Here is a 115,343-nt window from a genome sequence, read left to right as displayed (position 1 = left end):
TCACAGCGTGCAGGAATTACCTCAGATCATAGTGATGGATTTGGCATTGCATTTTTCGAAGATAAGGCGTGCCGTTTATTCGTTGATAACCAATCAGCAGTTGAATCACCAATTGCCGATCTCATTCGTAATTATCCTATTAAATCACGTAACGTGATCGCTCATATCCGCAAAGCTACTCAAGGCAAAATCACTTTAGAAAACTCTCATCCCTTTATTCGTGAGTTGTGGGGGAGACACTGGATTTTTGCTCATAATGGCGATTTACATGACTTTAATCCGCCGTTAAGTGGACGTTTCACACCAGTAGGTAATACCGATAGTGAGCGGGCATTTTGTTATTTGCTCGATCAACTCGTTGAAGTATTTGGTTATGAAGAGCCAAGTCTTGAACAAATCTTTGAAGTATTAGAAAAGATTTCTCCGCAAATTGCAGAATATGGCACATTTAATTATTGCCTATCTAATGGCAAAGCATTATTTAGTTATGCCATTACTAAATTACATTGGCTCGTTCGCGAATATCCATTTAATCATGCTCATTTAATTGACTTAGATGTCGAAGTCGATTTTAGCCAGGTAACAACACCTGACGATCGTGTGGCAGTAATAACCACTGAACCTTTAACACATAATGAAAATTGGACAGCGTACCAACCTGGTGAAATGATTTTATTTCAACATGGTCAACCAATTAAAAGGGCTATTACCTTTGTAGAAAGATTAAAGCGCGAACAGGAAAATCCTGAACTTAAACGTATTACGCGTGCAGATCAGTATTAATATAAAATACATTTAAAATATATGAATAAGGATATTTATATATTTTTATCATTTAATAATTAAATAGTTTGTTTAAAAAATACTTTATTATTTTAGTTGGTTAATTTTAATTAAATATTTTAAAAACAATAACTTGAGTTGAATATAATTTTTATATGCTAAAGCCGACAAAATAGGTTTGTTTTTATTTATATTCTTTAAATATATCATGGAGTTTATGCAACGATCATTAATCATCATTGGGGAGATGTATGAAAATGAAATGGGCTTCAGAATATAATACGGGTATTGATGTTATTGATGAGCAACATAAACGAATACTTGATTATATTAATGAGATTGATGATGTAAAAGATGAAGAGGATAGACGTCGTATTAAAGATGTTCTAGACAATATTATCGATTATACGCAATCACATTTTACTTTCGAAGAAAGTTTGCAAGAGGAAGCTGATTATAAATATCGTGTACCTCATAAACGTGTACATGATTTATTTATTAAAAAAATAGAGTTATATCGTGAACGTTTTGAAATGGGGCACACGATTGAAGCAGAATTACAAGAAATTTTGGCTAAATGGTTAATTAACCATATTCAACATGATGATGCCGATTATGTAGGAGCAGTAAAAGAAAATATGATGGGAATTATTAGAGAAAAAGAAAAGAAAAAAGGGAAAAACTGGTTTGCTCGGTTTTTCTCATAACCTGAAATAAAAAGAACTCATAATTTCAGTTAGCGCGGCAAACTATCGATTCGGTAGTTTGCTTTTTTTATTGAGCAAACTTTGATTTTCAAGCATGACACGGGCAAAATATCTCTAGTCTTTTTCAAGGAATGCATAATGCAGGACATACCTATGTCACGATGGTTATCGCCCCTGATGGCGTTTTGCTTATCTTTCATCATTATGGCGACATTGGCACCCACGATGGGCATCCAGATTGATCGTCAACTCGATTTCTGGTTATTGTGGTTAGGCACAATGTTGTTATTGGCACTACCAGTTTGTTATTTGGAAATTGCTTTAGCAAAACGGTCGAAGACTACAGCCTTAAATGCTTTATCAAGTTTAACTCGTGAAGCAGATAGTTCCCCAAAATGGCGTTTGGTTGGCTGGCTTGCAGTTATTTTTATTCCATTTTTAGCAGGTAATGTATTAAGTACCGCTGGTAATTTACTGAATACACAACTTAATAATAGTGTTTCAGGACAACTTGTTTTTGCTGGCCTTGCTGTTGTAGCTCTCATTTTATCCTTTATTCCACGTCAAATTTTAATATTACTGATGACGGTGGGTGTAATTGCTTCTCTTGTTTTAGCTAACACGATGGGAACGACTTTACAGCCTTGGCATTGGACCAATGTTGAGTTTAAAGAGTGGGGTAATGCAACTGTACTTGCACTTGTTGCGAGTGGATTGGGCTTAGGGCTTTACTGGCAAAATAGTGTAGGTGTTGTTCAGTCGCAAGAAGGTGCAACGAAAACTGTTCTTCCAATTTGGTTAGCTCAGTTAATTGCTGTGATTGCCTTTGGTTTCTTTTCTTTACAAGCACAGCTTCCTGTTTTTACTTGGATCTTTACCGCAGTAATGACCACAGCGTTATTTGTGCAATTGGCTAGAGAGCAGCTTGCTCAGCGTCAGCTTATGCCTATTTTACAGTGGGTGATTATTGTTGTAGCGATTGCTGTTTGGGCTGTGCCTGAGCTTCATAACATCTTTACGCTGATTTTGATGCTTTGGGGATTACTCATTTGCTTGATCTATGCCATTTTTGCTGGCTGGATTATGAAAATTAGCCATTTGCGTAAATCTATGAATTTTAGCAATGAGTTGTTTTATAACTTATGGCGCATTGCGGTACGTATTGTATTGCCGCTTTCAATTGTGATTGCCATGATTGCGGTGATTGGACAAATTATCTGATGGAAAAAGCTCAGCAAGTGTGGGTTGCTTATGCAGCTCCAGAGCAACAGTTTTTAGTTGCTATTCCATTTGAAGCTGGTATGACTGCATTACAAGCAGTTGAGACGAGTGGTTTGCAGACACAGGTCAGTTTGCCTGAGCCATTACAACTTGGCATCTTTGGTGCAAAAGTTGAAGCACATACGATTTTGCAAGCTGGTGATCGAGTTGAGGTTTATCGATCTTTAACGATCAATCCCAAAGATATTCGTCGTAAACGCGCTGAGAAAAACCCTGTGGGGCGATATATTAAAAGTAATCGCTTTAAGCAATAAGCCCCATAAACAAAACCCCTCAAAGTATTTCACTTGAGGGGTTTATTTTTATTAGAAAAAACGATTATAGTGGTGGTGCAGTTAAAATCGCTTCTTTAGAAGCAGGTAAACCTGGTTGCGATTCTGGAATAGTTTCTAAACCTTCAATTTTAGTTACAGTACCAGTTCCATCAAAGTAAATTTTTAAATGCTGACCATGTGCTGCGGGGATTTTAGCTTTTTTAGCATAAGTTCCCGGGATATAGTTGTAAATGTAGTCCCAACGTAGAGGATTTAGAGGATCAGTCACTGTTGGACTACCAAGCAAAAAACGCACTTGCTGAAAATTCATGCCGACTTGTACTTGAGAGGCTTGAGCTTTGGTCAATGGAGTCCCTTGAGGAATATCAACCTTATACACACCAAAGATTGAACAACCAGCAAGGAGTGAAGTGACTAATAACGTCAGCACGAGTTTTTGCATTTTGCTACACTATCCCAATAAATTATGATGCATTTGATCAAAGGATAGATCATACTTCATCTAAATTCTATTGCCTATTCCAACTTGAGATTTGTTGAGAGACCTTTTTTCATGCCTATTTCCAATCAAGATTTGCGCAAAGCTGGACTTAAAGTTACCCTTCCACGAATTAAGATTTTGGAATTATTAGAAAATTCAAAACAACATCATCTTAGCGCTGAAGATATTTACAAGACTTTGTTAGAACAAGGGGAAGATGTCGGCCTTGCGACAGTTTACCGTGTGTTAACACAATTTGAAGCTGCGGGTATCATTCAGCGCCACCATTTTGAAAACAATCATTCTGTTTTTGAAATTATGCAAGAAGATCACCACGATCATTTGGTTTGCCATAATTGCAACAAAGTTATTGAATTTACTAATGATATTATCGAGAAAGAACAGCATGCTGTAGCAGAGCAACATGGGTTTACCTTAACGGGTCACTCATTAAACCTCTACGGTTACTGTAACGAACCTGAATGTCAGGAAGTGCTGCGCAAGAAATAATCGTTTTCACACAAAGAAAACAAATAAAAAAGGAAGGTTACGTTTAACCTTCCTTTTTTTATGAAGAAATTACTGTCGGTCGAAGGTTAGATGCTGATTTGTGCCTGCAATTTGATCAGGACTTTCTTCAGCAAGCTTAATTGTTAAACGTAAATCGTTTGGTGAGTCGGCATGTTTTAATGCATCTTTGTAGGTAATTTGGCCTGACTTATAAAGATCAAACAGTGCTTGGTCAAAAGTTTGCATACCGAGTTCACGTGAGCGTTTCATTAAATCTTTAATTTCATGAATTTCGCCTTTGCGTATATAGTCTGAAATTAGTGGTGAGTTAATGAGAATCTCAATCGCTGCACGGCGCGAATTACCATCAGGCGTTGGAATAAGTTGCTGTGCAATCATGGCCTTTAAGTTAAGTGATAAATCCATGTAGAGCTGGCTATGACGGTCACTTTCAAAGAAGTGAATAATACGGTCAAGTGCTTGGTTGGCGTTGTTCGCATGCATTGTGGCTAATACAAGGTGACCTGTTTCGGCGAAGCCAATCGCGTAGTCCATAACTTCACGAGAGCGAATCTCACCAATCAAGATTACATCGGGTGCTTGTCGCAAAGTATTCTTTAAGGCAATTTCAAATGAGTCTGTATCAATTCCGACTTCACGTTGAGTAATGATGCAGCCAGCATGTTCATGAATAAACTCAATCGGGTCTTCAATGGTAATGATATGACCTTTAGAGTTATGGTTCCGATAGCTAATCATTGAAGCCAAAGATGTCGATTTACCTGTACCTGTTGCCCCTACAAAAATAATGATGCCACGTTTGGTCATCGATAAATCTTTAAGCACAGGTGGTAATTGCAAGTCATCAATTGAAGGAATTTTAGTTTCAATTCGACGTAGTACCATGCCTGGCATGTCGCGTTGCTGAAAAGCACTCACACGAAAGCGGGCAGTTTTATCACGGTTCATAATGGCAAAGTTACATTCACGAGTCTCAGCAAATTCTTTGCGTTGTTTTTCACTCATGATGGAGTGTAATAGTTGTCCAATAATTTCGCCTGAAAGACTATTTTTTGAAATGGGAACAATTTGCCCGTTAATCTTCATCGATGGTGCAACGCCATCTGTAATAAAGAGGTCGGATGATTTTTTTTCAACCATGAGGTTGAGTAGGTCATTAAAATCCATATTTATTCTCTAGTTATTTTTATAGAAATGATTCAGGCTGTTTGGCAGCAGTACGAGCTGTTTGAGGGCTGATCACACCGCGAGACACCAAATTTTTTAAGCTTTGGTCGAGGGTGGTCATGCCATGATTTGCGCCAGTCTGAATAGCTGAGTACATTTGCGCGACCTTGTTTTCACGAATTAGGTTACGAATGGCAGGAATACCAATCATGATTTCATGAGCTGCGACACGTCCGCCGCCATTCTTTTTAAGCAGGGTTTGTGAAATAACAGCCTGTAAAGATTCAGACAGCATGGCACGAACCATATCTTTTTCTTCGGCAGGGAATACGTCAATCACACGGTCAATGGTTTTCGCAGCAGAAGTGGTATGCAGCGTGCCAAACACCAAATGACCTGTTTCGGCAGCGGTAAGCGCTAAACGAATAGTCTCTAGGTCACGCATCTCACCGACCAAAATAATATCTGGGTCTTCACGCAGTGCTGAACGTAGCGCCTCATTAAAGCCGTGTGTATCACGATGCACTTCACGTTGGTTAATCAAACATTTCTTAGATTGGTGTACAAATTCGATAGGGTCTTCAACCGTTAGAATGTGGTCATAACGATTTTCGTTGATGTAGTCCATCATCGCTGCAAGCGTCGTTGATTTACCCGAACCTGTTGGACCTGTCACCAGTACAATCCCGCGAGGATAGTCACAAATGTCTTTAAAGATTTGTCCTAAGCCTAAATCTTCCATGGTGAGTACTTTGGACGGAATGGTACGAAACACTGCACCCGCACCACGGTTTTGGTTAAATGCGTTAACACGGAAACGAGCAACGTTGGGTACTTCAAAAGAAAAGTCGGTTTCGAGTTTTTCTTCGTAGTCACGACGCTGTTTATCATTCATGATGTCGTAGACCAAACGATGAACATCTTTATGATCTAGAGCAGGTAAGTTAATGCGACGGACTTCACCATCAACGCGAATCATTGGTGGCATGCCAGCAGATAGGTGTAAATCGGACGCGCCATTTTTCACAGAGAAGGCGAGTAGCTCTGTAATATCCATAATTTCCCCAAGTAAATCAAAATATGTCATTATTTTGTAGAATAATATACGGCTTTCACCGAGGCTTACCAACACCTCGCTTTAGGTGAAAAGCAAAAAAGTTTTTTGAAAATGAGAACCTTGTCAATGAATTACCTGCAAGATGCGCGTCAGCACGTATTACAGCAAATCCAAAGTGCCTGTGTACATGCTCAGCGTGCGCCTGAAACTGTGCAACTTTTAGCCGTATCGAAAACACATCCAAGTGAAAGTTTGCGTGAAATGTATGCAGCAGGGCAAAGAGCATTTGGCGAAAACTATTTGCAAGAAGCTTTGGAAAAAATCGAAGCTTTACACGACTTAGACATTGAATGGCATTTTATTGGTCATGTTCAACGCAACAAGACGAAGCATTTGGCCGAGAAATTTGATTGGGTACATGGTGTAGATCGTTTAATTATTGCCGAGCGATTATCTAACCAACGTGGCGATGATCAATCTGCACTTAATATTTGTTTGCAAGTCAATATTGATGGGCAAGACAGTAAAGATGGTTGTGTACCAGATGAAGTTGCCGAGCTGGTTGCTCAAATCAGTCAATTACCAAAAATCAAGTTACGCGGTTTAATGGTCATTCCAGCACCTGACAATACTGCTGCATTTGCAGATGCTAAAGCCTTGTTTGATGCTGTGAAAGACCAACATGCCCACCCACAAGATTGGGATACTTTAAGTATGGGAATGTCGAGTGATTTAGAAGCTGCAATTGCTGCTGGTTCAACCATGGTTCGTGTAGGAACAGCCTTATTTGGTGCTAGAGACTATTCGCAAAAAGGCTGATGTAAGCTTTATCTTACAGAAACTGCGGCCTTTTGCGGCTATGGCAGACAACGTTTTTTTCGTACTATGAACTCATCAGGAAACAGGATGTTTCTAAGAATAACAATAAACAGTGATGAATGGATGCATACAGGTACGACAGGAGTTATACCAACGCAGAATCTAAAAAAGCCCCGACAGGATGTCGGGGCTTTTTAGTTTTAACCTACTACTTCAATGGTACTTGCACCCGCGCCGAGTGGTTTTACCTGAATTTGTACAGGAATACGTTCATGCATTTCTTGAATGTGTGAGATGAGAATGACTTGGCGTCCCTGATTTTGTAGTTGGTCTAGAGCATTCATGACCATATGTAAAGATGAGGCGTCTAAAGTACCAAATCCTTCATCAATAAACAGCGATTCAATTTTCATTGAGCCCGAGGCCATATTGGCAATCGCTAAAGACAAAGCAAGGGCAGTTAAGAACGACTCACCGCCAGACAAAGATGCAACAGAGCGGGTCTCTCCATCCATGTCGTGGTCAATAATCGCAAGGCTTAAAGACTGATCTAGACGTTTTAAAGTATAACGTTGAGACAGCATTGCTAGTTGCTGATTGGCATGCTCAACTAAAATATCTAGGTGATATTGCTGAGCATAATCGCGGAATTTCTTACCTTCTCTATCTCCCATCAAGCTTGAAATTTTGCTCCAGCGATGTTCCTCTTGCTGAATATTTTGAATTTGCTCGGCGTATCGTTGCTGTTTAGCCAGATTTTGCTGATGTATTTCGAGCTTAAGTTTAAGTTGGTCACGTACTTCGAGGTGAGCTTTAAGCTCTGTAATATTGTCTTGAATAAGGCTAATGAGCTTTTCATATTTGATATCTGGCTGAGTTTGTAAGTGCTCGTTCAATTGCTCTTGCATAGTTTTGAGAGCAGAAGAGGCTTCACTTAATAAACGCTCGGCATGATTAAGACGGTTACGAATGTCTTGCTCTTGAGCTGAATTAATTTGCATGAGCGCCGTAAGATCAGAGGCTTGAAAATCAGCATGGGTTTTTAACCAGATTTGAATTTGTTCATCAATCTGCTGCTGGTGCCCCGCAGTGTGTTGATGTTGATGCTTGAGTTGGTCGAGCGCCTGTTTTTGTTGTTCAAAGTGCTGTCTGGTTTGTTCGAAACGTTGTTTAGCTTCATGATACGCCGTTTGTTGCTGCTGACGTTTAGCGTCATGCTCAATTAACCATTCATGTGGTTTAATATCCGAGCGACCTGTCATTTGCTGAATGAGCGATACCGCTTTTTCATTATTTTGCTGACCTTTAAGCGTAATCTCTTGGAGATTTTGATCGATCTCATCAATTTGCTTAGTCATTTGCTCAAGGTTGGCAGCTAACATTTTAAGTTCTTGTTGTTGCTGTTCAAAACGCTGTGAAAGCTGTTCTTGTTGCTCAAGTTGCTTAGCACGTACGTCTAAAATTGACCAAGTCTGCTTAGCTGTTTGGCTACTTGCTTGCTGCCATGCGTGCTGTTCGGCTTCAGATAAACACTCAACAATATGTTGAACTTGTTGTTGCCATTGCTGTGCTGTATTAAGCAAACTTTCATTACGCTGAATAGATTGAACGAACTGATTGTGTTGTTTAATCGCTTGGGCTAAACGCACGTTTTCTGAGTCAAATGAACTTATGGCAGTTTGCGAGGCTTGTCTGAGTTCGTTCAACGTTAGCAAGATTTGTTCAGGAGCTTGATTAAGCTCAATCTGTAACTGATTGAGGTTAAGCGCTTGCTCAAGTTCTTGCTGTAAGTTTGTTTGTTTTGCCTGAAGTTGAGCTAGATATTTCTGAACCTGTTCAAGTTCGGCACGGCACTGATTAAGTGCATGTTGTTGGGTTTGCCACGTATTAAATGTAGTTTGCTCGAGTACAATAGCTTGTTGCTCTTGCTGTTGCTGCAAATCGAATAAAGCTTTGGAAACTGCACTGTCATCAATACGGTAGGGATGATGGGTGCTTCCACAAACTAAACACGCTTCACCTTCTTTAAGATTGGCCCGTAACTGCTCAATATTTTCGGTGTGTAATAAACGCTGCTGTTGCAAAATGTGCTGTAACTTTTCACGTTCAGTTTTTGCTGTTTGGTATTCTTGTTCAGCTAACTGGCAAACGGTTTTAAGCTGCTGTTTTTGGGCTGAGACTTGAGTTTGTTTTTCAGTGAATTGCTGAAGCTCAGCATATAACTCATGATAAAGTTTAACTTTCTGTTGAATCAGATCTAGCTGAGTGATTTGAGCAAGTTTCTGATCTTTATCTTTACGTTGCTGTTCAAGCTTTAACTCAATTTGTTCAACTGTACCTAGTGAAGCTGTAAGTTGTTCAACTTCACTTTTAGCTTCCGATAGCTTTTGGCGAGCAAGGGTAGGGTTACCGAGCTGTTGTTCAATCGTTTGGTAATTTTGAATAAATTGCCCGAGTTGATGTAGATGTGCTGAAAGGCCCTTATCTAATACCGCATATTGCTGAGTCTGGGTAAGTTGTTGTTGTAGATAAACTTGGTTCTGCTCAAGATGTGCAATCTGCTGTTGCACAGTATTTTGCTGTTGTTGCAACGGGCTGAGTTTCTGCTCTAGAACATTTCTTTTTTCTTTGCACTTTTTATATTCATCTGCAATAAATGTTCGCTCTTGAATGGACTGTCTAACCTGATTTAAAGCAGATTGATGCTGTTGCTCAAAATCGAGCGTTTGTTTGAGCTCTTGCTCTGCTGATTGATATTGTTTTTGTTCAGTTTCAAAAATTTGCACCAAATTATTAAACTTAATTTGAGCTTGCTGAATTTGCGGCTCAAGTTGTTGCAAGGTTTGTAAGTTTTGAGTCTGCTGAAAGACCTGTGGGCGTATTTCAGAGAAAGCTTCGAGTCGTTTTAATTGCTCACGTTCAGGGGTAAGTTGCTGATGGTGATTTTGCTGGGTTTGAAACTGTTGCTGTTTAGTTTGAACTTCAAGCTCAAGTTTGGCTTTGCGTTCAAACCATTGTTGTTGTTTATCCAAAACATTTTTTTGTTGTTCTAATTTTTGATAGTTCTCTTGAGCTTGCTGATATTGTTCGGTAAATGCTGCGATTTCTTCATCCGACAAAATCTCAATATGACCTAAAAATTCTTCAAGCTGTTTACGCTGTTTAGCAATATCTGCTGTTTTACGAAAAGCTAGTTCACCAATTTTGGCGAAAATGCTGGAGTTTGTCAGGTACTCAAGTAGTTCACCGCGTTCACTATCTCGTGCTTTTAAAAACGCCGTGACTTCTGACTGGGCAAGTAAAACAGCACGAGTAAACTGTTCAAATGAAAGCTGGGTAATTTGTTTAACTTTTTCATCAACTGCTTTGGCTTTGTCGGCAAGCACTACACCATCGGTCAGGCATTTTAAGTGACGTTGCACACTTTGTAATTTACCATTCGGGTTTTCACGCGCACGTTTAATTTCCCAGCGTGCTAAATAGCGTTTTTGATCTTGAGCAATAAAGCAAAGCTCAGCAAAACCATGTCCCGTACCACGGCGTAATACAGTTAAAGGCGAATTGGTCAGTAACTCTGAACCATCGACATCTTTTAATTTACCATCGCTGTCTTTAAGGCGAGGAACCCGATTAAACAAAGCCAGACACATGGCATCTAAAATGGTCGACTTACCAGCCCCCGTTTTTCCCACAATGGCAATTAAGCCTGCGTGAGCTAGAGGCGAGCTTTCAAAATCAATAAAGTGTTCATCAGAAAGAGATGCCAGATTTTTTATTCGAATGGATAAAATTTTCATGACATGTCCTTAAGGAGTTGCATCATTTTCAAGATTTTTTTGTGCTTCTTGTACCAGACTCAGAAAATCTTTTAAGACTGCATCATCTGCGTTGTAACCTTGTTTTTCCCAAATATTTTGAAAGAGTTTTTCTGGTGTTGGTGGTTCAAGTGCAATATGCTGAGTGGTATCGGTGTTCGAAGCATCCTGGCTCACATATTGACGTGAAATACGCACTAAACGATAGCGATCAGGTGGTAGGGCCGCTTCAAACTGCTGACGTAAATTGGGCTGTGGCGGCGTTAAACTATAATATTCAATATCGACATATTCACGATGGTCAATATTTTCAATCACGCCGTGTGGCAAAGCTTTGAGTTGTTGCAGCACTTCGTTTAACTCACCACGAATGCGGTGCAATTGTATGCAACGCGGAATTTCAACAGCTTCAAATTGCAAACGGTTGTCTGTCTCTTGAGCAGGGTCAATTTTGACTTCAACCACTTGGTGCTTATAGTTAATTTCACTAAAAGAAAGTGGAATAGGTGAGCCGCTATAACGAATGTGCGGTTGGCCTACTTTTTGTGGTTTATGCAAATGTCCTAAAGCCACGTAATCAATTGCATCTTCAAATAAAGTCGTTGAAAGTGCCTCTTCATTACCAATAATAATTGGGCGCTCAGAGTCGGATGTTTCTCCACCTTGCATATGAGCATGCGACATCAAAATAAGCGCTTGGTCTGGTGTTTTACGACGTTTAGCTTCGGCAATAAGTTGCTGGTGCAAATAGGCAATCGCATTTTTGCTATTGGTGGTATGTTCATTAAAGCCCGTAATTTCGGCCGAACGTAAAAAAGGCACGGCAAGGCACCACGCCACAATATCCTGATTTTGATTATAAATAGGCAAAAGCAGACGATCGAGATCTAGGGTTTTATCTTCATTCCAGCGAACCACGCCCACGGTTTTTGCATTGTATTTTTCTAAAAGTGGTTCGACCTGTTCAATACGGTAGCCTGAGTCATGGTTACCTGCAATCATGAGCGTTTGCATGTGCGGTGCAAGGCGATGTGCATCTGCTAAAAATTGATAGAGTTGTTTTTGTGCTTGTGAACCCGGATTAATTACATCAAAAATATCGCCGGCAATGAGCAGGGCATGCGGTTGTTTTTCTTGAATTTGAGTGAGTAACCAACTTAAAAATTGTTGGTGTTCGTAGTGGCGTGAATGATTATAAAAAAACTGCCCCAAATGCCAGTCAGAAGTATGTAGAAAATGTACGGACATAGAAACAGACATCAAGCCAAAGTAAACACAGATACGTTAGCATAAATTGGCAGGAGATTTTATCAAGACATTTTAAAGTGCTCGATATTTAAGCCTACGCTGAAATCTGAATTAATTTTGTCACTTTAAACTTTGCTTTGTTACTATCAGTTCAAATAATGAATCTTGAGAATAAAATGACTATTCATAAATACGAAGTGAAAATACAGTGGGAAGGTAATACAGGTACAGGCACTTCATCTTATCGTTCATATAAAAGAGACTTTAGTATTCAACATCCACAAAAAGCCACTATTCAAGGTTCATCAGACCCAGCCTATTTAGGCGATGTGACCAGATGGAACCCAGAGGATTTATTGGTTGCTTCTGCCTCAGCTTGTCATAAGCTTTGGTATTTGCACCTATGTGCAGTCAATCATATTCATGTGCTGAGTTATGTTGACCATGCACTTGGCTTTATGGAAGATGCAGATCCAGTTAAACGTGGTCACTTTACTCAAATTATTTTAAAGCCAGCGGTTATTTTAGAAAAAGGTGCAGACCAAGCGCTTGCAGCAAAACTGCACGAAGAAGCACATCACGAATGTATGATTGCCAATTCGGTTAATTTTCCAATTACATGTGAAGCCAGTTTTAGCTTTGCCGAAGAATAAATAGTAAATAGCCACCGATAAAAATGCGGTGGCTATAAATTAGGAAATAAATTGGTTAAATAAGATCTTTAAGCAGCATTTTCATCAACTTGAAAAATACCAAAAACGTTGTGGTCTAAATCGACAAAGTAACCATGCCAAGCACGACCAGCAATGGCGAATTTATCCATAGCCACAATACCACCTTGCGCTAAAATTTTTGCGGCAATTTCATCAAAGTTTTCGACTTGAACCGAACAGGTAAATGCATTGGTGCCATATTCCATTGGAGGCGTTTGAGCGGGACGTTTTAATAGCCCACCCATGATTGATGGTGTTTCTATACGGTAATATTCAATTGGTAAACTTTCATCTAATTTAAATTGCCAGCCGAACACAGCTTGATAAAACTGCGCGTCTCGGGCAGGGTTTGAAGACTGGATTTCAAAATAGGCAATGTTGTTCATATTATTAAAAACATATTTTTATGGTGTAAAAAGTATACGCATAGCCTTCATGACCATGAAACAACTATTGTGTATGGTGAGCGTAAAATAAATGAAAGTGCCAGAAAATAAAAACCGACGATTCGAGTGATGAGAGAATCGTCGGTCAAAAACTTCATCAAGGGTTTCGGCTGCTAACAAAACCTAATCTGAAGGAAGAAAAGAGTCGTAATGAAAGGTCACCGAAACAATTTTGCGGATGCCATGCAAAGGAAGTATTCGGTTGCTGCGACCTTGTTACCCTATATAACGTCAAGAGATCAGGATTGGTTGACAGAAAAATGAAAAAAAATCGAAAAAAATTTATAATTATTTTTTGAACCCATAAATTAGGCAAAAATATGACCAAATTACGTTCTTACTTTCTCTGGTTTTTTGGTTTATGCATTGTGCTCACCTTAATTGTAGGTGTGGTTGCAGCACTATTACCAGCGAGTGTAGGTGGTATTTTAACAGCCGTTCCATATTTAGGCGCAATGATTTTTGTCTTATTTAAATTTTTAAAGAAAGAACGCCGTGCCCCGACTGTACCAGAAAAAAAGAAATTTACTTTGGGTTTTACCCTGATTTTTTGGGGCTATAACTTGTGTGGTGTTTTATTTGGCCTATTTTTATTTGCCAGAAAAGACCCGGAGATTTTGCAGAACTTTATGCTTTACCTCAAACAGCCTCAGTTTTTAAGCATTATGGTGATTATGCTTTTAATGTTAGCTATTCCGCTTTATTTAATTACCTACTGGTTTTATGGCAAGCAGGCACAGCGAATGGCTGACAAAATGTTTAACGTGTAATAGATCACTACGAAAACTCATACGATTAAATATAAATGAGTCTTATACAATTAAATAAAACTTGAATCCTCAGCTTAGGAGGAAATATGAATAAGAATGTATTAATTACAGGTGCAAGTGGTTTTATTGGCACGTATTTAATTAAGTTCCTGCTACAAAAAAATTATAACGTGATTGCTGTGACACGGCAGGCTGGAAAGAAATCTGACCATCCTGCCTTACAGTGGGTGCAAAAACTTGAAGATATTACGACACGTCAAATTGACTATGTGGTGAATTTGGCAGGCGCAAATATTGGCGAAAAACGCTGGACCGAGTCACGTAAAAAACAACTCATTGAAAGCCGTGTAAATACGACCCGAAAACTGTATGCATGGCTCAAGCAGTCTGAAATTTTTCCGGAAGTAATTGTCTCTGGTTCTGCAATTGGTTATTACGGAATAGATGATCAAGAAAAGTGGACAGAAGTGTGCACAGAACAAAGCTCGCCACAGCCCATTTTCATGTCTCAGCTTTGCCAAGAGTGGGAACGCGCAGCTTTAGCAGACGCTCAGCAAAATACTAAAATTATTCGTTTAGGTGTAGTGTTTGGGCAGGGCGGTGGCATTTTGCCTAAAATGTTGCTTCCTATTCGACTCAATTTAGTCGGTCAAATTGGTCACGGTCGTCAGCCTGTGGTTTGGGTACATATTGAAGACGTATTAAATGCAATAGAGTTTATATTTCAGCATCCTCAATCTGCTCAAATTCACAATATAGTAGCGCCAGAAAACGTGGCTCAAAAAGCTTTTATTGAACAAGCTGCTGAGGTTTTAAATAAGAAACCACTGTTGTCAGCACCAAGCACGGTTTTCCGCTGTTTGTTGGGCGAACAGTCGCAATTGATCTTAAATGGTCAGTACGTCAAACCCGCTGCCTTACAAGCAGAAGGCTTTGAGTTTGCTTATCCCAAGTTAAAAGCAGCTTTAGAGAATATACTCGCCTCAGGCTAAGATTTTATTTTGCAAGCGCTCTGGTGAATATGCTTTGGCATCCACTAATGTCGGTTGACCCAGCATAAGTTGACGGAGCAATTGCGCAGAACCTGCGCCCATACACAAACCATTTCTAAAGTGACCAAAGTTTGCCCATAGGTTATCCATTTCAGGCATTTTGCCAATGTACGGAACGCCATTTGGTGAACTTGGTCTGAGGCCTGCCCAGCGATGTACAATCGGGAAATCGGCCAGTTCAGGCACTATTTCTAAACACGCTTCTAAAATATTGTGCTGGGTGGTTTCATCGGTAGACGTGTCAAAACCACGATGTGCCATGCTAGAACCACACACGATATGACCGTCCATACGTGGAATCAAATACATCACTCGATTCATACACATGGTCGGTAGCCAGTGAGCAGGGGTTTTAAATAACAACATTTGGCCTTGAACAGGTTCGACTGGAATGTCGAGTTGTAATTGTGAGTTCCAGTAATGGCTCCAAGCCCCAGAAGTTATTACAAAATGGTCTGCTGTATGTTTGCGACCATCTTCGGTTTGAAGAGCTTGTATGGCATCACCTTGTTGAATCAGTTTTTTAACAGGAGTGTGCTCAAAAAACTCAACGTTTGGGTGTTGTTTTAAATAGCTAATCAGGGACTGTAATACGCGTGGATTACGAATATTAGACAGTTCTGGGAAATAAATGGCTTCTTGAAACTGATCGGAAATATGCGGGTTGACTTGTTCTAAGGCATCTCGCTGTAAATATTCACAGCGTTGCATCGGTTCTTGATGCTGCTCGGCGTAGGAAAGTCCGACGTCAAAATCTTCTTCATCAAAAATCAGCATGCCTGTGTCATGAATTTCAAAATCAATCCCTGTAATAGGGTAGAGCTTTTGGTTCCATGCTTGATAAGAGGCTTTACCAAATTGAGCAAGTTGGTTCACTGCATGCACATAGCGCCACGGGTACATCGGAGAGAGAATGCCTCCGCCAGCCCAAGAGGCTGCTTGTCCCGCTTGTTGTTGATCAAAAATGCTTAATGTACAGCCTTGTTCAACCAACTCCAGCGCAGACATTAATCCACTTATGCCCGCGCCAATAATTGCAATATGCATGCAGTGTTATCCTTTCTCTGCGAACTTAGTTCATTTCCTTGAGTTTTTCGGCAGCGGTTTCTGCAAAGTAAGTCCAGATTCCGTCTGCACCAGCGCGGCGGCAGCACATGAGTGATTCTAAAATGACTGAGTCTGATAACCAGCCATTTTGAATTGCACCCGCTAACATTGCGTATTCGCCACTCACTTGATAAATGAATGTCGGAATACCAAAGGTATCTTTCACTTCACGTACCACATCCAGATAAGGCATGCCCGGTTTTACAATTACCATGTCGGCGCCTTCTTGAATATCAAGCGCGATTTCATGTAATGCTTCGGCACGGTTGGCAAAGTCCATCTGGTAGTTATATTTATTACCACCTTTTAGGTTGGATGCAGAGCCAACAGCATCACGGAACGGGCCATAGAAGCTAGACGCATATTTCGCAGAGTAGGCCATGATGTTGGTATAGATGTGACCATTGGCTTCTAAAGCCTGACGAATAGCGCCAATACGGCCATCCATCATGTCACTTGGTGCAATCACTTCGGCACCTGCTTCTGCGTGACTTAAGGCTTGTTTAATCAAGCACTCTACAGTCTCGTCATTGAGCACATAGCCTGTTTCATCAATAATGCCGTCTTGACCATGCGTGGTGTAAGGGTCGAGGGCACCATCGGTAATTAACACCATTTCTGGTAATTCTTTTTTTAGCAAACGGCAGGTGGTTTGTACTAAACCATCTTCACGCCATGCAGCTTCTGCGGTGAGGCTTTTATCTTCTTGCGGGGTAACTGGAAAAAGAGCCAGTTTTGATACGCCCAATTCCAGAAGTCTTTCAGCTTTTTTCAGTAACAAATCTGCCGACAAACGCTGAATGTTTGGCATACTTGGAATATCTTGGGTCTGATTTTGTCCCGGTAATACAAATACTGGATAAATCAAGTGATTGGTAGTGAGCTGTGTTTCGCTGACCATCGCACGCAACTGGTCATTTTTACGGATACGGCGCATGCGAGTGGCTGGAAATGCAGGACGATTGAACGTATAAGTCATAACAATCTCGATGTTCGGTATTACACTAGGATAGGTTGGCGGATATTCCATTACTGTCAACCGACTGCTGTATTGTAGCCCCATAATGCTGGATTTGTACAAAATTATGGGTGTTTATCATGCTTTTAAATTTAGGCAATGTATGAGTGATGAAAAGAAAAATTGGACTGGGAACATCCATTTAGGTGCAAAAACTGATCTGACTGTGGTACTCAACCAATTATGTAAGGCATTTAATAGCTCTCCTTTTTTTAAGCATAGTGGAATGATTATGCGTGTGGTAGATGGCCACATTGAAGGCTATATCGAGATGCAACCCAACCTGATTGGTAATCTGGCATTTCAGATTTTGCATGGCGGCGTTGCTGCAACTTTGCTCGATAGTATTGGTGGAATTGTGGCAATGGAACACCTCTATCGCCGTTCGACTCCTGAAACTTTAACCGAAACCATTAAGCAAGTGTCGCGTTTGGCAACCGTCGACATGCGTGTAGATTATTTAGCTCCGGGGCGTGGTAAATATTTTATTGCCCGTGCCGAAGTACTACGTTTAGGTCGTAAGGGCTGCACCATGCGTATGACCATGGTCAATGATGAAGATAAAGCCATTGCTGCGGGTATTGCTTCATATGCCTATTAAGCAATGAATTGAATCATTTAAAAGCGCCAAGTGCGCTTTTTTAAGTGTATAAAAAGCAGAAATTTTTACAAAAACTTTGAGATAAACATTAATTTAATTAGAACGAACGCATGAGTTATAAATTTTTATTCTCATATTATGAGGTTTTGGCGTTAAAATTAGCTCCTTTGACAATGCGGTATGTCTTGTTTATAGAAAAATAAAAACTCTATAACAAGGTGTAGTGCGAGATTGATGGCAAAGCCAACTCATCTTTAGGAACATACCATGACTGATGCACAAAGCAATGTACAAGAAACAGTGCCAACAACATCTGCCTCGGATGAAAACAATCAAAACAAGCGCAAAAAATTTCTTGGTTTTTTTGCGCTGATTTTATTGATCGCCGCTATTTTGTATGCAATCTGGGCATTATTTTTAAATAATTCCGTGAGTACGGATAATGCCTATGTCGGTGCAGAAACCGCGCAAATTACTTCAATGGTGAGCGGACAGGTCGCTCAGGTTGTCGTAAAAGATACCCAAACGGTACATCGTGGTGACGTGCTGGTTCGTATTGATGATCGTGATGCCAAAATTGCATTGGCTCAAGCTGAGGCAGAACTTGCCAAAGCAAAACGCCAATATAAACAAACTGCGGCAAACAGTAGTTCTTTAAACTCTCAAGTTGTGGTGCGTGCTGACGAAATTAACAGTGCCAAAGCACAGGTCGCTCAAGCGCAGGCCGACTACGACAAAGCAGCTTTAGAACTGAACCGCCGTGCGCAGCTTGCTGCCTCTGGTGCAGTGTCTAAAGAAGAGCTCACCAAAGCGCAAAGTGCAGTTGAAACAGCCAAAGCAGGGCTAGAGCTTGCTAAAGCTGGTTTAGCGCAAGCTTCTTCAAGCCGTAAAGCTGCTGAAAGTACTTTAGCTGCAAACGAAGCGTTAATTCAGGGTGTAAGCGAAACTTCGACACCTGATGTACAAGTTGCACAAGCGCATGTAGAACAAGCTCAGCTTGATTTGGAACGTACCGTAATTCGTGCACCAGTCGATGGTGTGGTTACGCGTCGTAATATTCAAGTGGGGCAACGTGTTGCACCAGGCACCAGCATGATGATGATTGTGCCGCTTAACGATTTATATGTAGATGCGAACTTTAAAGAAAGTCAGTTGAAAAAAGTCCGTCCGGGTCAGGAAGTCACGCTAACTTCAGATTTATATGGCGATGACGTCGAATATCACGGCAAAGTGATGGGCTTCTCTGGTGGTACAGGCTCTGCCTTTGCCTTAATTCCGGCTCAAAACGCAACAGGAAACTGGATTAAAGTGGTTCAACGCTTACCAGTTCGTATTGCACTTGACCCGAAAGAACTTGCTGAACACCCACTACGTGTTGGCTTGTCGATGGAAGCAAAAGTCGACTTATCTGCGAAGTAAACGCTTATGAAAACGCAAACACCTTTTGCCGAACTAAGCGGTGGCCGTTTAATACTGGCAGCGTTTGTTATTGCCTTGTCGAACTTTATGGTCGTGCTCGATACGACCATTGCCAACGTATCTGTACCGCACATTACCGGTAACCTTGCTGTTTCAAGTACACAAGGGACATGGGTTGTTACGTCGTATGCAGTTGCAGAAGCAATTTGTGTACCTTTAACAGGTTGGCTTGCAGGTCGCTTTGGTACCGTTCGGGTTTTTATTTTTGGCCTGATTGGTTTTACCATTTTTTCTTTCTTGTGCGGCCTAGCAAACTCGTTAGGCATGCTGGTGTTTTTCCGTATTGGACAAGGTCTATGCGGTGGCCCACTCATGCCACTCAGCCAAACTTTGCTGATGCGTATTTTCCCTCAAGAAAAGCATGCACAGGCGATGGGCCTATGGGCAATGACGACCGTCGTTGGGCCAATTTTAGGGCCAATTTTGGGTGGTCTGATTAGTGATAATCTGTCTTGGCACTGGATTTTCTTTATTAACATTCCGGTCGGCATTGTTTGTGTTTTAGCGGCAATCCGTTTGCTTAAACCTGCCGAAACAGAAACGATTTCTTTAAGAATCGATACCGTCGGTTTAGGTCTGTTGATTTTGTGGATTGGTGCGCTACAGCTCATGCTCGATTTGGGGCACGAACGTGACTGGTTTAATAGTACCAGCATTGTGGTGTTAGGCTTAACTGCCGCCATTGGCTTTGTGGTGTTCCTCATATGGGAGCTGACCGATAAACACCCCGTCGTGGATGTCAAAGTCTTTAGGCATAGGGGCTTTGCAATTTCAGTACTGGCCTTGTCGCTCGGCTTTGGCGCGTTCTTTGGCAGTATTGTACTGATACCCCAGTGGCTGCAAATGAACCTTTCCTACACCGCCACGTGGGCCGGCTATTTAACCGCAACCATGGGCTTTGGTAGTTTGACCATGTCACCGATTGTGGCAAAGCTTTCGACCAAACATGACCCACGCGCGCTGGCGAGTTTCGGATTGATTCTGCTGGGTGGCGTGACCTTAATGCGGGCATTCTGGACCACAGACGCCGACTTTATGGCATTGGCTTGGCCACAAATCCTGCAAGGTTTTGCTGTACCGTTCTTCTTTATTCCACTGTCGAATATTGCACTCGGTTCGGTGTTGCAGCAAGAGATTGCATCTGCTGCGGGTCTTATGAACTTCTTAAGAACCATGGCAGGGGCGATTGGTGCTTCAATTGCAGTGACCGTGTGGGATGACCATGCCAAAGTTGCCCGTAGTGAAATGGTGTCAAACCTACATACGACTGAAGTGCAAAACACACTTTTGCAAAATGGTTTCACGCCTGACTCGACGCTCGGGATTATTTCAAATCTAGTCGATAAAGAAGCCATTACCATGTCGGCAAACCATGTATTTTTGCTGTTTGCAATGGTGTTTGTCTTTGCGGGACTGGTGATTTGGCTGTGTCCAAAACCAAAACAGGTCAGTGGTATGCCTTCTCACTAAACATAAAAAAAGCATCTCTTCGGAGGTGCTTTTTTAGGCCAACTACAAAATGAGCGAGTTTATAAATAGCAGATTTTGGATATATTTAAAGAAATAAAGCATGCCAGAATTGGGCAAATCAGTTATAAAAGAGTGTGATAACAAGCAAGGAGACATCGCACAGCGCACAAAATAAACACCCCCAATCATTTAATATTATTAAAACTTTATTTTTATCAAAGATTAAAAAACTGAAGATCTGAAAACAAAGAAGCTTGCATGGCAATTGCATGGATAGGCAGGCGTATATATTGGAGTTATCACGTGAATAAAAGATATTCATTTTTGTTCAGTAGTTTATTAGCAGTCGGTTTATTACAAGGATGTGGAGATGATTCCTCTTCAGATCAGCCCAAGGATGATTCAAATACAACCCCGCCCAATTTAATTGTTGATAATGACCCGACCAGTTGTAGCAAACTGGCACAAGACGGTTCAAGCGTGGTGGTCGGTTCAAATCAAAATGGTGACCCAGCAGCGCCTGAAGGTGCGTCGGGTTATAGACTCGGTAACACGGTTAAATATGCAGATAAATATATGGTGGTAGCAAACACGCCACTTGCGGTAAAAGCGGGCTGTGATGTTTTAAGAGCAGGCGGTAGTGCAGTCGATGCTGCCGTTGCGGTACAAGCGGTGCTGGGTTTAGTCGAGCCTCAATCGAGCACCATTGCTGGCAGTGGTTTTATGATGTATTACGATGCCAAAACCAAAAAAGTCACTGCTTACGATGGTCGTGAAACCGCACCAGCCGCAGCCAACGAATATTATTTAATTCGCCAAGATATATATGACCCAAATTCACCAGCACCTGTACCAAGTGCCCGCCGTAGTGGACGCTCGATTGGTGTGCCGGGTGTGATGCGTTTACTTGAACAAGCACAACAAGAACATGGCAAACTCAAATGGGACCAGCTTTTTGGTGAAGCAATTGGTTTGGCTGACAATGGGTTCCGTATTCCGGGGCGTTTGGCAGATGCAATTGCAAGTAATGCAAACAGCTTAGCGCTTGATGCAAATGCAATGGCAACCTATTTTCATTCAGATGGTTCACCACGTAAAGTCGGTGAGACCATGACCAATAAGGCTTATGCAAAAACGCTTGACGCCCTTGCTTCACAAGGCGCAAATGCACTACACACTGGTCCAATTGCCCAAGCGATTGTGGAAAAAGCTGCACAACCATTTGGGGATGACCCAGCAAAAACTCCAATTACTCCAAGCTTAATGACCTTACAGGATTTATCGAACTATCAGGTTAAAAAACGCGACCCGATTTGTACGACGTATCGTGACCGTTACTATGTTTGCACCATGCCACCTCCATCTTCGGGAGGGATTGCGGTTGTGCAAACGCTAGGTATTTTAGAAAACTTTGATATGTCGCTGTATCCACCTAAGAACCCTGAAAATGAAGGCGGTGTGCCCGATGTCATGGGTGTGCATTTAGTGTCTGAAGCAGAGCGTTTGGCCTATGCTGACCGTGACAAATATGTCGCAGATACCGACTTTGTTCGTTTGCCTGCACAGGGTATTCCAAGTTTTATTGATAAAAATTACTTGAAACAACGTGCCGCACTGATTAACCCGAACCAAAGTATGGGCGTTGCACCAGCGGGTAATTTCAACCCAGCTTCGGGTGTCGACACGACTGTTGAACATGGCACGACTCAGTTCACCATTGTAGATGCTTATGGCAATGTGGTTTCAATGACATCGACTGTTGAATCGAGCATGGGGTCATTCCATATGGTGGATGGTTTCTTGCTGTCAAATCAGTTAACTGACTTTAGCGCGAACCCTTATGACAGCACTGGGGCACTGGTTGCCAACCGTGTAGAAGGGGGAAAACGCCCACGTAGTACCATGGCGCCAACCTTAGTGTTTAAAGGCACGACGCCAGATGAGTTTTATATGGCAACAGGTTCACCAGGTGGCGGTACGATCATTCAATATGTAGTTAAAACTTTGGTGGGTGCGCTGGATTGGAACTTAAACGCACAGCAGGCGACCTCGCTTGTTAACTTTGGCGCGACCAATAGCAAAAACACCAATGTGGATAGCTCGAATGTGCAGCTTTCTTTGCTTGATTTGATTGAAGGCTTAAAAGCAAAAGGGCATGGCATCTCTAACACTGCGCAAACCAGCGGTATTTCAACGATTATGAAAGTAAATATAAATAATCAAAGCAAATATGCAGGTGGGGTAGACCCTCGCCGTGAAGGTATTGTATTAGGCAATGGAGCCTTATAGACCCAACTTTAAAAAAAGCTGTCATTTTTGGCAGCTTTTTTATGAGGGGCCTTGAAAAAAACAAAAGGCTCTCCATTATGTAAATATGTTCATCAGTAGCAGACTGTTGATAAATTGCACAGCATTTTATTTTAGTTATGCTATGATGTTCAGACATTCATGGGGATGTTATTGGCTTCGACGCCGGTGATGAAACTCATAGATGCATGCCGAGAGCGCATTTTCTCTCGTAAATAAAATTTGCATTTTAATAGTCGCAAACGACGAAACTTACGCTCTAGCTGCCTAAGGGCAGTTTGTCCGCTTCCTAGAATACTTGTGGTTTAGGAACCCGACCGTAGCGCACGCACACAAGTCCGTATAGAGTCAAGCCTCGGGGCTTTATACCAAACTTAGAGGATCGCACCTTGTACCCTGTTCGTCGGGTCACTTGGTGTTAAAACAATAGACGATATCTAAGCATGTAGTATTCTCGAGCGTAGTGCTGGCGGACGCGGGTTCAACTCCCGCCATCTCCACCAAAATTCGTGAAAAGCCCTGAAACGTAAGTTTCGGGGTTTTTTCTTTTAAGATTTAAATTATTCAAGTTATAAACAATATAAGAAGATAATTTTTAACTTCTCCTAAAACTAGGAAAAGGTTTTGTGTAAAAAATAGAGCAAAATCAAAAACTATTATTTTTAGAACAGATTTATAGAAGTTAGAATAGTGCAGTACTTTAAAAAGCTAACGAAATAAAGATTATATAAACATCCTGTAATATCTCAAATTCTTAAGCAAAAATGATTAAATCAGGTCATATCAATATGAAATTAACTTTATCAAAAAAATCCCTTACTTCATTTCTTTTAGTCAGCATGACAATGTTTAGTGCTAATAGCTTTGGCTACACTCCCAAAGATTTACAAGGTATATGGGCAATGCATCCGCTTAATAATGGAATTGCCAACTTAGTTGAGTTTTCAGGAAATACAGCTACTTTACATCCTGTGCAATGTGATTTTGAAACGGGTCTTTATACTGTAGATAGTATTGAAAAATCGAACTTTAAAATTAATAAGCAAAATCAAATTGAGTTGTATAATGAACAGGGGGAGTTCGAGCAAGCATTAAGAATTATAAGTATCACCGATAATCAACTAGTTTTAGAAGAAGCTGCTAGTGACACGATAATGCTGAAATTTCACTACAACAAAATTAACAAGCTAACTCCAAATTGTATTAAATATAAAAAATAATATTTTCAAAAGCTTAGTTTTAATATAGCTAAAATTAAATATCATTTCAGCTATATAACCAACTTGAATCTAATGGGTAAAGAAGTATTTAAATTTTCATTTTATTTAGCCCGAATGAGTCAGAAAGAAGAAGCAATTAATAGATAACAAACACAGCAGAAGTAGAATTTTATTTATTCTTTATAAAGTCTTACTTGCGTAAAGTTTTGTAATCTCGTTATAGTCTAGCTTCTAATATAGAGGGGTTAAACTGTGAAAAAAATAATAGGAATATTTTTATTTTCCTTGATATTAGTTGGTTGTGGTAAATCGGCAGAAGATATCGCTAAAGAAAAGCAAGCTCAAGAACAGGCACTTAAAATTAAACAAGAACAAGAGAGAAAATTAAAAGAACAAGCTGAACTTAAAAAAGTTGAGGATGCTGTTCGCTATTATCTTAAAGATGGTGATTCTGCAAAATTTAGAAATGTTATTAAAAATTGTGGTGAGGTAAATGCCAAAAACTCATGGGGTGCTTATGCAGGTTTTACTAGATTTATAGTTCAGTCCGATAAGGATGTTGTTTTTGAGGATCCTGATAACGCCTATTTTGATTTCATGGTAAAGATGTCTTGTCATAAAGATTATTTAGCAAAGTTTCCAGTAGAAACAAGTGATGAGATAGCAATTGATGCATCTACAACAGAACAAATATCAGGTGTGGCTGCTGAGGCGGCAGCGGGAGAAGATTTTGAAAATGAAACTCGATCAGTTAGTAGACATCAAAAAGAAGAAGTAACTGTTGAGGAATTAGCTACTGAAGATACAACGTCAGATATTGGTAGTTCTGAAAATTATTAAGACATTAAAATTTTAAAACCCGCATATGCGGGTTACTATATCTAGAGAATATTGTGGCAAGTAATCTTGGTATTTTATACCTAAATTTTTGGACATTATTGAACAGCATGTGAAAACATACTCTGAAATTTGGGGAAATTTCAAAACATGATTACTCCGCTGGGGAGCGGTTTAAAAAAGAGTAATCATCGATTTTTAAAAATTTATAAGACTTGGTTAGATCAAATGAACAACTTAATGACGAGATATTTAAATAATCTGGGGCAGTGGCATGAAGTTGCGCTGACAATGACTAAAGCGATAGTTGCAATAGGGGTGTTGTGCTTAGTTGCATACCTTTTAACAATTGGTTATATCCCTTCAGAACTTAGTTTTGGTGATACATTCATTTTTCTATTGATTTTTGCGGCCTGTTCTATTGTCTATGCAGGATTAAGTATAGTGCTATTTTTATTTGGTATTTCATTAATGCCAGTGACATACATTATCTTAAATATAGTTAATAAATACTTGCCTTCGCATGAAAAAATTAGAGATGATTTACCATTTCCAAAGATCAGTATTATTACATTTATTGCATCTATTTGGTTTATATACATTCTTCGAAACTTACTTTTAACGTACTGGCAAATAAGTCTTTATGTGGGGTGTACGGTAAGTTGGATTGCTTTCTTATATTATGCTTTTTACGTTAATCAAAAAGATATTAAAATTTTTAGTAAGAAGTTTAAAAATATAGAGGATATTATTGATGACAGTGGGGCAAGCGAACATCTAAAAATATTTGCAAGAGATAAGTTAAAGAAATTAGAAACGAATATTAAAAACAGTATACATGTAGCTATTTTTCTTATTGTGACTCCAGTTGCCCCTATGTTTTTTATTCCCGATATTGGTGACACATTTCTAAACTATGCCATGCAAAAAACTGGTGTGAGAATAGAAAAAGCGACTTTATACATCAAAGAACCTTATGCAAATTTAATTGAATTACCAAAAACAAATACTAAAGAACTGAGCCACTATAAAACCTTTATTTTTAAAGATGTTAAAGTGTTATTTCAAGGGATTGGTAAAAGCACTTTAGTTTCTTATAAGGTAAAGGATATGGAAAAGCAGTTAGTAATTCCTAATGAATATATTACTGTAGAGCAAAGCAAGAAAATTGAAGAGTAATTAAATTATAAAAAATAAGAAATAGTTAGAGTTATGAAAGCAAGGGTGTAAACAATTGCTATTGTTGTTCTAGCCATAGCGTTTGCATCACTACTTTTTTCCGTAAGTGGGGGGAAAAGTGGTAATGCTGCATTTTATAAAATAAAGAATATTAAAGCGTACCCGGCAATAAGTGAAAATACATATTCAAATCCCAACTTTCCCTTAAAGTAAGCAATTAAAGCCATTATTAACATGAATAGGGCTAAGCTCATTAAAAGATATCTCTTAGAGGGAGAGTCTTTTATAAAGAAATCTTCTATTGACATAGGAATGGCTCGCTTTGAAATATTAAATTTTAGATGAACAATTTTTTTTAAATCAACGAATTAATTTTTTTGAGCATTCTTTCTATGTAAAAATAATAGACTAAATTTTTTGATTAACATAGATACTTCAAGACAAATGGTATGAACAAATCCTTAGAAAAGGACGTAATGCAATCATTCTCCCCAAGGCCCCCGTGCCACAACAGAACTTTAATTTTTTGCGCTGATTTAAAGTTATCTACCATTGCGACACAGAGATAAGGGAGCTAAGCCAAACGCTTAGCCCATGTCGTTTTTATCGCACCGCCGCATCACACTAAAAAAAGTAGGGGCAAAGTCCTGTGGGAGAGCAGGACTTTGCAAACTGACATGTTCTAGACGTTGCATGAGCTTATGCGAATACACTTGTTCAAGCCGTTGGTAAATACAGTCGCAACTGGCTTGGGTGTGCCCACCAGACAGGCAAATTTCTTCAAAATCCTGCTGAGTGTGAATGTCGCAACCAGAAACACCGTAATCGCCTATTAAAAGGCTTAAAGCCAAAATAGGTTTATAAAGTTTCATATTATTCTCGTGATAATTTTCACTAAGTTATTAATAAAAAATAAGCCGCATATATTTAAAGTATTAAAATCATTTAAAAGGGAATAGTTAACCCGCCTGAAATACAGGAAAATAAAATGATTAAAATTTTAAAATAAAATTATTTATAAATTTAAAATATTTTAGGTGAGAGAAAGCCTAAATTTTAAATAAATAAAATTACGAGAGAGGATAGGGGATTAATATAAAAAAGGTCATGGTCAACTCCTAGAATTTATGGAGCTCTACCACCAAAGATCACCGTCAATTAATTATGGTGGTAGAACGAAAGGGGGTTAGCAGACTGGGATCCAAGGAACCAGCACGCGCGAGCGCGTCCCCCTCCCGTCCTGAACTGCACCCCATAAGTTAGACTTTTTAAACTTATGAGGTGTGTCCTATGCCAGTTCCAAAGCATTCAAAAGAGTTAAAATTAAAAGTCATTCAGGCTTATTTAGATGGAAGTAAAGGCTATAAAATCCTTTGACAAGAATTTAATGTAGATCTCCAAACAGTCCGGCTATGGATTGAAAACTATAAGGCACAAGGTGAAGATGGCTTAAATGTTAAAACTAAAAAAACCTACTACTCTTCCGAATTTAAAATCAAGGCTGTACAAATGCTTCTTGATAAGGTACCTGTAAGAGAAGTTAGAAGACGGTTAAATCTGAGCGGGACGTCAATTTTAAGAAGGTGGCTAGCTCAGTATTATAAAGAAGGGATTGCTGGGTTTAATACCACGAGGATTTATAACAATATGGTTAAACAAGATAAAACTAAAATAACCAAGCCTGTAAAAGATGACAAAGATAAATCTCAGCAGGAGCTCATTGATGAAGACCGCTTTACGTGCAGAGGTTGCCTTTTTAAAAAAGCTAAAAGCCTTAAAACTGAAGCAACGTACTTAAATTCAATTTCTACTGCAGACAGCGTTCAAGTTATTTCGGAATTAAGGCAAACTTATCCATTAAAGCTACTACTTAATATTGCCAAGATCGCTCGTAGTACTTATTTCTATCACATGAAAGCTGTACGCTCTAAGGATAAATATACTGAGTTAAAATAGCAGATCAAGTCCATATATCACAAGCATAAGGGATGCTATGGCTATCGTAGAATTACTCTTGCTCTGAAACATATAGGAATAATGATTAACCACAAGTGTGTATATCGCCTCATGAAATCTATGGGGCTGAAGTCACGTATCAGAGCACTAAAATATCGTTCATATAAAAGTGGCTGTGTAGGAACAATAGCTGATAACGTTTTACAACGGCAATTTAAAGCAAATCTCCCAAATCAAAAATGGGCAACTGATGTAACGGAATTTAATTTAAAAGGTGAAAAACTTTATCTATCTCCAATTATAGATTTATTTAATGGGGAAATTATTACCTTCCGAATCCAACGTAAACTCAATTATGAGTTAGTGAAAGATATGCTCATTCATGCTTTAGCTAAACTTAAGCGACATGAGAAACCAATTCTCCATTCAGATCAAGGATGGCAATATCAAATGGCTCATTACCAACAGCAATTAAAGCAACACGGTTTAATTCAAAGTATGTCTCGTAAGGGAAATTGTTTGGACAATGCTGTAATAGAAAGCTTCTTTGGAATATTAAAATCGGAGTGCTTTCATGGTGAAAAATTTCAATCAATTGATGAGTTAGAGAAAACTATACGAGAGTACATTCATTATTATAATCATGAGAGAATCAAGGTGAAGCTACAAGGATTATCCCCTGTACAATTAGAAATCAGTTTATAAAAACTGCTTAATTAACTGTCCAACTTTATGGGGTCAGATCATCCTACCGCAAAGAAAAGGGACGCAAGGGTCTAACGACTTATAGTGGAACTATAACCCGCCATGGATCTACGGTCTGCTAAAACCGACTGGCAATGTAGGCCAGCGAGACCATAATAATCATAAGTTTTTAACAGGTCAATTCAATTTAAATAAAATATTATAAAAAATTAAAATATAAATTTATATTTTAATTAAACTCAAAAGTTTATCGATTTAAATCGGTGAATTAATAAATATAATAAAGTTAAACTAAACTTTTAGCCTGTTCTTAAAATGTATAAAGATAATTAATAAATACTCGATGCTTATCTTAGCCTTTAAGAGGCTTACCATGTATTTTTTCTATAAAAATGAGTATTCTATTTCGAAATTAAAGGACTTGATGATATGAAAAGATTGCTTTTATGTGGAGTAATAGCGTTTTGTACTACATTACATGCTAAAAATTTAACTTCAATTAATGACATCTATAAATTAAAAGATAAACAATTTCAAGAATGTGAGGTCAATGGTTTTAGTTTGCTTAAGTTAGATAAGGATTTAACAATTGGCCTTATTGCAAGGTTACATCCCTTTGGCGTTTTAAAACCTGGGGATTTTGATATGAGCGCTTGTTTAACAAAGAGAAATTTACAGGAAAATGTTATAACGACCTATTTTTGGCAAAAGAATCAAAATTTTGTAGGACAAAATCTTAAAAGTTATGTTGCCTATGACAGTTCTAATAAAAATATCTTAGTTATTTTATTAGATAATGATTTAAACACTTATATCTTAGGTAACCGTGACCAATATCTTATTGATGCATTAAAGAACAGTAGAGACCCTAGTGATGTAGCTTTTAGTCGTATTAACTGGAGTTCTACTAGATCTTTTAGAGATCTTGGACCAAACAATGTAATTCCTATTAAAGATGATCTACTTCAAATGCAGGAAGAAAAATACCAGATCGAAAAAAAAGATTTATTGTGTAAAGCTGGTTTTGAGATGGCTGAAAATATTATGAAAGCACGTCAAGCTGGAGTGAGTAAAACAATGCAGTTAGACTCAAATGAGCAGAATCTTTATAGATATCCTGAGTACTCAAAATATAAAATGGATTTAATAAATAAGGCCTATGAAGAACCCATTCATGAAAATTCTATAGATAAATATGCTGTTAGTAAGGGATTTGCCTATAAATCATTTTTTGAATGCAAAAAAAGAGTATAGAGCTTAATTCCATAAGCAGAAAGGCTGTTTTAAAGCTAAGCGTTGAGCTTAGCTTGAACTTAAAACGTATAACGGTAATTAATAAATACTCGGTGCTGGTCCCAATCTTTACGAGTCATACCATTTATTTTTTCACCTAGGTTTGCATTTTCAAACTTTGACTCATAATGCAAAAATGAATAACGCACTTCTAAGTTTTTCACCCACGGCAAGGCATAACTCACCGTAAAGTCAAAGTAACGCTCTTTACCCTCAATATCACTGCTAATGTTACTTTGGTGAGCGCCAAAGCCATAAATATACTTCGCCTCGGTTTTTAAACCTTTCACATAGTCTTTCCAGTTATATTTCAAGCGAAGGGCAACGGCGGTTTCATCGTTATTGGTAAAGTCAGGGCCAATGGTCGCCGAGGTCGGAAATGGGTTGGTGCCGTGGTCTTGCGTCAAAACCGAGTTGCGGGCAGAGTGCACTGCAAAGTTATCTTCAATCCAAAAACCGTCAAACTTTGAAACGGCAATGCCGCCTTCGAGATTATTCTTGGCTACATTTACATCGACAAAATAACCATTGCCACGGTTGTTAATGTCTTGGCCTTTGACACAGTCCAGCTCGGTTTCGGCACCGCATTTAAACAGCTTGCCATCATCACGCGAGAAAAAAGCACCTGTGTTGAATGTCCACACCAAGCCATGAAACGGCAACTTATATTGAGCAATTGCCCCGTACTTTTTTAAATAATCTTTGCTATTTAAATATTCGATATTCATGCTCCAGTTTTTGTACTGATACTTGGCACCCAGCAAACCGACATAATCAATGCGCTCGTCATTTTCAGTCACCAGTTTTTCAAATGAGTCCATGCTGCGCGGTTTCCAGCGGTCATAGTAAGCCATGTAAGTCTGTAGCTGATCATTCAGTTGAAACTGACCACTCGCACCCGAAAAAGTGTCGGGCACTGCGCGGTTATTGGTGCTTTTAAGCAACAGCGAGTCTTGCAATTGGCGACCTAATTTAATTTCACCTTTGTCACCCAGTTTTGCTTTGAGGTAGAGCTGACCTAAAGTTGCAAAGTTTTGATCGAGTTTGCCGTTATTTTCGACCTCTAAAAGCTGAGCGCTAGGCTTGCCAGAGTCAAATAACTTGGTAACTGCATAGAGTGAGCTATCTACCCCAAGCCAGTCCCACAAGTAAGGTGACTGATAATTTAACTCGAGCCCTAAGGCACTTTGTTCATATTCACTCGACGAAGGCGAAGGGTTGGCAAGCGTAGGGTGGGCAGTGCCTTCATCGTTCCAGTAACGGGTGTTGAGTTTTAATTCTAACTTGCCAAATTCTTGAGGAAGTTCTGCATACGCATTGCTCACGCTGCCTAAACCAAGACAGCCCCATAGCAAATATTTATTCATTTTAAATTCCTTTTTTAAGCATGAATAAGCCCTTTGCCTAACGCTGAGGTTAGGCAAGCTTTTTATGAAATGGATGAATTAAGGAGAGAGTTTTTCGAGCACTTGGCCTTTGGTTTCAATGGCAAACAAGAAGGTCACTAGACCACCAATAAGCGCCACAACGGCAAGCACACTAAACACATATTGAATGCCGTAACCACCAACCACGAGGCCGACCATAACTGGTCCAATTGCAGAGCCAGCACGTAGCCAAGCAGTACTAAAACCAATGCCCATTGCACGTAGGCGAGTTGGGTAAAGTTCAGCAGCGTAAAGGTATAAAGAGAATGAAATGGTCTGCAAAATGGCATAGCTAATCGTTGCGAAAATTACAACTTCCATTGCCGATTTTGCGCCTAAAACCGAGAGGCTCATGAGTGGAATAATCGCCAAGAAAAACGCTGCACTGTACCAAGGGCGGCGGCCGACTTTATCAATCATTAACGCACAGATAATAGAGGCAATCACACCCACGCCCGAAGTAATCCAGCCATAACCTAAACTGGTTTGCAGCGACAAGCCAAAGTGTTGTTTGTAGAGAGATGGCAGCCAAGTCACCATGGCATTGTTCACCATATAAACGCAAAACCACATGCCCCACAGGGTAAAAGTACGTTTGCGGTAAATGCCACGGAACAGCTCGCGCCAGTCGGTTTTTGCCATGCCTTGAGGGTTAATTTCTTTAACCACAGGTTCAGGCAAAGTTTTACCGCTTTTGATGGCACCGTCTTCAAAGCTTTTGACGACTTGATCGGCTTCTTTAAAGCGGCCTTTTGAAGCAAGCCAGCGTGGTGACTCAGGCAAGAAAAACCGTAAAGGAATGACCAGTAAAGATGGAATTAAGCCTACAATAAACATGACTTTCCAGCCGTAAATGGGCATCAAGAAAAATGCCGCCATGCCTGCAAACATAAGACCGAGTGGGAATAAAACTTCATAGAGCAAGAAAAACTTACCGCGCTTTTCTGCACCAATAAACTCATTAATATAGGCACTCGCAACAGGCACTTCGCCACCTGTTCCAACACCTTGTAAGAAACGGAAAATTAATAGCGACATTCCGCTCCACGCAAACAGACAAGAAATGTCCATGGCCACAAACAGTAAAATGGTAAAAGACAGCACTTTTAAACGACCGACTTTTTCGGCAAGAGAACCAAAAAAGATTGCACCGATCAGTTGCCCAACATAGCCCGCGGCAATGATCGCACCGACGTAGGCAGGCGTCAGGTGCCATTCGGTAATGAGTTGGGGTAAAGCAAAGGCAATTGCTAGAACAGTATAAGCGTCAAAAAAAGTCGCGATACCGATGGTAATTCGCATAAATTGCAATCGACCAGTGACGGGTAGCCGTTCGAGTCTTGCAATAATTTCCGCATTTTTTTGATGATGACTAATTTGTTCTACATCCGCTAGATTTGTCATCTTCTATCTCCTTATTACTACATTCCTCGTAGTTTTTTTGTTCTATTTCGCACTACCTGTTCACCACAGTTTGCATGCTTTTTATTATTATTTTTAAGAGACATGCCCGATGTTTGGCCTCAGGCAGCGTACAGGAAAAAAAGGCTAGCGTATATGCTAGCCCGAATAGAATTTAAGCAACGGCTTGGGTTAAATCGACCTTGCCAATTCCGGCTTGACGCATCGCATCATGAATTTCTTGCTCAGCACCATCTGCTAGTGGAAGCAGTGGTGAACGCACAGTGGCATGGTCCAAAATTCCGCGAGCAACCAATGCATGTTTAAGCGCAACTGTGCCTTCCATGTGTGAACCACGGTGATAAACATTGCGAGTCACTGGTAATAGTTGATCGTGAATAGCACGAGCTTTGGCGTAATCTTTGGCTTTACCTGCCTTAATCATTTCAATTAACAGTTCAGGGGCTATATTGCCATAGCCAACCAATGCGCCGTCTACATCAAACATAGTGTGAAGCAAATATTCATCGTGGCACGTCAACACCTGTAAGTCTGGGCGTTCACGGCGAATAATCGGAATTTCAACATCCCAGCGGCGCATATTACGCACACCATTTTTCATGGCAAATACACCTGGCTGCGCAGAAATATCGAGTAGAGTTTCTAGGTCGTAAGTGGCCTTCGTGGCATCTGGATATTGGAATAAAATAGATGGCAAACCACTTTCTTCATAAATCGCTTTATAGCGGTCTTGTGGTGCGCCTTTTTGATAGCCAAAACGCAACCAGCCATGTGAAGGGTAAATCAAACCTGCCGAAGCACCAGCGCTGACTGCGCGTTTTGCTTCTTCTGCTGCAACCGAAGTACCTTCGAGTGTAATCCCTGCGATTACCGGAATTTTATCATCTACCGATTTAACAAAGCTTTCGATGACCTGCATTTGTTCTTTTTGCGACAAGAATGTTCCTTCACCTGCATGCCCAAGAACAACCAAGCCTTTCACACCATCAATACTGCCTAACCATGAACCTAAACGTTGAATTGCATTATGGTCTACTTGTCCGTCACGGGTAAAAGGAGTCACAGGTGCTGGGGTTAATCCACGTAAATCTAAACTCATAATCGTACTTCCTATACAGTGTAATTAAATATTCTCTGGTTCTTAATCTGACTTAAATCGTGTTGTAGAGAACATGATTGGAGTATAGAAATAGGTGAGCTATGTAGGAATTACCAATTCTTGAATTTCAGTTATACTGAAAATGTATGGCTCAAAATGCTGCCTATTTACGATTTAGGACGAATCGATGAATTATGAATTATGGAAAATATTTTTAGACGCGGTGGAACTCGGTAGCTTAAGCAAAGTCGCGATGCTGCATAACACCAACCAACCGCAAATTAGTCGGCAAATGAACGAGCTTGAGGCGCAATGTGGTGGTCGTTTATTTAACCGAACTGGCCGCGGCGTAGAACTCACCGATTTAGGCCAGCATTTACTTCCTAAAATTCGTTCATGGCTAAACGTGACCGACCAACTGAATAATGAAATTTTGCACTCGACCGATACCCCGATCGGGACGGTTCGTATTGCCAGTTTGCCGTCTACTGCACATCCGTTGTTATCGACTCTGTATAAAGTGCTTCAAGAGAAATATCCCTTAATTAAACTGTCGGTGCGTGAGGGGCAAGGGGTGCATTTAGAAAAATGGCTTGAAGATGGCAGCGTCGATTTAGCTATTCTCTATCGGTTTAACCCAACGCCTAAACATGGCGATGTTTATCTTAGCCAAGCCGATACTTACTTGGTCGGCTGCGAAGGTGATGCGCTTACTCAGGCAAAAGAAGTCGAATTTAAAGAAGTAAGTGAGTTACCGTTAGTCACGTTTTGCAGGCCAAGTAACTGGCGCAATTTTTTAGACCACATGGCCTATGAAAATGGGGTAGAACTAAATATTGTGTTTGAAGCTGACTCGATTAGTTTGCAAACCCATTTGGTTTCCGAGTCTCGCATGTATACCATGCTGGGGCCACAAGCGTTAAAGAAGGCTAGCCAATACACCTCAATTCAAGCTGCAAAAATTATTAACCCCGCACTCAAGCGTTATATTTCTTTGTCTATTTCTAAGCACGGCTATTTAACGCCTGCGTGTAAGACAGTGATGGAAGAAATTAGGAATTTGGCTGATTTGCTTTAATCAACCCATAACTTTATGACTGGCACTGTTGCATAGTACGCCTCATGGATTTTATAAAATCACGCGGTATCTCAGGGCTTTGTAAACTCAAACTTCCAAGTTTATGCATGAGCTTAGGAGAGTATTGGCGTTCTAAACGATGATAAATGCATGTACAGCTTGCACGGCTATGGCCAGCTGCGATGCATTTTGAGTAAAAATCACGGTGTGCATTACTTTTATAGCCAGCAGAGGCAATCGATACAAATAATAATCCACCTAGAAAAACTGAAAAATTATAAAGTGACATATATCTACTCTTGATTGTTGTTTTTCATTATCCATATCTTGGCATAACTTTTTCAGGTTCAAAACCAGTTGATATCAACCAGAGGCTTCATCATAGTTAGAACGGTTTTAGAGGTCAAATTGATTTGACATTAAAATGTCTAACTGAATACGTCATGTAGGTTTTAGAAATACATAAATATTATTAAGTAAAAATAATATATCTTACACATCATAATTATAAATAAGACAAGAAAATTATTTTAAAATAACTTTTAAATACAAAAATATTATTCTATTTATTTTGTTGATTATATTTAAGTTTATTAAAAATCTATAAGCTTCTTTGTTTGAGTGTGTTGGATCTATTTGTTAAAATAAAATGGATCATTTGTGGTTAAAATAACAGTGTTAAATAATATCTTTGATTTCTTAGACAAAATTGGTTTTGCTTCACAAAAACGGGCACTGCATATTTATCTTGCCAATCCTGAAATAAATAATCAGGTTTTTTTACAACGTGTTGATGGTTTTCATTCCATAAATGAAGGGCTTTCTGCTGAACTTATTTGTTTATCAACAAATCCTTATATTCCTTTAAAGAAGTTTATAGGTTGTCAGGTTGCAGTAGAACAAGTAACAGATTCGGGCACATTATTTAGAACGACAGGAATTATTACAGGGGCGAGTCAAGGGCAAAGCGATGGCGCTCTTTGTCTATATAAACTGACTATGCAAGATGCGACCAGTTTATGGCACAAACGACGTAATAGTCGGGTGTTTATGAACAAAAGTGCGGTAGAAATAATTGAGATTATTTTTAAAGAATGGCAAAACAAAAGCCCCTTATTTGCCGCTAGTTTACAAATAGATAGCAGTGGCTTAACGAAGAATTATGATGTTCGCCCTTTTTCTATGCAGTCAAATGAAAGTGATTATGCATATTTAACCCGTCTTATGCGGGAAGAAGGTATCAACTGGTTAATTGATGAATCAGAGGCTATGGTTTTGAGCAATAGCCAGACGATTGAGCCTCAAAAATTACGTCTTATTGATCATAATCACGAGTATAAAATCTTAGAGCGCCGAGCTATTCGCTATCATAGAAGCAATGCAACTGAACAAAATGACAGTATTACCAGTTTTATTGCACAAAGACAGTTGCAACCCACGGCAATCCATCTTCAACGTTGGCAAGCAGATAATTTAAATCAAGAAGATGCAAGTGGCAGTGTTTTAAGTGCACATCAACATAGTTCACAGCGTGATAATGAAAGTTTAAGTCTTGAACAGGCATGGACAATGTCACCTGCTTGGATTGCGGATCTAAATGGAGAAGATCAGGCAACTACTTCAAGCAATAGTCAGATTGAAAAACTAAATAAACAATTAAATCAATATCAAGCTTTACAGGCAAAATATTTTATTGCTCAAAGTAGTGTACGAGATGCTCAAGTTGGCTATTGGTTTCAGTTAAATGAACACCCTGAACTTGAAAGAAATCATGAAATTTCTGATAAAGAATTTTTGATTTTAAGTAAGCGGTTTTATAACCAGAATAATCTGCCTAAAGATATACGTGATCAAGTTGAGCAACTATTAAGTTTGAGCCATTGGCAAGTCAGTCATGATCGAGCGCAAGAAAGACAAGCCAATGAACTCATGGTTGTACGCCGCTATATTGATATTGTTCCAGAGTTTGAGCCATTAATACATCGCCCCTCGGCCCATGTGCAACGAGCCAAAGTAGTGGGTTTAGATGGAGAAGAAATTCATGTAGATGAATGGGGCCGTATCAAGGTTCGTTTTTTATTTACCCGTACCGATGATCATCAACATGATGGAGGTGCAGGAAGTAATGACAATGATACAGATTCTGCTTGGGTGGATGTATTAACGCCATGGGCAGGGGAAGGATACGGTGCTCGCTTTTTGCCACGAGTGGGTGAAATCGTTGTAATAGACTTTTTTGATGGAAATATTGATCGTCCATTTGTTACAGGCCGAATTCATGAAGGGCAACGGTCACCCACAAAATTTGATATTAAAGGTCAGCTACCCGATACCAAAAAGTTAAGTGGTATTCGCTCTAAAGAGGTAGGTGGGTCTGGATTTAACCAACTTCGTTTTGATGATACGACTGGGCAAATTAGTACTCAACTCCACAGTAGTCATGGGGCGAGTCAGTTAAATCTAGGTAACTTAAGTCATCCTAAAGACAGCGCTACAAGCGAAGGTCGGGGAGAAGGCTTTGAACTTAGAACTGATCAATGGGGAGCTGTACGCGCAGGTGACGGTTTACTGATTTCAACATATAAACAAAAAAATGCAGCTCATGATGCGCTTAATCTAGAGCAGACAATTGCTGATTTAAAAACACATAAAGAATGGAATACAGTTCTAGAAGATAATGTAAAAGAACATAAAGTCATGGCATTAGATGCTTTAGCGACATTGACAAAAAGTATTGAGGCTTTAGAGGCAGCAGGTAAAGAGACAGAAGTACAAACGTTAAAAGAAGCGATTATTATTCTAACGAGTCCAGCAGATATTACCTTAAACTCATCTAAAAATATTCTTCTTCAAAGTCAGTCAAATACTCATATTTCAGCTAAAGAAAATATTAATTTGATGAGTGATCAAAATACGGTTTTAGCAAGTCAAAAGAAACTAAGTCTTTTTTCTTATGAAGACCTTATGCAAATTATTAGTGCCAAAGGAAAGTTAGAAATACAAACTCATGAAAAATCAATTGAAATGATTGCGAATGAGGTTGTTAAAATTTTGTCTGTTAAATCCAATATTGAACTCACTTCGCCAGAAGAAATTACTTTAACTGCTAACGCGTCTCAAATCAAAATCAATGGAAGCGGTGTATTTATTACCACTACTGGAAAATTTGAGGTTAAAGCAGGACAGCATGTATTTTTGAGTGGTGCAAAAGCTGACTTACCAAAACTAACGTGGTCATTTAAAGAGAAAACTGCGAGTTGTATGAAGAACGCGAGTGAATCACATGAAGCCTTCATTGGTTTTGAGGGATAGTCATGGAAATTTTTACTCAATCGCCAGATTTTTTGGAAAATATATTTGCACCTACAGAAGAGATTGATGAAAGCTTTTATTATTTTTTAATCGATAGTAGTTCTTTTTCAGGTGTGGATAGCTTTTGTAAGGATTTTTCATTTGATGGCGGGCAGAAAATAAACCTCTACTCAGATTTTTCTGAAAATCTACAAGAAAATGGAGCACTACTTTATTCTTTTACTCACGAAGAATGTATTAAAAATATTGAGCTAATTAAAAACATTAGAGACCAAGGTGGGCTAAATTTCTTCAATTCTTATTTTGAAATTGAACAAATTAAAGAACATCTTGATGAACTTATGGAAATTAAGCAACCTAATGGAAAAAGTGCTTTATTTCGATTTCAAGACAATTTTGCTTTTCATGCAACGGTAAGTGTAGTAAATGAATTGAAATGGAGAAAAATATTATCATTTAAAATTAACTATTGGATTTGGCAAAATATTGATAATACTTTTCATCGTTTAAATAATTTTCCAACCAATCGCTCTATTCTTACTACATTAAGTTTTTCAGAAGATGAGTTTAAAGACATCAATATTAATCTTAAGCCAATGCGATTAATGCCTCTATTAAAAGAATATGATGAAAATTTAAAAGAGTTACCTTTTTATCAGCTCTATGAAATAGCAATAAACTTGCTTAAAGAGGCTAAAAAACAACAGTTGATCAGTTTTGAAGATGAAATTTTATTTAGTACTTTATATCACAAATTTGGAACATTCCTTCTTGCAGAAGGGCCTTTTAAAAAAGCTTTAAATAAAACTCAAATGACAGCAATGAGTTTTCAAAAAACGACTGATGAAATTGATTTAGAAGAGCTAGACGATTGGTATAAGAGATATCAGGAAGTTCAAGTCTAAATATATTTATTACAGAGATAATACATTGATAAACCCTCTAAAAATATTATGTTGTGCAGCAATATTACCGTTCATGGTTGCCTGTCAGGCTGAAACGATCGATTTAACATTTATGGTTTATAACTATAGTACGGAGGGGCTTGGCGAAATTCAGGTCAACGGTCAGGGAAGTACGATTGCTGATGGAGCAGAACGATTAGGCAGTGTAGGAGGTTCAGGAACAGCTTGTTGTGTTCATTTAGTGGCAAACAGTGATACTGCCGATGTAAGCTTTTATACGGATATGGGTGAAGGCTACAAGCTGTACCATATTAAAGTTCCCGTAGAAAACCTGAAAGACACCCCACGTTCATATGCAGTTTTACATTATTTCCCAAATAATACAGGGGTAATAGAAGTAACGATGCGTTGGCCAAGTTTTAGAAAGGATTTATTTGATAAAGCACTAGGCGAAAAGGCTAAGAAAATTACTCTAAGTTCTCCAACGATGTGGAGTGCGATTCCTGAAAATGAAGCAGCCCGCATAGAGTATCCAGATTAAATACGATGAAATTGGAATGAAATAATGAAGAATATTTTTAAAGTAATGCTGTGCGCAGCAATATTACCGCTCATGGTTGCCTGTCAAGCCGAAACGGTCGACTTAACTTTCTTAGTCTATAACTACAGTACGGAAGGGCTTGGAGAAATTCAGGTCAATGGTAAGGGAAGTACTATTGCTGATGCGGCTGAACATTTAGGTAGTATTGGGGAAGCAGGAACCGCTTGCTGTGTTCATTTACTAGCAAACAGTGATACAGCCGATGTAAGTTTTTATACAGATCGGGGTGATGGTTATAAGCAATACCATATTAAGGTTCCCGTAGAAAATCTCAAAGATACTCCTCGTTCATATGCGGTTTTACATTATTTTCCAAATAATACGGGGGTAATAGAGGTTTCAATGCGTAGACCAAGTTTTAGAAAAGATTTATTTGATAAGGCTCTTGGAAATAAAGCAAAAAATATTCAGTTAGATTCTCCAACAATGTGGAGAACGATTCCTGAAAATCAAGCAGCCCGTATTCAATTTCCTGATTAAAAAATTTTAAAATATCAAGACAACGACTATGACTCAAGCAATACAAAATGAAACTCGTTCTGTTAGAGATATGCTTATAGCAGCCAAAGTTTTAGCAAAAGATGGTAAGGCTACAGAAAGCCCCTGTAAAACTTGTCGCGTACCAGTTTGGGTTAGTTTCTTTTTCGATGGTACAGGAAATAATAAAGCTGCTGATGCAGCGACTTTAAACCAAAGCAATGTGGTGGGCCTTTTTGAGGCACACAAACAAGATTCTAAAAATGGTATAGAAAAATTTTATTATGAAGGTTTAGGTACACAGTTTGAGTTTGATAAATACTCAGTAGTGGACACAGGCAAAATCACTGCTGCTGCACGAGGGTTACAGGGTAAAAAAATTGATATTACCGATGCTGAGTGGCGCAAACAAGGTTACATTGAAAGTGGTAAAGGTGCACAAGGAGCTTTGGGTTTAGGTGTTGCATTAGGTATAAAACAACGCTTACAGAAAGCTATTTTTGAGTTAGTCGATTACTTGGATAAAATTTATACGCAGAAAGGAATTACCGAAATCAATATTTCTGCTTTTGGGTTCTCACGTGGTGCAACAGAAGCTCGTATTTTTATGAATTGGTTACAGCATGCACCGAATGTGACTACCCAAGGCACAGGCAGTGGTAAAAAATTGTTTTATCGGGGTAAACCTTTAAAAGCAAAGTTTTTAGGTATTTTTGACACAGTAGAGTCAATTGGTAATGCTGGGCAAAATAAAAATCCTGAGTTATATAGAACACGTATTGAAGACTATATAGAGCATAGTATGCACTTGGTCGCGTCTCTTGAAATGCGGCAGTCTTTTCCTTTAACTCCCACAGGTAAACCTACGGCAAATACTGTAAAAGGGCTTATTCATGACCAAAAGGTTTACCCAGGTGTACATTCTAATGTCGGGGGAGGTTATATGCCTATGGAACAGGCACGTATTTTAGGTTTGTCTCGTATTACTTTACATGCTATGTATAACCGTGCCTGTGCTTATGGATTAAAATTTTTTACCCTGAATGAATTAAGTGCTTCCAAGCAACGTAAAATAGTTTTTACAAGATTTTATGTTTTTGATTCCAAATGGCAACAAGATTTAAATAATTTTATGGGATATGTCAAAAAAGGAACCTCTTTTGAACAGCAAATGCAGAGCCAAATAGCGTTATATCATCAATGGATACGCGAAGGTGGATATGCTCGTTTTATTCATCGTAAAACGAGAGAGCGAATCGGCCGAAAAGAAAAGATTACTGCTATAACAAAACTCAATGATGGCTTGTTTGAAAATATTCGTCAGGCCCTAAATGTCTATGTACCAGAAGGTGCAAGACCATATGATGTGATAAAAGGCAGAGATCGCAAAAGTACTTTACCAAAAGAAGTGATTTACTATTTTGAAAACTATGTTTGTGATTCAGTCGGTGGCTTTATTGCTGAAGCCAGTGACTTCCAAGCAATTCTCAATGATGGTAAAGCACCTAATTATTTTATCCCTAGAGGAATCGTTCGACCTACTTAATTCAATAAAGCAATTTGTATTATTCCTAAACAAGAGATATCGCAAACGCAGTTTATTGATGCTTATGAACAAGCTCAACAGACAGATAGCTTTTTAAATGCATCTTAGAGATGCATTTAAATACCTTAGCTTTAAAAATAAAAAAGCTAATTACATTGTATCTTGTGTAAATACAATCTGTCTTAAAATGAATAGCTAGGTTTTTACATAAAGATCTGTTGTTAAAAAGACGGAAGTTTATATTAAATTTCTGACAAAAAATTTCTAATTAAAAAACCAGTATTTGATAGGAAGTGTAATGACAGATACCCCAATTAAAAAAGACACAGAAAGTACCTGGGCAATATGTCGAGATCCTGTTTTACTCACTATGGTGGGTGGGGCAATTGATACTATTGGTTTTATTGCATTGTTTGGTTTTTTCACCGCGCATGTGACGGGAAACTTAGTGTTGGCAGGGGCAGCATGGGTTAAAGGTGGCTCGGGGTTATGGATAAAGCTCGCAGCAATTCCACTATTTATTTTGACTGTTGTCATTACCAAACTATTAATTGACCGCAGTCAGGTCAAGCACAAAACGCTGTCTTATTTATTTTTATTTGAAGCTATTTTTCTATGTGCCTTTATGGTGGCAGGGCTTTACTTCGAGCCATTTAAAGATCCGGATGCACTAACAGTTGCGGTAACGGGTGGGCTAGGTTTAATTGCTTTGGCTATTCGTAATACTTCAAGCAAAACCCTTATTAAAAATATTAGCCCAAGCACTATGATGACAGGCAACACTACCCAGCTTGGGATTGATATTGCCAACTTACTTAAAAACAATAATGCAGCCAATCGGGCAAGTTTTCTAAAAAGCGCCAGTATTGTAATTGGTTTTGTGATTGGTGCTTTCTTGGGAGCGATCCTCTATGTCTATTTTGATTTCTGGAGTGTAGCGCCGTTTATCTTACCAATTTTGTATTTCTCTTATTTAGCTTCACAGCAAAAGTTCAACCAAGCTTGATTTGAAAAAATAACAAAAAAGCCTGAATTAAAATGAGTTCAGGCTTTTTTTCGTAATAAAGGAAGACGGAAGCGGAGTCGAAATTGTTCGTTCACTGCTTTACAGGCATAATGACCAGATGGGGAATACATTCGATTAAGGAAGGCAGAATGACAAAGTCTTACCATTATTCAATCATAACAATAATGGCTTTGCTCAGTGGCTGTCAGGTCATTCATTTAAAAGAAAGTAATTTAAGCAATGCTTTAAAAAGTAAGAATGAAAGTATTCTGACCGACGGCACCTTAAGTCATCAAACCCAAAACTTACTGTATTTGGTCAAAGAAGATGAAAAAACTTGCCTACAAAATTTTGATGATTGTTTAAATAAGGTTCAGAGCCTGTCCGAAAATAGCAGCCGAGAAGAACGCTATGCTGCGCTGAGTGAAATTTACTTGGCAAAAGCTTTAGATGTCGGACGTAGTAGCCAGTGTAATGTCATTAATAAAAGTAACAGTTGCGTTGAGCAAGAGTTAGCGCTGTTCGATAAAAGCTTACGCTATAGTTATGTCTATTTATTTGACTCTGAAGAGTCGCCTTTCGATCGGGTGTTTGACCATCGCCAAAATCAGGTACGTATTTTTTATAACGTCGCCTTGTCAAAGCTCATGACCACGTATTTTAATCATTTAAATACGCATCGCTTTCCACCATTGCTGAAAGCAGATGGGCATGAGTACCACGTCAATTTTGACCACGCGTTAGATGTACAAAAAATTGAAGTCGATACTTTTCGCTCCAGCTATAACATGAACTTTTCTGGTTTTAATACCGTTAACCGTAAGGATGGTTTGGGGGCAGAGTTTATTGTTGGACGTAAAGAAAATGATGTGAATCACGGCTTCATTTTAGATCCCGATAATTTTTATGCTCACCAAGCCAACCCTAATATTCATTTACCACGCTTCTTTCCAGCTACTGCTATTGCATACCCAAAACAAAAAGCCACAGCCGATCAGGTCATTGCTGGGGCAGAGTTAGAAATTTCAATGTTCGATCCATATCGACAAGATCGTGTAAAAATTGAAGGTGTGGACTATCCACTGACTGCAAACTATTCGGCACCTTATGGGCTGTGGCTATCGAAATATAATTTAGGCGCAGCAGGTTATTGGTCTTTAATTAATAAAGAAGCTAATTTAATCATGCCGCATTTATATATGCTGGAACCTTTTAACCCGAATAAGAAAATTATTGTGTTTGTTCATGGTTTAGCAAGTAGCCCAGAGGCGTGGGTGAGCCTAACCAATGACATTATGGGCGATGTCGAATTAAGGAAAAACTATCAAGTTTGGCAAGTGTTTTATTCAACCAATATGCCGATTTTTGAAAGTCGTTTTCAGATTTATTCATTGTTGAATCAGGCTTTTCAAAACATTGCCAAAGACAGTTATGCTGCACGCGATGCAGTATTAGTTGGGCATAGTATGGGCGGCGTGATTAGCCGTTTACTGGTGAGCAATGCCGATGTTTCAGAGCAAGCCCTGCAAAAAATGAATGAAGCACAGCTAAACCGTTTAAAAGAAAATCCGGTAATTCAAGAGCGTTTTCAGTTCAAAGCTTTGCCATATTTTAATCGAGTTGTTTTTGTTTCGGCACCGCATCATGGTACTGACTACGCTGACCGATGGTTTACCCAAATTGCCCGCCGTATCATTCGTTTGCCAGCTGATTTTTTTATTGCAGTTGAAATGAGAGATGAGAAAAATACAAAACTCAGAAAAGGCTTAATTGAAAATGGGGCAAGTAATTTAAGTCGCTCTTCTAACTTCATGCAGTTGACTCAAGCTATTCAACCATCGCCACAAGTGGTCTATCACTCGATTATGGGTAATATTAATGGGACAACAGATAAGTTAAAAAGCAGTGATGGAATTGTGCCGTATCAAAGTTCGCATTTAGGTGGGGAGCAGTCGGAGTTGATCATTAAAGGTGGCCATTCGATTCAAACTAGCCCTGAGGCAATTTTAGAATTACGCCGTATTTTACGATTGCATTTAAAGCAGTCACAGTCTTCAAAGTAGAGAGTTTTATTCTTAGAAAACCACTGCTGAACTGAGTCAACAGTGGTTGAAATAATTAATTTAGCTGATTTTGTTTGAGCGATTTTTTATGCTCAAAGTAGCTGATTGAAAAAATAATCAAGCCGACCAAATACAACACACCAGACAAGAGTAGTAAGTCTAGTCCTGCGGCATAGAGCAACCAAAGCGCATAGATTGAAGCGACACTTGCAATCGCAATATGAGGCGTGCGTTTATGACGAATGGATTCTTTAAGGTAAAAAGCCGACACCAGAAAATAAGGCAGCAAAATCATGACCGATGAAATCAATAAAAGCTGAGTGTAGTTTTTATTGAAAAAATACACGGCAATGAGTGAGCCTTGCACCACAAGCGTCGTCAGCCAAAGTGATGAGATTGGTACATTATTTTGATTATTCTTTAAAAATAATTTCGGGAAAGCACCATTTTTTGCAGCCAGAAATGGAATTTCAGTGGCAAATAAAGTCCAACTTAAATAAGACGATGCAACTGAAATAATCAGCCCGATGGTAATAATGATGGTACCCGGCAAGCCGATCAGTTGCTGTAAAATAGTCGCCATTGATGGGTTGTGCATGCCAGCAAGCGCTTCACGACTCGCTACACCATAAGCCAATACGGTCACCATGATGTAAAAACTTAACGCCAGTAATACACCTAAAATAGTTGCTTTACCAATATCATTACGCTTTTTTGCACGCGATGATAAAACTACAGCACCTTCAATACCGGTAAATACCCAAAGGGTAATCAGCATCAGGTCTTTCACTTGCTGCCAAAGTGGAACTTGCAAAGAAAAGTCATTTAAGTTGAGTTTGAACAAATCAAACTTAAAGGCAATGAAGGTAAAGAAGATGAAAACTACCATTGGAATGATTTTGGCAATGGTCGCCAGTAAATTCACAATCGCAGCTTCTTTAATGCCTCGACTCACTAACCAGTGCACCATCCACACAAAAATGCTTGAGCCAATCAGTGAATAGAGCGTATTACCTTCACCAAAAATAATATGGTCTTTGCTGTCGGTAAACATGCCGACGCCTGAAAAGGCAATCACCACATAACCAACAATACCAATGGTAGTACATAACCAATAGCCCCACGCTGAGCAAAACCCGATCAGGTCCCCAAAGCCTTCTCGCGCATAGTTATAAATACCGCCGTCAAGGTCTGGTCGTTGACGCGTTAAATGCAACAATGAGAGGGCCAAGAAAATAATACCGACCCCAGTAATGAGCCATGCGACTAGAAGGGCAGAACCATTGGCAACTTGAGCCATATTTTGGGGGAGGCTAAAGACGCCTGACCCCACCATAGAACTAAAGACCAGCGCTGTAAGAGACAATAATCCGATTTTGGCAGCAGACATGGTATTTATTCTTTAAAAAATTGTGAAAGTTCAGCAATGTGTTCTGGTCCGATACCACAACAACCACCCACTAAACTTGCACCTGCTTGTTGCCATTGCTTGGCAAAACCTAGATAAGCTGGAGCATCTAAGTCTTTACGAATTTCATCCAGACCATCGTTGGCAGTAGCGCTTTCATCTTGCGGTGGGAAAGCGTTGGCATAAGCACCAATCTGCACTGACTCTGGAATGAGTCCTTTAATTTCATTAATTGCTTGCAAGATCACTTCAGGTTGGCAGCAGTTAAACAACACTGCTTTGGCATTGGATTGTTTGATGAACTCAGCCACTTGCTGCATATTTTCGCCTGAACGAAGTAGGGCTTGTTCTTGTTTAATCTCATCTTGCAGCGTAAATGACACCCAATAGTCCTTACCATCTTGTGGTAATAGCGCATGTACCGTTTCAACTTCTTTTAAGCACGATTGGGTTTCAGCGAGCCAGAAATCTACTTCTGGTGCCAATGTGTTAATGATCGGCTCAGCAAGGCTTTTAGCTTGTTCAGGTTGGAACAGGTCGGCACGATAAGAACCAAATAATGGTGGTAAGCAGCCTGCGATTTTGACATTTTTGCCGCTTTCTTTAACCGCATTTTTTGCTTGTTCAATCGCAACTTTAATTAAACGTACACCGTCGGTTTCAAAGCGTTCTTGACCAATATGAAATGGCACAACAGCATAGTTATTGGTGGTAATCACTTCTGAACCAGCATTGATAAAATCAAGATGTACTTCTTTTACTGTTTCTGGTGCTTCAATGAGCGCGAGAGCAGACCACTCTGGTTGACGAAACGGAGCGCCACGACGGGCCAATTCACGGCCTAAACCGCCATCTAAAATCTTCATAAATTACAACATAAAGGGAGAAAAAATATTTGAGTTAATCTAGCGTGTAGATGGATTGTGTTCAATCGCGAATATGCTCGATATATTTCTAAATAAATTAGATTGTTATGAATATTTTTTCTTAAGAGGATTTCTGTAGACGATGTTCAGTTTTACTGATGAACTTCACGTGAAAAAGATGAGGTATTTATTTGAACACATTGAATAAAAAATGATCTTATAACGCGCCAAATTGCTGCCAACTTTCGCCAGTGTGCTGCGTTTTATAATACGCTTTAAGTTGTTCAAGTTGCATAAAATGTATGCCTGACCAAATCAATAAACTAATGAATAATAAAACCTTAGATAAGCTGCGAACTTTTTCTAGGCGAGCAAAAGCTAACAGTACAAAAAATAAGGCAGGTAAAAATATAATGAATTGAACAGGGGAGAAAAATAAATGAGCATTACTGAAATATAACGCCGCTGCACTGATGAGCAGATTTAAAACAGAACATAGCTTTTGATATTTACCGAGCTTAAATGCATAAGCGGTGATGGCAAGTAGTACGGCTGAGCTGATGTAAATTGCTGTACCACCAATCATCCATATATAAAAACCGCTTAGCAAAAGATAAGCCAGCAGCAAAAAAAGCACGAGCTTAAAACCAAATGACAAAAGGCGAGGTGATGATTTTAAAGGCGTCATAGTGAATCTAAATATCTCAGCTGAGGTCTTAAAAAACAAAAGGACGAATCGAAATTCATCCTTTTGGAATTTTATTTATACATCGTCAAACTTAGTTTGCTTTTGCAACTGGGGCAGCAGCAGTTTCATCGTTTGCAGCTTTGAACGGAGATGTATAGTTCAAGCCAAGTGTAGAACTTGTGTACTGACGAACTTTGTCGAGTAACACAGGATCTTTGCTTAAGTCTTGTTTATAAGACACTACAATTTCATGAAGCTTCTGGTTCCACTTACCTTCAGTTTGCTGAGGGAAAGCTTTTTCAAGCAAGTTAAGCATGATGTATGGAGAAGTCGAAGCACCCGGAGACGCACCTAACAATGCAGTTACAGCACCATCTTTAGACGCAAAGATTTCTGTACCGAATTGAAGCGTTGCAGGTTTACCTGGTTCTTTTTTGATGATCTGAACACGTTGACCACCTTGGCTTAAACGCCAGTCTTCAGCTTTCGCATCTGGGTAGTATTTACGAAGTTCATTGAGACGGTCTTCATCTGACATCATGACTTGGCTAACCAAGTATTTAACAAGATCAAGGTTTTCCAAGCCAACAGTGGTCATTGGTAAAACGTTGTTTTTGTTGGTTGATGCAAGTAAATCAAGCTGAGAACCATTTTTCAGGAACTTGTTTGAATACGTTGCAAATGGGCCAAACAATACATATTTTTTACCGTCGATATAACGTGTATCAATATGTGGTACAGACATTGGAGGCGCACCAAGTTCAGCACGGCCATATACTTTCGCTGTGTGTTCAGCAGTAATTTTTGGGTTGTCTGTAATTAAGAACTCACCACCAACAGGGAAGCCAGCATATTGTTTAGCTTCTGGTAAACCAGTAAGTTGCAATAATTTAACTGCTGCACCACCTGCACCGATAAATACAAAACGTGTTTTAACGTGATCTACTTTACCAGTTTTCAAATTTTTGAAAGACACAGTCCAAGTTTTGTCATCATTTTGGCTGATGCCAGTCACTTCAGTTGATGTCTGTAATTTGAAATTCGGGTTTTGATTTAAATGACCCACTAATTGTTTAGTGATTGAACCATAGTTTACGTCAGAGCCAACATCCATACGGGTCGCGGCAACTTTTTGACTTGGATCACGGTCATTCATGACTAAAGGTGCCCATTGTTTAATAACAGCAGGGTCTTCAGTAAATTTCATACCTTTGAACAACGGGCTTTGAATCATGGCAGCATAACGTTTTTCTAAGAACTGAACGTTATCGCCCCAAACAAAAGCAATATGCGGAACTGGATTAATAAATGATTTCGGTTCAGCTAAAACGCCTTGTTTTACCTGATATGACCAGAACTGTTTAGCAACTTCAAATTGAGAAGCAACTTTTTCAGCTTTGGCAATTTCCATCTTACCGTTTTTCTCTTCGGTATAGTTCATTTCCATAAAGCCAGAGTGGCCTGTTCCGGCATTGTTAAAGCCGTTTGAACTTTCTTGAGCAACTTGGTCAAGACGCTCAAACATACGAATTTGCCAGTTTGGTTCAAGCTCAGTTAAATAAGTACCAAGAGTAGCACTCATGATGCCGCCGCCAACAAGAACAGCATCAACTACTGGCTCATCTTTTGCAGTTTCAACTTGTTTTGACGTTGTTGGTCTAAACAAGAATGCAATACCTGCAATTAAAATAAGAATGATTAATACCAGAAGGTATTTCAAAAACTTTTTCATGTAAGGGGGACCTTAAAATAAGTTATTTGAGTCACTTAAGGTGTGAGGAAACCTAGACAGCGTATCCAGACAAAAAGGATATAAATGCGAAAGTAAACTCTCTAAAACAGAGAGTCTTGAAAAAAATAAAAATTACTTGGGATTATCGCAAACACTCTATATTTTAGACTAATTTTGCATTGACAAGACAATTTTTATAATAAATGGGGTTCATCAAAATCATAAATATGATTTATATTTAACCAAATTGAGCTTTGATAAGATAATTTAAGTTTATTATTATTGTATAAATATTTGAAATTTAAATAATAATTTAGATTTGATTAAAGTTAAATCAATTGAAGAATATTTGCCTATAAAAATCGATTAATTTTTATTTCATACTCTATTTATGTAAATAAGCTCTTCGCAGGCGCTTATTTTCTGTCATACATAGTTCTTATTAATATTGGTTCTATAAAGATTAAATTAAGGGCATATCTCTGCATAAGAAATATGCCCTTTCAGATTTTATGATGCTACATAGAACGGTGCAGTTGAACGTGGTAACGCTTCACGTCCACGAATTTGGTCTGCAATTTTCTCGGCAATCATGATGGTGGTTGCATTTAAGTTACCGGTAATAATTAGCGGCATAATTGAGGCATCAACTACACGCAAACCCTTCATACCGTGTACACGACCTTGACCATCTACAACAGCCATTTCATCTTCACCCATCTTACAGCTACAAGACGGATGATAAGCTGTTTCTGCATGGTTTCGAACAAAGTCGTCAAGCTCTGCATCGGTTTGCAAATGTTTGCCCGGACTAATTTCTTCACCACGATATGGATCAAGTGCGGGTTGCTGCATGATTTCACGAGTGATTCGGATTGCATCACGGAACTCACGCCAGTCTTGTTCGGTCGACATGTAGTTAAACAAGATACTTGGATGCTCAAACGGATCTTTTGATTTAAGTTTGATTCGACCACGTGAAGGCGAACGCATTGAACCGACGTGAGCTTGGAAACCATGTTCTTTCACTGCATTACTACCGTTGTAGTTAATGGCAACTGGCAAGAAATGGTATTGGATGTTTGGCCACGTAAACTCATCCGAACTACGGATAAATCCGCCTGCTTCAAACTGGTTACTTGCACCAATGCCTGTACCGTTAAATAACCACTCGGCACCAATTGCAGGTTGGTTATACCATTTCAAGGCGGGGTATAAAGAAACAGGTTGCTTACATTTATACTGTAAGTACATTTCTAAATGGTCTTGTAGGTTTTCACCTACACCCGGCAAATCATGAACCACATCAATGTCCATTGATTTTAAGAAGGTACTTTGACCCACACCTGAGCGCTGTAAAATTTGTGGTGACGCAATTGCACCAGCGCAAAGTAATACTTCGCGTTTAACCAAGGCACGTTGTAAGTTGTTTTGGTCAGCACCAATAATGTATTCAACACCAATCGCTTGCTTTTGATTAAACAAGATTTTATTGGTTGTAGCATGGGTCAAGATAGTGAGGTTTGGACGACCTTTTGCCATATCTAAATAACCGCGTGCAGTGCTTGAGCGACGACCTTTAGGGGTTACCGTACGGTCCATTGGACCAAAGCCTTCTTGTTGGTAACCGTTTAAGTCATCAGTACGCGGGTAACCTGCCTGTACACCAGCTTCAACCATGGCATGGAACAGTACATTGTTGCCATTTTTAGGTGTAGCAACGGATACTGGACCGCTATCACCATGGTAGTCGTTGCCACCAATATCACGGGTTTCGGCTTTTTTGTAGTAAGGCAAACAATCTGCATAAGACCAGTTTTCAAGGCCTTTATGAGTTGACCATTGCTCTAAATCCATTGCGTTACCGCGGATATAGCACATGCCATTAATTAAAGATGAGCCACCTAAACCTTTACCACGACCGCATTCCATACGACGGTTATTCATGTGTGGCTCAGGGTCGGTTAAGTAGGCCCAGTTATAGCGGCGGCCTTGAAGAGGGTAGGCCAAAGCTGCCGGCATTTGTGTACGGAAATCCAAGCGATAATCTGGTCCACCCGCTTCTAAGAGTAAAACGGTGGTATCTTTGTCTTCAGTAAGACGCGCAGCGAGTACATTTCCGGCAGATCCTGCGCCAATAATAATGTAATCATATTCTTTAATATTCATAACTATCCTTTTTTTACTAACAGTTTGCCTGAGCAATCTATAAAGACTGCTCGGCATATGTGATTTAGGTTGAAGTGTTTAAAGCGATGGAGACATTAAAAAATGCTTTGATAATCGCCAAGTTCAACTTGAATAGATTTGATACGAGTATAGTGCCCAAGCGTAGTTAAGCCATTTTCGCGGCCCACACCAGATTGTTTGTAGCCACCGACTGGCATCTCGGCAGGTGATTCACCCCAAGTGTTAATCCAGCAAATACCAGCTTCAATTTGGTGAATAATGCGATGAGCACGGCTGATGTCTTGGGTAACGACGCCAGCAGCTAAACCAAAGGTGGTGTCGTTGGCACGACGGATGACTTCTTCTTCGGTTTCATAGCTTAAGATGCTCATGACAGGTCCAAAAATCTCTTCTTGAACAATCGCCATCTGGTCGGTGCAGTCGCTAAATACTGTCGGTAGTACATAAGCGCCTTTGGCAAGTTCGCCCTCAGTTGCGCGGCCACCGCCAATTAACACTTTAGCGCCTTGTTGTTTGCCTGACTCAATGAAGGACAACACTTTTTCCATATGAGGGAAGCTAGTGAGCGGTCCGAAGTTTGTATCTTCAGCCATTGGATCGCCAATGCGAATACGTTTTACACGTTCTACAACCGCTTTTTCAAAGTCGGCTAAAAGTGATTTTGGAACAAATACGCGTGTACCGTTGGTACATACCTGACCTGAGCTAAAGAAGTTTGCCATAACGGCAATATCTGCGGCACGGTTCAGGTCAGCATCTTCACAAATAATCAGTGGAGATTTACCACCGAGTTCCATAGTCACTTCTTTAAGCGTAGAGCCCGCAGCACTTGCCATGACTTTTTTGCCAGTTTCCACACCACCAGTGAATGAGATTTTTTCAATCACGGGATGTTCAGTCAGCCATTGTCCAATTTCACGACCCGCACCTTGCACCACGTTAAATACGCCGTCTGGTACGCCAGCTTCTGTATAGATTTCTGCAAGTTTAAATGCAGTGAGTGGAGTGGTTTCACTTGGCTTGAAAATCATGGCATTACCCGCAGCAAGGGCAGGGGCAGATTTCCATAGAGCAATTTGAATTGGATAGTTCCAAGCCCCAATACCAGCAACTACACCTAATGGTTCACGGCGTGTATAAAAGAAACTTGATTCGCGAAGTGGAACTTGTTCACCTTGAATGGCTGTTGCAAGTCCTGCGTAGTATTCGAGTACATCTGCGCCAGTCACAATATCGACTGTAGATGTTTCGCTAAAAGCTTTACCTGTGTCGAGTGTTTCAAGACGGGCAAGCTCATCATTACGTTCACGAAGAATGTCGACAGCACGACGTAAAATACGTGAACGTTCCATGGCAGTCATGGCAGCCCAGATTTTTTGTCCTTGTTGGGCACTTTGTACAGCAGCTTCAATATCTTGTTCAGAAGCTTGTTGAAGAGTCGCGATTGTCTCGCCGTTGGCAGAGTTAATACTATTAAATGTTTTACCACTGGTTGCTTTAACGTAGCGTCCATGGATATACAATTGATGAACTTGTACATCACTCATTTTGTCTCTCCTGCAAAGGCTTGTTCGCAAATTGCAATTGCGTTTGTACATAATCGTAAGCAATGGAACGAGCAAGGTTGCTGTCAAATTCGTTATGACGGCTTAAACTGCCTCGTAACCATAATCCATCAATCAATGCTGCCAAACCTCTAGCGGCAACACTGGCCTGTTGTTCATCCATTAACTTAAGAAAATAAAACTTTAAGTTGGAGTACAGGCGTTGATCATTAATCTTTTGCAAGCGGCTTAAGTCTGGTACATGCATACTTGCTGACCAAAAGTCCAACCAGACCCGCATTGCTTTTTCATTGACCTGACTAATGTCAAAGTTAGAGTCGATAATGGCCTTAATTTGGCTCTCTGGATGCGAATCTGCTTCTGCTCTGTACTGTTCGGTTTTACGACGCAGAACATTTAACATTTCTTGCATACAGGTATTTATCAACCCTTGTTTGTCACCAAAATAATGGCTGACAATGCCGGTCGACAGCTCGGCTTTTTTTGCAATTTGTGCAATGGTGGTATTGGATAACCCCACTTCATAAATTACGTCGAGTGCAGCGTTCATGATTTCTTCACGTCGCACATGTTCTGGTTTTACTCTGCGTTTTGTCATGGTTGTCCACATCAGCACTTTTAGTGGTGCTTAAAATTCAACATGTTAACTTGCAGAGCATCATAGCACTTTTTTATCATACTTGTTATTGATTGAACGTTCAATCAATAACAAGTATGATATGTAAAAATCAATGAATTTTTGAACATGCTTCTAAAAAGAAAGAAGTGAAATCAAAGGTTCTAAAGGATAGGATGATGCGCATAAGTACATTACTTATCACGTTATTTTGAGAAAAATACACCGATTGCAAGGAGCAATAAGATGGTGTTGAAAAGTGATGGATATTCTTCAGACCATATTCGGTTAAATCGTTTCGTATTTTGGAGTTCAGCCATCAGTATCGGCATTTTTGGCCTACTTTTTGTGCTGTTTCCAGAAAAAAGTCAGTTTTGGTTGACCTATGTACAAGAGCAAGTAAATCACTTTTTCGGGTGGTATTACATGTTGGTTATTGTGCTGTGTCTGGGCTTTGTCGCTTGGCTCGCCTTTTCAAAAGTAGGACAGATTCCTTTAGGAAAAGATGACGACAAACCTGAGTTTAGCTATTTGGCTTGGACTTCAATGCTGTTTTCGGCAGGGATTGGTATTGCGCTACTTTATTATGGTGTGGCCGAACCTGTTGACCATTTTTTAAGACCACCAGAAGGTGAGGCAGGAACGATTCAAGCAGCCCGTAATGCGATGACGTATAGCTTTTTGCATTGGGGGATTCATGGCTGGGTGCTCTATGCATTGCTCGGAGTTACTTTAGGTTATTTTGCTTTCAGACAAAACTTACCATTGGCACTTCGCTCGGCGCTTTACCCAATTTTTGGAGAGCGAGTGCATGGCTTGGTGGGTGATTTTGTGGATGGCTTTGGAATTTTAGCGACGGTCATTTCCTTGGTCACCAACTTGGGAATTGGAGCGCTGGTGCTTGTATCGGGTATTTGTTACTTACTGCCGCAAATTCCAGATAACTCTGCGACTTTAATTACTGCCGTGCTCATCATGATGTTCGTTGCTACGATTACGACAGTGGTGGGTATTGAAAAAGGTTTGGCATGGTTGTCGCGTATTAATTTACGTCTGCTGTATGCCTTACTTTTATTTGTATTTTTAACAGGTCCTACAAATCATTTATTAAATGGTCTGGTGCAAAATACGGGCGATTATCTCAATAATTTTATTGGTAAAAGTTTTGATATGTATTTATACAATCAAAAAGCCAGTGGCTGGTTGGGTTCGTGGACTGTATTTTATTGGGCTTGGTGGATTGCTTGGGCGCCTTTTGTCGGTATGTTTATTGCCCGCATTTCAAAAGGACGTACCATTCGTGAAGTAGTATTAGGTGTATGCCTGATTCCACTCGGCTTTACACTGGCTTGGATCTCGGTTTTTGGAAACACTGCAATTTATTTAATCTTGCAGCAAAAACAGAAAGTATTAGGTGATATGGTCTTAACTGATCCAGCATTATCTTTATTTAAATTACTCGAATATCTGCCGTTTAATCCTTACGTTGCGGGTATTGTTGTTGTAATTTGTTTCGTTTTATTTTTGACACCAGTTGGCTCTGGTACACTAATGATCGCTAATTTGTCCTCAAAAGGGGGCACCAATGATAGTGATTCACCGATCTGGTTACGCGTCTTTTGGTCTGTGGTAATTACCATTGTAAGTATTGGCTTGCTTTTAGCCGGTAGTTTTAACTCCATGCAAAGTGCTGTGGTGTTATGTGGTTTACCATTTTCAGTCATTATTTTGCTCTATATGTTTGGTTTAGCCAAAGCGTTAAAGCAAGATGATTTTGACCCTCAATTAGTGAAAAAACAGTTAGCTGTTTCAAAAGACATTTCAGTCCCATCGAATTGTGACCAGGATAAAGTGACCGAGGTTTTATAACCTCAATCGATCACATCTATATATTATTTTTTGCGTTTAAAGTCGTCTTTTCATTGTTTTCAATAAGAGTGAAAAGACGAAATTAAATATTTTGTTTTTATTTTATTCCTTGAGGATTGTATGGCAACAGATAATCCAAGAGCAGTTGATGATTTAACATTATCTAAATCTAAAAAAGACCCGCTCAACCGTGTGGTTTTTTATTTTTCAGCTGTACTTATTTTAATTTTTTCTCTCGTCACGTTTTTGTTCAACGATTTTGCAAATCGAGTCATGAATGCTGTGCTTCAGTGGGTAACTTCAACCTTTGGTTGGTATTATCTGCTTGCGGCAACACTATATATGGCCTTCGTGATTTTTATTGCCTGCTCAAGATATGGCAGCATTAAATTAGGACCTAAGCATTCAAAGCCTGAGTTTAGTTTACTCAGTTGGTCTGCCATGCTGTTCTCGGCGGGTATTGGTATCGACCTCATGTTCTTCTCGGTCGCTGAACCACTATCTCATTACATGCAACCTCCGGTCGGAGCAGGGCAAACCTATGAAGCAGCACGCCAAAGTATGGTTTGGACATTGTTTCACTACGGTTTAACTGGCTGGTGTATGTATGCCTTGATTGGTATGTCATTGGGATATTTCAGCTATCGTTATAATTTGCCGCTTACCATTCGTTCTGCACTTTATCCAATCTTTGGACAAAGAATTAATGGGGCAATTGGGCATAGTGTTGATACAGCTGCCGTGATCGGGACAATTTTTGGTATTGCGACGACCTGCGGGATTGGAGTAGTACAGCTGAATTATGGCCTACATGTGTTATTGGGGTTACCAGAAAATATCTGGATGCAATTTATCCTGATTGCTGTTGCGGTCGGTATTAGCGTTATTTCGGTGACATCCGGGGTCAATAAAGGCCTGCGGATTTTATCTGAAATCAATATTTATGTTTCGGTCGGGTTATTGCTGTTTATTTTATTCTTGGGAAATACCGAGTTTTTACTCAATGCCCTTGTCCAAAATATTGGTGACTATTTAACTCGTTTCCCTGCTTTAGCATTACAAAGTTTTGCTTTTGAACAGCCTAAAGAGTGGATGAGTAGTTGGACTTTCTTCTTCTGGGCGTGGTGGATTGCTTGGTCTCCATTTGTAGGACTCTTTCTGGCACGTATCTCAAGAGGGCGTACCATTCGTGAGTTTGTATGCGGTACCTTAATTATTCCACTTCTATTTACACTTACGTGGTTATCTATTTTTGGTAATAGCGCATTGCATAGCGTTATTTTTGAAGGCAACCAAACCTTAGCAGCGACGGTGTTAGCAAATCCGGCTCATGGTTTTTATGACCTGTTAGCGCAATATCCGGGCTTTACCTTTATCGCTTCAATTGCCACCGTAACAGGGCTTTTGTTCTACGTGACTTCTGCCGATTCGGGAGCGCTGGTTTTAGGTAACTTCACGACTAAACTTACTAATATTGATAATGATGCTCCACGTTGGTTAAGCGTGTTTTGGGCAGTGGCGATTGGTTTACTCACATTAGCCATGCTCATGACCAACGGTATTACCGCCTTGCAAAACGCAACTATTATTATGGGTTTACCGTTTAGTTTTGTGATGTTCCTTGTGATGGCAGGGCTTTATAAGTCACTCAGACTTGAAGATTACAGGCATGCTAGTCGCAGTATGAATGCAGCGCCAGTCGTAGGAAACGTTGATATTCTGAACTGGAAACAGCGTTTAACTCGAGTGATGCATCATCCGGGAACCACTGAAACACACCGCATGCTAGATACGGTGTGTTTGCCAGCTGTTCAGGCTGTTGCTGATGAGTTGATTAAGCAGGGTATGAATGTGGACGTGCAGCAAACCCCGCTTGAAGATGAAGATACGCTTTACCATCTAGATCTCACTATCCATTTGGAAGAAGAGCAAAACTTTGTTTATCAGATCTGGCCTGTACGCTATAGCGCGCCGAACTTTAGCCAGCGTGTAAAACGAGGCAAACAGTTCTATTTCCGACTTGAAACCTATCTTTATGATGGCTCTCAAGATAACGATCTGGTCGGTTACAGTAAAGAACAGGTCATTAACGATATTTTAGATAAATATGAAAGACATATGACATTCTTACATATTAATCGTATTAGCCCCGGGAATCGTCCATTGTTCCCAGATCCACAAGCTTAAGAGGAAAATGCATGGCTTCTCCTTATCTACATTCTTTTGCTTTATTTTTCTCTTTGCTCAATCCATTTTTAATGAGCATTTATATGATTGGCCTGATTCGCCATTCAGAAGCTAAGGTGTTTAATAAAGCACTGATTCAGGGAAGTTTGATTGCTTTTGTCGTCTTCATGCTATTTGCATGGGGCGGCGAAACAATTTTTAGTAAATATCTGAATGTACGTTTTGAAGCCTTTCAGATTTTTGGAGGTCTTATCTTTTTGGTGATTGGCTACCGCTATGTGTTTCAGGGTGCCGACACCATTGGAGAAATGCGTGGTGCTCCAGAACATCTGGCTGGCACCATTGCCATGCCGTTTATGATTGGCCCAGGGACTATTAGCGCTGCGGTAGTCACAGGGATTGAAATGTCAATTGGTGAGGCAGCGCTAGTAATTGCCTTCACCTTGTTTTTAACTTGCAGTATTTTGATTTTGATGAAATTTTCACATGATCATTTACGCTATAAACATGCCAAACATATTGACCGTTATTTTGATATTGTCGGGCGTTTATCTGCTTTATTAATTGGTACGATCGCCATTGATATGATTATTAATGGTGTAACAGGCGTCATTAATAAAGTTTAGCAAGTCACTCATAAGAACCTGCTATGCCATTGAACATGGAATAAAATGGCATAGCATCTTCTAAAAAATTCTAAGATAAATAGAACAGCTTTAAAAAATAACTTTAAAAATAGTGCCTTAAAAAATTAAATTTTTAAAAACAATCAAAGATATTAAAAAATACGATGCTATGTTATGGATTTAAGCATGTTTTTTTTGTGAATTATCAACCATAATGTTGACTGAGCTTGTTTTAAGACAGAGTTGAGCTATGCCTACATTAGATGAAATGACCACAGCAACTGATGATCAGTCTGAATTGACGATGTCAGTTTTGATGACGCCTGATATGGCAAATTTTTCAGGTAATGTTCATGGTGGTACGATTCTAAAACTACTAGACCAAGTCGCTTATGCTTGCGCAAGTCGTTATTCGGGTGGCTACGTGGTGACTTTATCTGTAGATAAAGTAAATTTTAAAGAACCTATTTATGTAGGTGAGTTGGTAACCTTCTTGGCAAGTGTGAACCATGTAGGTCGTACTTCAATGGAAGTCGGTATCCGTGTTGAAGCGCAAAATATCCAGAAGCGGACAGTGCGCCATACCAATAGCTGTTATTTCACGATGGTTGCTGTTGATGAACAGGGCAAGCCATGTGAAGTACCTCAATTAAATCTCAATACAGAATGGAAGCGTTGCCGCTTTGAAGCTGCTGAGTATCGTAAGGTTTTACGTCTTCAAGAAAACCACAACCCATCTTGTAGCATGTATAAGAAAACTTCTTAAAAAAATAGATCAAATTAAAAAAGGATCGAACCGCAGCATGGTTCGATCCTTTTTCTTCTTTACCAAAATTCAGCGTCCATTTTTCATTTCAGTAAAATTATCTCTGAGCTTGGAGGAGAATGCTGAGAGAATTAACGAGTTGCAGGAGCAGCTTCAGAAGCAGAACCTACAGCATCAGATGCAGCATTTGCAGTGTTTGCTTGTTCTTGAGTTGAAACAACAACTTTTTCTTCACCAGCAGTGTTATGTGCTTGGTCGTGCTTAGAAGCAGCAAAAGTTGAAGCAGCAGTTAAAGCAAGTGTAGTAGCGAGTAAAGTTTTAGCTAATTTCATTTTATGGCATCCTTAAATTTCATTTAAAAATAAATTAAACCTAATCGTTCATACATACCTGAAACCTGTATGGCTGAATGACTAAGCTAGGACACATGCTAAGCCGAGCTTGGTATTACATCAATTAACTTAACAATCTATTACGGCTATCTTAACAATATGAAATATACGGGTCATTTATGTGAGCAATCTGTAAAATAAAAGGGCTTAAATACACCTCAAAATGTGAAAAAATATTTCTTATCGAGTAAAAAAAAGCCAACTGTGTTACGTAAACCTAACACTCTGGCATGAATTGTGAATGCGCCTAAATAGAATATTCCGTTTGAATTATAATTATCCAGAGTTAATATAGATTTTAAATGAGATGTATGTCACATATTAACTATTTTGGCCTGATAATTGAAAAGTATATCTTCAAAGTGAAAAATCATTTTCATGCTACTTAAACAGTGATATATCTTTCTTAGTTTTTTTAAACCTTGTTGATTTGAGCCGCTTGTGAAACTGATTGCCCAAAAAACTGTTCCCACCCATATTATTTCTGGTTTTTTAGGGGCAGGAAAAACCACATTATTACAGCATTTATTAAGTCAGAAACCTAAAGATGAGGTGTGGGCTGTATTAATGAATGAATTTGGGCAAATTGGAGTAGACCAACAACTCTTACCCCAAGATGAGGGATATGCAGTCAAAGAACTATTAGGTGGTTGTTTATGTTGTAGCAGTCAATTACCTATGCATATTGCTTTAGCACGGCTATTGAGTGAACAAAAGCCAGATCGACTCTTTATTGAGCCGACTGGACTTGGGCATCCTTCTCAGTTATTTGACCAACTGACTGAACCTCATTGGCAAAGTAGTTTAGCCATGCGAGCGTTGATTACGGTGGTCGATGGTAGTCGTTTGCATGATACTAATTGGGTTAAACAAAACCTTTATGAAGATCAGTTAAAAGCTGCCCAAATTGTGGTGGTGTCACATACCGATGTGATGACTTTTGAAGATGATCAGGCGCTTGAGCTATTAAAAGACGAATACCAGCCTTATCATCAAGAGTGGATTAAAATTGAACATGGTCAGTTAGCGTTAAATAAAATTGATGTAGCTGCTCGTTTAACTGAGCGATCTATACAACCTTTACTGAAACTTCAAAAACAAATGACTGAAACCGAGGTTAAGAAGGAAATTAATCAATTACCTTATCATTATGTCGAGTCGGCACAAGGCTATATTGTGGCAGGTTGGAAATTACCTAAACGCTGGAAATTCGATTTTTATAATTTGCTAGATTTATTATGTGCGCAGCAAGACTGGCTTCGAATTAAGGGAATTTTTAACACAGATCAAGGGTGGAAAGTTTTTAACTTTAATCCTGATCAGTTTAATTATAAGTCAGGTGAAGAGGGCATTGATAATCGTATTGAAATCATTAGCGAACATAACCATGATTGGTTGGCTTTTGAAACAGCTTTACTTGCCTGTCAGCTTGAAGAATAGAGAACATTAAACAAAAAGTAATTCAATGTTCTCATAATGGATTTAAGGTTTTGTATCTAACACAGCTTTAGCTTGAGCATGATCAATATCTTTTTCCCAGTGAGCAATCACTACGGTCGCGACACAGTTACCAATTAAGTTGGTACAGGCACGAATAATTCCAATAAACCAGTCGACTGAAAGTAGAAGCACTAAGCCAATTGCAGGGAGACTTGGTATCACTGAAAGTGTGGCTGCAAGAATAACTAAAGCCGAGCCTGGAATACCGTGAGCGCCTTTAGATGTAATGAGCGAAACAAGCAAAATAGCCAGTAAGTCATGCATAGACAAATCAATATTGCAGGCCTGTGCAATAAAGATCACCCCTAACGTTAAGTAAATTGAAAACCCGTCTAGATTAAAAGAATAACCTGTAGGTATGACTAACCCTACAGTGGAATCTTTGATTCCCAAATTTTTGAGTTTTTTCATAATTTGTGGAAGAACAGAGTCAGAAGAAGCAGTACCTAAAACAATAGCGAGTTCATCTTTAAAATAGCCCACAAATTTGAAAATATTGAGACCAGCAAGTTTTAAAATCGAACCTAAAACAATAACGACAAATAAAATGCAGGTTGCATAAAACAGTAAGACTAAATAACCCAATTGTAAGAGTGAATCTAAACCAAATTTGGCAGTCGTATAAGCCACTGAACCGAATACACCAATTGGAGCTAAACGAATAATAAGTCCCATAATTTTAAAGAAGACTTCTGAAAAAGCTTCAAGTGCTTGACGTACCAGCTCTGCTAAATGTTTAGGAATTAAAAGTAGGGAAACACCAAATAAAATAGCGATCAATAAAACCTGTAAAATATCGCCGTTTGCAAAAGCAGCAGTGAAGGTTTTTGGAATAATATTGAGTAGAAATTCCGAACCTGTATGCATTTCATGGGCACGTTCGGTATAGGTACTTAAATCTTTTGCATCTAAATGGCTAATATCGATATTCATACCGACGCCCGGTTTAAATACATAGGCCACAATAATACCTAAAATTAAGGCAATAGTAGTAACCACTTCAAAATAAAGAATGGTTTTTGCACCGACTTTGCCCATTTTTTTTATGTCATTTGCACCATAGATTCCCAGTACAACAACACAAAACACAATTGGTGCAATAAGCATCTTAATTAAAGAAATAAAACCATCACCTAATGGCTTGAGAGATAGGGAGAAATCATGGAAACCGATTCCAACTGCAACTCCAAGGAATAGAGCACAAAGAACCTGTAAAAATAAACTACGCTTGAGCTTTAGCCACATAAGTCATCAATTTTAGCAAGAGGAAAATATATCTCTCTTAAAGCAAAAAGCCGGCCAACTATAACTTGAGGGGAGCGTTTTGGAAGAATATGCAAATTTCACATGACTATGCTTTGGATTGTTCAGTTTTTTTATAATTTCTTATCCAAAATCGAGTATCCTTAGCGCCAAATTTTGGGACATATTAATCATGGCGCTTAAAGCAACAATTTATAAGGCAGACTTGAATATTGCCAATATGGATGACCATATTTATGGTGATTATCAACTGACGCTTGCCTTGCATCCTTCGGAAACTTTAGAACGCTTAATGGTTCGTTTGATGGCCTTTGCTCGTTTCGCAAGTGATGAGCTTGAGTTTACTAAAGACCTTTTTGAAACTGACGAGCCAGCGTTATGGCAAAAAGATTTAACGGGTCAGTTAGAAACATGGATTGAAGTTGGTTTACCATCTGAAGATAAAGTCAAAAAAGCCAGTGCACGTTGTAAAACAGTGGCGATTGTTGTTTATGGCACACAAGTCGAAGACTGGTGGAAACGAAACAGTAAAATTAAAACGTTAAGTAACGTTCAGGTTTGGCAAATTGCCCCTCAAAGTACAGTAGAGCTAGAGCCACTGTGTGAACGTACGATGCAGCTTCAATTAAATGTCATGGACAACGAGTGGACGCTTTTAGGTGAAAAGGGTCAAGCAAATGTTGTGTGGACACAGTTACAGTAACACAGAAAAGCGCAACAAATTCTACAGATTCAGTTGGTACACTAATGTACCAACTGCGATTTTAAAGATTCAGATTAAGGGGTAAACCATGTCAAATGAATTAGAAATTATCGATTTAAAAGTAGGCGAGGGTAAAGAGGCTGTTAAAGGCGCTTTAATCACGACTCACTATACAGGTTGGTTAGAAGATGGCACAAAATTCGATTCTTCAATTGACCGCGGTAATTATTTTGAATGTGTGATTGGAACAGGCCGTGTAATTAAAGGTTGGGACCAAGGCATTATGGGAATGAAAGTTGGCGGTAAGCGTAAATTAATGGTACCTGCTCATTTAGCTTATGGCGAGCGTAAAATGGGTAAGATTATCCCAGCTAATTCTAATTTAATTTTTGAAATTGAATTATTCGATGTCAAAACTCGTGACTAGTGAAGAACTTAAAGCCCTTTAGAGGGCTTTCTTGTTTATATGAGCTTTAAATATAAATACATTATTAATTTATATTTTAGCTTTTTGAATATTTAAGATTATTTTCAGATTATTTGATTATAAATGCTGACTGAGAAACTGTTCATTTATGGGCAGGCTGACATTAAGACCAAATTCCAAAAAATTTGCGTCTTAAAATCAAACTTCGCATAAATAATCTATATTGTTATTGAGACGCTATTTCATGATTATCCGCTTTGCATCTCCTTTGTTGAACATATCACTTGGCTTAGCTCTGGCAGGTTTGTCAGGCATGGCATTAGCCAAACCACCTAAACTGGACGCGTCAACACTTACGGTGATTGGTTATCATGAAATTACCGATACTAAAAATGCACTAATTCCTCAATATGCAGTGACGACTCAACAATTTACACAGCATGTTGAATGGCTGCAAAAAAACGGATTCCATTTTATTACGGTTGATCAGTTGATCCGTGCTCATCAAGGTAAATTTCAATTACCTACAAAACCTGTTCTATTAACTGTAGACGATGGTTATCAATCTTTTTATCAAAATGCTTATCCTGTTATTAAAGCTAAAAAAATCCCTGTAGTACTCGCAGTAGTAGGTTCATGGTTAGAGCCAAAAGCAGGGCAGAAAGTCGATTTTTCAGGGGAAGAAATTCCACGCGATAAGATCTTAAGCTGGCCTGAGCTGAAAGAAATGCAAGATAGTGGCTTTGTAGAAATTGCAAACCATAGCTATCATTTGCACCGTGGTATTACAGGCAACCCGCAAGGCAACTCTGAACCTGCTGCAACTACTCGTTTTTATGATGTAAAAACTCAAACCTACGAGAACGATGCACAATATCAGGCACGTATTTATAACGACTTAAAGAAAAATAACGAACTACTTAAAGCACACGGCTTACGTTCACCACGTATTATGGTATGGCCTTATGGTCGCTATAATATGCAAACAGTTCAAATTGCTAAAAAGCTTGGTATGCCAATTACCATTACACTTGATGATGGGGCAGACCACGCAAAACAATCTCTCCAAAATATGAGCCGTATTTTGGTAGAAGGCGATATGACGACTGATGATTTGGCTCAAGAAATTAAAAATCGTGAATTGAATTTAACGGATAACAATCGTCCGCAAAAAATTATGCATGTCGATCTGGACTATATTTATGATCCAGACCCGAAACAGCAAGAGCGTAATCTAGGTCACTTGTTAGACAGAATTAATGCGATGGGCGTAAATACAGTCTATTTACAAGCATTTTCAGATCCAGATGCGAATGGCTCTGCTGATATGGTGTATTTCCCGAACCGACATATTCCAATGCGTGCCGACTTGTTTAACCGTGTAGCATGGCAAATTCAAACGCGTACGCCTGTAAGTCGTATTTACGCGTGGATGCCTTTATTGGCATGGGAACTACCAAAAACTGATCCAGTTTCTAAAGATTTGGTTGTGACGGAGCAAGCAAAAACAGGTGAACACCTCAACATGGGTTATATCCGTTTAAGTCCGTTCTCAGCAGACGTACGCCAAACTATTCGTGAGATTTATCAAGATTTGGCTAAGTCATCTTCATTTAACGGAATTTTATTCCATGACGACGTCACCTTATCTGACTATGAAGATGCAAGCCCAGATGCCTTAAAAGCTTATGCGAAACAAGGTTTACCTACAGATTTGGCAAAAATTCGCGATAACGATCAAGATTTGCAAAAATGGACGGCATATAAGACAAAATATCTAGATGATTTTGCAATGCAACTCGTTGATGACGTGCGACAATATGAACCGTTCTTACTTACCGCACGTAACTTATATGCGCAAGTTGCTTTAAAACCATATGCAGAAAACTGGTATTCACAATCGCTTGAAGAGTCGTTAAAACGCTATGACTTTACGGCTATTATGGCAATGCCTTATATGGAACAGGTAGATAATGCTGATCAGTTCTATAAAGATATGGTTGATCGCGTGAAACAATATCCAAATGGCATTAAGAAAACCGTTTTTGAATTACAAGCAACCGACTGGCGTAAAAACGAAAAGGTACCTTCAACTGAAATGGCCGCAACAATTCATTCTCTTTATCAGCAAGGTGTAATGCATGTCGGATATTACCCAGATGACCCAATTAAAGATCATCCGGATGTGGACACTATGCATAAAGCATTTGCTGAAAAATCATCTCGTCTTGTGCCGTAGTTGAGGCTAAAACATGACAATCTTTGCTGCAATATGGTCGCATGCCTTAAAATTCGTTTTCTATTATCCATTATTCATGTCGTATTTATGGATGATTGGCGCGATCATTTTCTATTGGAAAGAACGTCAGGCTCCGCCTTACGATCAACCTGCTCCGTTAGAGAGTTATCCAAAAGTCGCTGTGTTAATTCCTTGTTTTAATGAAGGGGATAATGCAGAAGAAACCATTAGCCATGCATTAAAACTGGACTATCCTCATTTTGAAGTGATTGCGATTAATGATGGTAGCTCGGACAATACAGGAGAGGTACTCGACCATTTAGCAGCACAACATGAAAAACTACGTGTTGTTCATTTGGCGCAAAACCAAGGTAAAGCCATGGGGTTGCAAGCCGGAAGCTTAATGACCGATGCCGAGTTTTTAATTGGTATTGATGGCGATGCTTTACTTGATCCTCATGCAGCAAAGTGGATGATTCGTCATTTTCAGGAAAATCCAACAGTTGCAGCTGTGACGGGTAACCCGCGTATCCGTACTCGCTCAACTTTGCTAGGGCGTATTCAGGTCGGTGAGTTTTCTTCGATTGTCGGCATGATTAAACGTGCACAACGTACCTTTGGACGCTTATTTACCGTATCGGGTGTAATTACCGCTTTTCGTAAGAGCGCTGTTCACCAGGTCGATTATTGGTCACCCAATATGTTGACTGAAGATATCGATATTACTTGGAAATTGCAGCGCGCAGGTTGGGACATTCGTTTTGAACCGAATGCCTTGGTCTGGATTTTAATGCCTGAAACTTTAAACGGTTTGTGGAAACAACGTTTACGTTGGGCTATGGGTGGGGCACAGGTATTAATTAAAAATATTGATGTGTTCACTAAGCCAAAATTAAATTTTTTATGGCCATTAATGTTTGAGCTGTGCTTAACCTTAGTTTGGTCGTATTTAATGTTGGCGATGGCTTTATTATGGTTGGTACATTTTATTTTACCGGTCCCTGCTTTAGCCGTTGTGAGCTCTCCATTTTTACCGTATGGTAGCGGTATTTTACTGGGGGCAACCTGTCTCATTCAGTTTGCTTTAAGCAAATGGATGGATAGTCGTTATGAACCACATCTGGGAAAAAACTATTTCTGGATGATCTGGTATCCATTGGTCTTTTGGCTAATCACCATCTCGGCAACTATTGTGGCATTTCCAAAAGTTTTAAAACGTGGAGATGAGAAACGTGCGCGTTGGGTGAGCCCGGATCGGGGCATTCGTGGATGAAATGCAAGAGTCATGAGATTTTAAAGATCGTGCTGTATTGATGTCTGGGGAAAACCACAGCACTTCGTTAGGTAAAGAGAGAAATGAAGACAAATTCGTTGATTATTGATTTACGCCGTCAATTACCATGGCATAAACGCTATGCTTCTACAACAAGCACAGCCATGATGTGGGCGGTTTGGTTGTTGCTGTGGCGTCCATTTGTACTGATCTGGGTTTTGGCTGAGCTCCAAAAAACACATTTGGTTCACCGTTTGTTTAGTGCCTTTGGTTTAGGTATTGAACATGGCATTACTGCGTTAATTGCTTGTGCAATTTGTTTATTGTTGTGGAGTCATGTGCTGCCTGAGCATCGTGTTGGTGGTAATGCGCTTAAAACAAAACAGACAGATGATTATGCGCGCTATTTTGATTTACCTGAACATGAAATTGAGCAGGGACGTAGTCAGAAAATTACAGTCGTTCACCATGATGAATTAGGTAAAATCGTTAGAGTTGAATAAAGCCAATTAATAAAAAAAGCCCGCATCGTGTGGGCTTTTTTTTACGCTAATTTCTGTATATCCATAGGTTTTAAACTGTAGAGCGCAGTGCTTGTGCAGGTATTATTTACCTTTAAAAACAGGCGGTCTTTTTTGTAACATGGCAAATACACCTTCTTGAACATCTTCTGTGGTGAGCAAAGGTTGAAGATGGTTTTGCAGGTGATTAAAGGCAACCTCGTAACCTTCGTTAATAGCTTCACGCGCAGAGGCGAGAGTCGCTTTTACAGCAAGAGGAGCAGCTTGCGCAACATGTTCAGCAAGTTCTATTGCACGATTGAGCTGAGAACCTTCTGGGCATATTTCGGTAATCAGGTTCATATCAAATGCTGCTTTTGCATCGAAAGAGTCACCAGTGAGTAAATAATGCATGGCTTTGGCCCAACCCGCGGCTTGAGTAAAACGTGCAGTAGCTCCGCCAAAAGGTAAGATGCCACGTTGAACTTCCATTTGAGCAAATTGTGTATTTTCACTCGCAATCGTAATATCTGCGTTGAGAAATAGTTCTATACCAGCGGTATAACAATAACCTTGTACTGCCACTATCAAAGGTTTACTCAGTTTCCGGCCTATTGTGCCCCAAGGATTAATTTCATTTTCACTAAAATCAAAAACACCTGTAGCGAGTTTAGGTTGTAACTCAAGTAGGTCTAAACCAGCTGTAAAATGATCGCCATGAGCAAAGATAACCGCGCAGCGCAGGGCATCATTATTTTCATATTCGGTGAGCGCTAGTGATAAGTCTTTGATCATGTGACTATCAAAAGCATTACGTTTTGCTGCCCGATCTAGGCCAATTAAAAAAATATGTCCGCGAGTTTCACGGCTGACTTTTCCTTCTTGATTTGACATATTGTCACGCTCTTTATTTGTCTTTAATCATGTTTTAAACAATCGTTTAAAAACTAGCAAATATAATTTGTTTTGCGACTCGATCAGTATTTCTTTTGTCTGTGCATTGAAATAAATCGATGACATTAGAAAAGAATAAAACCTCAGACAATGCCAATTTGCATAATTTATTTAAATTAGCAGTTTGCTTCGCTTTATATTTTTCTCATAATACTTCGTCAAATTGATCTCAATAAGCAGCTGTTTTTATGTCACCTCTAGAAATCTTTGCAGTCTTGATTAGCCTGATTGGAGTCGGATTAACGGTAATCCGTAATATGTGGTGTTGGCTGTTTAATTTCTTTGCCTTTGTTTTATATGCCTATTTGTTTTACGAATTTAAGCTATATGGCGAAACGATTTTGCAGTTCTTTTTTATGGTGGTAAATTTTTATGGCTTTTACTACTGGCTCAAAGGAAAGCAGCAAGATCACGATATTCGAATTGAACCGATTGCAGTTCAAACCGCTATCATCCAAATGATCATTGCCGCGGTAGGTGGTTTACTTTTTGGCTTAATTCTTAAAAACTTTACCGATGCAGCGGTGCCTATGCTCGACTCACAGCTTGCCGCATTTAGTTTACTCGCAACCTACTGGACTAGTCGAAAACATATTGCGACTTGGATACTCTGGGTATTTGTCGATATTATTTATGTCGGTATGTTCATCTATAAAGATTTATTTTTAACAGCCGCTTTGTATGCAGCATTTGTTTTGATGGCAGCTTATGGTTGGTATCAATGGGAAAAGGTTAAAAAGAAACAGTTTTTAGCCTCAAACCAGCTTTAATTTGGAGAGTGATCATGTTGTTGAGCTTAGAGGTCTATAAACAACAACAGTTTGATCAAATTGCTGCAAAAATAATGGCCAAGCCAAAAGAATATTGTGAGTTTAATTCTGTGTCTGATTTTTATAACGCTGCATGGCTCAAGGATTTTCCTCAAGGCAGCCAGATTTCTGCGACAGGTTTAGATGATGGTGCTGAAGAGTTTTATGCGGTAATCCAGTTTAAACAGCAGTATTTAAAATTTGATATTAAAGAAAATGATTCGACAATTATCTTTAAAGATATGAATGAGAACGTTTTAAAAAGTAATTTTTAATTTATGAAATAAAATCTAAAAAAAAGCGACTTAACGTCGCTTTTTTTAATAAATAAATTTGGAAATTTTATTCGCTGTTTCAACAACTAAACTTGCGATATCTTCTTTAAATGTTCTTTCATCATAAGTCGTAATTGGACAACTTACAGAGATAACAGCGACCATTTTACCGTTTGACTGTTTAAAAATAGGCGCTGCACAGGCTGCCATATCATGGTTGTAATGACCCCAGCTCACCATGGTTTTTTGAGTTTTTACGTAAGAAAGTCTTTGCAATAAAGCTTTTAAATTGGTTGGGGTTAGTTCAGAGAAACTGTCCCAATCGCTAAAATTGCGGTAACGCTGACGTACTTCAGTTTCAGGTAAATCAGATAAAAGCATTTGACCAATGACGGTTGCATGGGCAGGCCAGCGAGTTCCTAAGCTAATGTTGCTCGTGAAGGTTCCCATCGACTGGATATTATTTACAAAGACAATATGAGTGCCTTCTAAAATTGAAAGATGTACCGCGAGTTTGGTTTGGTCACGTAGTTCTTTCATTAAAGGTGTCGATAAATCGAGTAATGAAAGTTTAGATAAACTGTTAAAACCAAGTTCCATGACTTTCGAATCGAGAGCATAAGTTTTTTGAGATGCTTTTCTTAAATAGCCACAAGATTCGAGTGTATAGATCAGACGAAATGCACTAGAACGGTTCACTTCTAAAATTTCAGCAATTTCTGTAATGGTCATTTCTTGCGCTTGTTGATTAAATGCTTGCAAGATAGCTAAACCCCGTACAAGTCCGGGAACTAAATATCGATCATCATTTTTTGTTGTTTCCGATTCTTGCGAATCTTCATCAATTGCTATGCTCATTCGTGTCATTTTCCTATAAATAAAACATGATTCAATTTGGGGCATGCTGCTTTATTTTATAACTATTGTAATTGTTAAAAATGCATAAAACAATTTTTATATTTAAAACTTTGTTTCCTTCTTGAAACGTAACAAAATATTTAAAAATTAATAACACAATGAATTTTATATTTATTTTTACTTTGACAAAAAATGATCAAGGGGATTATGCTTAGCTTGTGTTTTGAAAATCAAATTATGTTTTGTATATAAAACAAAATGAGGACGCAAGGTATGAGTTGGATCTCAGTTTGTCAGCAGGGTGACGTTAGCGAAGATGAGCCGAAAGCCATCGAAATTGAAGGGAAAAAAATAGGCGTATTTTTCGTCGATGAAAATTACTTTGCTATCGAAAATGTTTGCCCTCATGCGTATGCCTTATTAACCGAAGGATTTATCGAAGATCAGACTGTTGAATGTCCATTGCACGAAGCAATTTTTGACATTCAAACAGGTGAGCTAAAAAGTGGGCCAGGGTGTAGAAACCTATGTACGTACCCAGTTCGTGTTGAAGGACAGGATATTCAAATTCAACTCTAGTCCTCACATGTACAAGGAAGCAGAACAATGAAGACATTTAATGAAAAGTTGGCAAGCTGGATTCATGCAACGCCGGCAACCGAAGCAGGTATCAACAATATTCAAATTCCAGGTCAATCTGAATTGTTGGTTTGGCAGACACGTTATAAAGGGCCAACTCTCTATGAACAGGATTTTGTAAAAAACTTGATTCAGGCATTTTCTGCGGGCGCAACAGAGTTAGATGACGTTGTTTCTGCACTTAATCAACAGGGTTTCCGCTGTGAATCTGGTGATGAATGGACTTCTGCAAGCTTTACAGAAGAAATGCAACGTTTAGGTTATTGATTCAGGGAAGAATAAAATGAACGCAATCGTATCAACTTCACAAAGCGCTGAAGAATATTTAGAACTTGGTTTACGTGACCAATGGCATCCGGTTTTAGCAAGTTGGGAAGTCGCTGCTAATCCAGTCGGAATTACCCGTTTAGGCGAAAATATTGTGGTTTGGCGTGATGCCGAAGGTCAGGTTCATGCACTTGAAGATCGCTGTCCACACCGCGGTGCTCGTCTTTCCCTTGGTTGGAACTTAGGTGACCGAGTTGCTTGCTGGTATCACGGTGTTGAAGTTCGTGCTGATGGTGTGGTTGCTGATGTGCCAGCGGTTCATGAATGTCCAATGACTGGAACTAAATGTTTAAAGAACTATCCGGTAATTGAGCAGCATGGCGCAATCTTTATCTGGTTTGGTATTGATGCAAATGAACAACCAGCACCGCTTGAGTTTCCAGAGCAACTTGCAAGTGAAGAGTGGAGTGCGTTCCTTTGCCAAGCAGACTGGAAAGTAAACCATCAATACGCGATTGATAATGTGATGGACCCAATGCATGGGACCTATTTACACGCGACATCACACTCGATGGCTGATGGTGAGCGTACTGCAGAGATGAAGCATCGCACCACCGATAAGGGCTTTGTTTTTGAAAAAGAAGGTCAAACAGGTGTGAACTTTGACTGGGTTGAATACGGTTCAACAGGTGCAAGCTGGTTACGTCTTTCAATTCCATACCGCAAACAATTTGGCCCAGGCGGCGAATTCTGGATTGTGGGCTATGCAACGCCAATTGATGCCAACAATACCCGCGTATTTTTCTGGCGCTGCCGTAAGGTAAGTGGTTGGCAACGTAATGTATGGCGTTTCTTATATCGCAATCACTTAGAACAGTTGCATTGGGATGTATTGGAACAAGACCGCATTATTTTAGAAAATCTTGCGCCAAATGCGCGTGAAAAAGAGTTCCTCTATCAACACGATGTGGGTCTTGCACGTTTACGCCGTTTAATGAAAAAAGAAGCTGAGAAGCAATTAAAGAAAATTGCTGCGCTAAATGCATCAAACCGTATCGAGATGCAGGAAGAAGCTCATGGCTAATGTAGCGTTGTTGCAAGGCAAAAAAGTTTTAGTAACTGGTGCAGCGCGTGGTTTAGGTCGAGATTTCGCTCAAGCTATTGCCGAGTCAGGTGCTGAAGTTGTGATGGCAGATATTTTATCTGACTTGGTACAACAAGAAGCACGAGCGTTACAGCAACAAGGGCTAAACGTTCATGCTGTCACCGTTGACCTTGCCAATGCAGACTCTATTGAAAGTGCGGTTGCAAAAAGCGTGGAAGTATTACAAGGACTAGATGGCCTTGTGAATTGCGCGGCCCTGGCAACCAATGTGGGTGGAAAAAATATGATTGATTATGATCCTGAACTTTGGGATCGAGTCATGAATATTAATGTGAAAGGCACATGGCTCATCAGTAAGGCATGCGTTCCCCATCTAAAGCAATCGGCTGCTGGCAAAATTATTAATGTTGCTTCCGATACAGCACTTTGGGGCGCACCGAACCTGATGGCTTATGTTGCGAGTAAAGGTGCAATTGTTGCCATGACACGTTCAATGGCAAGAGAGTTGGGACAGTTCAATATCTGTGTCAACACCTTGTCACCGGGCCTTACTCTGGTTGAAGCAACCGAATATGTGCCACAGGAACGTCACGATTTATATGTGAACGGAAGAGCGATTCAACGTCAGCAACTTCCACAAGATTTAAATGGAACAGCATTGTATCTACTGTCGGATTTGTCCTCTTTCGTGACAGGTCAAAATATTCCGGTCAATGGCGGTTTTGTCTTTAACTAAGGAGTAGTCAAATGATTACAGGGATCGAGATTTTAAAGTTTGGAGTTGAAGATAGAGCCGCTTCAAACAAGTTTTTGGCAGATTTTGGTTTAAGCCAAAGTACTTCGGATATTGAAGGCACTGATCTTTACCAAACTCAAAATGGTAGCAAGATTTATCTATTTAATTGTGATGATGAGCGTTTGCCGACTGCTATTGAGCAAGGTTCAACTTTACGTGAAGTGACTTGGGGTGTTGAAAGTGCTCAAGACCTTGATGACTTGGCAACTCGTTTGGTCGATGTAGACGGTTTTAAACGTACTGAAAATACAGTTCAGTGTCTCGACCCAAATGGCATGACCATTCGTTTTGAACAAAGTTTTGTTAAAGAAGTACCTGAACTTAAAACGGAAGGTATTAATCAATACGGCAACATTCAACGTGTTAATGCAGCAAGTCCTGTCTATGAAAAGGGTCAACCTGTTGCGATTGGACATGTGGTGTTCTTCACACCGGATTTAGCAACAACTGAGAACTTCTATATCGAGAAAGTAGGCTTTCATTTATCTGATGCTTACAAAAATCGCGGTGCATTCTTACGTTGTCGCGGTAAAGGTTATCACCATGATTTATTCTTGCTCAGTGTTCCAAATAAACCTGCTGGCTTAAATCACGTTGCGTTTGTAGTACGTGATATTCATGAGGTGATTGGGGGCGGTTTAAATATGAACCGTTCGGAATGGTCGACCTTTATTGGGCCGGGACGTCACCCAATTTCTTCTGCTTATTTCTGGTACGTCAACTCACCATTGGGCGGTGCATTTGAATATTACACTAACGATGACTATTTGACAGAAGAATGGCAGCCACGTGTAGAAGAACATCGTCTAGAGCTTTTCACCGAATGGGCGATTGAAGGTGGTCTTGATGACACAACCCGCCGTCAGGTGAAGCCTGTTTAACAGGTGCTGCTGAACAAGGAAGATAGCTATGGAAAAGATCGTAATTGTAGGTGCCGGACAGGCAGCGGGTTGGGCAGTAAGTACCTTACGTCAAAATGGTTATGTGGGCGAAATTCACGTGGTTTCTAATGAAGACCAAGTGTTTTATGAGCGTCCACCTTTGTCTAAGCAAGTGCTTTCAAAAGAAGCAACGTATGAAAGTTTGAATCTGTTCTCACCTGAACAGGTTCAAGAGTTCAACGTTCAATGGCATAAACCGGAAATTGCAACAAAAGTCGATCGTGAGCAAAAACAGGTTCATTTAGAAAGTGGTCAGATTTTGCCGTATGACAAATTGCTGATTGCAACTGGAAGCCGTGCGCGTGTACCCGTTAATACATGGCAGTTCATTCCAAATGTTGTGACTTTACGTAATGTGCATGACTGTGAGCGTTTGGCTGAAATTTTAAAGAATGCCAAAAATGTCGCTGTGATCGGCGGCGGCTGGATTGGTTTAGAAATTGCTGCAACTGCACGTAAGCAAGGTAAAGATGTTCATATTTTTGAATATGGCGACCGTTTGTGTGCAAGAAGTGTGAGTCCGGAAGTTTCTGCATTTTTAAAAAATATACATGAAACCCAAGGTACAAAAATTCATTTAGACAGCAAGAGCCTTCATTTGGTTGAAGCGCCGAATCAGAAAGTTGAAGTGGTGAATCATCCACAAAATAGTCAGTTATTTGACTGTGTGGTGGTAGGTGCAGGCGCTGAGATTGCCAAAGAGTTAGGTGTACATGCTGGTCTCGATGTAAAAGATGGCATTGTGGTGAATTGTTTTGGACAAACTTCAGATCAAAACATTTATGCCGCAGGTGATGTCGCTATTCATCCGGGCTTGGGTTATTGCATTCAGTCTTGGGCAAATGCACAAAATCAGGCTATTGCAGCAGCAAAGTCGATGCTCGGAATTGAAACTGAATATAGCGATATTCCATGGCTTTGGTCAGATCAATATCACTTTAATATCCAGATTTTAGGTACGTATCAACCTGAAAAAACGAAGGAAGTAGTCATTCGCCAAGGCGGTGGAGATCAGGTGAGCTATTTATATCTGGACCATGAAAATCGTTTGCTCAACATGATTGCCATTAATGATTCTAAACTGGTCAAACTGGCAAAACGTTGGATGCAAGCCAACACCGTTTTAGATCCAAAACTATTAGCAGATGCTGAATTTAATGTCATGAAGTTAAAACCGTAAAACATTAAATCTGGTTCTCATTACCAAATCGAAGGAATGACACATGAGTAATGAAGAAAAAAGTGGATTGAAGCATTGGGTACCTGCTTTTGTCCTTATGGTGTGTGTGGTACTGGCGTTTTTCGACAAGATTAGTATTGCGGTTTTATTTTCAGATCCTCATTTTCAAAGTGCAATGGGAATTGCTGAAGATAAGGCCAAGCTTGGATGGCTCATGACAAGTTTCTTACTTGCTTATGGTTTTTCATCAGTCTTTCTCAGCTTTTTGGGTGACATCTTTAACCCAAAGAAAATGCTGTTCTGGAGCGTAACGTCGTGGGGCGTACTCATGTTCTGTATGGGGTTCACCACCAGTTATTCAGGCATGTTGGTTTTACGTGTACTGCTTGGTTTAGCAGAAGGCCCGTTATTTGCCTTGGCATACACCATTGTTAAGCAGACTTATACGGATCGTCAGCAGGCACGTGCTTCTACCATGTTCTTACTTGGAACACCGATTGGTGCATTCCTTGGGTTCCCGATCACTGCAAATGTTTTAGCTCACCACGACTGGCATACCACTTTTTTTGTGATGGCTGCGCTAACCCTGATTGCGATTTTTAGCATTGTTTTTGGTTTACGTAACTTGCAGCTCAAGAAAACTGTCGAAATTGAGGGCGAGAGTAAACGCACCAACTTCAAAGGTCACATTACCAATACTAAATTGCTGCTCAGCAACAGCGCATTCTGGTTGGTTTGTCTCTTTAACATTGCATTGATGACGTATTTGTGGGGCTTAAACAGCTGGGTTCCTTCTTACTTAATGCAAGACAAAGGATTCAATCTCAAAGAGTTTGGGATGTATTCAAGCTTTCCATTCATTGCCATGTTAATTGGCGAAATTATCGGTGCGTTTTTATCTGACAAGTTAGGCCGCCGCGCAATTCAAGTATTTAGCGGTTTACTACTCGCGGGCATCTTCATGTATGTGATGGTCATTATGACTGAGCCACTATTGATTATTGCTGCCATGTCTTTAAGTGCTATGGCGTGGGGTTTTGGAGTAGCAGCTGTATTTGCTCTGCTTGCAAGAGTGACGACCTCAAATGTAGGTGCGACTGCGGGTGGAATATTTAACGGTTTAGGTAATTTTGCAAGTGCAATTGCGCCTGTTCTTATCGGTTACATCGTGATGCAAACACATAGTTTTAATTTAGGAATTACCTTCTTGGCTGCCGTCGCTGTCATTGGGTCGTTGTTCTTGGTTCCTCTTTTAAAACGTTATTAATTCACTGTATAGGAGTTTAAAAAATGACTACACAACAATTCGAATCGTGGGCACAACCAGAGGGTGCTTCTTTAGAAGATTGGTTAAACACACGTATTGCTCGCTTTGAGACACGTAAATACGACTTCGATGCTTTGAAGTTCCAAGCAGATTACGACCCGAAATATCGCCGTGCACAAATGCGTTACATGGGTACGGGTGCAACAGGTGTTGCAAATGACGGTAACACCGTTCCAGCAGAAAACTTCACGTTTTCAACCATGGTTCTACCACCACAGTGTGAAGGTCCTTTGCATATTCACCACGATGTTGAAGAGGTGTTCTTTATGCTCCGCGGCGAAATTGATTTGTTCATTGAGCACAACGGCGAAAAATTTGAGACCCGTTTAAAAGAGCGTGACCTGATTTCAATTCCACCGGGTATTTACCGTGGTTTGTTTAACCCAGGACAAGAAGATGCCTTGATGTGTGTGATGTTGGGAACAGGTAAACCAACAATTCCTAACTATCCACCAGAGCATCCATTGTCTCAAATCAAACGTTAATTGTTTGATGAAGTGAATGAAAGGAAAGAATTAAAAATGATGACACTCATTGAAAAGTTAGCAGAATTTCCGGTGAAAACGGTCAATGTTCAAGGCCAGCAACAAGCCTATCGGGAAGCTGGTCAGGGCGAATACCTTGTGCTGTTGCATGGCATTAGTTCCGGTTCTGCTTCATGGGTAAACCAACTTGAAGTGCTGTCTCATCATTTTCATGTCATTGCCTGGGATGCACCGGGCTATGGCAAATCAGATGAACTTTTAACTGATCAGCCCAATGCTACTGACTACGCAAAGCGTTTGGCAGCATTGTTAGATGTTTTAAAAATTGAAAAAGCAATTGTGGTCGGACACTCATTAGGTGCCTTACAGGCCAGTGCATTTGCTGCACTTTACCCAGAGCGAGTGGAACATTTAGTTGTTGCTAACTTGGCACAAGGCTACCAACGCCACGATGAACAGACACAAATTCAGGTTTTTGAAAAAAGACCAAAAATGTTGAAAGAACTTGGTGCTAAAGGAATGGCCGAAAGCCGTGGACCTCATTTGATTTATAAACAAGAGCCACAAGCCTTAGCTTTAGTTTCAGAGGTGATGCAGCAGCTGACCCTAAAAGGTTTCACACATGCATCGTACTTACTTGCATATGACGAAATACGTAATTACTTAACCCATTTAAAAGTCCCATGCACAGTGATTGCAGGGCAGCAAGATCAAATCACTCCTGCGTTAGGTATACAAGAGCTTGCTCAGGAATTGCAGTTGGAACAGCGCTTCGTCATAGAAGATGCAGGACATTTAAGTTATGTCGACCAACCGCAAGCATTTAACCAAATTATGTTGACGATTCAGGAACAATCGTAAGAGAGATTAAGGATTATGAGCTTCCAAGTTGAAGGAAAAGTTGCAGTTGTTACCGGTGGCTCATCTGGGATTGGGCTGGCTGCTGTTGAAATACTGGTTGCAGAGGGTGCAAAAGTTGCTTGGTGTGGTCGCGATGAAGAGCGTTTAAATGCTTCAAAGCACTATATTTTAGAAAAATTTCCACATGCCAATATTTTTACCAAAGTATGCAATGTATTGAAAAAAGAAGAAGTTCAGCAATTTGCCAAAGAGGTCAAACTCAATTTGGGCAATGTGGATATGCTGATTAACAATGCTGGACAAGGCCGTGTTTCAAATTTTGAAAATACACAAGATGAAGACTGGATGAAAGAAATTGAGCTGAAATATTTCAGTGTTTTACATCCGGTACGGGCTTTTCTCGACGACTTAAAACAGTCGGCAAATGCCTCAATTACCAATGTGAACTCGTTATTGGCATTGCAACCAGAGCCACATATGATTGCGACGTCATCTGCACGCGCTGCACTGTTGAACTTAACCCATTCTTTGGCACATGAGTTTACTCAATATGGCGTTCGCGTGAACTCGATTTTACTTGGAATGGTTGAATCTGCGCAGTGGAAACGCCGTTATGAAACCCGTTCAGATTTAAATCTGTCATGGGAAGAGTGGACAGGCAATATCGCAAAAAATCGTGGCATTCCTATGCAGCGTTTAGGTCGTCCAGAAGAGCCTGCACGTGCTTTAGTTTTCTTGGCATCACCATTGGCATCTTACACCACAGGTTCGGCAATAGATGTCTCAGGTGGTTTTAACAAACATTTATAAATATTAGGTGCTGTCATGAAAAAGTTGATGATGATTGGTTTTGGCGCAATGGCAGCAGAAGTGTATGCCCACTTGCCTCAAGATCTGCAACTCAAATGGATTGTCGTGCCATCTCGCAGCATTGAAAAAGTGCAGTCACAAGTCTCGTCTGACATTCAAGTGATTTCTGATATTGAGCAATGCGATGGTACGCCAGACTATGTCATTGAGGTGGCAGGTCAAGCAGCAGTGAAAGAGCATGCTCAAAAAGTTTTAGCGAAAGGCTGGACCATTGGTCTGATTTCGGTGGGTACTTTGGCTGATAGCGAGTTTCTGGTTCAGCTTAAACAAACTGCCGAAAAAAATGATGCACATCTGCATTTACTGGCAGGAGCTATCGCAGGTATTGATGGTATTTCTGCGGCTAAAGAAGGTGGTTTGCAAAAAGTCACTTATAAAGGCTGTAAAAGTCCAAAAAGCTGGAAGGGCAGTTATGCAGAGCAGTTGGTTGATCTAGACCATGTTGCTGAACCTACAGTCTTTTTCACTGGAACTGCGCGTGAAGCTGCGACCAAATTTCCAGCCAATGCCAACGTTGCAGCAACGATTGCGCTTGCAGGGCTTGGAATGGATGAAACCATGGTTGAGTTAACTGTTGATCCAACCATCAACAAAAACAAACACACCATTGTGGCAGAAGGTGGTTTTGGACAAATGACTATTGAACTGGTGGGTGTGCCGTTGCCAAGTAACCCAAAAACATCAACTTTGGCTGCGCTTAGCGTGATTCGTGCTTGTCGCAACAGCGTAGAAGCAATACAGATTTAAGAGGGATTTGATCATGGCAAAGGAAATTTATATTGCAGGTGAATGGCGATTAGGCCGTGGTGCAGTCATTCAAAGCCTGTTTCCGGCAGATCAGTCGGTAAACGCTGAGCTTTCAACAGCAACGCTTGAAGATGTAAATGAAGCAATTGAAAAAGCGGATCAGGCTTGGCGTCAACCGAGCTGGAGAAATAGCTTGCCGCATGAGCGCGCACGTATTCTCTACAAAGTTGCAGATATTATTGAAGCGCGTGTAGATGAATTAGCAAAATTACAAACACGTGATAATGGTAAGCCTTTAACAGAAACTCGTGGGTTGGTGATGAGTGCGGCGGCAACTGCACGCTATGTTGCGGCGGCTTGTGAAACGCTGAACGATGAGCTCACCACTCAACGTGCTCCAGACTTTATGACCATGAGCGTGCATGAACCAGTAGGTGTTGTGGCAGCAATTACCCCTTGGAACTCTCCAATTGCGAGTGAAGTTCAAAAGCTTGCTCCAGCTTTGGCAGCAGGAAATGCCGTAGTGTTAAAACCAGCAGAAGCAACTTCACTCATTGCTTTAGAGCTTGCCAAAATTTTTGAAGAAGCAGGTTTACCAAAAGGCTTACTCAGTGTGTTAGTGGGGCGTGGTTCTGTGATTGGTGATGCTATTGCTCAGCACCCATTGGTTCGTAAAATTTCTTTTACAGGTGGAACAACCACGGGACGTCATTTGGCACACATTGCCGCAGATAAACTGATTACTACTTCGCTTGAGTTAGGTGGTAAGTCACCAACCATCGTTTTGCCAGATGCGGATGTCGAACTGGCAGCTAAAGGTGTCGCGTACGGTATTTTTAGCTCGGCAGGCCAAGCGTGTATCGCAGGTTCTCGCTTGTTTATTCATAGCAGTCTTTACGATCAGTTTTTAACGCGTTTGGTTGAAATTACCAAAGGCTTACGTGTGGGCCATCCAGAACAAGCTGGTGTGCATTTAGGTCCACTGGTCAATGACAAACATTTGCAGTCAGTTGACCGTTATGTGCAGCTTGCTAAAAGCGAAGGTGGTCAGGTTCTAATTGGTGGTGAAGCGCTTACGGCTGGTGACTATGCCAAAGGAAGCTATTACTTACCCACCATTATCACGGGCTTAAATAACAGTGCTCAAACCTGTCAGGAAGAAATTTTTGGTCCTGTTTTAGTGGTTATGAAATATGACAACGAGCAAGATTTAATTGCCCAAGCCAATGACAGTTGTTTTGGCCTTGCTGCAGGTATCTGGACTGAAAGCTATCGCAAAGCTTGGCGTATTGCACGTGCCTTAGAAGTGGGAACGGTATGGATTAATACCTACAAAAAATTCTCGATTAGTGCGCCGTTTGGTGGCTTTAAAGACAGTGGAATCGGACGCGAAAAAGGCCGTTTGGGCATTTTATCGTACATGCAACAAAAGAGTATTTATATGGGGCTGAATGAACAGCCTAACCCTTGGTGCGATTAATAAATTCAAGGACTGAAAACAAATTTTGAGGAATAGACATGACTGAACGTGTAAATGTAGGCGAAGCAATCGCAAGAGTTTTAGAAGCGCACCAAGTTGATAGTATTTATGGTGTTATTTCCATCCACAATTTACCTATTGCCGATGCAGTAGGGCGCCGTGAAAAAATGCGCTTTGTCGCAGCTCGTGGTGAAGCGGGTGCGGTTACTATGGCAGATGCACACTCACGCTTTAAAGGCCTAGGTGTAGCGTTAACCAGTACGGGTGCTGGTGCAGGTAATGCGGTGGGTTCACTCATTGAAGCAATGAATGCGGGTAGCCCTGTATTGCATTTAACAGGTCAAGTTGAGCGTGAATATCTCGACCGTGATGCAAGTTTCATCCATGAAACTAAAGACCAACTTACATTCTTGCGCGCATCAAGCAAAGCGGCGTTCCGTATTACCAGCCCAGACAATGCTGTTGGTGTGATTCGTGAAGCCATCCGTGTAGCAACCACAGTTCCAATGGGACCGGTAAGTGTTGAACTGCCGATTGATGTGCAGGCAGCAGAAATTGATTTGCCACTTAACTTAGGGCCAGTCAAAGCACTTGAGTTGCCACAGGCAGAGCAAGCTGAAATTGATCTTCTTGTCAGTGAAATCAAAAAAGCAAAACGTCCGATTTTCTGGATTGGTGGTGGAACTTTAAATAGTGTTGCTGAAGTTAAAGCAATTGCAGATTTAGGTATTCCGGTTGTTTCATCTACACATGGCCGTGGGGTGTTGGCAGATGATCATCCACGTAGTTTAGGTGCTTTTCATAACTCAGCAGGTGTTGAGCAGTTATTAAAAGATGCTGACTTAATGGTTGTGGTGGGTTCTCGTTTACGTAGTAATGAAACTAAAACTTATTCGGTTGAATTCCCTGAAAACATTATTCAGGTGGATGCCAACCCAGTGGCTCAGCAACGTAATTACAAAATCCGCAACTTCATTTGTGGCGATGCTAAAGATGTCTTAACACGTGTGTTGGAACAGCTTCAGGGGACTTCAAAAGTTGATGCTGATTACGATGCTGCTGTAGTAGCGGCTAAACAGGCTGCAATTGATGCACTGCGCAAACAAATCGATCAATACGCTTTAATTTGTGATCACTTACGTGCAGCTTTACCTCAAGACGGTATTTTTGTACGTGACATCACTATGTCGGGTAGTACATGGGGCAGTCGTTTATTCCCTGTACAGGCACCAAACCAGAACATCCACTCACTTGCGGGTGCAATTGGTTTAGGTCTTGCAACAGCAATTGGTGCTTCAGTTGCTAATCCTGATAAAAAAGTAATTGGTTTAGTCGGCGATGGCGGCTTAATGCTGGGTATTGGTGAAATTGCAACTATGGTGCAAGAAAACACCAACATGGTCTTAATGATTATGAATGACGGTGGTTATGGCGTAATGCGTGGCATTCAAAATAACTACTTCGGTGGTCGTCAGTATTTCAATGAATTGCATACACCTGACTACAAACTCCTTGGCGAATCAATGGGTGTGAAAAGCTGGAAAGTCGGTAGTGCAGATGAGTTTAAAACGGTTATTCAAGAGGCTGTTGCTTTTGAAGGGCCAACCGTGATTGAGCTCGATATGAACTCGATTGGACCATTAAACTTCGCGGGTCCACCGCAAAAGAAACTGTATTAACCAGTTTGGATGGTTTAGTACATATGCGATGGGAGCTGCTAAGCCATCCTTTTTTTAGATAAATTTTTTTGTCTAAAAAACAATAAAAACGAAGTTTTACAGGTAAAACAAATAAAGTTCCAGCAGGACGCTGGAACTCAATCAAGGATGTAGAGATGAAAAAGACTTCATTGATCATGGCATTCATTGCACCGCTTACGCTGGGGGTAAGCGTCAATGCATTTGCAAAAGACTCATTGCTTGAATGGAAAAGTGATGACGGCACCGACTCATTAAAGTTAGGTGGGGTGGTTCGGTTAAATCAACGCTATGAAGATTGGGAAGGGCCAAACCGTGGTTTTGGTAAGCTCCATTTTGATATTTTCAGGGTTGATCTCAAAGGTAAATTTGATGATGCCTATATCAATACCAGCTATATGGTTCAAGACCAACAGAAAACGTCCATTGAAAAAGCATATGTTGGCTATAACTTAGATGCCAATAACAGCATTGAAGCAGGTCTAGTTTATAAACCTTTTACGATTTATCCTTATCCGCAAAATGGCTGGACCTATCACATTCCATTCTTTTTAGGTTATGGCAATAACATTGCACCGGGGATCAACTGGAATTATCACAACAAAGATTGGGATGTAAAACTCGGTTATTATCCTCAAATGTTAGAGACGAACCTGCGTTATTCCCCTGAAAGTGCAACTTATGATGACTTGGCAGGAAATGCATTTCCATCTCAAAAAGCCTATCAAAATGAAAAGCGCAATCAGGTGAATACCCGCATTGTTCGCAAGTTAGAAACTGATTTCGGTAAGCAAGAGTTTGGCGTGTCGGGTGCAATTGCTCAGTTACATAATGATATTACCGATAAAGACGGTAAATATTATGCAGTCGGTTTGCATACTGAAAATAACTATAAGCGCTTTAACTTACAAAGTTCGGTCATTCACTATCAGTACGATGCTAAAAATCCGGATGGCGTAAATAGTGATATGACTTTGATGGGGGCGAATGGTCTTACGCCAGCCTATTTCATTGCTTCGGAAGGTACGATTGCCAGTTTAAACCTTGCCTATACGTTGCCTGTGACCAATATGGGCAAGCTAAAAGCCATTAAGTTTTATAATGACTATAGTTATCTCGATAAAAAACGTGATGATTGGTCCGACTCGCAAATGAATACCACAGGGATGATGTTTATTGCTTCACCATTTATGGTTTGGGCAGATTATACGTGGGGTAAAAACTCCAACATTATTGGTGGCTCGACCAATTCAACAGGATATACCTCTGCAACCTCGCCAAACAGTGATAAATGGCTATACCGTATTAATTTTAATATCGGTTTTACTTTCTAAAGTAAGCAGCATTAAAAAAACCACGCAATCGGCGTGGTTTTTTATTTAATAAGTGAAAATTTTTAATACCTGTTTTTTTCAAACTTATTCCAAAATACAAAGGCAGTCACAAAGGCCAAAATAGTCAATGCGAAAATATAATACATCGCACCAATATCACTATATTGACTGAGCCAATGCACTAAAGGCAGGGTCATACCACCAACAATTGCATAAGACAAATTATATGAAAATGAAATGCCCGAGAAACGCACAGGCGCGGGAAACATTTTGACCATACTGCTCGACACCATGCCGACAGTACCAGAGCATAGACCCAACAGCATATATAAACCAAAAATGGTTGAATGTGCCGCGTGCCCCAAACTGTTATAAAAAACTGCTGCTGTGAGTGCCACGGCAAGTGCACCAAACATCATGACTTTGCCACAACCAAAACGGTCAGCAAAATAGCCTGCAAAAATACAACCGACCATTTGCATGATAATAGCTGCACTTTGCATTTCAAAAGTCTGTGCGCGCTCAAAGCCAAACGTACCAGTTAATAAATTTGGCATGGCTAAAATCACCACCACCACACATCCCGTTAAAAACCATGTAAATAACATGCCAATTGCAACGGCTGTTTTATGCGTTTTTAATACTTGTTTTACAGGCATTTCTTTAGAAATTTCTTTACGAGCCTGCATGGCTTTAAACACAGGCGTTTCTTTTAAATAAGTTCGTAAATAAAGTGCAACCAGACCAAAGATACCACCTGCAATGAAAGGAATACGCCATGCCCAGTCATGGATTTGTCCTTCACTAAAGTTTAGTGAAATCCATAGAGACATCAGTGCGCCTAGTAAAATTCCTAAAGACAGCCCAGCGGTGAGTAAACCATTTGCCAGTCCAATTTTTCTTTCAGGAACGTGTTCAGACACAAAGGTCCATGCAGCTGGAATTTCCCCTCCAATTGCGATACCTTGCACCACACGCATAAGTAACAAAAGTAGCGGTGCCAAATATCCGATATTTTCAAAGGTAGGCAATATCCCGATAAACAGGGTAGGCAGCGCCATCAGTAAAATAGAAAGTGAAAATAATTTTTTACGCCCGACCAAATCACCAAAATGGGCCATGACAACCCCACCTAAGGGCCTAAAAAAGTAACCTGCTGCAAAAATACCATAAGTGTTGAGCATGGCCCAAAACGGACTAAGTGTGCTGGGGAAAAAGAGGTCGGAAATGATTTTGGCGTAAAACACATAAATCACAAAATCATAAAACTCTAAAGCTCCACCCAATGAAGAAAGGGCGAGGGTTCGTTTATCTTCTTTATTAAGATAGTTCGCATCCTGCAAAGTTAATTCCTGATCCATTTTTTACTTAATTGTTGTAATTGAAGTTTGGATATTAATGGAAAAGTGAAGTAAAAGTAAATGGAGGAAATTTGTTCTATGTGGCAACGTCGATTGGACCTGCTCAGATCAAAAAGCTTTAAAACAAAAAACGCTTTAGATGAAACAAAAACAGATGTAGGAATGGCTTTTCTTTTGTTTCGTTCAGCGACACAATAAAACTTGTTATAGCCAGTTTAATGAGAGAGTCAAAGGATGAGTGTAGTTTTACCTGTCGCGAAGCGTGGTGAAGATATTTTGAAACTGACTGCGGCCCCTGTGTCGGCAAATGAGTTAAACAGTAATTGGCTTTATCAGCTTGCTGACGCTATGCATGCGACAATGCTTGAGCGTAATGGGGTAGGAATTGCTGCGCCGCAAGTGTATATCTCTAAACGCGTCATTATTGTGGCGTCTCGTCCAAACCCACGTTATCCCGATGCACCTGAAATGGAAGCAGTGGTCATGGTGAATCCTGAGATTTTAGAGTTCTCAAACGAGGTTTGTTTAGGTGAATAAGGTTGCTTAAGTGTGCCAGACGAGCGGGGGCAAGTTGAACGCGCAGAGATGGTTAAGGTTAAATATTTAACACTTCAGGGTGAAGCAGTTGAAATGATTTTCCATGGTTTTCCTGCTCGTATTGTTCAACATGAAGTCGATCATTTAAATGGGATCTTATTTGTAGAAAGAATAATCTAATCTTTAGTTTAAAGTTTTGAAAAACCTATAATGAGCTTGAAAAGGATAACTCATCGGAATTAGAATACTTATATCGTGATATTTAAATCATTACAAAAGATATAATTTTAATATTATCAGCAGGTTGTGCTGAAATTTTGCGCGATGTTGTAAATCTCCTCATTTAAGGTTACTGACCATGAAAACCCCTCTCCCAGAATATTTGGCAAATGTTATAGAAGCCTGTGACATCGATAACAGCGGTCATCTCGCCGATTATATTCCTGAGTTGGCAAATGCAAACCCAAATCGATTAGCTTTAGCAATGTCTACGGTAGATGGTGAAATTTATTCGGTCGGCGATGATGATGTTGAATTCACCATACAATCAATTTCTAAACCTTTTGTATATGCCTATGTTTTACAACAGCTTGGCATTGATGCAGTACTTGCGAAAGTAGGGGTAGAGCCTTCTGGTGAAGCCTTCAATGAAATTTCATTGGGTAAAGATGGTCGTCCAAAAAATCCGATGATTAACTCTGGCGCAATTACTGTACATTCCTTGATTCAGGTCAAGCATGGTTTACATAGCGCAGAAATTCTACGCCGTTTTATGAGCGAGCTTGCTGGTCGTGAATTAAGTTTTGATGAGTCTGTTTATGATTCGGAAGTCAAAACAGCCTACCGTAATCTTTCGATCGGTTATATGTTGCGTACGGTGGGGATTTTGGAAACTGACCCTGTCGATATTGTGAATGGTTACATTCGTCAATGTGCGATCATGGTTACAGTTAAAGACTTGGTACGTATGGGCAGTGTACTTGCCAATGGCGGGGTCGACCCTAAAACTGGAAAGCGCCTATTAAATCGATCTGTAGTTAGACAAGTCCTCAGTGTCATGATGAGCTGTGGTATGTACGATGCAGCGGGTGACTGGCTTTCAACTGTAGGTATTCCTGCTAAAAGTGGTGTAGCAGGCGGTATCTTGGGTGTGCTACCGGGGCAGGTCAGTATTGCTGCTTTTTCACCTCGACTAGATGAGCATGGTCATAGTGTTCGAGGTATCGATATTTTAGAACGATTATCTCGTGACATGGGATTACATCTCATGGAAGGTACACCTTCTGCCCAGACCATTGTACAAAGCCATTACCGTACAGGAAAAGATGCATCATTAAGTGTATATGTGCTTCGAGGTGTATTGAAATTTACCGAAGCTGAAATGTTGTTGCGTATTTTACAAGACGAGACAACTGATCAAAGCACAATCGTTATTGATTTAACCCAGATTTCACTTATCCACGATGTGGGTAAACGTATGTTTTTAGAAGGCGTAGATCGTCTGATTGATGACGGCCATACTCTAGTTTTAGTCGACCCTGAACAGCGCTTAGATCATGCCAGAACTGGTAAAGATCGAGAACTGCATGTCTATCATGATTTCGATGATTTGCTCGAAAAGCATGACCTACCTGCAAAAAAAAAGACTTATAGCGACATCGCGGCACTTCTAAACTGCTGAGGTGTTTTTCCTAGATGTCGCTTAAACATTGCACTGAACGCGCTGGGGTTTGTATACCCCAGTGATTCTGAAATTTGAGCAATAGATTCACCATTCGCGATTTTACTTAACGCAAGTGCAATATGCATTTGTTGCAACCATGCCCGATATGACAGCCCAGTTTCCTTTTGGAACATACGCATTAGGGTTCTGGAACTCGCACCAATATCATCAGCCCAATCTGTTAAATCTTTTGAACTGTCAGACGTATGTAATAACTCTTGGCAAATTTTTAAGAGTCTTTTGTCTTTCGGCCACGGAATCTGAATAGGCAATAAATTGGCCCGATGTATTTCTTCAAAAATCAAAATTTGTAAAGAACGGGAAAGCTCTTGAGAGGTTGCTGTATTTGGAGTTTCCTCACGTTCAATTTCATTTAAACGAATCAAAAGCTCATGCAACAGGTTGCTCACCCGAATAATAAAACAATGTTGTCCCATTAAAGCTGCTGCATTTACTTCAACCAATGCCGTATTTAACTTCACGTGACTCAGTGAAATCACGCTGTGCTCTACATGTGCTGGAATCCATAACGCGCACATGGGCGGCACAATCCACACATGATTAGGCGTAAAAACTTGAATGTTGCCAGTAGAGGCATATAAAAACTGCGCACGCGTATGCGTATGGGTAGGAGTGATTTCTCGGTAAGAATGCTCAGAAGATAGCCCAATCACAAGTTCAGACAAATCAGACTGAATAAGAGAATCGGACATAAACTATCCTAAAAATTGTCACTTATACGATGATTATTGGAAGATAACTTTATAAGCGACAATTTACAATAAGCATCTCATTTAAAAATATTGGAGTTTTTCAGGTATGACGTCTTCAATACAATTGAAAGATGGTATTGCCAATACCGTTGCAAATGATCAGCCTCAAGGAATGATTATTAAAATTGTAGGCGCCGTGGCAGTCGCACATTTACTGAATGATTTAATTCAGGCGGTGCTACCAGCTATCTATCCAATGCTAAAAGCAAACTTTTCGCTGAGTTTTGCGGAGGTTGGCCTAATCTCGTTTGTATACCAGATTACAGGTTCACTGCTACAGCCTTGGATTGGACTATATACCGATAAACATCCAAAACCATATCTTCTTCCACTCGGAATGGTCGTCACATTCTGCGGTATTATTTTGTTAGCATTTTCACCAAGTTTTGCTGTGTTGTTATGTGCATCTGCGCTTATTGGTGTAGGGTCTGCAACATTTCATCCAGAAGCTTCACGGGTGGCACGAATGGCATCGGGCGGGCGCTTCGGTACAGCTCAATCAACTTTTCAGGTGGGCGGAAACACCGGTACAGCCATTGGTCCATTGTTGGCAGCTTTACTGATTGTCCCGTTTGGACAGCATGCAGTTGCGGGCTTGGTGATATTTGCACTTTTGGCGATTTGGGTTTTATTTGGTGTAAGCCGTTGGACTGTGAGTCATGCTAAAAGTCAGGTGGTTGCACGTGCTACCCAAGCACATAGTAAATTGCATGGCCGTAAGCTCATTATTGCTTTGAGCACAATTAGTGTGTTGATGTTTGCTAAATTTACCTACATTGCTAGCATTAGTAACTACTTTACCTTTTACTTAATTCAAAAGTTCCATGTCAGTATTCAAACAGCTCAGTTGCATTTATTTGCCTTTTTGGCAGCCGTTGCTTTAGGTACATTTGCAGGTGGTCCAATTGGTGACAAAATTGGCCGTAAAGCAGTGATCTGGGTTTCATTTGTTGGTATGGCACCGTTTGCATTAATGATGCCGTATGCAAACTTATTCTGGACAACAGTTTTTTCAATTATTGCAGGTTTGGTGTTGTCATCTGCTTTTGCAGCGATGGTGGTTTACGCACAAGAAGCTGTTCCGGGCCGTGTAGGCATGATTGCAGGTTTAATGTTCGGTCTGATGTTCGGGGTAAGCGGTATTGCCGCAGCGGGCTTAGGACATTTAGCGGATATTAACGGCATTGAGTGGGTATTTGGTTTATGTTCATTGTTGCCATTACTTGGCTTTGCAACTGCATTTTTACCCAACACAAAAGTTAAATAAATAAAAAGACTCTCAGCCATATTTAGCTGAGAGTCTTTTTAATATGAACGTAGCCTCATTAGAAAGACTATTTTTGAACACCAAACTTAAATACGGTAACACTATTATAAGTTTGATTTGGGTTCAAACGTGTAGAAGGGAAAGCCGGTTGATTCGGGCTGTCTGGAAAATGCTGTGTTTCTAATGCTAGTGCGTCTGCTTGTCGATAGAGTACGCCATTTGCACCAGTAACATTTCCGAGTAAATGATTGGCTGTATACATTTGGACACTTGGTTCAGTGGTTAAGACTTGCATGGTTCGTTTAGATTTTGGATCAACCACAATAGCTGCAAGATTGAGTTTCCCTTGAGACTTTTGATTAATTACCCAAGTTTGGTCATAGCCATATCCATAGGCCAATTGCTGATTATTTGCTCGGATATCTTTCACAATAGCCTTAGGCGTCCGAAAATCAAAAGGTGTACCTGCAACCGAAGCTATTTCACCTGTGGGTAAAGAGTTTTGATCGGTTACCAATATACGGTCTGCATTGAGTTGCACCACATGATCTAGTACACCATAAGGATTATTGCCAGCGCCTGATAAGTTGAAATAACTGTGGTTGGTGAGATTGACGACTGTTGGTTGATCAGTTTTGGCTTTATATTCGATTTGGAATTCATTTTGATCTGAAAGACTGTAGATCACTTCTACATCTAATTTTCCGGGAAAACCTTGATCACCATTTGGACTTGTTAACTTAAGAGAAGCTTTAACGGTTTCACCTTTAGAAACGAGGGGTTTAACTTGCCAAACACGTTTATCAAAACCGGGATTCCCGCTATGTAATGAATTCGGCCCATTATTTTTTTCAAGGTTATACGTTTTTCCATCTAAGCTAAATTTAGCATTACCAATCCGGTTCGCATAACGACCAATTAATCCGCCAAAATGAATGCCTTCCTTGGTATCAGTGACTTCATAACCTTTTAGTTCATCAAAGCCCAAAACAATATTATTTTGTTTACCTTGGGCATCGGGAGTCAAAATCTGTGTAATTACACCACCGAAGCTAATAAAAGATACCGAGACTCCTTTGTTATTGCTCATGGTGTATAAATCAACTTTTTGACCGTCTTGAGTCGTACCATATGGTTTTACATTTAATGTGGCTGCATTGGTAAGTTGTGCAAAGCTATAAATCGTAATACCTAAAATTACTAATTTTTTCATGTTTATACTCTATTTTTTAATCATAGGATTGGATGAATATAAAATTGATTTTTCATCTTTTTAAAGAGGTTTTTATTATAGATAGTGTTAATGATGCTTAGTGCCATTAACTCTAAATATTGAACAAACTTGCACAATTTAAGGTTATAAAGAAATTAATCTTATGAGTAAAACTCAACGGTAAGCTATTTTTATGATTCATCCCGACTCGGTTTTAAAATTTTCACTTGGTCTAAATAGTCTCTCGTTTGATGTAGACAGCCAACACATTCACCTTGAGCAGGGCTTAGGTTTTATTAATTCAAAAAGTATCAGCAATGGTGTGATTGATGAGCTTGCGATTGAAAAGATGATTTATTTTATTGAAGAAATCATCGAGTTGCAGCCACTCAGAAATCTAAATATAAGTAGTGTAGCCGTTACAGCTGATACCGCCATGGCACAACTGAGTCAGTTATTTTTTAGTGCTAAAAAGCAAATCAGTCGTATTGAGCTTGAGGATGGATTTAATGATTTTATTGAGCGTTTGAGTTACTACACGAATCAAGTAGCTCCAGATCAGGTTTATGTTTTTACCTACTTTGTATTTATTCGAGAGATGATGCATCACTTACGAGTTGAGCAAATTCAGATCATTTAAGAAATGATTTCTCAGCCTGCCAATTCATCATGAATCCAGTTTAAAAATAGCTCAATTTTAGGAATAAATTGGTGGGTTCGTGGATATACCAAATGATGAGCCGAGATAGGAATCGATAGTTCATCTGCAAAAACTCTAACTAATTTTTCAGATTCTAAATAATTTTGGGTAAGTAAATTACTTTCCAAAACAAATCCTAGTCCGTGTGTGGCTGCCTCAAGTGACATATAAGAGCGGTCAAAACTCAAAGTGTAGGGAAACTCAGGAATAGTTAGACCCTGATGGGCAAACCACTGCGGCCAAGTGACTAAGGTCGAGCGCGATAAAATCAGTTCTTTCTTTAATAAATCTTGAGGTTTATTTACTGGACTGCGTTCAAGTAGTTTGGGGGACGCAAGCACTTCTAACTTTTCATTACGAATCGTTCTGATTTCTACCCCTGTCCAGTTGGGTAAACCATGACGGATATCAATATCGATCTTGTCGCGGGTAAAGTGCAAATTTTCATAAGAACAAGACAGATTGACCCGAATCATCGGAAATTTTTCTTTAAATGATTCAAGGCGAGGGAGCAACCAAAGCAAACCAAAACTTGGAGATGAGTGAATATATAAACTGTCTTTAGGACTTTTATCGGCAGCTTTTTCCGTGGCTAACATGAGGTTATGCAAAATGGTGGTGACATCTTGAAAATAGCGTTCACCAGAAGGGGTAAGCGTCACACCACGGGCACCACGAATAAATAAACTCTGCCCAATCATTTCTTCAAGCTTAGCAATTTGATGACTTACTGCCGAAGGCGTGAGATTCAAATGCTCGGCTGCCTTGGCAACATTGCCGAAACGGGCGGTTTGTTCAAAAGCCTGTAAGGTTTTAATTGAGGGCATCTGGTTGAAATTGTTTTCACTACTATCCATAAAATGATCCGTTTTTATCCCTAAAACTTATTTGAAAATAGCATAGGCATGAATTTTTTTCATGTCTTGTTGAATTCGAGATGATTGCTGGGCTTTGTGAAAAAAGAGATTCTAAGTCAGAACTCAGGAAATAAAGCGTAAAAGAGGATTGAATATGTTACTACAAGGAAAAGTGGCATTAATTACCGGTGCAGCATCAGAACGTGGAATTGGGCGAGCAACCGCAGAAATCTTTGCACAACAGGGTGCCAAAGTCATTATTGTTGATTTAGATCTTGCTCAAAGCCAAAACGCTGCAAAAGCGCTTGGTGAAGGACATTTAGGCCTTGCTGCAAACGTTGCGAACGAAGAACAGGTCAAAGTAGCTGTTGAACAAGCACTACAGCACTATGGCAAGATTGATATTTTAATTAACAATGCTGGTATTACTCAGCCAGTTAAAACCCTTGATATTCAACGCAATGACTATGACCGTATTTTAGATGTCAGCCTGCGTGGAACACTGATTATGTCGCAAGCTGTTATTCCATCTATGAAAGCAAACGGTGGTGGAAGTATTGTCTGTCTATCTTCAGTTTCAGCACAACGCGGCGGTGGTATTTTTGGCGGGCCACACTATAGCGCTGCTAAAGCAGGCGTGTTAGGTCTGGCAAAAGCGATGGCTCGTGAGTTTGGTGGTGACCAGATTCGTGTAAATTCTCTTACTCCAGGTCTAATTCAGACTGATATTACTGGCGGTTTAATGAATGATGACCGTCGTCACGACATTTTGGCAGGTATTCCACTTGGCCGCTTAGGTAAAGCACAAGATGTTGCAAATGCAGCATTATTTTTGGCAAGTGATCTGTCAGCTTACTTAACTGGTGTCACACTCGATATAAATGGTGGCATGCTGATTCATTAACGCTTGTCATTTAAAAACTAAAAATAGAATGATGGTCACAAGAGGATACTGTGGCCAAATGTAAAGGGATTCGCATGATGGATACAGTATTTTCATCTGAAGTAGATACAACGATTCGTAAATCGGCGTATCGAAAAATTGCATTTCGGCTGATGCCATTTTTAATGCTTTGTTATTTTTGTGCCTATTTAGATCGAGTAAATGTGGGTTTTGCCAAGCTCCAAATGATGAGCGATTTACAGTTTAGTGAAGCTGTATATGGTCTAGGCGCAGGGATTTTCTTTATTGGTTATTTCCTCTGTGAAGTACCAAGTAACATTGTACTTCACAAGGTAGGCGCAAGACGTTGGATTGCCCGAATCATGATTACATGGGGCATTTTGTCAGGTTGTTTTGCTTTTGTTCAAACCGAATGGCAATTTTACACCTTACGTTTTTTGCTTGGTGTTGCTGAAGCTGGACTAGCTCCGGGTTTGTTGCTCTACCTCACTTATTGGTTTCCATCTTACCGCCGTGCACGCATGACCGTACTTTGGTTTATCGCGATTCCAATTTCAGGAATGATTGGTGGACCACTTTCAGGCTTAATCATGGACCGAATGAGCGGCGTACATGGCTGGTTTGGATGGCAGTGGATGTTTGTAATTGAAGCCATTCCTACTGTACTTGTTGGCCTGCTTGTACTTGCTGTTTTAAAAGATTCAGTTCAAGACGCTAACTGGTTAACCCAAGATGAAAAGAACTTGGTGAAGCAAGAACTTGCTCAGGATAACCAGCACAAAGAAGGTCATGCTAGCGTCAAAGAGTTCATTGCAGATAAACGCTTATGGCTACTGGCAGGTATTTACTTTTGTGTCGTGATGGGGCAATACGCCATTACATTTTGGCTACCAACTCTCATTCGTAACTCGGGCATTAGTGATAACTGGCATATCGGTTTGCTCACAAGCCTGCCTTATATGTGTGCCATTGTGGTCATGATTTTGGCAGGGCGTAGTGGTGACCATTTCCAAGAACGCCGCTGGCACTTAATTATTCCGATGTGTGCAGGCGCTATAGCACTCACATTTGCGACCTTATTCGCTTCAAATCTAACGCTCTCTTTAATTTGCCTTTGCATCGCAGCCTCAGGTGTGCTGACGGCATCCTCTTTATTCTGGATGTTACCGACCAACTTTTTGGGTGGTGTTTCCGCAGCGGCAGGTATTGCAGCAGTGAATAGCTTCGCCAATCTTGCTGGATTCTGTTCGCCGTATTTAATTGGTTGGATTACTACTAACACAGGTTCAAATGCAATCGGCATGTTCTTAATCACAGCAGTATTAATTTTCGGTGCCAGTCTGGTTCTGCGTGTTCCGGCAAAACTGGTCAATCGTTAATAAGGAATAGTAAATGACAATGTTAAATGTTGATAAAGCAGACCAAATTGCCGAGTTGCAACAACGTGCCTACCACATTCGCCAACATGCTTTACGTATGGGACAAGTACAAGGCCAAGGCTATGTTGGACAAGCCTTAGGTGCAGCAGATTTGCTCGCTGTATCTTATTTCCATGCCATGAAATATCAGCCAGAAAACCCTGACTGGGAAGGTCGTGACCGTTTTTATCTCTCTATTGGGCACTATGCAATTGCACTTTATGCGGCCTTAATTGAAGCAAAAATTATCCCACTTGAAGAACTTGAAACTTACGGTGCAGATGATAGTCGTCTACCGATGTCGGGTATGGCTTCATATACACCGGGCATGGAAATTACAGGTGGTTCATTGGGGCATGGTCTTGGAATTGCGGTCGGTGCATGTTTAGGACTGAAACAGAAAAAGTCGGATGCTTTTGTCTATAACTTACTGTCCGATGGTGAGTTAAATGAAGGCTCAACATGGGAGGCAGTGATGTCTGCTTCTCATTGGAAACTAGATAACTTGATTGCCATTATTGATGTGAATAATCAGCAGGCAGATGGGCACTCCAGCGAAATTTTAGCGTTTGAACCCATTGTAGACCGTTGGCAGTCATTTGGTTGGTACACCCAACGTGTGGATGGCAACAACATGGAAGCTTTGCTTGAGGCATTCGATCAGGCACGAAACCATGAGGGAGCATGCCCACGTGTCATTATTTGTGACACCAAAATGGGTAAAGGCGTGTCGTTCTTGGAAAGCCGCGAAAAAACTCACTTCATTCGTGTTGATGAACATGAATGGGATGACGCTTTAAATATTTTGACCCACTATGGACAGTAAGGAATACACCATGAGTCAGTTAGCCAATCCTCCTAAGAAAAAACTAACCACTTCGGCAATGATTGCTTCTATTGCTGCCGAGGGCCAACCGACCAAACCAGCACCATTTGGACATGCACTGAATGCCTTGGCAAAAGAGCGTGACGATATCGTAGGTTTGTCAGCAGATTTATCAAAATATACAGACCTACATATTTTTGCCAAAGAAAACCCAGACAAGTTTTTCCAAATGGGTATGGCGGAACAACTTTTGATGAGCGCAGCAGCAGGACTTGCTCGTGAAGGGTTTGTTCCTTTTGCGACCACCTATGCCGTGTTTGCATCACGTCGTGCCTATGACTTTATTTGTATGGCAATTGCGGAAGATAATCTGAATGTCAAAATTGTGGCAGCACTTCCGGGGTTAACCACGGGTTATGGCCCAAGTCATCAAGCGACAGATGATATTGCGATTTTCCGCGCTATGCCGAACTTGATGGTTATCGATCCATGTGATGCCTTGGAAATAGAACAGGCGATTCCTCAGATTGCCGCGCATAATGGTCCGGTATATATGCGTTTATTACGCGGTCAGGTTCCGTTAGTGCTCGATAAATACAACTACCAGTTTAAATTGGGTAAGGCACAGGTGATTAAACCCGGTAAAGACTTACTCATTATTTCGACTGGTTTATTGACCATGCGTGCGCTTGAGGCAGCCGAAGAGCTTGAAAAAGAGGGCATTGAGGTTTCAGTGTTGCATGTACCTACCATTAAACCTTTAGACGAACAAACTATTTTGAATGAAGTCGCTAAAGGTGGCCGACCTGTTTTAACTGCCGAAAATCATTCAGTCATTGGTGGGTTAGGGGAAGCCGTTGGCTCACTATTTCTAAGAAATGGACAACATCCTCGTTTTGACATGATTGGTTTGCCAGATGCATTTTTAGATGCAGGGGCATTGCCCACTTTACATGATCGCTATGGTATTTCAACTGAAGCAGTTAAAGAGAAGATTAAGGCACATTTGAAGTAAAAGTAATGTGTACTTGGTATAAATAGTATCGAAAAGAAATCTCTTAATCTTAAAGATTGGGGGATCTTTTTATTTACGGATTGTTTAATCTAAAATTGCTAGATTAAATGATTTTATTGAGCATTTAAGCTATTACACAAGCCAAGTGTCTCCAGATCAGCTTTATGTTTTTACCTACTTTGTGTTTATTCGAGAGATGATGCATCACTTAAGAGTTGAGGAAATTCATGTAATGTGAGCATATAAAAGCTTATATGATATACAACTAGGCTTTTATAATTTTCCCTCATACATTTTTTTTGCCTCAATAGCTTTATCCAATTTTCTATGTATTAAGGAAATAGTAGATAAAATATCTAGAGCATCTTGTTCATCAATAGTCCAAGTAATTTTAGGAGCATGGGCTGTTGTGTTTCTAAATGTACCAAAAATTCCTTTTAATAAGTTCATAAAACCTTTTTGTTCACTTTCTTCGCTTTCTGTCATTAAATTGTTTAATGTCAGATGAGGAATTTTTCCTTTGAATGAGAAAGCTTGATCTATTAACTCAGATCCATCTGTGGTGAGAGACGTTTTATTACGAATTTTTTCAGCGATACTTTTAGTTGCTTCAAATACAGCATGAAAATAATTATCAACTAACAGCTCTGCTTTGCAGAAAAGTAGAACGTCATTATGAATCTTCCTATCAATTAGTACTTTTCTTAAATTTATAGCGCGTTCTTCTGCTTCAGTAAGTGTTTTGATGGCTGTGATGCGTTTTATAATTCCAGTTTCTTCTAATTCCAATCCTTCAAATGAAAACACAATATTTAATTTGTTTCGTATTTCATTAAACCATGTTGCATTATCAAAGTGCCTTGATGGTCTCATGACATGTTGAATAAAAAAGATTAAATTATTGGCGCACTTATCTTCATTCTGTTTGAGATTCAAAGCATCATATAACTTCTTCCATTTTGTTGAATTTATTTTTGGATCAGAAATATTACACTCACTTAGGTATTTAGAGATTTCCGTACCTGTTAGGCCATTCATTGTATCGCCTAATATTTTGCAAATAGATTCCAAAGAGGCAGGATCAATTTTTTTGAGAATAGCCATTTAATAATTTTCGAAAATATATAATTGATAAATTACATATTTTTCATTTGAAGATCAATTTAATCCTTCTGCTAATTTTTCTCCTTTTGATAAGGAGAATAAAGCGCATTTAAGCAAAAGAATCTCATTTGGGCTGGTTTATTGACTATGGAGGTGCTTAAGGGGACTGATGTGTTAGAAAGGGAGGAAATTAAGTTTAAGTGATGTATGTCCTATTTCTAAGAAATTGTAAACATCCTCGTTTTGACATGATAGATTTGCCAGATGCATTTTAGATGCAGGGCCTTATCTACTCTACATGATCGATATGGTATTTCAACTGAAGCAGTTATAGAGAAGATTAAGTCACATTTGAAATAAAAGTAATATGTACTTGATATAAATAGTATCGAAAAAAACTCTTTGAAATCCCTGAATGTTAAAGGTGGGGAATTTTATTAATTAATGCAGTAATCTAGGCTGTCTATATGGATTTTTCTAAATATATTGTTCAACAGGAAGTTACTTTTTTGAATAATATGGGCTTTAAATAGTCATATAAAAGATTTACAATTTTATAAATTTAAAATTTTTTGTGAAAAATGTATTGGGATAATTATAGTGATGTTAACTTCTTAGTCGGAGTTAATGGAAGTGGGAAAAGTCGCTTATTAAATACTATAGGTCAAAATCACTTAAAGCGAAATGATCATGTTATAGCGATTTCAAATACTGTTTTTGATAAGTTTAGTACTAGAGGATATGAAAAATTAAGTGCAAGAGATGGGAAGGTTTTTTTAAAAAATATAATTATTGATTCATTTTTGAATGAAAATGATAGTATTTATAATATCCTGGAATACTTAAAATATGAGAGATTTGTTGCTGTATTAATATCATTTTACTCTGATTTTGATGGTGATTTTCTTAGCTATTTCATAAGAAAAATAGATAAATATAATAAATTTGATATTCCAATTGATAAGGATTTTATTGATTGTGAGTTAATTGAGCTTGAGAAGTTTTGTAATCAATTAGAAAAATTATTACGTCCTTATAGTAATTATGAATATATTTTTGACTTTGGATATTGGATGGGGAAAGAAAACACTGTAAATTTATCAATCTTCAAAAAATTCTATGAGCTATTTAGTAATAAAAGAATTTTTAAAATAGACTTTCTTTTATCTAAAGATGGAAAGAGATTTAAGTTGGATGGAGCAAGTTCTGGAGAATCCCATTTTTTAGCACAGATGTTATTCTTGAGTGAGAAAATTTTAAAAAATAAAAAAATATAATTTTAATAGATGAGCCTGAAATAAGTTTACATCCAAAATGGCAGAGAGAGTATGTGTTAAAACTGTACGATTACTTTTATATGTATGATTTAAATTTTTTTATAGCAACTCACTCTCCATTAATGATTTCAAAACTTCAGGTAAATCGAAAGGATTTTTACAGTGATTATATAGGGAATATAAACTATAAAATATTTAAAGTAATTGATGGGAATTTTGAAAGAATTCAAGAGGATGATGATTATAGTATTGAATCTTTATATTGGGAAATTTTTGGTTTATTAACACCAGATAATTCATTTTTGTCGAGGTATTGTGTTGCTTTATTAGATAATTATGACTTAAAGAAAATTTCTTTTTATGAGATAAAAGAAGAGTTTAAAAAGTTAAAAGAAGCATGTGACTTAGATTTACAAAAACAAGTTTTAATGGATATAGAAAATAGGTTTATAAACAACAATGAACATTAATTTATTAAATTACACTTGTCCCTATCCTAAGAAGTCAAGTAGGGGGAAAGGTAGAAATATTAATTGTAAATGTGGAAATGAGCCTTGGTCGTGTAAAGAATTCTTTTATGTAAAGAAGCAAATTAAGGTTAAGTTAAAAAAAGAATTTGATAACACATGTGCATTTTGCCAAAGGGCTCTTGCCGAAGATGAAGATATTATTATTGATATTGAACATGTATTGCCCAAACATAAATATGTAAATTACAGTTTTGATATAAGAAATTTAGTTATTTCTTGTCGGAGATGTAATACAGGAGCACAAAAAGGTACACGAACAGATTTTATCAATTATCTAATTCAGAATGATCAATATAACGCTTCAATAGATTTTTCTTTAGATAACTATAAATTCATACATCCAAAGTATGAAAATACTAGAGATTTTTATGAATTGGAATGTTTACAAGCAGGGCGTGCAGTATTTATGCGTTATACAATAAATAAAGAACACCCTAAACTTGAATATACATTTGATTTTTTTAATCTAAAAAAGTTAGAGCGTGGTTCTTTAGAAGATTGCGCAAGGATAATGAAAAAATTAAATAGTAAATTTTTAAAATATTTACCTGAGAAAATATAAAAATCCCCTCACTTGAGGGGATTTTTTATAGCTTAATTTTAAGCAATCGAATCATCTAAATTTGGTGCTAACCAACGCTTCGCTTCATCCAGTGTCCAACCTTTACGTTTTGCATAATCTTCAAGTTGGTCTTGAGAGATTTTGCCCACGTTAAAGTATTCACTTTGAGGGTGCGAATAATAGAAACCACTCACCGAAGATGGCGGCATCATTGCGAAGTGCTCAGTCAGTTTGGTACCGATTTTATCGGTAGAACCTAACCAGTCAAACAACACTGCTTTTTCAGAGTGCTCAGGGCAAGCAGGGTAGCCTGGGGCAGGGCGAATACCGACATATTTCTCTTTAATCAGTTCTTCATTGCTGAGCTGTTCGTCAGCTTTATAACCCCAGAACTCTTTACGAATGCGTTCATGCAAGTGTTCTGCAAAGGCTTCAGCAAAACGGTCAGCCAGTGATTGAACTAAAATTGCAGAGTAGTCATCACCTTTAGCTTTGTATTCATTTGCCAGTTCTTCTGCACCAAAAATCGATACAGTGAATCCGCCTAAGTAGTCCTGTTGTTCACGGTCATTACGAATGTAATCTGCTAAAGACAAGTTTGGTTTACCTGTCACTTTGTCAGATTGCTGACGTAAGTGCTCAAAAGTATACGTAACATTTTGACCAGCTTCATCAAATACGCTCACTGTGTCTGCGTCAGTGCGCTGAGCGGGGAACATACCGAATACAGCACGAGCATCAAAACGATTATTGTCGATAATATCTTTCAACATCGCTTGAGCTTGGTTGTACAAGTCAGTTGCAGCTTCACCAACCACTTCATCTTCTAAAATTTTCGGGAATTTACCTGCCAAGCTCCAAGAAATGAAGAATGGTGTCCAGTCGAAATACTCTACAAGGGTTGCAAGCGGGTAGTTGGTGAGAACTTGTGTTCCTAAAAGATTTGGTTTTGGTGGTACATAGCTTTCGTCAATTTTAAAACCGTTTTCAACTGACTCAGCATAGGTCAATTTTGCAGCTTTTGGCTGTTTGTTGGCTAAGCGCTCGCGAATCTTGGCATATTCAGCACGGTGCTCTGCAATAAAGTTTCCACGCATTTCTTTCGAAAGGAGAGTGGTTGCAACACCCACAGCACGTGAAGCATCGGCAACATAAATCACAGCATCGTTTTGGTACTGAGGATCAATTTTTACTGCAGTGTGTGCTTTAGAAGTAGTCGCACCACCAATTAATAAAGGAATGTTAAAGCCTTTGCGCTGCATTTCTTTCGCAACAAATACCATCTCATCTAAAGATGGAGTAATCAGACCTGACAAGCCGATGATGTCACATTTTTCATCAATTGCAGTTTGTAAGATTTTCTCGCAAGGGACCATCACGCCAAGATCAACAATGTCATAACCATTACAGCCAAGTACTACACCTACAATATTTTTACCAATATCGTGTACGTCGCCTTTAACAGTTGCCATCAGGACTTTACCTTTAGATTGGCTACCTGTTTTTTCAGCTTCAATGTACGGGTTGAGCCAAGCCACAGCTTGCTTCATAACACGTGCAGATTTCACAACCTGTGGTAAGAACATTTTGCCCGAACCGAACAAGTCACCAACCACGTTCATACCGTCCATCAAAGCGCCTTCGATTACATCTAAAGGACGTTTGGCTTTGAGGCGAGCTTCTTCTGTATCTTCATCAATGTAAGTTGTAATACCTTTAACTAAAGCATATTCAAGACGTTTTTCTACAGATTCATTACGCCATTCAAGGTTCTCGGCTTCTTTTGTAGCACCGCCTTGTCCACGGTATTTTTCAGCCACTTCAAGCAATTTTTCAGTCGCAGCCTGACCAGACTCACCTTGGTTTTGGTTTAAAATGACATCTTCAACTGCTTGTTTTAGCTCGGCTGGAATATCATCATAAATTGCCATTTGGCCGGCATTCACAATACCCATGGTCATGCCTTGCTTGATGGCATGGTACAAGAACACAGAGTGAATGGCTTCACGAACAGGCTCATTACCACGGAACGAGAACGAAACGTTCGACACGCCACCAGAAATCATGGCGTGAGGTAAGTTTTGTTTAATCCAACCTGTGGCCTCAATAAAGTCGACGCCATAGTTATTGTGTTCTTCAATACCTGTTGCTACTGCAAACACGTTCGGGTCAAAAATAATATCTTCAGCAGGGAAGCCTACATCGTTAACCAAAATGTCATATGAGCGCTTACAGATTTCACGCTTACGTGCAGCGGTGTCGGCTTGACCTGTTTCGTCAAATGCCATGACAATAATCGCAGCACCATATTGACGGCACAGGCGAGCTTTTTCTACGAACTCGTCATAACCTTCTTTTAAAGAAATCGAGTTAACAACGGGTTTACCTTGTACGCATTTTAAGCCAGCTTCAATGATTTCCCATTTTGATGAGTCAATCATGATTGGCACACGTGAAATATCTGGTTCAGAAGCCACAAGATTTAAGAAATGCACCATCGCATTTTGCGAATCGAGCATCCCTTCATCCATGTTAATGTCAATAATCTGTGCGCCAGCTTCCACCTGTTGCTGTGCCACTTCTAAAGCTTCAGCAAAGTTTTCTTCACGAATTAAGCGTAAGAATTTTTTCGAACCTGTAACGTTAGTACGTTCACCCACATTCACGAAAAGTGAGTCATCATAAATATTAAATGGTTCTAAACCACTCAAACGACATGCAGGTACAGTTTCAGGAACTTGACGAGGCGCAATATCTTTTACCGCATTGGCAATCGCGCGGATATGGTCTGGTGTTGTACCACAGCAACCACCAGTAATATTAATTAAGCCGCTTTCTGCAAATTCTTTTAAGAATGCTGCAGTTTGTTCTGGCGTTTCATCATATTCACCAAAAGCATTTGGTAAGCCCGCATTTGGGTGCGCTGAAACAAACGTATCTGCGACATCGGAAATGGTTTTTACGTGAGGACGCATGGCATCTGCACCAAGCGCACAGTTAAAACCAATCGATAGTAAGTCACCATGACGTACAGAGTTCCAGAACGCTTCCGCAGTTTGACCTGTTAAGGTACGACCCGATGCATCGGTAATGGTCCCTGAAATCATGATTGGTAATTCACGACCAATTTGTTTAAAGACTTCTTTAACCGCAAAAATTGCAGCTTTACAGTTTAATGTGTCAAATACGGTTTCAATCAAAATGATATCTGCACCGCCTTCAATCAGCGCGTGTGTCGCTTCAATATAGTTTTCTTTTAGCTCATCAAAAGTGATGTTACGAAAGGCAGGGTCATTTACATTCGGTGAAATGGAACAAGTACGCGATGTTGGCCCAAGTACACCTGCTACAAAACGCGGTTTATCTGGAGTCGAATACTTCTCACAAGCTGCTTTAGCTAAACGTGCTGCTTCACGGTTAATCTCTGGAACAAGATCTTCCATGTGGTAATCAGACATTGAAACACGCGTGCCGTTAAAGCTGTTGGTTTCAATAATGTCTGCACCAGCATCAAGATAGGCTTCATGAATACCTTGAATGATTTGAGGCTGGGTCAGAACTAAAAGGTCATTGTTACCTTTTAAGTCATGTGCCCAATCGGCAAAACGCTCACCACGGTAGTCGGCTTCTTCTAATTTATGGCGCTGGATCATAGTTCCCATAGCACCATCAATAATCAGAATGCGTTTAGCAAGAAGCGCTTTTAGGGTGGCAAGCGTAGACATAGAAAACCCCGATCTTTTATATGAATTTAAAAATGCGGCGCTATTGTAACAGAATAGTTGCGCAATTGATGACCTATAACGACCCATCATTCACTGTAATAGATTCATTAAAAAACGGCTTTTATGACAAATGAAGACTGTTTTTTCATCAAATATTCATAAAATGATCATGATATTGAAATATTTCATCTCCAATATTCGGTTTTATGACAGTTGTAGTGTTTAAAAAGTAGACATTTAGGTAATTTTTTAGATATTTTTGCTTCAAAAATAGTCATAAAATAGATGGGTGGGGATTTATGTAAATTATTGTATTTAAATAAAAAAATAAAAAGTGTAGAGGAAAGGTGCATCAAATGAGGTCAAAATGTGAAAAATTGACTTCATCGGGCGCCGCTTTGTCATATAATTGTCATAATTTAATTTAAGAATACAGAGGATTTTTTTATCCTCTTACCGTCTGCATGAATTCTAATCTACCCCCTGTTTCGGATTCAAAACTTGCGGCAAACCTGCAAGTCAAATCGACGAATGTACATGTCCCGACACCTAAATTTTTTATGCCGGTGTTTCTGACGATTATTGTTGCAACACTTATTTATATTGGATTTCAGGTGAGTGCTGATTTAGCACATGTACCACCTTTGAGTCTTTATTCAGTTATTCTTTTATCAACTGCACTCTTGATTGCTTTAGGCTTTGAGTTTGTAAATGGCTTCCACGATACTGCAAATGCAGTGGCAACAGTGATTTACACCAATGCTTTACCAGCACCGGTTGCAGTCATGTGGGCTGGTTTTTGTAATTTCCTTGGGGTAATGGTTGCAAGCGGCGCAGTCGCTTACGGCATTATTGCATTGTTACCTGTTGAATTGATCATGAATATGGGTAGCGGTGCAGGTTTCGCAATGGTTTTTGCGCTTCTTATTGCTGCGATTCTCTGGAACTTGGGTACTTGGTTCTTAGGTATTCCTGCATCTAGCTCACATACCTTGATTGGTTCAATCTTGGGTGTGGGCATTATGAACCATCTATTGAGTGCATCGACTGGCGTGACGACCAGTGGTGTTGATATGGATCAGGTGATTAAAGTCGGTAAGGCATTATTATTTTCACCTTTAATTGGTTTCGCTTTTGCAGCGATTGTATTCTTGTTGGTTAAAACTATTTTTAAACGCCAATTAGAATTATTCCAGCCACCTGAAGGGAATAAACCACCACCAGCAATCATTCGTGCAATTTTGATCTTTACCTGTACAGGTGTGAGTTTTGCACATGGTTCTAATGACGGTCAAAAGGGTATGGGACTCATCATGCTGATTTTGGTTGGTCTGGTGCCGTTGGCTTATTCATTAAATAAAAATCTTGATACTCAGCAAGTTCAATCATTCCATCAGCTTTCTTCTCAAACTGCCGTATTTTTGAATCAAAATCAGCCAGAATTAACCGATGAAAAAGCACGTGTTATTCTGACTAAATATATTCAAACTAAACAGCAAACTCCGGAAGTTGTGCCTGCATTGGCAAGTATGACTGATCACTTGGGTGAGCGAGTTTCTAGCTATAGCAACTTAAAAGATATTCCTGAAGCTGCAATTAGCGAAATTCGTAATGACATGTATTTAAGCACCACGACGTTTAAGCGTTTGGATAAAGCAGATGCTTTACCAAAAATGGATGACTCACAGAAAAAGCTTGTGAAAGAATACCGTAGTAGCTTAGATTCATTCTTACAATACATTCCGACTTGGGTAAAAGTGGCTGTTGCTTTAGCACTTGGTCTAGGCACAATGGTGGGTTGGAAACGTATCGTTGTGACTGTAGGTGAGCGTATTGGTAAGCACCACATGACTTATGGTCAAGGGATGTCTGCTGAGCTTGTTGCAATGAGTACAATTGCAGCTGCTGATGGTTTAGGTATGCCAGTTTCAACAACACACGTTTTAAACAGTGCTGTTGCGGGTACGATGGTCGCGAATAAATCAGGTTTAAACTTTAATACCGTGAAGACAATTCTCTCTGCATGGGTATTTACTCTTCCTGCAACAATCTGCTTGTCAGGTGGTTTGTACTGGTTATTCTTACAGTTTGTATAAAAGCATTTAAAAAATTAAAGCCACTGTTCACAGTGGCTTTTTTATTTGTTCAGTTTTTAAATTTGAGACTATTTTTCATGTACATTCATCTATAAATTAATAAGTTGTTATAGGTCATCAAACAGCTTTATAGGCTGGGCTTAAAATTATCAGGATATATTATGAATGCGGTTCAAATAGATCAGCTAAAACAACAATTTCCACTTATTGAAACACTTCAAGCCTATCAAGAAGTATTTTGGTTTACACCTCATCGCTATCCTTTAAAAGAAGCTTTAGAAAAAGTTGGACTAACCGCTAAGGACGTAAGTGAAGCAGAAGCAAGACTAGCGCGTTTCGCACCTTATTTGGCAAAAGTATTTCCTGAAACTCAAGCACAACATGGAAAAATTGAATCAGATATTGTTGAAATTGCTCATATGCAAAAAGCACTTTCTTCAGCAAAACAAGTACAGCTTAACGGAACATTCTGGTTGAAAAAGGATAGTCATCTACCAATTTCAGGCTCCATCAAAGCACGTGGTGGCATTTATGAAGTGCTCACACATGCTGAAAAACTTGCCATGCAGGCAGGGTTGCTCAAACCAGAAGATGATTATAGTAAATTAGATCAAGATTCATTTAGGGCATTCTTTTCTAAGTATCAAATTGCAGTAGGTTCTACAGGCAACCTTGGGCTTTCTATTGGCATTATGAGCGCCAAACTCGGCTTTAGAGTCACTGTTCATATGTCGGCTGATGCTAGACAGTGGAAAAAAGACAAACTACGTTCACTCGGCGTTAACGTTGTAGAATATGCTAGTGATTACGGCGTAGCTGTTGAAGAGGGACGAAAAGCCGCAGAGCAAGATCCACACTGCTTTTTCATTGATGATGAAAACTCAACCACATTATTTTTAGGTTATGCCGTTGCAGGAATACGCTTAAAACAGCAATTTGAGCAAAAACGTATTAAAGTCGATGCTGAACACCCATTATTTGTTTATTTGCCGTGTGGCGTCGGTGGTGGCCCTGGTGGGGTGAGTTTTGGACTAAAACTGGCTTTTGGTGAGCATGTACATTGTATCTTTGCAGAACCCACACATTCGCCGTGCATGTTACTTGGTGTCCACACAGGTTTGCATGATCAGATTTCAGTTAATGACATTGGGATTGATAACGTTACTGCGGCAGACGGGCTTGCGGTAGGGCGTGCTTCAGGTTTTGTCGGGCGTGCTATGCAACAATTAATCGATGGCTACTACACCATTCATGATGAACGTTTATATGAGCTCATTGCGCTTTTAAATCAAACTGAGAATATTCAGCTTGAGCCTTCTGCAGTAGCAGGCATGATGGGGCCATATTATCTACAGACGAGTCCTGATTACTTGGCTTTACACCAATTTACAGCTGAGCAGTTGCAACAGGCAAATCATGTAATATGGGCAACTGGTGGTGGCATGGTGCCATCTGATGAAATGCAAAAATATCTATCGCACTTTCAAGATAAATAAAGATACGTTATAAAAAAGCCCAATTCTAGGATTGGGCTTTAATCAAATTATTTTTTAGATGATTTTCTAAAAGGAAGTTTTTCGGTAGCAAAACCATAAATTGCGGCAAAAGGTAGGGCAGTTCGTGCTAAATAAGCTACACGCCATAATCCACCATGATTGGCACCTTCCATCATAAGTTCAAGCGGATGGTCTAAGACAGTTTCAGGATTCGCCACAGAAGACTCATTTCTTAAGTCATGAATCCAGAGCGCCGCCATAATGGCATTGGTGGTTTCAGGGCTAAATGCTTCTACATCGAAAAGTTCTGCGCCGTTAAAAGCTGCTTTCAATAATGGATTTTTAGTCACTGAATGAGTGGTTGTCGATGGTGCAATATTAATGCTGACACGTTGTCCTTGATGGCGGGCCAAAATAGCACGCCATTGTTGAATACGTTTTGCCAAAGCATAGTTTGGACCTTGTTCAACCACTAAGCAGTCGGCAATACCATAAGTTTTTCCATTTTCACATGTAATCAAGTCTTGGTATGGCGCTTGAAAAAAACGATTGAGCGAAAGAGCAGAAACGCCTTTTACTGCCAATTTTTGCATTTTTCTGCGGGATTTAAATTTCTCTTGAGCAGCCTCTGCAACTTCTTTTGGTACTGCATAAACATCGGTTGGAGTACACATAAACATAAGGCTTGTATCAGGCTTATGCTCGCTCACAAATTGCATAATGCTATCCATTGCCATGGAAACGCGGACATGCTTTTCACCATCTAAATAGGCGATTGCTGCCAAATCTAACTTTTGTGGAAACTGCACCAGCCACTGTGATATTTCTGGTAATTGAGTCAGTAAATTTGCACCCAGCTTATCTTTTAACTCAGAAGCTTTTGCTGACGAATCAACGGCTTCAACACATGGTGCAATGAGTGTTGCATTCCCTTGTTGAATCGTATTTAAGATTTTGCCCCAGACTCGTGAGTTTGGTAAATCTACGGCAACAATATTTGCTTTCCATTTGGCTAACCAAGGCAGTGGTCCTGCTTCTGAGGCTGCACCAAACAGCACCATCGTACGGTCAGACAAATCGAACCATTCAGGATGAGCAATAGCTTCACGAAGTGCCTTTGCATGACTTGGTTCAATAATACCAGCTTCTTCCCAGCGTTGAATCTGGTCTAATAAGCTTTGTCCACTCAGCTTTTGCCCTTTATAGGGAACATACCACTCTGGTGCTGCGTCACTTTCACCTTTAAGTTTTACTGTATAAAGAGGAGTTGATGAAGCAATATGAACGGCATCTTTTAAAAGGTAGTGTTTACCATCACGATAATAATCAAAAATATGGTGAGCTTTATGCAATCCTTGCTTCGCAATAGTAATTGGGTTGTTGATATTAGAAATCCCTTGTTTAACAAGAGCTTTAAAATATAAAGGATAGTTTTTTCGCCAGTTTTTTTCATTCAACACTTGTTGTGCGGTTTTATTATCTACAATAGATAAAGCCTCTGACAAAATCTCTTGGCCTGTAAGAGATGTACTTTGTTTTTTTGTTGAGGCGTGTACCGGAAATTGTAGACCTTCGACTTGACTTGTGCTGGACATAAAATATCTCGTTTATACGACTGGGTTAATATACATGTGTATACATTATCTATGCCAATGAAAGGAAACGAGTGGCAATAACTGACAAAATAATATTGATTATTTATGTGATGAAACGTGAAAGAGAAAGTTATTATGATAAATTCATCTCATTTTGACCTTAATTTTTTTCACATTTTTATAACATTTTTATAGACTTACGTTACATAAATGTTTATTTTGTATTAAGCAAATACATCAGTATTAACCTGAAGGTAAAATGTTCAAAATGTATCAATAATAGAGATACAGAAATGATTAAAAACTAGACTTTTTTCTTAAGCGGTAAGAAAAGTCAAACGGAATAAGAAAGAATTGGGGTGAAACTAGATAGAAGACAACGTAAGATTGTCTTTTAAAAATCTTGGGGATATGGTGATTTTTTTACACCATAATTTTCTAGTTTCATCCCATCTATTTTTGGGCTGGAACCCTCCATTTAGTATTCAATTCATCACTTGATTGAAGCCTATTTCTTTAGAGTAACTTCAAAATTACTTTAAAAGAGGATATTTCTAACAACGTCCTTTTTTAGCTTGTCCTGGTGGGCAAAAGCCTCCTGGATGTCCGTAATATGGTGAATCGGGATCAATCACAATACTACCCTCAGGTGTATGGACTGCACAGGCTGATAGTGACATTGTGAAAATTGCTGCTGCACAAAGAAGTAAAGTTTTCATCTTGTTCTCACTTTTTTATCATTCTCACTTGTACTATAAAAATATTTTGATCATTTTTCGATCTAATTTTGGTTAAAAAATATCTTTAATCAGTCGAATTAAGAAGAAATTAAGGAGACCGTAAAATAGTTCGAAATCCAACATGTGTTGCAGCTAAATCAAAATCTTGTGGATAACGGCTACTGCTACGATAACGTGAACAATAATTTTGTGCACAAAGAAAAGATCCACCTTTAATTACATATTGAGTGCTGGTGATTTCTTGTTGACGTAAATCAGAATAATTTCCCATATGCTGGTCATGAGCACCTTGATAAGGAGAAGATGTCCATTCCCATACATTTCCAATCATATCAAATAGTTTGAATTTATTTGCCGCAAAACATCCAACGGGTGCAACACCTTTAAAGTGATCTTGATTCAGGTTTTGAAAAGGGAATTCGCCTTGCCAGTAATTGGCTTGCGGATGTTGATGTTCATCAGTAGGAGCCTGATGTAAAGGAGTATCAGTTTTTGAATTGGCTTTAGCCGCATATTCCCATTCGAGTTCTGTTGGTAAATCATGTCCGAGCCACACTGCATAATGTTCAGCATCATTTTTACTCACATATCGCACAGGCTCATTAGGATTGGCTATAGCACCATTACTGCCATTTGGCGTTTTCCATGTATACCCTGATTTTAGCTGCCACCATTTCTGTGGGTGATGAGGGTCTGGTGAGAAAACAGCAGCCTGTTTTTGTTTTTCGGCATCGGTAATATAGCCAGTTGCTTTTACAAAACTTGCAAATTGAGCGACCGTAACTTCAGTTTGGTCAATCCAAAATCCTTTGACTTCACGCTTTTTTTTCCCAAAATTAAGTTCATCGGGATAGGCCTTTTCAGAACCAAAGTTAAAATCTCCATCGGCAATTAAAACCATTCCTGCTGTAGGCTGTTTGAGCCAACCCTGAGGCAGACCAGTATAGTTTTGACACTTTTCAATAGATCCTAAATCAGCTAAAGATGTTTGCTGTTGCGTCGAAGATGTAGGTTCAGAAACTTTTGAAGATTGGCTACAGCCCGTCATAATAGACAGGCTGATTGTGGTGACTAAAAAAGGTTTCAATTTCATTTGGCGTTATATTCCTGCACACCATTTTTTTCAGTATATTTTTGATAGACCGATAAAAGTTCTTGAACTTTTGCAGGATAAAGCTGAGCAACGTTTTGTCTTTCACCGCGATCTAATTTAATGTTGTATAGCTCCCAAGTCCCTGTGCCTAATTCAGGTCGTCCTTGAAGTGCGATTTTCCATTCACCTTGTTTTGCATATTTGCTGCCATGTAACTCATCGGCAAAGCTAAAATTTGCAGGACGAATAGTATCGGTTTTGTTTTCAAGCAAAGGTTTCCATGAAATCCCAGATGGTGTATTAATGGCTCGGCCATTATATTGGCCTTGAGGTACTGGAATATGAGCATATTCTAGTAAGGTAGGGAAAACATCGAGTACAGATGCAAAGCTATGATTGGTTACTTCTGCTTTTTTCTGATTTGGTAATTTCACAATAGCAGGGGCAGTCGTTGCGCCTTCGCCCGCCGTATCTTTCCATAAGTGGAAAGGCGCCGCACTGACCTCGGCCCAACGTGGCCCAATATAGTGATATGAAGTAGGTGTACCCACATTTGCTACTGAGTTATCAAAACCAGATTCACTGCCATATCCGCCACGTACAAAACCTTCTGCACCATTGTCTGAAACAAAGAAAATTAAAGTATTGTCATAAAGATTATTTTGTTTGAGATATTGAATAATGCGGCCGACATTGGCATCAAGATTTTCTACCATGCCCGCATAGATTTCCATCTTACGAGCTTCTAGTGCCTTTTGTTCGGCTGTTAACTCATCCCATTTCCCATATTTTTGTGGAGCATTTTGAGTCGCAATTGGTTCTGCTGCATCAAAGTTTGCAGGAATAATTCCAAGCTGTTTTTGTCTCGCAATGCGGGCATTACGAATTGCATCGTAGCCTACATCATAAACTCCGCGATATTTTTCACGATATTCGGCTGGGGCTTGAATTGGCCAGTGAGGCGCCGTATAGGCAGCATAAGCAAAGAATGGTTTGCCACTATTTTTGCCTGAATCTAAGTAGCTTAGTAATTTATCGGTAAAATAGTTGGTAGAGAAAAAGTCATCAGGCAATGCCGAAATAGGAATAACTTGCCCATCTTCTGTATAAGTTGAATTTCGTTTAAAGGTACTTGGAGCTTGTTTAAAATGATGGTCTAAACCTTGTAATAAGGTAAATGAATGATCAAAACCTTTAGTATGTGCATTGCTTTCAGGGGTTAAGCCTAAATGCCATTTACCACTAATATACGTGCGGTAACCATTGTCTTTAAGTACTTGGGCAATCGATAAAGAACGTTCGTTTAAATAGCCTTCATAACCTGGTTGTCCCTTTAAATGCTCTGGGGTGAGTTCCGCCATTGCACCAATACCAGCTAAATGGTGATCAGTACCGGAAATAAGTTGAGAGCGTGTTGGCGAACAGGTCGGGGCAGTATGATAATCCGTTAAAAGTCGACCTTCTTGAGCCAGACTATCAATATTAGGGGTGTGAATTTCGCCACCAAAAGCCCCTAAATCTGAATAGCCTAAGTCATCAGCCATAATAAATAAGATATTCGGTTGCTTAGGCGTGCTTACGACATTTTCTTGATTATCATTGTCATTACATGCAGCCAGAGATAAGCTAAATAAAGCAATGGAAAGGCTAGATAAAATTGCTCTGTACTTCATTGTATCATCTGAATTATTAAAAGAATTGGCATGAGTTTAATCAGATGGTTTTTGCAAACAAAACAACGAATTGATCAAAGAAAATCAGAAAAAAGACTGAGAATTTATGCAGATAAATAAATCAGAAAAAAAGAAAAGCCCATAACGGGCTTTTCTTTGATTTATATCGTTTAGAAAGGAAGACGGGTAAGCTGGTCTAAGAAATGTGGAATAACTTTAGGTTCAAGTAAAATGGTTACGATGATTCCGTAAGCTGCACCCCATAAATGAGCACTATGGTTAATATGGCTATTACCACGTTTACCAGCCCAAATACTGTACGCCACATATAAAATAGCAAAAATAATAGCGGGTACAGGAATGAAGAATACAAAAATCAGCTTCCATGGCTGAAACAGAATATAAGCAAATAAAACCGCTGAAACAGCACCTGAAGCACCTAGGCTGGCCCAATTCGCATCATTTTTATGTTGTAAATAGCTTGGCAAAATCGCAAAGATTAAGCCACCTAAATAGAACAACACAAAACCCATGTCATAGAAATATTGGCGGTAAAAACTTTCAATGATACTGCCAAAGAAAAACAGGGTAATCATGTTGAACAGTAAATGTGTTCCGTCGGCATGGATAAAGCCATGAGTAATGAATCGATCAATTTGTCCACGTTGCATTGCAGGCGGCCAAAAAATCAATCGGTTCATTACATTTTGATTGCTAAAAGCAAGTAAAGAAATAATGACCGTAATAATAATAAGAGTAACTGTATGGTTAAACGGCAAATGCAACATAAGAAATATTTAAAAAATGATCAATACTGAGCTCAATAATGCCATTAAAAACTTAACTTGAAACCCTGTTGTGTATAAATCCGACAAATTTAGTTGATTTTTTTTAAATCCACCTCATCTTCGGTTAATATAAAGGCATCAGCTTGAGGAATATTGTTATGTCGACTGAGAACACCAACACTGCTGTTGCAGAAGAAATTCCAAACCTTTTGATTACACCATCTGCACAAGAGTATTTGCACGATTTACTAACGAAGCAAAATACTCCGGGAATTGGCGTTCGAATTTTTGTTGAGCATCCGGGTACGCCACGTGCGGAATGCTGTATGGCATATAGTGCACCAGAAGAAGTGATCCCAACGGATTATAAACAGGACTATCCTGATTTTCCTGCGTATATTGATGCGCCATCTATTCCTTATCTTTTAGATGCCGTAATTGATTACAACAAAGACCGTTTTGGTGGTCAGCTCACTTTCCGTGCTCCAAATTCTAAAGTTCCACGCGTTGGTCCAGATGCTTCGATTGAAGAACGTATTACTTACATTCTTCAGGCAGAAATTAACCCAGGTCTTGCAGGGCATGGCGGAAATTGTAGCTTGGTAGAAGTACAAGATGATCCAGAACACGGTTTAACTGCTGTATTGAAATTTGGTGGTGGTTGCCAAGGTTGTTCTGCAATTGATGTTACCTTGAAACAAGGTGTAGAAACTACTTTAAGAGAGAACATTCCTGAGCTTCAACGTGTGGTTGACCAAACAGACCATACACAAGCTGAAGGTGCTTATTTCAAATAATCAAATTATTTGAAAAGTGAAATAAAAAAGCCTCGCAATGAGGTTTTTTTATTATTCAATATAAATAATGATAATTATTATCAATATCATTTGTAATTTTATTTATCTTTGTTACAATGCGGAACTGAAAATGAGAGATGTTTAATAAATCAATATATTGGGAATACTTATGTCGAAGCGTATTATCCAGTCAGTGCTTTCTGTTTCAGTACTGGCAAGTATGATGTCTATGGCTTATGCTGCACAAAATGAGCAAGAACAAGCTGAAAAAGCATTAGAAAAGCCTGCTGAACCTGTGAAATTGGAAACAATTTTTGTAACAGCTGAAGAGCAGGTGAAGCAGTCGCTCGGTGTATCAGTAATCACCCAAGAAGATTTAGAAAAACTACCAGTTCGTAATGATATTTCTGATTATGTGCGCCGTATGCCTGGTGTCAATTTAACAGGTAACAGCGCAACAGGGCAGCGTGGCAATAATAGACAAATTGATATTCGTGGAATGGGGCCCGAAAACACGCTTATTTTAGTAGATGGAAAACCAATTAATTCTCGTAATTCAGTCCGTTATGGCTGGAAAGGAGAGCG

Annotated in this window: 100 protein-coding genes, 1 other RNA gene and 5 pseudogenes (2 of these 106 only partly in view); 70 read left to right on the top strand and 36 right to left on the bottom strand. The window is 39.5% G+C overall.

From position 1 onward, the window contains the following. The 4 genes from KIP84_RS14105 to KIP84_RS14090 form a co-directional block, all read left to right on the top strand. Positions 1 to 783, top strand: partial view of a class II glutamine amidotransferase gene (locus KIP84_RS14105; RefSeq protein WP_213688778.1) — the 3' portion only. Its footprint begins 66 nt before the window's first position; only the last 783 of its 849 coding nucleotides appear in the window; the start codon falls outside the window, past its left edge; the stop codon is at positions 781 to 783. 251 nt (positions 784 to 1,034) lie between these two features. Then, on the top strand, positions 1,035 to 1,490 hold the full coding sequence (locus KIP84_RS14100) for a bacteriohemerythrin (RefSeq protein ID WP_002121698.1): 456 nt from the start codon (positions 1,035 to 1,037) through the stop codon (positions 1,488 to 1,490). Between the two features lie 153 nt (positions 1,491 to 1,643). Continuing rightward, entirely contained in the window at positions 1,644 to 2,711 is a 1,068-nt protein-coding gene (locus KIP84_RS14095; protein ID WP_213688777.1) for a hypothetical protein, read from the top strand. Then, positions 2,711 to 3,025, top strand: a complete 315-nt coding sequence (locus tag KIP84_RS14090; protein ID WP_213688776.1) for an RnfH family protein — start codon at positions 2,711 to 2,713, stop codon at positions 3,023 to 3,025. The genes KIP84_RS14095 and KIP84_RS14090 overlap by 1 nt, the downstream gene beginning before the upstream one ends. A gap of 64 nt (positions 3,026 to 3,089) precedes the next feature. Here KIP84_RS14090 and KIP84_RS14085 read toward each other — a convergent pair whose 3' ends face one another. Further along, the gene (locus KIP84_RS14085) at positions 3,090 to 3,488 is read right to left on the bottom strand and encodes an outer membrane protein assembly factor BamE (RefSeq protein ID WP_002121740.1); all 399 of its coding nucleotides are present in this window, start codon (positions 3,486 to 3,488) and stop codon (positions 3,090 to 3,092) included. A 111-nt stretch (positions 3,489 to 3,599) separates the two neighbouring features. Here KIP84_RS14085 and fur point away from each other — a divergent pair, with 111 nt between their 5' ends. Then, on the top strand, positions 3,600 to 4,037 hold the full coding sequence (fur, locus tag KIP84_RS14080) for a ferric iron uptake transcriptional regulator (protein ID WP_016141990.1): 438 nt from the start codon (positions 3,600 to 3,602) through the stop codon (positions 4,035 to 4,037). 69 nt (positions 4,038 to 4,106) lie between these two features. Here the strand turns inward: fur and KIP84_RS14075 are convergent, their stop codons facing one another. Both KIP84_RS14075 and KIP84_RS14070 read right to left on the bottom strand, forming a co-directional pair. Continuing rightward, positions 4,107 to 5,225: a PilT/PilU family type 4a pilus ATPase gene (locus KIP84_RS14075; protein WP_032037409.1), complete on the bottom strand. Its 1,119-nt coding sequence runs from the start codon at positions 5,223 to 5,225 to the stop codon at positions 4,107 to 4,109. Positions 5,226 to 5,244: 19 nt separating this feature from the next. Continuing rightward, a complete protein-coding gene (locus KIP84_RS14070) occupies positions 5,245 to 6,282 on the bottom strand; it encodes a type IV pilus twitching motility protein PilT (RefSeq protein ID WP_002121749.1) in 1,038 nt (345 codons plus the stop codon). A 126-nt stretch (positions 6,283 to 6,408) separates the two neighbouring features. Here KIP84_RS14070 and KIP84_RS14065 point away from each other — a divergent pair, with 126 nt between their 5' ends. Next, complete coding sequence (locus KIP84_RS14065) at positions 6,409 to 7,101, top strand: YggS family pyridoxal phosphate-dependent enzyme (RefSeq protein ID WP_199111772.1); 693 nt, start codon at positions 6,409 to 6,411, stop codon at positions 7,099 to 7,101. Positions 7,102 to 7,301: 200 nt separating this feature from the next. On the opposite strand, the gene KIP84_RS14060 is transcribed toward KIP84_RS14065, so the two are convergent. Next, positions 7,302 to 10,898, bottom strand: coding sequence for an AAA family ATPase (locus KIP84_RS14060; protein WP_213688775.1), 3,597 nt, complete (start codon positions 10,896 to 10,898; stop codon positions 7,302 to 7,304). Positions 10,899 to 10,907: 9 nt separating this feature from the next. Further along, positions 10,908 to 12,176 (bottom strand): exonuclease SbcCD subunit D, encoded by a 1,269-nt coding sequence (locus KIP84_RS14055; RefSeq protein ID WP_213688774.1) that lies wholly within the window; start codon positions 12,174 to 12,176, stop codon positions 10,908 to 10,910. Positions 12,177 to 12,340: 164 nt separating this feature from the next. Here KIP84_RS14055 and KIP84_RS14050 point away from each other — a divergent pair, with 164 nt between their 5' ends. After that, entirely contained in the window at positions 12,341 to 12,817 is a 477-nt protein-coding gene (locus tag KIP84_RS14050; RefSeq protein WP_213688773.1) for an OsmC family protein, read from the top strand. Positions 12,818 to 12,885: 68 nt separating this feature from the next. On the opposite strand, the gene KIP84_RS14045 is transcribed toward KIP84_RS14050, so the two are convergent. Beyond that, complete coding sequence (locus KIP84_RS14045; protein ID WP_213688772.1) at positions 12,886 to 13,263, bottom strand: VOC family protein; 378 nt, start codon at positions 13,261 to 13,263, stop codon at positions 12,886 to 12,888. A gap of 380 nt (positions 13,264 to 13,643) precedes the next feature. Here KIP84_RS14045 and KIP84_RS14040 point away from each other — a divergent pair, with 380 nt between their 5' ends. Then, positions 13,644 to 14,093 (top strand): ABZJ_00895 family protein, encoded by a 450-nt coding sequence (locus KIP84_RS14040; RefSeq protein WP_002121708.1) that lies wholly within the window; start codon positions 13,644 to 13,646, stop codon positions 14,091 to 14,093. An 86-nt stretch (positions 14,094 to 14,179) separates the two neighbouring features. Then, positions 14,180 to 15,085 (top strand): TIGR01777 family oxidoreductase, encoded by a 906-nt coding sequence (locus tag KIP84_RS14035; RefSeq protein ID WP_213688771.1) that lies wholly within the window; start codon positions 14,180 to 14,182, stop codon positions 15,083 to 15,085. Here KIP84_RS14035 and KIP84_RS14030 read toward each other — a convergent pair. Together KIP84_RS14030 and hemB are read right to left on the bottom strand one after the other, a co-directional pair. Continuing rightward, the gene (locus KIP84_RS14030; RefSeq protein WP_213688770.1) at positions 15,077 to 16,192 is read right to left on the bottom strand and encodes an FAD-dependent oxidoreductase; all 1,116 of its coding nucleotides are present in this window, start codon (positions 16,190 to 16,192) and stop codon (positions 15,077 to 15,079) included. The two genes, KIP84_RS14035 and KIP84_RS14030, sit on opposite strands and share 9 nt — an antisense overlap. Positions 16,193 to 16,217: 25 nt before the next feature. Next, the gene (hemB, locus tag KIP84_RS14025; protein WP_000222569.1) at positions 16,218 to 17,231 is read right to left on the bottom strand and encodes a porphobilinogen synthase; all 1,014 of its coding nucleotides are present in this window, start codon (positions 17,229 to 17,231) and stop codon (positions 16,218 to 16,220) included. A 142-nt stretch (positions 17,232 to 17,373) separates the two neighbouring features. Here hemB and KIP84_RS14020 point away from each other — a divergent pair, with 142 nt between their 5' ends. The 8 genes from KIP84_RS14020 to KIP84_RS13985 all read left to right on the top strand — a co-directional run bounded on the left by KIP84_RS14020 (position 17,374) and on the right by KIP84_RS13985 (position 26,363). Continuing rightward, on the top strand, positions 17,374 to 17,871 hold the full coding sequence (locus KIP84_RS14020; protein ID WP_004703260.1) for a thioesterase family protein: 498 nt from the start codon (positions 17,374 to 17,376) through the stop codon (positions 17,869 to 17,871). Between the two features lie 267 nt (positions 17,872 to 18,138). Then, entirely contained in the window at positions 18,139 to 19,290 is a 1,152-nt protein-coding gene (locus tag KIP84_RS14015; protein WP_005070833.1) for an EmrA/EmrK family multidrug efflux transporter periplasmic adaptor subunit, read from the top strand. A 6-nt stretch (positions 19,291 to 19,296) separates the two neighbouring features. Next, positions 19,297 to 20,820: a DHA2 family efflux MFS transporter permease subunit gene (locus KIP84_RS14010; protein ID WP_213688769.1), complete on the top strand. Its 1,524-nt coding sequence runs from the start codon at positions 19,297 to 19,299 to the stop codon at positions 20,818 to 20,820. A 303-nt stretch (positions 20,821 to 21,123) separates the two neighbouring features. Next, a complete protein-coding gene (gene ggt, locus KIP84_RS14005) occupies positions 21,124 to 23,109 on the top strand; it encodes a gamma-glutamyltransferase (RefSeq protein ID WP_213688768.1) in 1,986 nt (661 codons plus the stop codon). A 161-nt stretch (positions 23,110 to 23,270) separates the two neighbouring features. Further along, positions 23,271 to 23,630: a transfer-messenger RNA gene (gene ssrA / locus KIP84_RS14000) on the top strand. Positions 23,631 to 23,915: 285 nt separating this feature from the next. Next, positions 23,916 to 24,347, top strand: a complete 432-nt coding sequence (locus KIP84_RS13995; RefSeq protein ID WP_228308299.1) for a hypothetical protein — start codon at positions 23,916 to 23,918, stop codon at positions 24,345 to 24,347. 252 nt (positions 24,348 to 24,599) lie between these two features. Continuing rightward, complete coding sequence (locus KIP84_RS13990; protein ID WP_213688766.1) at positions 24,600 to 25,187, top strand: hypothetical protein; 588 nt, start codon at positions 24,600 to 24,602, stop codon at positions 25,185 to 25,187. A gap of 225 nt (positions 25,188 to 25,412) precedes the next feature. Continuing rightward, positions 25,413 to 26,363, top strand: coding sequence for a hypothetical protein (locus tag KIP84_RS13985; RefSeq protein ID WP_213689850.1), 951 nt, complete (start codon positions 25,413 to 25,415; stop codon positions 26,361 to 26,363). Between the two features lie 5 nt (positions 26,364 to 26,368). Here KIP84_RS13985 and KIP84_RS18870 read toward each other — a convergent pair. Both KIP84_RS18870 and KIP84_RS13980 read right to left on the bottom strand, forming a co-directional pair. Then, a pseudogene (locus tag KIP84_RS18870) lies at positions 26,369 to 26,671 on the bottom strand (hypothetical protein). Between the two features lie 279 nt (positions 26,672 to 26,950). Then, the gene (locus KIP84_RS13980) at positions 26,951 to 27,235 is read right to left on the bottom strand and encodes a hypothetical protein (RefSeq protein WP_013198682.1); all 285 of its coding nucleotides are present in this window, start codon (positions 27,233 to 27,235) and stop codon (positions 26,951 to 26,953) included. Positions 27,236 to 27,653: 418 nt separating this feature from the next. On the opposite strand from KIP84_RS13980, the pseudogene KIP84_RS13970 reads away from it, so the two are divergent. Together KIP84_RS13970 and KIP84_RS13965 are read left to right on the top strand one after the other, a co-directional pair. After that, positions 27,654 to 29,024 (top strand): annotated as a pseudogene (locus KIP84_RS13970) (IS3 family transposase). 429 nt (positions 29,025 to 29,453) lie between these two features. After that, positions 29,454 to 30,278 (top strand): hypothetical protein, encoded by an 825-nt coding sequence (locus tag KIP84_RS13965; protein ID WP_213688765.1) that lies wholly within the window; start codon positions 29,454 to 29,456, stop codon positions 30,276 to 30,278. A 59-nt stretch (positions 30,279 to 30,337) separates the two neighbouring features. On the opposite strand, the gene KIP84_RS13960 is transcribed toward KIP84_RS13965, so the two are convergent. The 3 genes from KIP84_RS13960 to KIP84_RS13950 all read right to left on the bottom strand — a co-directional run bounded on the left by KIP84_RS13960 (position 30,338) and on the right by KIP84_RS13950 (position 34,265). Continuing rightward, entirely contained in the window at positions 30,338 to 31,684 is a 1,347-nt protein-coding gene (locus tag KIP84_RS13960; RefSeq protein WP_213688764.1) for an OprD family outer membrane porin, read from the bottom strand. Positions 31,685 to 31,762: 78 nt separating this feature from the next. Beyond that, on the bottom strand, positions 31,763 to 33,148 hold the full coding sequence (locus KIP84_RS13955; protein ID WP_213688763.1) for an MFS transporter: 1,386 nt from the start codon (positions 33,146 to 33,148) through the stop codon (positions 31,763 to 31,765). A 172-nt stretch (positions 33,149 to 33,320) separates the two neighbouring features. Then, complete coding sequence (locus KIP84_RS13950; RefSeq protein ID WP_000050879.1) at positions 33,321 to 34,265, bottom strand: dihydrodipicolinate synthase family protein; 945 nt, start codon at positions 34,263 to 34,265, stop codon at positions 33,321 to 33,323. A 187-nt stretch (positions 34,266 to 34,452) separates the two neighbouring features. Between KIP84_RS13950 and KIP84_RS13945 the strand changes: the two genes are divergently transcribed. After that, positions 34,453 to 35,343, top strand: coding sequence for a LysR family transcriptional regulator (locus KIP84_RS13945; RefSeq protein WP_213688762.1), 891 nt, complete (start codon positions 34,453 to 34,455; stop codon positions 35,341 to 35,343). Positions 35,344 to 35,356: 13 nt separating this feature from the next. On the opposite strand, the gene KIP84_RS13940 is transcribed toward KIP84_RS13945, so the two are convergent. Then, the gene (locus tag KIP84_RS13940; protein ID WP_060465375.1) at positions 35,357 to 35,632 is read right to left on the bottom strand and encodes a hypothetical protein; all 276 of its coding nucleotides are present in this window, start codon (positions 35,630 to 35,632) and stop codon (positions 35,357 to 35,359) included. A 386-nt stretch (positions 35,633 to 36,018) separates the two neighbouring features. On the opposite strand from KIP84_RS13940, the gene KIP84_RS13935 reads away from it, so the two are divergent. The 7 genes from KIP84_RS13935 to KIP84_RS13905 all read left to right on the top strand — a co-directional run bounded on the left by KIP84_RS13935 (position 36,019) and on the right by KIP84_RS13905 (position 45,253). Continuing rightward, the gene (locus KIP84_RS13935) at positions 36,019 to 38,655 is read left to right on the top strand and encodes a type VI secretion system Vgr family protein (protein WP_213689848.1); all 2,637 of its coding nucleotides are present in this window, start codon (positions 36,019 to 36,021) and stop codon (positions 38,653 to 38,655) included. 2 nt (positions 38,656 to 38,657) lie between these two features. Continuing rightward, positions 38,658 to 39,560 (top strand): DUF4123 domain-containing protein, encoded by a 903-nt coding sequence (locus KIP84_RS13930; protein WP_213688761.1) that lies wholly within the window; start codon positions 38,658 to 38,660, stop codon positions 39,558 to 39,560. Between the two features lie 73 nt (positions 39,561 to 39,633). Next, a complete protein-coding gene (locus tag KIP84_RS13925; protein WP_228308298.1) occupies positions 39,634 to 40,101 on the top strand; it encodes a DUF3304 domain-containing protein in 468 nt (155 codons plus the stop codon). A gap of 24 nt (positions 40,102 to 40,125) precedes the next feature. Further along, the gene (locus KIP84_RS13920; RefSeq protein ID WP_213688760.1) at positions 40,126 to 40,641 is read left to right on the top strand and encodes a hypothetical protein; all 516 of its coding nucleotides are present in this window, start codon (positions 40,126 to 40,128) and stop codon (positions 40,639 to 40,641) included. Between the two features lie 28 nt (positions 40,642 to 40,669). Further along, positions 40,670 to 42,184, top strand: coding sequence for a DUF2235 domain-containing protein (locus KIP84_RS13915; RefSeq protein WP_174724139.1), 1,515 nt, complete (start codon positions 40,670 to 40,672; stop codon positions 42,182 to 42,184). Positions 42,185 to 42,482: 298 nt separating this feature from the next. Then, on the top strand, positions 42,483 to 43,190 hold the full coding sequence (locus KIP84_RS13910; protein WP_014206013.1) for a YoaK family protein: 708 nt from the start codon (positions 42,483 to 42,485) through the stop codon (positions 43,188 to 43,190). A gap of 149 nt (positions 43,191 to 43,339) precedes the next feature. Continuing rightward, positions 43,340 to 45,253: an alpha/beta fold hydrolase gene (locus tag KIP84_RS13905; protein WP_213688759.1), complete on the top strand. Its 1,914-nt coding sequence runs from the start codon at positions 43,340 to 43,342 to the stop codon at positions 45,251 to 45,253. A 55-nt stretch (positions 45,254 to 45,308) separates the two neighbouring features. Here KIP84_RS13905 and KIP84_RS13900 read toward each other — a convergent pair whose 3' ends face one another. The 7 genes from KIP84_RS13900 to betI all read right to left on the bottom strand — a co-directional run bounded on the left by KIP84_RS13900 (position 45,309) and on the right by betI (position 54,300). Further along, positions 45,309 to 46,643, bottom strand: coding sequence for a basic amino acid/polyamine antiporter (locus tag KIP84_RS13900; protein ID WP_213688758.1), 1,335 nt, complete (start codon positions 46,641 to 46,643; stop codon positions 45,309 to 45,311). A 5-nt stretch (positions 46,644 to 46,648) separates the two neighbouring features. Beyond that, entirely contained in the window at positions 46,649 to 47,527 is an 879-nt protein-coding gene (locus KIP84_RS13895) for a homocysteine S-methyltransferase family protein (protein ID WP_005803054.1), read from the bottom strand. A gap of 217 nt (positions 47,528 to 47,744) precedes the next feature. Beyond that, positions 47,745 to 48,215: a hypothetical protein gene (locus KIP84_RS13890; protein WP_213688757.1), complete on the bottom strand. Its 471-nt coding sequence runs from the start codon at positions 48,213 to 48,215 to the stop codon at positions 47,745 to 47,747. A gap of 91 nt (positions 48,216 to 48,306) precedes the next feature. Beyond that, a complete protein-coding gene (mqo, locus tag KIP84_RS13885) occupies positions 48,307 to 49,947 on the bottom strand; it encodes a malate dehydrogenase (quinone) (protein WP_068930621.1) in 1,641 nt (546 codons plus the stop codon). Between the two features lie 510 nt (positions 49,948 to 50,457). Further along, positions 50,458 to 52,116, bottom strand: a complete 1,659-nt coding sequence (gene betA / locus KIP84_RS13880) for a choline dehydrogenase (protein ID WP_086400188.1) — start codon at positions 52,114 to 52,116, stop codon at positions 50,458 to 50,460. Between the two features lie 95 nt (positions 52,117 to 52,211). After that, positions 52,212 to 53,684: a betaine-aldehyde dehydrogenase gene (betB, locus tag KIP84_RS13875; RefSeq protein ID WP_213688756.1), complete on the bottom strand. Its 1,473-nt coding sequence runs from the start codon at positions 53,682 to 53,684 to the stop codon at positions 52,212 to 52,214. After that, positions 53,677 to 54,300, bottom strand: coding sequence for a transcriptional regulator BetI (gene betI / locus KIP84_RS13870; protein ID WP_005070763.1), 624 nt, complete (start codon positions 54,298 to 54,300; stop codon positions 53,677 to 53,679). Before betI ends, betB begins: the two co-directional genes overlap by 8 nt. Positions 54,301 to 54,564: 264 nt before the next feature. On the opposite strand from betI, the gene KIP84_RS13865 reads away from it, so the two are divergent. The 4 genes from KIP84_RS13865 to KIP84_RS13850 all read left to right on the top strand — a co-directional run bounded on the left by KIP84_RS13865 (position 54,565) and on the right by KIP84_RS13850 (position 59,766). Beyond that, a complete protein-coding gene (locus KIP84_RS13865; RefSeq protein WP_213688755.1) occupies positions 54,565 to 56,187 on the top strand; it encodes a BCCT family transporter in 1,623 nt (540 codons plus the stop codon). 120 nt (positions 56,188 to 56,307) lie between these two features. Continuing rightward, positions 56,308 to 58,374: a choline transporter gene (locus KIP84_RS13860; RefSeq protein WP_033848536.1), complete on the top strand. Its 2,067-nt coding sequence runs from the start codon at positions 56,308 to 56,310 to the stop codon at positions 58,372 to 58,374. Between the two features lie 11 nt (positions 58,375 to 58,385). Then, positions 58,386 to 59,000 carry a MarC family protein gene (locus KIP84_RS13855; RefSeq protein WP_002117499.1) on the top strand — a complete coding sequence of 205 codons (615 nt, stop codon included), beginning with the start codon at positions 58,386 to 58,388 and terminating at the stop codon, positions 58,998 to 59,000. A gap of 250 nt (positions 59,001 to 59,250) precedes the next feature. Further along, entirely contained in the window at positions 59,251 to 59,766 is a 516-nt protein-coding gene (locus KIP84_RS13850) for an acyl-CoA thioesterase (protein WP_213688754.1), read from the top strand. Positions 59,767 to 59,897: 131 nt separating this feature from the next. Here the strand turns inward: KIP84_RS13850 and KIP84_RS13845 are convergent, their stop codons facing one another. Further along, positions 59,898 to 60,098 carry a hypothetical protein gene (locus KIP84_RS13845; protein WP_000761577.1) on the bottom strand — a complete coding sequence of 67 codons (201 nt, stop codon included), beginning with the start codon at positions 60,096 to 60,098 and terminating at the stop codon, positions 59,898 to 59,900. Between the two features lie 501 nt (positions 60,099 to 60,599). On the opposite strand from KIP84_RS13845, the gene KIP84_RS13840 reads away from it, so the two are divergent. After that, positions 60,600 to 61,598, top strand: coding sequence for a GTP-binding protein (locus tag KIP84_RS13840; protein WP_213688753.1), 999 nt, complete (start codon positions 60,600 to 60,602; stop codon positions 61,596 to 61,598). A gap of 42 nt (positions 61,599 to 61,640) precedes the next feature. Here the strand turns inward: KIP84_RS13840 and dctA are convergent, their stop codons facing one another. After that, positions 61,641 to 62,903, bottom strand: a complete 1,263-nt coding sequence (gene dctA, locus KIP84_RS13835) for a C4-dicarboxylate transporter DctA (RefSeq protein ID WP_033848541.1) — start codon at positions 62,901 to 62,903, stop codon at positions 61,641 to 61,643. 190 nt (positions 62,904 to 63,093) lie between these two features. Here dctA and KIP84_RS13830 point away from each other — a divergent pair, with 190 nt between their 5' ends. The 5 genes from KIP84_RS13830 (at position 63,094) to pgaD (ending at position 68,066) form a co-directional block, all read left to right on the top strand. Then, entirely contained in the window at positions 63,094 to 63,624 is a 531-nt protein-coding gene (locus KIP84_RS13830) for a YaeQ family protein (RefSeq protein WP_213688752.1), read from the top strand. 88 nt (positions 63,625 to 63,712) lie between these two features. Further along, positions 63,713 to 64,051, top strand: a complete 339-nt coding sequence (locus KIP84_RS13825; protein ID WP_039757052.1) for an FKBP-type peptidyl-prolyl cis-trans isomerase — start codon at positions 63,713 to 63,715, stop codon at positions 64,049 to 64,051. A gap of 244 nt (positions 64,052 to 64,295) precedes the next feature. Further along, complete coding sequence (gene pgaB, locus KIP84_RS13820) at positions 64,296 to 66,290, top strand: poly-beta-1,6-N-acetyl-D-glucosamine N-deacetylase PgaB (RefSeq protein ID WP_213688751.1); 1,995 nt, start codon at positions 64,296 to 64,298, stop codon at positions 66,288 to 66,290. 13 nt (positions 66,291 to 66,303) lie between these two features. Continuing rightward, positions 66,304 to 67,563: a poly-beta-1,6-N-acetyl-D-glucosamine synthase gene (gene pgaC / locus KIP84_RS13815; RefSeq protein WP_213688750.1), complete on the top strand. Its 1,260-nt coding sequence runs from the start codon at positions 66,304 to 66,306 to the stop codon at positions 67,561 to 67,563. Between the two features lie 83 nt (positions 67,564 to 67,646). Continuing rightward, positions 67,647 to 68,066, top strand: coding sequence for a poly-beta-1,6-N-acetyl-D-glucosamine biosynthesis protein PgaD (gene pgaD, locus KIP84_RS13810; protein ID WP_017403159.1), 420 nt, complete (start codon positions 67,647 to 67,649; stop codon positions 68,064 to 68,066). A 102-nt stretch (positions 68,067 to 68,168) separates the two neighbouring features. On the opposite strand, the gene KIP84_RS13805 is transcribed toward pgaD, so the two are convergent. Continuing rightward, entirely contained in the window at positions 68,169 to 68,957 is a 789-nt protein-coding gene (locus tag KIP84_RS13805; RefSeq protein ID WP_213688749.1) for a crotonase/enoyl-CoA hydratase family protein, read from the bottom strand. 248 nt (positions 68,958 to 69,205) lie between these two features. Here KIP84_RS13805 and pnuC point away from each other — a divergent pair, with 248 nt between their 5' ends. After that, positions 69,206 to 69,787, top strand: coding sequence for a nicotinamide riboside transporter PnuC (gene pnuC / locus KIP84_RS13800; protein WP_213688748.1), 582 nt, complete (start codon positions 69,206 to 69,208; stop codon positions 69,785 to 69,787). 14 nt (positions 69,788 to 69,801) lie between these two features. Beyond that, positions 69,802 to 70,101: a hypothetical protein gene (locus tag KIP84_RS13795; protein WP_069119712.1), complete on the top strand. Its 300-nt coding sequence runs from the start codon at positions 69,802 to 69,804 to the stop codon at positions 70,099 to 70,101. Positions 70,102 to 70,146: 45 nt separating this feature from the next. Here the strand turns inward: KIP84_RS13795 and KIP84_RS13790 are convergent, their stop codons facing one another. After that, on the bottom strand, positions 70,147 to 70,959 hold the full coding sequence (locus tag KIP84_RS13790) for an IclR family transcriptional regulator (RefSeq protein WP_017399043.1): 813 nt from the start codon (positions 70,957 to 70,959) through the stop codon (positions 70,147 to 70,149). A gap of 273 nt (positions 70,960 to 71,232) precedes the next feature. Here KIP84_RS13790 and KIP84_RS13785 point away from each other — a divergent pair, with 273 nt between their 5' ends. From KIP84_RS13785 to KIP84_RS13720, 14 genes are all read left to right on the top strand, one after another. Continuing rightward, complete coding sequence (locus KIP84_RS13785; protein WP_002117586.1) at positions 71,233 to 71,538, top strand: non-heme iron oxygenase ferredoxin subunit; 306 nt, start codon at positions 71,233 to 71,235, stop codon at positions 71,536 to 71,538. A gap of 27 nt (positions 71,539 to 71,565) precedes the next feature. Further along, on the top strand, positions 71,566 to 71,865 hold the full coding sequence (locus tag KIP84_RS13780) for a recombinase-like helix-turn-helix domain-containing protein (RefSeq protein WP_213688747.1): 300 nt from the start codon (positions 71,566 to 71,568) through the stop codon (positions 71,863 to 71,865). 16 nt (positions 71,866 to 71,881) lie between these two features. Continuing rightward, entirely contained in the window at positions 71,882 to 72,949 is a 1,068-nt protein-coding gene (locus KIP84_RS13775; protein WP_119685590.1) for an aromatic ring-hydroxylating dioxygenase subunit alpha, read from the top strand. Continuing rightward, on the top strand, positions 72,942 to 73,706 hold the full coding sequence (locus KIP84_RS13770; RefSeq protein ID WP_213688746.1) for an SDR family oxidoreductase: 765 nt from the start codon (positions 72,942 to 72,944) through the stop codon (positions 73,704 to 73,706). The genes KIP84_RS13775 and KIP84_RS13770 overlap by 8 nt, the downstream gene beginning before the upstream one ends. A gap of 11 nt (positions 73,707 to 73,717) precedes the next feature. Next, entirely contained in the window at positions 73,718 to 74,647 is a 930-nt protein-coding gene (locus tag KIP84_RS13765; RefSeq protein WP_213688745.1) for a VOC family protein, read from the top strand. Positions 74,648 to 74,675: 28 nt separating this feature from the next. Beyond that, positions 74,676 to 75,887 carry an FAD-dependent oxidoreductase gene (locus KIP84_RS13760; protein WP_206234644.1) on the top strand — a complete coding sequence of 404 codons (1,212 nt, stop codon included), beginning with the start codon at positions 74,676 to 74,678 and terminating at the stop codon, positions 75,885 to 75,887. Positions 75,888 to 75,930: 43 nt separating this feature from the next. Further along, complete coding sequence (locus KIP84_RS13755; RefSeq protein ID WP_014206034.1) at positions 75,931 to 77,154, top strand: MFS transporter; 1,224 nt, start codon at positions 75,931 to 75,933, stop codon at positions 77,152 to 77,154. A gap of 23 nt (positions 77,155 to 77,177) precedes the next feature. Next, the gene (locus tag KIP84_RS13750; RefSeq protein ID WP_002117566.1) at positions 77,178 to 77,699 is read left to right on the top strand and encodes a cupin domain-containing protein; all 522 of its coding nucleotides are present in this window, start codon (positions 77,178 to 77,180) and stop codon (positions 77,697 to 77,699) included. A 36-nt stretch (positions 77,700 to 77,735) separates the two neighbouring features. Beyond that, complete coding sequence (locus tag KIP84_RS13745) at positions 77,736 to 78,560, top strand: alpha/beta hydrolase (protein ID WP_213688744.1); 825 nt, start codon at positions 77,736 to 77,738, stop codon at positions 78,558 to 78,560. A 15-nt stretch (positions 78,561 to 78,575) separates the two neighbouring features. After that, a complete protein-coding gene (locus tag KIP84_RS13740) occupies positions 78,576 to 79,370 on the top strand; it encodes an SDR family oxidoreductase (protein WP_000009978.1) in 795 nt (264 codons plus the stop codon). Positions 79,371 to 79,385: 15 nt separating this feature from the next. Further along, the gene (locus KIP84_RS13735) at positions 79,386 to 80,177 is read left to right on the top strand and encodes an aspartate dehydrogenase (protein WP_126645470.1); all 792 of its coding nucleotides are present in this window, start codon (positions 79,386 to 79,388) and stop codon (positions 80,175 to 80,177) included. A 13-nt stretch (positions 80,178 to 80,190) separates the two neighbouring features. After that, a complete protein-coding gene (locus KIP84_RS13730) occupies positions 80,191 to 81,657 on the top strand; it encodes an aldehyde dehydrogenase (RefSeq protein ID WP_005803007.1) in 1,467 nt (488 codons plus the stop codon). Between the two features lie 38 nt (positions 81,658 to 81,695). Then, positions 81,696 to 83,336, top strand: coding sequence for a thiamine pyrophosphate-binding protein (locus KIP84_RS13725; RefSeq protein WP_016141928.1), 1,641 nt, complete (start codon positions 81,696 to 81,698; stop codon positions 83,334 to 83,336). Positions 83,337 to 83,491: 155 nt separating this feature from the next. After that, complete coding sequence (locus KIP84_RS13720) at positions 83,492 to 84,688, top strand: hypothetical protein (RefSeq protein ID WP_213688743.1); 1,197 nt, start codon at positions 83,492 to 83,494, stop codon at positions 84,686 to 84,688. Between the two features lie 62 nt (positions 84,689 to 84,750). Here the strand turns inward: KIP84_RS13720 and KIP84_RS13715 are convergent, their stop codons facing one another. After that, positions 84,751 to 86,049, bottom strand: coding sequence for an MFS transporter (locus KIP84_RS13715; RefSeq protein WP_213688742.1), 1,299 nt, complete (start codon positions 86,047 to 86,049; stop codon positions 84,751 to 84,753). 234 nt (positions 86,050 to 86,283) lie between these two features. Here KIP84_RS13715 and def point away from each other — a divergent pair. Together def and KIP84_RS13705 are read left to right on the top strand one after the other, a co-directional pair. Continuing rightward, positions 86,284 to 86,766, top strand: a pseudogene (gene def / locus KIP84_RS13710) (peptide deformylase). A gap of 178 nt (positions 86,767 to 86,944) precedes the next feature. Continuing rightward, entirely contained in the window at positions 86,945 to 88,267 is a 1,323-nt protein-coding gene (locus tag KIP84_RS13705) for a glutaminase (protein WP_213688741.1), read from the top strand. Here KIP84_RS13705 and KIP84_RS13700 read toward each other — a convergent pair. Further along, on the bottom strand, positions 88,234 to 89,022 hold the full coding sequence (locus KIP84_RS13700; protein WP_213688740.1) for a helix-turn-helix transcriptional regulator: 789 nt from the start codon (positions 89,020 to 89,022) through the stop codon (positions 88,234 to 88,236). The two genes, KIP84_RS13705 and KIP84_RS13700, sit on opposite strands and share 34 nt — an antisense overlap. 106 nt (positions 89,023 to 89,128) lie before the next feature. Here KIP84_RS13700 and KIP84_RS13695 point away from each other — a divergent pair, with 106 nt between their 5' ends. Further along, positions 89,129 to 90,349, top strand: coding sequence for an MFS transporter (locus KIP84_RS13695; protein ID WP_213688739.1), 1,221 nt, complete (start codon positions 89,129 to 89,131; stop codon positions 90,347 to 90,349). Positions 90,350 to 90,416: 67 nt separating this feature from the next. Here the strand turns inward: KIP84_RS13695 and KIP84_RS13690 are convergent, their stop codons facing one another. Continuing rightward, the gene (locus KIP84_RS13690) at positions 90,417 to 91,562 is read right to left on the bottom strand and encodes an aldose epimerase family protein (RefSeq protein WP_213688738.1); all 1,146 of its coding nucleotides are present in this window, start codon (positions 91,560 to 91,562) and stop codon (positions 90,417 to 90,419) included. 193 nt (positions 91,563 to 91,755) lie between these two features. On the opposite strand from KIP84_RS13690, the gene KIP84_RS13685 reads away from it, so the two are divergent. Then, the gene (locus KIP84_RS13685) at positions 91,756 to 92,202 is read left to right on the top strand and encodes a hypothetical protein (protein ID WP_213688737.1); all 447 of its coding nucleotides are present in this window, start codon (positions 91,756 to 91,758) and stop codon (positions 92,200 to 92,202) included. A gap of 11 nt (positions 92,203 to 92,213) precedes the next feature. Here the strand turns inward: KIP84_RS13685 and KIP84_RS13680 are convergent, their stop codons facing one another. Next, positions 92,214 to 93,089 (bottom strand): LysR substrate-binding domain-containing protein, encoded by an 876-nt coding sequence (locus KIP84_RS13680; RefSeq protein ID WP_213689847.1) that lies wholly within the window; start codon positions 93,087 to 93,089, stop codon positions 92,214 to 92,216. 184 nt (positions 93,090 to 93,273) lie between these two features. Here KIP84_RS13680 and KIP84_RS13675 point away from each other — a divergent pair, with 184 nt between their 5' ends. From KIP84_RS13675 to KIP84_RS18865, 5 genes and pseudogenes are all read left to right on the top strand, one after another. Further along, the gene (locus tag KIP84_RS13675) at positions 93,274 to 94,023 is read left to right on the top strand and encodes an SDR family NAD(P)-dependent oxidoreductase (RefSeq protein WP_069122476.1); all 750 of its coding nucleotides are present in this window, start codon (positions 93,274 to 93,276) and stop codon (positions 94,021 to 94,023) included. Between the two features lie 77 nt (positions 94,024 to 94,100). Further along, positions 94,101 to 95,402 carry an MFS transporter gene (locus KIP84_RS13670; RefSeq protein ID WP_213062562.1) on the top strand — a complete coding sequence of 434 codons (1,302 nt, stop codon included), beginning with the start codon at positions 94,101 to 94,103 and terminating at the stop codon, positions 95,400 to 95,402. Positions 95,403 to 95,421: 19 nt separating this feature from the next. Next, positions 95,422 to 96,267: a transketolase gene (locus KIP84_RS13665; protein WP_213689846.1), complete on the top strand. Its 846-nt coding sequence runs from the start codon at positions 95,422 to 95,424 to the stop codon at positions 96,265 to 96,267. A 10-nt stretch (positions 96,268 to 96,277) separates the two neighbouring features. Then, entirely contained in the window at positions 96,278 to 97,282 is a 1,005-nt protein-coding gene (locus tag KIP84_RS13660; RefSeq protein WP_213688736.1) for a transketolase C-terminal domain-containing protein, read from the top strand. A gap of 106 nt (positions 97,283 to 97,388) precedes the next feature. Beyond that, positions 97,389 to 97,520 (top strand): annotated as a pseudogene (locus tag KIP84_RS18865) (hypothetical protein); the annotation flags it as partial. A 35-nt stretch (positions 97,521 to 97,555) separates the two neighbouring features. On the opposite strand, the gene KIP84_RS13655 reads toward KIP84_RS18865, so the two are convergent. Further along, complete coding sequence (locus KIP84_RS13655) at positions 97,556 to 98,386, bottom strand: TIGR02391 family protein (RefSeq protein WP_213688735.1); 831 nt, start codon at positions 98,384 to 98,386, stop codon at positions 97,556 to 97,558. Positions 98,387 to 98,598: 212 nt separating this feature from the next. On the opposite strand from KIP84_RS13655, the pseudogene KIP84_RS13650 reads away from it, so the two are divergent. From KIP84_RS13650 to KIP84_RS13635, 4 genes and pseudogenes are all read left to right on the top strand, one after another. Continuing rightward, positions 98,599 to 98,746: pseudogene (locus tag KIP84_RS13650) on the top strand (transketolase family protein); the annotation flags it as partial. Positions 98,747 to 98,967: 221 nt separating this feature from the next. After that, the gene (locus KIP84_RS13645; RefSeq protein WP_213688734.1) at positions 98,968 to 99,663 is read left to right on the top strand and encodes a hypothetical protein; all 696 of its coding nucleotides are present in this window, start codon (positions 98,968 to 98,970) and stop codon (positions 99,661 to 99,663) included. An 80-nt stretch (positions 99,664 to 99,743) separates the two neighbouring features. Next, entirely contained in the window at positions 99,744 to 100,133 is a 390-nt protein-coding gene (locus tag KIP84_RS13640; RefSeq protein WP_249222111.1) for a hypothetical protein, read from the top strand. Then, on the top strand, positions 100,123 to 100,755 hold the full coding sequence (locus KIP84_RS13635) for an HNH endonuclease (protein WP_032063149.1): 633 nt from the start codon (positions 100,123 to 100,125) through the stop codon (positions 100,753 to 100,755). Before KIP84_RS13640 ends, KIP84_RS13635 begins: the two co-directional genes overlap by 11 nt. Before the next feature lie 38 nt (positions 100,756 to 100,793). Here the strand turns inward: KIP84_RS13635 and metH are convergent, their stop codons facing one another. Continuing rightward, positions 100,794 to 104,480, bottom strand: coding sequence for a methionine synthase (metH, locus tag KIP84_RS13630; RefSeq protein WP_213688733.1), 3,687 nt, complete (start codon positions 104,478 to 104,480; stop codon positions 100,794 to 100,796). Between the two features lie 464 nt (positions 104,481 to 104,944). Between metH and KIP84_RS13625 the strand changes: the two genes are divergently transcribed. Further along, complete coding sequence (locus KIP84_RS13625) at positions 104,945 to 106,576, top strand: inorganic phosphate transporter (protein WP_005070664.1); 1,632 nt, start codon at positions 104,945 to 104,947, stop codon at positions 106,574 to 106,576. 161 nt (positions 106,577 to 106,737) lie between these two features. Then, the gene (locus KIP84_RS13620; RefSeq protein ID WP_213688732.1) at positions 106,738 to 108,072 is read left to right on the top strand and encodes a D-serine ammonia-lyase; all 1,335 of its coding nucleotides are present in this window, start codon (positions 106,738 to 106,740) and stop codon (positions 108,070 to 108,072) included. A gap of 47 nt (positions 108,073 to 108,119) precedes the next feature. On the opposite strand, the gene KIP84_RS13615 is transcribed toward KIP84_RS13620, so the two are convergent. From KIP84_RS13615 to KIP84_RS13595, 5 genes are all read right to left on the bottom strand, one after another. Further along, positions 108,120 to 109,667, bottom strand: coding sequence for a hypothetical protein (locus KIP84_RS13615; RefSeq protein ID WP_213688731.1), 1,548 nt, complete (start codon positions 109,665 to 109,667; stop codon positions 108,120 to 108,122). A 554-nt stretch (positions 109,668 to 110,221) separates the two neighbouring features. Then, positions 110,222 to 110,386, bottom strand: a complete 165-nt coding sequence (locus tag KIP84_RS13610) for a hypothetical protein (protein WP_000854552.1) — start codon at positions 110,384 to 110,386, stop codon at positions 110,222 to 110,224. Positions 110,387 to 110,495: 109 nt separating this feature from the next. After that, entirely contained in the window at positions 110,496 to 111,500 is a 1,005-nt protein-coding gene (locus KIP84_RS13605; protein ID WP_213688730.1) for a formylglycine-generating enzyme family protein, read from the bottom strand. After that, positions 111,497 to 113,173: an arylsulfatase gene (locus KIP84_RS13600; RefSeq protein ID WP_213688729.1), complete on the bottom strand. Its 1,677-nt coding sequence runs from the start codon at positions 113,171 to 113,173 to the stop codon at positions 111,497 to 111,499. The genes KIP84_RS13605 and KIP84_RS13600 overlap by 4 nt, the downstream gene beginning before the upstream one ends. A gap of 170 nt (positions 113,174 to 113,343) precedes the next feature. Next, positions 113,344 to 113,961 (bottom strand): rhomboid family intramembrane serine protease, encoded by a 618-nt coding sequence (locus KIP84_RS13595; RefSeq protein WP_002117778.1) that lies wholly within the window; start codon positions 113,959 to 113,961, stop codon positions 113,344 to 113,346. A 158-nt stretch (positions 113,962 to 114,119) separates the two neighbouring features. Here KIP84_RS13595 and nfuA point away from each other — a divergent pair, with 158 nt between their 5' ends. Beyond that, positions 114,120 to 114,758 carry a Fe-S biogenesis protein NfuA gene (nfuA, locus tag KIP84_RS13590; RefSeq protein ID WP_002117617.1) on the top strand — a complete coding sequence of 213 codons (639 nt, stop codon included), beginning with the start codon at positions 114,120 to 114,122 and terminating at the stop codon, positions 114,756 to 114,758. Positions 114,759 to 114,927: 169 nt separating this feature from the next. Beyond that, positions 114,928 to 115,343: the start of a TonB-dependent siderophore receptor gene (locus KIP84_RS13585; RefSeq protein WP_039757119.1), read on the top strand. Its footprint extends 1,849 nt past the window's final position; the window shows 416 of its 2,265 coding nt (coding positions 1–416); its start codon is at positions 114,928 to 114,930; its stop codon lies off the right edge, out of view.

The organism is Acinetobacter sp. BHS4 (assembly GCF_018454425.1).
In the GTDB taxonomy this organism is placed as follows: Bacteria; Pseudomonadota; Gammaproteobacteria; order Pseudomonadales; family Moraxellaceae; genus Acinetobacter; species Acinetobacter pittii.
Note: the sequence above shows the minus strand (reverse complement) of the source record. Positions and strands in the feature narration are given on the sequence as shown.

Bases quoted from the DNA above. Each gene is read 5' to 3' on its own strand.
- KIP84_RS14100 (WP_002121698.1), top strand. From the start codon at position 1,035: ATGAAAATGAAATGGGCTTCAGAATATAATACGGGTATTGATGTTATT.
- KIP84_RS14095 (WP_213688777.1), top strand. From the start codon at position 1,644: ATGTCACGATGGTTATCGCCCCTGATGGCGTTTTGCTTATCTTTCATC.
- KIP84_RS14090 (WP_213688776.1), top strand. From the start codon at position 2,711: ATGGAAAAAGCTCAGCAAGTGTGGGTTGCTTATGCAGCTCCAGAGCAA.
- KIP84_RS14085 (WP_002121740.1), bottom strand. From the start codon at position 3,488: ATGCAAAAACTCGTGCTGACGTTATTAGTCACTTCACTCCTTGCTGGT.
- fur (WP_016141990.1), top strand. From the start codon at position 3,600: ATGCCTATTTCCAATCAAGATTTGCGCAAAGCTGGACTTAAAGTTACC.
- KIP84_RS14075 (WP_032037409.1), bottom strand. From the start codon at position 5,225: ATGGATTTTAATGACCTACTCAACCTCATGGTTGAAAAAAAATCATCC.
- KIP84_RS14070 (WP_002121749.1), bottom strand. From the start codon at position 6,282: ATGGATATTACAGAGCTACTCGCCTTCTCTGTGAAAAATGGCGCGTCC.
- KIP84_RS14065 (WP_199111772.1), top strand. From the start codon at position 6,409: ATGAATTACCTGCAAGATGCGCGTCAGCACGTATTACAGCAAATCCAA.
- KIP84_RS14060 (WP_213688775.1), bottom strand. From the start codon at position 10,898: ATGAAAATTTTATCCATTCGAATAAAAAATCTGGCATCTCTTTCTGAT.
- KIP84_RS14055 (WP_213688774.1), bottom strand. From the start codon at position 12,176: ATGTCTGTTTCTATGTCCGTACATTTTCTACATACTTCTGACTGGCAT.
- KIP84_RS14050 (WP_213688773.1), top strand. From the start codon at position 12,341: ATGACTATTCATAAATACGAAGTGAAAATACAGTGGGAAGGTAATACA.
- KIP84_RS14045 (WP_213688772.1), bottom strand. From the start codon at position 13,263: ATGAACAACATTGCCTATTTTGAAATCCAGTCTTCAAACCCTGCCCGA.
- KIP84_RS14040 (WP_002121708.1), top strand. From the start codon at position 13,644: ATGACCAAATTACGTTCTTACTTTCTCTGGTTTTTTGGTTTATGCATT.
- KIP84_RS14035 (WP_213688771.1), top strand. From the start codon at position 14,180: ATGAATAAGAATGTATTAATTACAGGTGCAAGTGGTTTTATTGGCACG.
- KIP84_RS14030 (WP_213688770.1), bottom strand. From the start codon at position 16,192: ATGCATATTGCAATTATTGGCGCGGGCATAAGTGGATTAATGTCTGCG.
- hemB (WP_000222569.1), bottom strand. From the start codon at position 17,231: ATGACTTATACGTTCAATCGTCCTGCATTTCCAGCCACTCGCATGCGC.
- KIP84_RS14020 (WP_004703260.1), top strand. From the start codon at position 17,374: ATGAGTGATGAAAAGAAAAATTGGACTGGGAACATCCATTTAGGTGCA.
- KIP84_RS14015 (WP_005070833.1), top strand. From the start codon at position 18,139: ATGACTGATGCACAAAGCAATGTACAAGAAACAGTGCCAACAACATCT.
- KIP84_RS14010 (WP_213688769.1), top strand. From the start codon at position 19,297: ATGAAAACGCAAACACCTTTTGCCGAACTAAGCGGTGGCCGTTTAATA.
- KIP84_RS13995 (WP_228308299.1), top strand. From the start codon at position 23,916: ATGAAATTAACTTTATCAAAAAAATCCCTTACTTCATTTCTTTTAGTC.
- KIP84_RS13985 (WP_213689850.1), top strand. From the start codon at position 25,413: ATGAACAACTTAATGACGAGATATTTAAATAATCTGGGGCAGTGGCAT.
- KIP84_RS13980 (WP_013198682.1), bottom strand. From the start codon at position 27,235: ATGAAACTTTATAAACCTATTTTGGCTTTAAGCCTTTTAATAGGCGAT.
- KIP84_RS13965 (WP_213688765.1), top strand. From the start codon at position 29,454: ATGAAAAGATTGCTTTTATGTGGAGTAATAGCGTTTTGTACTACATTA.
- KIP84_RS13960 (WP_213688764.1), bottom strand. From the start codon at position 31,684: ATGAATAAATATTTGCTATGGGGCTGTCTTGGTTTAGGCAGCGTGAGC.
- KIP84_RS13955 (WP_213688763.1), bottom strand. From the start codon at position 33,148: ATGACAAATCTAGCGGATGTAGAACAAATTAGTCATCATCAAAAAAAT.
- KIP84_RS13950 (WP_000050879.1), bottom strand. From the start codon at position 34,265: ATGAGTTTAGATTTACGTGGATTAACCCCAGCACCTGTGACTCCTTTT.
- KIP84_RS13945 (WP_213688762.1), top strand. From the start codon at position 34,453: ATGAATTATGAATTATGGAAAATATTTTTAGACGCGGTGGAACTCGGT.
- KIP84_RS13940 (WP_060465375.1), bottom strand. From the start codon at position 35,632: ATGTCACTTTATAATTTTTCAGTTTTTCTAGGTGGATTATTATTTGTA.
- KIP84_RS13930 (WP_213688761.1), top strand. From the start codon at position 38,658: ATGGAAATTTTTACTCAATCGCCAGATTTTTTGGAAAATATATTTGCA.
- KIP84_RS13925 (WP_228308298.1), top strand. From the start codon at position 39,634: ATGGTTGCCTGTCAGGCTGAAACGATCGATTTAACATTTATGGTTTAT.
- KIP84_RS13920 (WP_213688760.1), top strand. From the start codon at position 40,126: ATGAAGAATATTTTTAAAGTAATGCTGTGCGCAGCAATATTACCGCTC.
- KIP84_RS13915 (WP_174724139.1), top strand. From the start codon at position 40,670: ATGACTCAAGCAATACAAAATGAAACTCGTTCTGTTAGAGATATGCTT.
- KIP84_RS13910 (WP_014206013.1), top strand. From the start codon at position 42,483: ATGACAGATACCCCAATTAAAAAAGACACAGAAAGTACCTGGGCAATA.
- KIP84_RS13905 (WP_213688759.1), top strand. From the start codon at position 43,340: ATGACAAAGTCTTACCATTATTCAATCATAACAATAATGGCTTTGCTC.
- KIP84_RS13900 (WP_213688758.1), bottom strand. From the start codon at position 46,643: ATGTCTGCTGCCAAAATCGGATTATTGTCTCTTACAGCGCTGGTCTTT.
- KIP84_RS13895 (WP_005803054.1), bottom strand. From the start codon at position 47,527: ATGAAGATTTTAGATGGCGGTTTAGGCCGTGAATTGGCCCGTCGTGGC.
- KIP84_RS13890 (WP_213688757.1), bottom strand. From the start codon at position 48,215: ATGACGCCTTTAAAATCATCACCTCGCCTTTTGTCATTTGGTTTTAAG.
- mqo (WP_068930621.1), bottom strand. From the start codon at position 49,947: ATGAAAAAGTTTTTGAAATACCTTCTGGTATTAATCATTCTTATTTTA.
- betA (WP_086400188.1), bottom strand. From the start codon at position 52,116: ATGAATATTAAAGAATATGATTACATTATTATTGGCGCAGGATCTGCC.
- betB (WP_213688756.1), bottom strand. From the start codon at position 53,684: ATGAGTGATGTACAAGTTCATCAATTGTATATCCATGGACGCTACGTT.
- betI (WP_005070763.1), bottom strand. From the start codon at position 54,300: ATGACAAAACGCAGAGTAAAACCAGAACATGTGCGACGTGAAGAAATC.
- KIP84_RS13865 (WP_213688755.1), top strand. From the start codon at position 54,565: ATGGTGTTGAAAAGTGATGGATATTCTTCAGACCATATTCGGTTAAAT.
- KIP84_RS13860 (WP_033848536.1), top strand. From the start codon at position 56,308: ATGGCAACAGATAATCCAAGAGCAGTTGATGATTTAACATTATCTAAA.
- KIP84_RS13855 (WP_002117499.1), top strand. From the start codon at position 58,386: ATGGCTTCTCCTTATCTACATTCTTTTGCTTTATTTTTCTCTTTGCTC.
- KIP84_RS13850 (WP_213688754.1), top strand. From the start codon at position 59,251: ATGCCTACATTAGATGAAATGACCACAGCAACTGATGATCAGTCTGAA.
- KIP84_RS13845 (WP_000761577.1), bottom strand. From the start codon at position 60,098: ATGAAATTAGCTAAAACTTTACTCGCTACTACACTTGCTTTAACTGCT.
- dctA (WP_033848541.1), bottom strand. From the start codon at position 62,903: ATGTGGCTAAAGCTCAAGCGTAGTTTATTTTTACAGGTTCTTTGTGCT.
- KIP84_RS13830 (WP_213688752.1), top strand. From the start codon at position 63,094: ATGGCGCTTAAAGCAACAATTTATAAGGCAGACTTGAATATTGCCAAT.
- KIP84_RS13825 (WP_039757052.1), top strand. From the start codon at position 63,713: ATGTCAAATGAATTAGAAATTATCGATTTAAAAGTAGGCGAGGGTAAA.
- pgaB (WP_213688751.1), top strand. From the start codon at position 64,296: ATGATTATCCGCTTTGCATCTCCTTTGTTGAACATATCACTTGGCTTA.
- pgaC (WP_213688750.1), top strand. From the start codon at position 66,304: ATGACAATCTTTGCTGCAATATGGTCGCATGCCTTAAAATTCGTTTTC.
- pgaD (WP_017403159.1), top strand. From the start codon at position 67,647: ATGAAGACAAATTCGTTGATTATTGATTTACGCCGTCAATTACCATGG.
- KIP84_RS13805 (WP_213688749.1), bottom strand. From the start codon at position 68,957: ATGTCAAATCAAGAAGGAAAAGTCAGCCGTGAAACTCGCGGACATATT.
- pnuC (WP_213688748.1), top strand. From the start codon at position 69,206: ATGTCACCTCTAGAAATCTTTGCAGTCTTGATTAGCCTGATTGGAGTC.
- KIP84_RS13795 (WP_069119712.1), top strand. From the start codon at position 69,802: ATGTTGTTGAGCTTAGAGGTCTATAAACAACAACAGTTTGATCAAATT.
- KIP84_RS13790 (WP_017399043.1), bottom strand. From the start codon at position 70,959: ATGAGCATAGCAATTGATGAAGATTCGCAAGAATCGGAAACAACAAAA.
- KIP84_RS13785 (WP_002117586.1), top strand. From the start codon at position 71,233: ATGAGTTGGATCTCAGTTTGTCAGCAGGGTGACGTTAGCGAAGATGAG.
- KIP84_RS13780 (WP_213688747.1), top strand. From the start codon at position 71,566: ATGAAGACATTTAATGAAAAGTTGGCAAGCTGGATTCATGCAACGCCG.
- KIP84_RS13775 (WP_119685590.1), top strand. From the start codon at position 71,882: ATGAACGCAATCGTATCAACTTCACAAAGCGCTGAAGAATATTTAGAA.
- KIP84_RS13770 (WP_213688746.1), top strand. From the start codon at position 72,942: ATGGCTAATGTAGCGTTGTTGCAAGGCAAAAAAGTTTTAGTAACTGGT.
- KIP84_RS13765 (WP_213688745.1), top strand. From the start codon at position 73,718: ATGATTACAGGGATCGAGATTTTAAAGTTTGGAGTTGAAGATAGAGCC.
- KIP84_RS13760 (WP_206234644.1), top strand. From the start codon at position 74,676: ATGGAAAAGATCGTAATTGTAGGTGCCGGACAGGCAGCGGGTTGGGCA.
- KIP84_RS13755 (WP_014206034.1), top strand. From the start codon at position 75,931: ATGAGTAATGAAGAAAAAAGTGGATTGAAGCATTGGGTACCTGCTTTT.
- KIP84_RS13750 (WP_002117566.1), top strand. From the start codon at position 77,178: ATGACTACACAACAATTCGAATCGTGGGCACAACCAGAGGGTGCTTCT.
- KIP84_RS13745 (WP_213688744.1), top strand. From the start codon at position 77,736: ATGATGACACTCATTGAAAAGTTAGCAGAATTTCCGGTGAAAACGGTC.
- KIP84_RS13740 (WP_000009978.1), top strand. From the start codon at position 78,576: ATGAGCTTCCAAGTTGAAGGAAAAGTTGCAGTTGTTACCGGTGGCTCA.
- KIP84_RS13735 (WP_126645470.1), top strand. From the start codon at position 79,386: ATGAAAAAGTTGATGATGATTGGTTTTGGCGCAATGGCAGCAGAAGTG.
- KIP84_RS13730 (WP_005803007.1), top strand. From the start codon at position 80,191: ATGGCAAAGGAAATTTATATTGCAGGTGAATGGCGATTAGGCCGTGGT.
- KIP84_RS13725 (WP_016141928.1), top strand. From the start codon at position 81,696: ATGACTGAACGTGTAAATGTAGGCGAAGCAATCGCAAGAGTTTTAGAA.
- KIP84_RS13720 (WP_213688743.1), top strand. From the start codon at position 83,492: ATGAAAAAGACTTCATTGATCATGGCATTCATTGCACCGCTTACGCTG.
- KIP84_RS13715 (WP_213688742.1), bottom strand. From the start codon at position 86,049: ATGGATCAGGAATTAACTTTGCAGGATGCGAACTATCTTAATAAAGAA.
- KIP84_RS13705 (WP_213688741.1), top strand. From the start codon at position 86,945: ATGAAAACCCCTCTCCCAGAATATTTGGCAAATGTTATAGAAGCCTGT.
- KIP84_RS13700 (WP_213688740.1), bottom strand. From the start codon at position 89,022: ATGTCCGATTCTCTTATTCAGTCTGATTTGTCTGAACTTGTGATTGGG.
- KIP84_RS13695 (WP_213688739.1), top strand. From the start codon at position 89,129: ATGACGTCTTCAATACAATTGAAAGATGGTATTGCCAATACCGTTGCA.
- KIP84_RS13690 (WP_213688738.1), bottom strand. From the start codon at position 91,562: ATGAAAAAATTAGTAATTTTAGGTATTACGATTTATAGCTTTGCACAA.
- KIP84_RS13685 (WP_213688737.1), top strand. From the start codon at position 91,756: ATGATTCATCCCGACTCGGTTTTAAAATTTTCACTTGGTCTAAATAGT.
- KIP84_RS13680 (WP_213689847.1), bottom strand. From the start codon at position 93,089: ATGCCCTCAATTAAAACCTTACAGGCTTTTGAACAAACCGCCCGTTTC.
- KIP84_RS13675 (WP_069122476.1), top strand. From the start codon at position 93,274: ATGTTACTACAAGGAAAAGTGGCATTAATTACCGGTGCAGCATCAGAA.
- KIP84_RS13670 (WP_213062562.1), top strand. From the start codon at position 94,101: ATGGATACAGTATTTTCATCTGAAGTAGATACAACGATTCGTAAATCG.
- KIP84_RS13665 (WP_213689846.1), top strand. From the start codon at position 95,422: ATGTTAAATGTTGATAAAGCAGACCAAATTGCCGAGTTGCAACAACGT.
- KIP84_RS13660 (WP_213688736.1), top strand. From the start codon at position 96,278: ATGAGTCAGTTAGCCAATCCTCCTAAGAAAAAACTAACCACTTCGGCA.
- KIP84_RS13655 (WP_213688735.1), bottom strand. From the start codon at position 98,386: ATGGCTATTCTCAAAAAAATTGATCCTGCCTCTTTGGAATCTATTTGC.
- KIP84_RS13645 (WP_213688734.1), top strand. From the start codon at position 98,968: ATGTATTGGGATAATTATAGTGATGTTAACTTCTTAGTCGGAGTTAAT.
- KIP84_RS13640 (WP_249222111.1), top strand. From the start codon at position 99,744: ATGTATGATTTAAATTTTTTTATAGCAACTCACTCTCCATTAATGATT.
- KIP84_RS13635 (WP_032063149.1), top strand. From the start codon at position 100,123: ATGAACATTAATTTATTAAATTACACTTGTCCCTATCCTAAGAAGTCA.
- metH (WP_213688733.1), bottom strand. From the start codon at position 104,480: ATGTCTACGCTTGCCACCCTAAAAGCGCTTCTTGCTAAACGCATTCTG.
- KIP84_RS13625 (WP_005070664.1), top strand. From the start codon at position 104,945: ATGAATTCTAATCTACCCCCTGTTTCGGATTCAAAACTTGCGGCAAAC.
- KIP84_RS13620 (WP_213688732.1), top strand. From the start codon at position 106,738: ATGAATGCGGTTCAAATAGATCAGCTAAAACAACAATTTCCACTTATT.
- KIP84_RS13615 (WP_213688731.1), bottom strand. From the start codon at position 109,667: ATGTCCAGCACAAGTCAAGTCGAAGGTCTACAATTTCCGGTACACGCC.
- KIP84_RS13610 (WP_000854552.1), bottom strand. From the start codon at position 110,386: ATGAAAACTTTACTTCTTTGTGCAGCAGCAATTTTCACAATGTCACTA.
- KIP84_RS13605 (WP_213688730.1), bottom strand. From the start codon at position 111,500: ATGAAATTGAAACCTTTTTTAGTCACCACAATCAGCCTGTCTATTATG.
- KIP84_RS13600 (WP_213688729.1), bottom strand. From the start codon at position 113,173: ATGAAGTACAGAGCAATTTTATCTAGCCTTTCCATTGCTTTATTTAGC.
- KIP84_RS13595 (WP_002117778.1), bottom strand. From the start codon at position 113,961: ATGTTGCATTTGCCGTTTAACCATACAGTTACTCTTATTATTATTACG.
- nfuA (WP_002117617.1), top strand. From the start codon at position 114,120: ATGTCGACTGAGAACACCAACACTGCTGTTGCAGAAGAAATTCCAAAC.